Raw genomic sequence first — 115,343 nt, 5'->3', positions numbered from 1 at the left:
TCCACGAAGCCCTCTCTCGCTTCAAGGAGATTCGTAGCAGTGACGCATCCTCTGCGTCACTGTTATCGAGTAGTTCCCAGCGCCCACTATCAAAGAGGCGCCTATTGCAGGCGTGTAACACCACCTGCAACGATTCCGCGCTAAACTAGCGCACCTGATACCTGTCCAATGGACCCAAGTGGTCGACTTAGGGGGATTTAAGAATGAATGTATTAATCATCGGCTCAGGTGGCCGCGAGCACGCCCTGGCGTGGAAAGCCGCACAAAACCCCAAAGTGGGTACTGTGTTTGTAGCACCAGGCAATGCCGGCACCGCCCGCGAAGGCAAAGTGCAGAATCTGGCTATCGGTGTCGACAACTTCCCCGCTTTGGCGGACTTCGCCGAGGAAAACGGCGTGGAACTCACTATCGTCGGCCCCGAAGCGCCACTAGTTGACGGCATTGTAGATTTCTTTAACGGGCGAGGCCTCGCCATCTTTGGCCCCAGCAAAGGCGCTGCACAACTGGAAGGCTCCAAGGCCTTCACCAAGGATTTCCTTGAGCGCCACAAAATCCCCACCGCCGCTTATCGCAATTTCACCGAAGTTGAACCAGCCATCGAATATATTCGTGAGCGCGGAGCGCCCATCGTAGTCAAAGCCGATGGCCTCGCCGCTGGTAAAGGCGTCATCGTCGCCGAGACCGAGCAACAGGCCGAGCTGGCTGTGCGCGATATGCTCTCCGGCAACGCCTTTGGCGACGCTGGCTGCCGAGTAGTGATCGAGGAATTCCTGCAGGGTGAAGAAGCGAGCTTTATCGTTATGGTAGATGGGGAGAATATCCTGCCCATGGCCACCAGCCAGGACCACAAACGCGTCGGTGACGGCGATACTGGCCCCAATACCGGCGGCATGGGTGCCTACTCCCCGGCACCGGTAGTGACCGACAGTGTTTATCAGCGCATTATGCAAGAAGTGATTGAACCCACAGTAACAGGCCTCGCCGCTGAGGGTACGCCATATACCGGGTTTCTCTACGCTGGCCTGATGATCGATCCGCAGGGTGCTCCCAGAGTGATCGAGTACAACTGCCGCTTCGGTGACCCCGAAACCCAGCCTATTATGATGCGTCTGAAATCCGACCTGGTAGATCTGTGCCTGGCCGCACTGGACAAAAAGCTCGATAGCGTGACGGCTGAATGGGACCCGCGCCCATCACTTGGAGTGGTATTGGCCGCACATGGCTATCCCGGCAGTTACCGCAAGGGCGATGCCATTAGTGGGCTTGAGAAAGCTGACAGCGATAATGCCAAAGTCTTCCACGCTGGTACTGCCCTGGACGGCGAACGTGTGGTCACCAATGGCGGCCGCGTACTCTGCGCCACCGCATTGGGCGACACTGTCGCCGAAGCTCAGGCCAATGCCTATGAAGCTGCCCGCGCCATCTATTGGGAAGGTGTCTTTTACCGGAAAGATATCGGTTATCGCGCGGTCGAAAGAGAACAGACTAGTAGCGATAAGTAGTTTTACCCAGCATGGCGGTAGGGCTGACTACCGCCATACAGAGGAAGTCATAAACATGAGTGAACGCAATTTGAGTGGCCTCGATCACCTGCTGATTCAGGCTGACCGCGCCCTGCGCACTCTGAGTCCTGGCGAGCCCTGTCACGGGCGCCCATCTCCGGCCAAAGGCGAAGCGGAGGCCGAGCTCAGCGATACCGAGCGCAAGCACGCCGCCGGTCTGATGCGGGTCAACCACAGCGGCGAAGTCTGTGCTCAGGCCCTCTACCAAGGCCAGGCACTCACAGCAAAACTGCCCGAGGTACGCGGTGAAATGGAGCGCGCTGCGGATGAGGAGATCGACCACCTGGCTTGGTGTGAGCAGCGCCTCAAAGAACTGGACAGCCGCCCAAGCCTGCTCAATCCACTCTGGTATGGATTGTCATTTGGACTGGGCGCCGCCGCCGGCAAAATCAGCGATCGCATCAGTCTGGGATTTGTCGCAGCGACAGAAGAAAGGGTCTGCGAACACCTGGAGAGTCACCTGCAGAAGCTTCCAGCCCAGGACAAACGCAGTCGCGCCGTAGTGGAGCAAATGCTGGTCGATGAGAGCGAACACGCTCATGCCGCGCTAGCCGCCGGAGGCAAACGTTTCCCAGCACCGGTGAAAGGCGCTATGTCTCTGGTAGCCAAGGTGATGACCTCAGCCAGTTACAAAATTTAAAATATTAATAACCGGTTCGTAAAAATTGACTGGCCCGCTAAAAGCAACCGCTTTTGAGCAGGCCTTTTCTTTATCTGAGTATTGCTTAGACTTCTTCTACTCGATAGCGATGCACGATCTCCACTCCCGCATTGCGCAACATAATTGAAGCAGAGCAATATTTCTCTGCAGATAGCTCCACAGCGCGGGCTACATGGGATTCTTTTATTCCCCGGCCTCGCACAACAAATTCCATTTCAATTCGCTCAAAAGGTGATGGGGTGGTATCCGGGCGAACGCCATTCAATTCGCAATGACAGGAAATAATATCCTGGCGCGCCTTCTGTAAAATGGAAACCACATCATAGGCTGCACAGCCACCAACTCCGAGGAGGATCATTTCCATCGGGCGCACACCGTTATTAGTGCGCCCCCCTTCCATCACTACCGAATTACCACTGCCGGCTTCGCCGACGAAGGTCAAATCATTAACCCAGGTTACCTTGCCCTGCATTGCCATGCTCCCGCTGAAATTCAAGCCGCGAAGCTTAGCACAGAGTACAAGATTATCCTGACAGGCAGAGTATTTCCGGTATAGTGTCCACAACACCTCCGCGCGAAATGTTCGCTACTGAAGTTTCCCCCTTCGTCAGTGAAGGCAATAGCCCGCTTGCAGTCCAATCGCACCCGCGCCAGAGTGTCACAGGTCACACTGCGGAACTTTGCCGCGACCAACCTCTGTTGGGGACTGTTTTTTCGCGCGATAATTCAATAGTGCTCAGCTGCTAAAGCCGGGATAGAGCACGAGACAAAAAATGAGGAATAAATCCGTGACGGTTGCTATCGAAGACCCCATGACTATCGGCAATATTGAAGACTTTCTGGCCCACTGCCACCGGCGACGCTATCCGGCCAAGAGCACGATTATCTATGCCGGCGACCGCTGTGAGTCCCTCTATTTCATTATGCGCGGTTCAGTCACCGTCTTAATCGAAGATGACGAGGGCCGCGAAATGATCGTAGCCTATCTAAACGACGGGGACTTTTTCGGTGAAATGGGCCTATTTGATCAGGACACCCGCAGCGCCTGGGTGCGCACCAAAACCGAGTGTGAGGTTGCGGAAATCTCCTACACCAAATTCCAGGAACTGACTCGTCAGCACCCAGAATTCCTGTTCGCTCTAGCCACACAAATGGCCGGGCGCCTGCGTAATACTACTCGAAAAGTTGGCGATCTAGCCTTCCTTGATGTTACCGGTCGTGTGGCGCGAACCCTTTTAGACCTGTGTAATGAGCCCGATGCGATGACCCACCCAGAAGGCATGCAAATCAAGATCACTCGCCAGGAAATTGGCCGTATTGTTGGATGTTCCCGTGAGATGGTTGGGCGCGTGTTGAAAACCCTGGAAGAGCAGGGCTTGGTGTCGGTCAAAGGTAAAACCATGGTGGTTTACGGCACCCGTTAAATACCTGTCCCAGAGTCAAATACCACAGACACAAAAAAGGGCGATATAATCAATCGCCCTTTTTTGTGTCTGTGATTTTATCTAGCTAACTTTCTAAAACCCCACTAGCACTCAGTTAAACATCTCCATCAATTTTCGTCCCGGTTCTTCCTCGCGCATAAAAGCCTCGCCAACCAAAAATGCATCGACACTATGCCCGCGCATGGCCGCGACATCATCCGTCGTGTGGATACCGCTTTCTGTTACAACAATGCGGTCCTTGGGAATCAGATTGAGCAGTTTAAAAGTGTTCTCCAGCTGTACCTCAAAGGTGTGCAGATTGCGATTGTTAATTCCAATTAGACGGTTGGGGAGAGCCAACGCCCTCTCCAGCTCTGCGCGATTGTGCACTTCCACCAGCACATCCAATCCCAGTTCCAGGGCCAAACCATTGAGTTCCTGCATTTGCTGATCTTCCAGGCAGGCGGCAATGAGCAGGATGCAGTCAGCTCCAATAGCGCGCGCCTCAAACACCTGGTAAGGGTCCACGGTAAAGTCCTTACGCAAAACCGGTAGACGAACCGCGTTGCGCGCCTGCTGCAAATAACTGTCATCGCCCTGGAAAAAATCCCTATCGGTGAGTACCGACAAGCATGCCGCGCCACCTCTCTCATAACTGGTCGCAATTTCTGCGGGAAGAAAGTCCTCGCGAATCACCCCCTTACTGGGGGAGGCCTTTTTGATTTCCGCAATCACTGCGGCTTCACCCTCGGCGATTTTGTATTCCAATGCCGCGACAAATCCCCGCGCCGGTGGTTGGTCCTGCGCGCTCAGACGTATTTCTTCCAGACTGCATTGAGATTTGCGCTCCGCCACTTCCTGCCACTTGCGCTCGATAATAGTTCTCAAAATGGTCGGTGTGCTCACGATTTCACTTCCTCGGGGCGAAAGGCGCTGGTAAAGGCGGCCAGGTCATTGATTTTTTCTGCGGCCAAACCGCTATCGATGGCGTCCTGCGCCATGGCGACACCCTGCTCTGCCGTATTTGCGGTGCCGCTGACATAAATCGCCAGGCCGGCATTCAGGGCGATAATATCTGCAGCTTTTTTCCCTGCCTCAGTTTCACGTTTACCCAATGCGTCGCGAATCAAGGATAGAGACTCTGCGGCACCCGCAACGATCAAGCCATCCAGACTCTGGCGGGGCAGACCAAAGGCTTCGGGGCAGAGAGTAAACTCACTAATAACACCATCTTTCAATTCCACCGCTAAAGTATCCGCGGCGATACTGGCTTCGTCGAGGCCGTCATCGCTGTGCAGGACCAGCACGTGCTCAGAACCAAGTCGTTGCAGGACTTCAGCCAACAAACGACAGTAGCGTTTCTCATAAACACCAATAACCTTGCGCTTAACTCCGGCGGGGTTGGTCATGGGGCCGAGCAGATTAAAAATAGTGCGCAGCCCCAGTGCTTTGCGCGCTGGGCCTACATGACGAACGGCGCTATGGAAACTAGGCGCAAACATAAAGCCGATACCGAGCGTTTCCACACAGCGGGCCATTTGCTCCGCGCTTAAATCCAGATAAACCCCGGCGCGTTCGAGCAAATCGGCGGAGCCACTACTAGAAGACACCGAGCGGTTGCCGTGTTTGGCCACCCTGGCCCCAGCTGCAGCTGCAACAAAGCTACTGGCACTGGATACATTAAATAGATTTGCGCCATCTCCGCCGGTGCCGACGATGTCTACGGTATTCTCAAGGTCGAGTTCAACCTTAGTGGCCAGTGCGCGCATGGTTTCCACCGCACCGACGATCTCGTCGACAGTTTCACCGCGAATGCGCAACGCGATCAGCAAGGCCCCTATCTGCGCTTCCAGGGCTTCTCCGCGCATGATTTGGCCTACAGTCTCACGCATCTCCTCACGGCTCAAATGCTCTCCATCCACCAGCTTGGCGATAGCATTTTGTATATTCATTGTGCCCCCCTTGTCCCGCTCAGTATTGATTGGTGCGAAGCGTAATTAACTGCCCCGCGTTTTGCCCTTCGCATCAGGACTCGAGAAAATTCTTCAACATATCGTGGCCATGCATGGTGAGAATGGACTCTGGATGAAACTGCACGCCCTCTATCGGTAATTCCCGGTGGCGCAGCCCCATAATTTCATCAATCTCGCCGTCAGGCGTCTCCGTCCAGGCGGTAATTTCCAGGCATTCAGGCAAGCTGCCCTTTTCCACCACCAGGGAGTGATAACGGGTGGCCTCGAAAGGATTGGATAGCCCGTGAAACACTCCCAGGTTGTTGTGCACTATAGGCGATGTTTTACCGTGCATAACCTGGCCGGCACGTACGACTCGACCACCAAAAACCTGGCCGATACTCTGGTGACCAAGGCAAATTCCCAAAATAGGGATACGCCCGGCGAAATGGCGAATCGTCTCCAGGGAAATTCCTGCCTCATTGGGTGTGCAGGGCCCTGGTGAAATAACAATTTTCGCCGGGGCCAACTGCTCTATGTCCTCAAGGGTAATTTCGTCATTGCGCTTGACCACAACCTCAGCGCCCAGCTCCTCAAGGTACTGCACCACATTCCAGGTAAAGGAATCGTAGTTATCGATCATCAAAATCATTACTTGGCCCCCATAGCCTGTGCAGTATCGGTAGTTGCTTCCATGCGCTTTTGCAGTCGTGCGAGCGCCGCCTGGGTTGAGCGCAATTCGCGCAGTATTTCAGTTTGACTGGGTGGCAGACACATTTCATCCATTCGACGCAACTTGGCTTCCTCCAGGTTATTGAGCACCACGCCAATAAACAGGTTAATCATGACAAAGGCGCCCATGACCACGAAGCTGACAAAGTAGAGCCAGGCCCAGGGCATTGCATCCATGGCGGTATACATAATGTCGGTCCAATCCTCGAAGGTCACAATACGGAATAGACTCAACAGAGCTATCGGCAGGTTACGCCAATGGGTTGGGTCTATCTCATGAAAGAGAAAGTAGCCCGCCACGCCATAGATATAAAAGATAATTCCCATCAAGATTGCGATGTGCATCATGCTCGGCAAGCTGCGCAGCAGTGTATCCACCAGAGTACGCAGTTCAGGGAAGGCAGAAACCAGTCGCAACACCCGCAGGATCCGTACCAGGCGCGCGAGTGTTGCCAGGGGCCCAGTGGCGGGAATCAAGCTTAAGGCGATGATGGTGAAATCGAAGCAGTTCCAGCCGCTGGCAAAATAACGCCAGGGGCGCGATCCATGAGAAGTTATTTTTATTGCTGCCTCTAAAATAAAAGCAGTCAGTACCAATTGGTTAACAACGCCCAATGCAGTACCAAAACGCTCCATCACCCATATTGAAGTCTCCAGCCCTACCGCCAGTGCATTAACCAGGATCATGCCAATGATCACCTGATTAAACAGGGGAGCTTCGACTATCTGCTGACAACGGGCCGCAAGAGATACTTTTTGAGAAATACTAGCTTCGCTCATTTTGTTCGATCTTTACTTCTACTTCTTTACAACTACTCGCCAGAGCCATGCCCGCCGCACGGAACAACGCCCTAGCCTTATTCATGGTCTCATCCCACTCGGATTGGGGATCTGAATCGGCCACCAGGCCGGCACCGGCCTGGATAAATAACTGTCCGTCCTTAATGACTGCGGTGCGAATTGCGATAGCTGTATCCATATTGCCATTCCAGGCCAAGTAACCCACCGCACCACCATAGATACCACGCTTCTCTGGTTCGAGTTCATCGATAATTTCCATAGCACGGATCTTCGGCGCCCCGGATAAAGTGCCGGCCGGAAGCGCCGCGCGCAGGGCATCCATACCGGTGAGTCCCTCCCGCAACTGACCGGTGACATTGGAGGTGATATGCATCACATGGGAGTAGCGTTCCACCACCATCTGCTCAGTGACCCGCACGCTGCCAGTCGCCGCTACACGGCCCACATCATTGCGCCCCAGATCGATCAACATCAGGTGCTCGGCACACTCTTTTGGGTCTGCCAATAGCTCCTGCTCCAGGGCTTTATCCTCCTCCTCGGAAGTACCGCGACGACGGGTGCCTGCTAGCGGACGCACAGTCATCTCACCCTCTTCCAGGCGTACCAGAATCTCTGGACTAGAGCCCACAACCTGGTGATCCCCCAGGTCGAGGAAATACATATAGGGCGAGGGGTTCAGGCTGCGAAGGGCGCGATAAAAATTCAGTGGCGGGGCATCGAAAGGAGCCGACAAGCGCTGAGATGGCACCACCTGCATAACATCACCGGCGAGGACATATTCCTTTACCCTATCAACGGCCTTCTTGAAATTTTTCTCACCAAAGTGGGAGTGAAAAGCACCCTCCTCGATTCCCTTGCCATCCAGGTCCAGAGGCACTGTATCCGGTAAAGGCCGGGCCAACCTTTCCACCAGTTGATCCAGACGCTGCTGGGCCCGCTCATAGGCATCGGCCTGGGAAGGGTCCGCATGCACAATAAAGATAACCGCACCGGCGAGGTTGTCGAACACCACCAGCTCATCACTGACCATCAGCAGGATATCCGGATTACCCAGGCTATCCTGCGGCATACTGTGCGCTAAGCGCGGTTCAATATAGCGCACACAGTCATAGCCAAAATACCCAACCAAGCCACCATTAAAACGCGGCAAATTGGCAAGTTCCGGTACCCGATAGCGCTGCTGGAACAGCTCGACAAATGCCAGCGGATCGCGCTCGGTATAGCTTTCTATCACCGCCCCGTCACACTCCACCGTAACCTCGTTGCCACGCACCCGAAGCAGAGTTCTGGCGGGCAATCCAATAATGGAGTAGCGCCCCCATTTCTCCCCGCCCTGTACCGACTCCAGTAGGTAACTGTAGCGGCCTTCGGCAAGCTTCAGATAAGTGGACAGGGGGGTTTCAATATCCGCCAGCACACGGCGCACTAGCGGTATACGGTTATAGCCCGCAGATACAAGTTGGGCGTATTCACTAGGGGTCATAGAGACTCCGATCTATTGGGTATTTTTCTTGTTGGCGCCAAAGTATAGGCGGCACCCACGGGAGAGGTGGCCGAACGGTATTGTTGACCAGTTGGCCTCAGCGGATCAGTGGCGCCATCGCCAACTGCTGGATGTGGGGATAGTGTGATTCACGGAAATTCCCTCTGTGCAGGCGCACAAGTTTACAAATCCCGTATGCGGCGGGCAAGGGGCTGCCCGCCAAGTTTTTCTCAGGACAAGCTTTCGCGCATAGCACCGATCACTTCAGCGTAGTCGGGGGCATTGAAGATTGCAGAGCCTGCAACAAAAGTATCCGCGCCGGCTGCGGCAATCTCCGCAATATTGTCACGGTTGACCCCGCCATCGATCTCAAGGCGAATATCGTAACCAGAAGCGTCGATCAACTGGCGCGCCTCGCGCAGTTTTTCCAGAGTGCCCGGAATAAACTTTTGCCCACCAAAGCCAGGGTTGACTGACATCAACAAAATCATATCCAGCTTGTCCATCACATACTTGGCCGCATCCAGTCCTGTGGCTGGGTTAAAGACCAAACCGGCCTTACAGCCAAGACTGCGGATCAACTGTAGGGAGCGGTCCGGGTGTCGCGAAGCCTCGGGGTGGAAAGTAATATAACTTGCGCCCGCATCGGCAAACATGCGAATCATATCGTCTACCGGCTCCACCATCAGGTGCACATCAATGGGCGCCTCGACACCATGCTTGCGCAACGCCTGGCACACCATTGGGCCGATGGTTAGGTTGGGCACATAGTGGTTGTCCATCACATCGAAGTGCACCCAGTCAGCACCAGCGGCTAACACATTGTCCACCTCTTCACCAAGGCGGGCAAAGTCGGCGGAAAGAATCGAGGGGGCAATCTTGTAATCTGACATCATTATTTCCTTCAGTAACTCAATTTTCCGCGCTCAGGCGGCAATGCAGGTTTTCCAGGCGCTCGGGGGTGCCCACATCACACCAGTCCCCAGGGTATAAGTCCGCCTGTAGTTTGTCCTCATTGAAAGTAAAGACCTCGCCAAGGCCGAAGCATTCACGCACTTTGGGATAGCGGGTTAACACCTCGGGGCGCAGCCAACTGATACCGGCAAAGGTATAGCGGGGCTTGGCAGTCCCAGACAACAGGCCATTATCAATTCCGAAGTCTCCTTCGGGGTTATGTGGAGGATTTGGCACCATAAGAAGTCGGCCGGGGCAACCCTTAGGTAGGGGACGATTCACCCACTGCGAAAGATTAAAGTCACACCAGACATCCCCATTAACCACAAAGAATGGGCCCTCTCCCAGCAGCGGCATCGCGTTGAGAATACCCCCTGCGGTCTCAAGGGGTCGGTCTTCTTGCTCCACAGAATACTGGATATCGAGCCCCCAGCGATCACCACTCCCCAGGTAATCACGAATCATATGGCCCAAATGGCCCAGGTTGATCACTACCCGTTGAACTCCCACAGCCTGTAGACGCTCAAGCACATGCTCAATGAGCGGCTTGCCCGCCACAGACAACAAAGGCTTGGGGGTTTGGTCAGTAAGGGGGCGCATTCTACGCCCAAAGCCCGCAGCCAAGACCATAGCGGTAGTTGGGGCTATCTCAGTGAGCTGAGTCATTCAATTCATCTATCAGTTTTTATACAGCTTATTAGTGCTATTCACCGGCATAGCGATAATCACTGTACCAAGGCTGCTGCTCTATAAGCGGAAGTAGCTGTTGCTCAAACCACTGCGCAAACGGCTGGAGCTCCTCATAGCGCCCAGCAGTTTCCAGTACATAGCGTATCACCAGCGGCAAATCCCCTAGGTAGTTCTGCTTGCCATCGCGCAATGATAGACGTGGAAAAAGGCCCAGCACTTTAATGTGACGCTGGAGCCCCATCCAGTCGAACCAAGTTAAGAACTCTTTAGGCTCGACAGGTTCCAGCACCCCAGCAGCTTCTGCAGTAGCGGCATAGGCTAAAGCCCAGCGCTCGACCCGCTGGCGTGGCCAGCGGATATAGCAGTCTCGCAACAGAGAGACCAAATCGTAGGTAATCGGTCCCCACACGGCATCCTGGAAGTCCACGATTCCAGGGCGCTCACCTCCACGGATCATTAAATTACGGCTGTGGTAGTCTCTGTGCACCAGAGCTTGCGGTTGGCCTGCAGCACTCTCCAGCAACCGCTGAAAGGTCTCTTGCAGCCGGCGGTTTTCTACTTCACTCAGAGAGTAGCCGAGTAACTTGCCTACCAGCCACTCGGGCATAATACGCATCTCTGTCAGCAATAGTTCCCGGTTGTAATCTGGAAACAAATCCTCTGTACGAGGTATCTGCTGGAGACTGAGCAGCTCACTCATTACCTCCGCATAGAGCCCCTCGACACTGTCATTACTCAGCACATCGAATAATTGGGTATCACCCAAGTCTTCCAATAGCAGGTACCCATTGGCTGTATCAGCTGCTATTACCATGGGGGTGTGCACACCATTGCGCCGCAGATAATCGGCAACTGCTACAAATCGGGCCGGGTTAGTACACTCAGGTGGAGAATCAACAGCGATTAAACTGGGCTCGGTAGAAGTGCGGAAATAGCGCCGAAAGCCCGCATCCCCGGCAAGGTTGGCCAAGTCTGCTGGAAATTCAATTTCCAGAGCCTTACCCACCCAAAGAGCCAAAGCCTCTTGTCGCAGGTCATCACTCACAGTACACCCTTCATTTATTGTTCGGCCCATCAATGATTCTTTCTATCGCGGCAGTTTCCCATTAAGCAGCTCGTATTGAAACCCTGCCCCAGGGAGCTTGAAGCGACTATAACACTCTCGCCTCTTACATCCGTACCATCTGTGCGGCTATTAACCACTTCTACATTCAAGTAGAATCGGGCGATAATTTTTTGCGCGCCCCGGCTGGATAGCTGTCGCACGCATCTGCCGATACAAGAAACACCAAAGAATAGCCGGAACCTATCGATTGATGCTTGAAGTCTCCCGGTGGCGTCGCCTCGCTCTAGCAATAGCTCAGAATCCACGAGCCCACTCTCTAGCCCTCGGTTTGTTGGCCGCGCACCCTATATGGACTCATGCGGACCAAACCGCCGTAGATCCCGAATACAACCCCTACCTGTACTTAGACTGGTTACCACGTTCTGAATTGACCCCTGAGGAAAGCGCCAGAGTACCGGCGATTTGCTCCGGAGCCTTTATCGAACCGCCTAGGGATTACCCCGATGCCAACTTGCCCCCTGAAGACGCGCCACTACGTGCCACAGCCGAGCAGTCTCGCATCCTCGATGACGGATCTGCCGAATTAATTGGCAACGTCCATATCACCCAAGGCTATCGCCAATTATTTGCCGATGAAGTAACCCTCAACCGCCAGACCAACACCGCTTTCCTAAGTGGTGCTATCGAACTGCGCGAACCCAATTTACTCGTTCGGGGGGACTCGGCAGAGGTTCACACCGATACCGAAGCGGCCTCCATTGAGGACGCAACATACGTTGTACACGACGAATTTATTCATGGTGACGCCGCCCAAGTCGCACGTCAGACCAGTGGTGAATTGACCCTTACCGATGGCACCTATACCCGCTGTGAGCCGGGCCGGGCTTTCTGGCGCCTGAGTGGCGGAGAAATCAATATCGATCAAGTGGAGAGCCAGGGAACCGCTAGGGATGTACGCCTGGAGATACTGGATGTTCCCGTACTCTATTTCCCGTATTTTCGCTTCCCGGTGGGCGATGCGCGCATGTCGGGCTTCCTTTTTCCTTCTCTAAGCAACAGCGATAAGAATGGCTGGGACCTATCTGTTCCGTATTACTGGAATATCGCCCCGGAGATGGATGCGACCATCACTCCACGCTATATCCAGTATCGCGGCACTGGTCTGGAAGTAGAATTCCGCCACCTAAGCCCCGTGTTCAACACCGAAATACGCCTAGCCGATCTCCCTAATGATAAGGGCGGCAATAGTGATCTCGCCCAGGAATTGATTGACCGGGGCTTCCCTGAAGACCTGGTCCTGCCCTACAAAGGGGACGATCGCTGGTTAGTGAACCTAGAACAACAGGGTGGTTATAGCGGCAGTATCTGGCGTACCGACATCGACTACACCAAGGTGAGCGATCCCGACTATTTTCGCGATTTAAGTACCGCCAACCTTGATATCAACGCGGAAACCCAGGTTAGCCAAAAAGCCCAGGGTAGACTCACTTTTGAAAACTGGGCAATCAGCCTTCGTGCCCAGGATTACCAAGTGTTGGAAAATGATCGTTTCGATACTTTCGCCCAGCTGCCTCGGCTAGATGTGGATGGCAATTACCGCTGGGGTGACTGGCAACTAGCCTTGCAAAATGAAGCCACTGTATGGCGGCACCAGGACACTCAGACGATCAGGTTTATTAGAGATATTGATGACCCCGACAGTGTCACTGAGCTAACAAGAGACTTTATCACCGCAGACCGCCTGCGCCTGGACTATGAGCTTTTTTGGGATAAAGAATGGCTGTGGGGCTACTTTAAGCCGGGTTTGGCAGGTCGCTATCTGGGTTATCAGGTCAGCGACACCTTCTTGCCAGAAGGTGCCAACGACACGCCAAGCGCCTCCGCCGCCCAGCTTACCCTGGACACCGGCCTCTACTTCGAACGTGATGGCTTCGCCTTTGATCGCGACTATATCCAGACTCTGGAGCCACGCCTATACGGACTACTCAGTAGTAACGCCAACCAGGAAGGTTTCTTCGATATTACTGGGGATGACATAAACGATATAGGCCCCATCGACCCCCAAAGTAATAACTTACTCTATGACACTTCGCTGTTCACCTTCAGCTACGATCAGCTATTTCGCCACAGCCGTTTTACCGGCAATGATCGTATTGACGATGCAAGTAGGGTTGCTCTGGGGCTAACCACCCGCTTTATTGAGCCTATTAGTGGCCGTGACTTGCTGTCTGCAAGTGTCGGCCAGGTTTTCTACTCCAGCGATACCCAGATTGGTCTGCGCGAGCTTATCGAAGAAACCCCGCGCTCTGAGCTTGCCGCCAGACTGGAAAGCCGCCCAATTCAATCCCTACGTATTGGCAGTGAGCTGGTCTACGATGACACAGAGCACAATGTCAACCGCGGCAACTTCAGCTTGCGCTACTTTGATGATGAAGCGCGTATTTTTAACCTCAGTTACTACTATAAGCGTGACAATGTCACATTTATCAATAAGGACGGTGTTGAGCAGGTCGGCCCTACGCGCCAGCTGAACAGCTCCACTGTACTGCCTATCAACACGCACACTTCTATAATGGCTGGCGCAGCTTACGATTTGTCATTGAACCGGGAACTGGAATACCTGGCAGGTATCGAATATGACGACTGCTGCTATCGTGCGCGCCTTTTATGGCGCCGAACCCTGGACAATGACCTAGCCGGTGTTGTTAGAGCTGAAGACCTCCAATACGATGAAGGTATCTACCTCGAAATACAACTGAAGGGTCTAGCAGGATTTGGCGCAACGGTCACTCAAATGCTAAGCCAAGGAATTGCCAATTTTGATCAGAGAGAAAAGCTGAAACCGTGATGAAAATAATGCAGAAATTGATGCCGAAATTAGGCTTGTCATCCGTTCTGGCTGCTTGCGTCCTGATCGCCGGCACGGTCACAGCGCAAGTACAAACCCTGGACAGGGTAGTCGCCGTTGTTGATGAAGATGTGGTTATGGCCAGTGAACTTGCCCAGCGCATGAATACCATAGCCAGCCAAATTCAAGCCCAACAGGTCCAGGCACCACCTGTGGATGTTTTGCGTCGTCAGGTACTGGAACAACTGATTATCGAACGATTACAGCTACAGATGGCCTCCCGGGCGGGCGTTACAATATCTGAATCCGAGCTCGATCAAGCCATCGCTCGCGTTCAACAAAATGCGAGTGTCAGTCCGGAAGAATTTCGTCAGCGCCTGCGTTCCGATGGTATGACCATGAAAAGCTTTCGCCAGCAGATCCGTCAGGAACTGATGATCCGCCGGGTAGAACAAGGCAGCGTCAACCGCCGAATCCAGATCACCGACCAAGACATCGACAATTTCCTTCGCTCTAAAGAGGGCGAGTTCTGGAAGTCCCCTCAGTATGAGCTGGGACATATCTTGATCCCCATCAGCTCCAGTGCTCCAGCCAGCGAAGTTACCCAGGCTCGCGAGAAAGCCGAGGAGCTGGTTCAGCAGGTGCGCGGCGGCACTGACTTTCGTCGCCTGGCGATCGCCAACTCTGCTGGGCAGAATGCCCTCGCCGGTGGCGACCTGGGTTGGCGCAAAACAGTGGAACTCCCCACCCTATTTGCTGATGCGCTAAGCGGCCTCAAGGTAGGTGATATCACTGAGCCCTTCCGCAGTGATGCCGGCTTCCACCTGCTCAAGATTCATGCACAAAAAGGTGCCAGCGAGCAATTAGTGGAGCAGACTAAAGTTCGCCATATCCTGCTCAAACCCTCAGCCATCCTCACAGATGATGAAGCCTACAACAAGCTGGTAGCCATGCGAGAAGAGGCGATGGCTAGCGATAACTTTACCGAGCTCGCTCGCGAGAATTCCGAAGATATTGGCTCCATGCTGTCCGGCGGTGATCTCGGCTGGTCTATGCCAGGACAATTTGTGCCTGAATTTACCCAGGCCATGAACACCACCGGCATCGGCGAAATCAGCCTGCCATTTCGCAGCCAATTCGGCTGGCATATCCTGATGGTCGAGGGGCGGCGCAAACAAGATATGACCGATCAATATATTCGCAACCAGGCTGCCAACCTCTTACGCAACCGCCGCTATGAAGAAGAACTGCAAAATTGGCGCAGGGAAATCCGCGACCAAGCTTATGTAGAAATTAAATTAAAAGATGAAAAGCAAGAAGGCCCTGAACAGGAAGCGCAATAAAAGCGCTTTTTAAGACCTCGAAGACCGGGCCAAAGCGCCCGGTTTTTTATTCGTATAAAGTGTGGCCCCTCTATGATACCCAGAATCGCGCTGACCCCCGGAGAACCCGCCGGTATTGGCCCAGAGATATGTGTAAAATTGTCTCAGCATGGCAGCCCTGCACAACTGATTACCATTGCGGACCCAAGCCTGCTGGAGCGGGCTGCTAAAAAGCTAGACCTTCCCCTTCAGCTTATATCTTTCTCTGAAGATACCCCACTGTCGGAAACAGCACCAGGTAGCCTCTATATTTTAGAAAGTCCTTTAAAGCAGCCATCCCTACCTGGAAAGCTAAACACCGCCAACGCCTTCTATGTATTGAGGACATTGGAGATAGCCGCAGATGGATGTCAAAATGGTCAATTTGATGCGCTAGTGACGGGCCCTGTACATAAGGGGGTAATCAATGAAGCTGGATTTCCCTTCAGTGGCCATACCGAGTTTTTTGCGGAGCGAGCAGGCGTAGCACAAGTAGTCATGATGCTGGCTGCGCAGGAGCTTCGAGTAGCCCTTGTCACTACACATCTTCCACTTAAAGATGTGAGCACAGCAATAACTGGCAAACGTCTGGAGCTCATCACCGAGATTCTACACGGCGGTCTGCGCGATCAGTTCTGTATCCATTCGCCTCACATTGGGGTTTGTGGATTGAACCCTCATGCTGGAGAGGGGGGCCACTTGGGCCGGGAAGAAATCGAAGTGATTCAGCCAGCACTGGCAAGGCTGCGTCAACGTGGCCTTCATCTGACCGGGCCACTACCGGCAGATACACTATTTACCCCACCCCAGTTAGAGCATTTCGATGCAGTACTTGCCATGTATCACGATCAGGGCCTGCCAGTGTTAAAATTTCATGGCTTCGGCAAGGCGGTTAATATCACCCTGGGTTTACCTTATATTCGCACCTCGGTCGATCATGGCACCGCCCTGGACTTGGCGGGCACTGGCAAAGCCAGTTGTGGCAGTCTCGAAGCTGCCCTCACTCAGGCAATAGAACTGGCACAACTACGGAAACAGCAGGTTATATAACATCCTGTTTGCCTAATACCACTATTTGAATTGCAGATTAATTAATGGACAATTTTTTCCAACATAAGGCACGCAAGCGTTTTGGCCAGAACTTTTTGGTCGATGGGAATATCATCGAGCGTATAGTTCGTTCAATAGCCCCTAAAGAAACCGATAAATTGGTCGAAATAGGCCCTGGACAAGGGGCTATTACCGAATTACTAATACAACGTTGTCCCTCACTCACAGCCGTGGAACTGGACCGGGACCTGATTCCTCTGTTGGAATTTAAATTCAGGGACTACCCTGATTTCAAGATTATTGAGCGAGACGCATTGAAATTCGATTTTGGAGAATTTGCCGGTGAGAACCCTCTGCGTATTGTTGGCAATCTCCCCTACAATATTTCCACGCCTCTTTTATTTCATTTGCTCAGTTTCAAAAGCAAAGTGCAGGACATGCACTTTATGCTGCAAAAGGAGGTAGTCGATCGCCTCGGAGCCAGCCCTGGTACCAAGTCCTATGGCCGTCTCACAGTAATGGTACAGTATTACTGCCGTGTTCAAGGGCTATTTCCAGTACCACCCCAGTCCTTCAGGCCAGCCCCTAAAGTGGAGTCTGCTATTGTCCGCCTAATACCCCATAGCAAAATTCCCTACATTGCCGAAGATGAAAAACTATTGGAAAGAATCGTCAATGTCGCTTTTCAGCAACGCCGTAAAACACTGCGCAATGCACTAAAGCCCCTGTTCCCAGACCTCGATCCAGATCAACTGCCAGTGGATGCCAGCCGTCGCCCAGAAACTCTGAGTGTGCAAGAGTTTGTACAGCTATCAAATTACTGCACAAAACTTGGACAACACTGAGCAAGCTAAGCCTCGGGAGATAAGAGTTTGGCTACCTATGCTATTGGCGACATTCAGGGTTGTTTCGAATCTTTAAAGCGCCTATTAAAGAAAATCCATTTTAGTTTTGACAGTGACAAACTATGGATCGCCGGAGATTTAGTGCACCGTGGCGAAGACAGTCTGGGGACTTTACGCTTTCTCTATGAACACCGTTATCAAGTTACCGCGGTTCTTGGCAATCACGATCTGCATCTCTTGGCCTTGGCACATGGGGCCAAGCATCTTGCAGAGAAAGAGCAAGATCTCGCAAAGATTCTAAGGGCAAAAGATTCAGATCGTCTGTTAAGCTGGCTACAGACCCTTCCCTTAATGGTACATAAAAAGGGATACACTATGGTCCACGCCGGTATCCCCCCTATCTGGAGTATTACCAAAGCCCAAAAGCTATCTCGTGAGGTAGAGCATGCTCTCTCGAATGAAGCCATGGCAAAGGCCTTTTTTTACGGCATGTATGGTAATGAACCCCACTGCTGGGATGATCACCTAATCGGAATTGAGCGGCTTCGTTCAATTACCAACTATTTCACGCGTATGCGCCTCTGCAAGGAGGATGGCACCCTCGACCTTGTTACCAAACGTGGGCCCCAGGCATCCCATGGTGATTACAAGCCCTGGTTTAGTTTTTCTAATAGAAAGACTAAAAATGACAAAATAATTTTTGGCCACTGGGCCGCCCTTGAAGGAAGAGCCGATACCGAAAATATCTATGCTTTGGATACCGGCTGTGTATGGGGGGGATATCTAACAGCTATGCGCCTGGGAGACGAAGAGTTTTTTTGTACAGACTGCAGCCTCTGAGCCTCCACAAAACTATAAAAAATCTCAGGGGTCAATGGAGGCTACTAGAAATTTAGTTTTGTCCTTAGAGCTGTATACCTGACTTGAGGGTTTATACGCTCAACAATATCACCCCGGTGACAGTTAATAAAGGAGCTAAAATAACTCGCCCCCACTTATAAAGTGAAAGTAAAGAGAACCCCGTTATAGCAAGCATATAAATCAAAAAATGGGCCGCTGACTCCAGCCCATTTATAAAGAGAACCACCATAATCCCAGGCATGGATATTAGGATACCTTTGAAGTACTCCTGAATAACAATTTCACCCTTTCCACAAGATTTCATCATCATCCAAAAATTAACTTCAGCCTCATCCTCCAAAATGGAATTTATTGCGTAGGTAAAAATTATTGAAGAGCCAACTACCAATAAAATACGCAAGGCAATCAAAACCTCATTAGCCGCAAACACATAACAGCAAATAGTAATTGCAAACGCGATTAGTAATCTGATGACTATACGCGATTTTTTTAATAAAACTGTCCTTGATTGTGAAAACAGAATTTGTCTATATTTGAGCCCCATTAAACACAAAAAAGAAAGCAATTGGATGGTACAGAATAAGAAAAACCAAGTCAGGTACCCTAAGATACTAAACGGCTCTCCCAAGTACACCAACACTAAGAGCGGAAGCAACCATAACGCCCAAAAAAGTGGATTGTATTTAAGCTGAACTATACATAGAGATTTAATCAAGTCTAGAGGGTGGAAGCAGCTCAGATACCACTTTAACTCCGCAGATTCAGGAGACAACAGAATTCCACAAACTGCAAAAGCAATATGCGCCACTAGAAGAATAGAGAGAGAAGTCCTTATATCTCCACCCTCTCCTGTCAAGAGCAAGCTTACAGGAAGATGAATCATCATCAATACAGGGGTTATTATTGAGGCCAGCCCAATTAAAATCCATTGATTTGCCTCAACCCAAATTCTCAACCTAAAGGCAACCCCTGCAAACAACAAGTTATTCAAAGACAGGCTCACAACATTACCTCCGTTTCTTTTTCTGAAAAAGAAACGGAATTATGACTCGCGTAAATAAGCATTCCAGAATAATCTGATAAATGCTCGATCAAAGCTCTGCTAGAGTTCTCATCCAAAGCATTGAAGGGCTCATCTAATAAAAGAACTCCATTTTCTTTAAATAAGGCACAAACTATAGCTACTTTTCTTCGCTGCCCTTCCGATAAGTCGGAAACTTTTGCACAAGAATGAATATCGCACAAAAACTCTTCTTTAAATTCTTTTAAACGGTCAGATTTTTGTATATGGCAAACAGATAGGACTTCCTCAACAGATAAATAACTTGGAAGGGTGATCGCATCAGAATACACTCCACACCTTTCTCTTCGGCTTGACCTTTTTATTTCCCCAAGTAAATTAATAGTACCTGAGGATATAGAAATTAGACCTGATATCCCGAGCAAAAAACTTGTCTTTCCGGAGCCATTCTTTCCCAATATTTTTATTATTCTGGAAGAGGCAGAGAAGGACAGATTTTCAATAACACTGTTTATTCCTCGATGAACATATAGAGCATCAACAACCAATTGATTCAAAACTTCTTCACTCCATAAAGAATAAGCTATCCTAAATAACAAAAAGTAGTGACTCCTTGCGGAGTTAATAGTTCCAGAGTTCTTAAAGAATTGGCACTAAGTAGTAGACTCCCTCCCACTACATAGCATTACAATCAGAGAAGATAGTTACTTAAGCTTCGTAACCATTTGGGTTTTGAGACTGCCAACGCCAGGTATCCTCTACCATCCGTTCCAGGCCAAGCTCAGCCTTCCAGCCAAGCTCACTCTCCGCCAGGGTTGGATCTGCATAGCATTCAGCAATATCTCCCGCTCGACGGGGTACAATTTTATAGGGTATAGACTTCCCACTAGCCGCCTCAAAAGCCCTTACTACCTCTAATACTGAATTTCCCTTGCCTGTACCAAGATTATGGGTATAGCAACCTACTGGGGTTGAGGGTTTACACAACATATTTAAAGCTGCAAGATGACCTCGAGCCAAGTCCACCACATGGATATAATCTCTGACACCAGTACCATCTACCGTAGCGTAGTCATCCCCAAAAACCTGTAGGAATGGGCGCCGACCAACAGCAACCTGGGCAACATAAGGCAGTAAATTATTAGGTATACCGCGAGGATCTTCACCAATTAAACCACTCTTATGTGCACCAATTGGATTAAAGTACCTTAAAAGACTTACCTTCCAGTCGTTACCTGGCGCTGAGCAAATATCCCTCATTATATTCTCTACCATCAGCTTGCTAGCACCATATGGGTTTGTAGCGCCAGTGGGGAAGCTTTCATGTATAGGTACCGTTTCTGGATCTCCATAGACCGTGGCTGAGGAACTGAAGATAATTTGTTTAGTATCAAACTCCTCCATCACCTCCATAAGTGCCAAGGTACCAGCCACATTATTTTGGTAATAGCGCAAAGGTTGAGCCACGGATTCACCCACTGCTTTAAGGCCTGCAAAATGCATTACTGCCTTTATCTTGTGATCAGTAAATACTTGGCGAAGCCTAGGCTTATCAGCAATATCCAGATCAAAAAAAGGTATATCCTCACCTGTGATCAGATTTACCCTGTTTAAGGCCTCACGACTGCTATTGGAGAGGTTATCCACCACTACTGGCTGTAATCCAGCCAAAAGCATCTCAACACAGGTGTGACTACCAATATAACCGGCGCCGCCAGTCACTAAAATCGCCATTTCAGTTCCTTATTAACCCACTTACTTCTTCCGGGTCGTAAGTAAAGACCAAAACTGCCATTAAATTCAACCTCTCTGAATGACAATCCAGTGCCGTAGTGAACCAAAAAGCTATGCTGGAAAAGCCGGAACCGTTTCATCGAATCCGGGGAAGGACAAGGTTAGCAACGGCGATAATGAATAGCGCTTTATGCCGGGCAACACTAAAACAAAGTAATGACTGGATAACCGCCAATCAAACACTTTGCGGAAGCCACAGAAACAACTAGTCAGTGCTCTGATTCAAAATGATAAGCAGGACGCTGGACTCTGCCCACCAGGCTACAGGGAGGTAAATTCCATGACAATTTTTAATCACTACCTGGAACGATACGAGTCAATCCAGGATGAAGAGCTCAGTATTCAAGAATACCTGGAACTCTGTAAGACAGACCGCAGTGCCTATGCGTCACCCGCTGAGAGAATGCTGATGGCCATTGGAGAGGCAGAGCTGATAGATACCTCTCGCGATCCTCGCTTATCACGTATTTTCTGTAATAAGGTTATCAAGCGCTATAAGGCTTTCGGCGAGTTCTATGGTATGGAAGAGGCAATTGAGCAAATCGTCTCCTTCTTCCGACATGCCGCTCAAGGGCTGGAAGAGAAAAAACAAATACTCTATTTATTAGGGCCTGTTGGGGGCGGTAAATCCTCACTGGCAGAACGTCTTAAAGCACTTATGGAGCAAGTGCCGATCTACGCAATCAAAGGGTCTCCGGTTTTTGAATCTCCTTTGAGTTTGTTCTCCCCCAATGAAGATGGGCGAATCCTTGAAGAAGACTATGGTATTGCCAGACGCTATGTAAATACTATCATGTCCCCTTGGGCTGTTAAGCGCCTTCATGAATTCAAAGGTGATATCAGTAAGTTTCGGGTAGTTAAGATCCGCCCATCGATTCTTGATCAGGTTGCCATCTCCAAAACTGAACCTGGCGACGAAAACAATCAGGACATCTCCTCCCTGGTTGGCAAAATTGATATCAGAAAGCTAGAGGATTTTCCTCAGAATGATCCAGATGCCTACAGCTTTTCAGGCAGTCTCTGTCGTGCCAACCAAGGGCTGATGGAATTTGTTGAGATGTTCAAGGCCCCGATCAAGGTGCTTCACCCCCTACTTACCGCAACCCAAGAGGGCAACTACAATAGCACCGAAGGACTCGGGTCTATACCATTTAATGGGACCATTCTGGCACATTCTAATGAGTCTGAATGGCAGTCCTTCCGAAATAATCGAAACAACGAGGCCTTCCTTGACAGAATTTATATTGTCAAAGTCCCCTATTGTGTTCGGGTTCAGGAAGAGATTCGAATCTATCAGAAGCTACTGGAAAATAGCTCCCTTTCAAAAGCTCCATGCGCACCTGACACCTTACGTATGCTGGCTCAATTTTCGGTGCTCTCACGCATTAAAAACCCGGAAAATTCAAGCCTCTACTCAAAAATGCGCATTTATGATGGAGAAAATCTGAAAGACACAGATCCCAAAGCCAAAACTATACAAGAGTATCGAGATAATGCCGGCGTCGATGAAGGAATGAATGGGCTGTCCACTCGCTTTGCCTTCAAAATACTCTCCAAAGTTTTTAATTTTGATGCTACAGAAGTAGCAGCCAATCCTGTGCATTTACTCTATGTCCTGGAACAACAAATAGAACAAGAACAATTCCCTCCAGAAATACAAGAAAACTATCTTGGATTCATCAAGGAATATCTCGCCCCAAGATATGTAGAATTTATTGGCAAGGAAATCCAAACCGCATATCTCGAATCTTATGCCGAGTATGGGCAAAATTTATTTGATAGGTATGTCACCTATGCAGACTTCTGGATTCAGGATCAGGAATATCGAGATCCAGAGACTGGGGAAATCCTAGACCGTGGCGCACTAAATGAAGAATTAGAGAAAACAGAAAAACCTGCAGGTATCTCTAATCCAAAAGACTTTCGCAATGAAATTGTCAACTTTGTTTTACGTGCTCGCGCCAACAATCAGGGGAAAAATCCAGATTGGCGATCCTATGAGAAATTGCGCGCTGTTATTGAGAAAAAGATGTTCTCAAACACCGAGGATCTCCTGCCAGTTATTTCCTTTAACACCAAAGCTTCTGCGGATGACAAGCGCAAGCATGCAGACTTTGTTGCCCGCATGGTAGAACGCGGCTATACAGAAAAACAGGTTCGCCTGTTATCAGAATGGTATCTCCGAGTACGTAAATCTCAGTAGCTGGATTAATTGCAATGACGGATAGAAACTTTCAAGTATCTATTCCTATTTTCCTAGATCTGAAAAACTTCGTCTATTTGGCCCCCTACAGGGGACCAAATAGACGACAAAAGCATTTCTGAATAGATTGCATGGTGGCCTTGCCAGATGGTTTTATTCAGACTAAAGGCAGAACTATGAGCTATATCATCGACCGCCGCCTAAATGGAAAAAAGAAAAGTACTGTAAATCGGCAACGCTTTTTAAGGCGCTATAAAGCCCATATAAAGAAAGCCGTGGGTGACGCTATGAACAGCCGATCCATAATGGACATGGACAAGGGTGAACGTATCAGCATTCCTACCCGAGATATCAGTGAACCCCTTTTTTCACATGGCTCAGGGGGGCATGTCGAGCGTGTTTTACCTGGCAACAAAGAATTTACCACAGGGGATCGTATTCCACGCCAGCAACCTAAAGGTGGTGATGGCAGTGGCGGAGGAGCCAGTGATAGTGGCGAGGGAGTGGATGACTTTGTCTTTCAAATTTCACAGGAAGAATTTCTCGACTTTATGTTTGAAGGGCTACAGCTACCCAACATGGTTAAACAGCGGCTCGCTGGTAATGAGTCCTTTCAAGTTGTCCGCGCTGGAATCAGTAACGAAGGCACCCCTGGTCGGCTAAATGTCATTCGCTCCTTAAGAGCAGCTCATGCTCGTCGTATCGCACTCACTAGTAGTAAAAGGCGAAATATCCGTGAACTGGAGACATCCCTAGAGTTAGAGGAACAAAAAGATACTGCTTTGCGCGATCAGCGCAAGATAGAGGCTCTGAAAGGCGAAATCGCTGAGTTGCGTCGCCGTGTTGGGCGGGTGCCATTTTTGGATGATTTTGATCTGAAATACAATCTATTAATCAAACAACCAAAACCTCGTTCGCGTGCGGTTATGTTCTGCCTTATGGACGTATCCGGCTCTATGAATCAAGCCACTAAAGACATGGCTAAGCGCTTTTTCCTCTTGCTTTATCTATTCCTGCAACGCAGTTATGAATACACAGAAGTCGTTTTTATCCGCCACCACACTAGCGCCAAGGAAGTGGATGAAGAGGAATTCTTCTACTCTCGTGAGACAGGAGGAACCATCGTATCCAGCGCTTTGAAGTTAATGAGACGGATTATGCGCGATCGATACCCGGAGAGTGAATGGAATATTTACGGCGCCCAAGCTTCAGATGGCGACAACTGGAATGATGACTCCAGCACCTGCCATCGTATCCTAATTGACGACATCATGCCCCATGTACAGTACTACTCCTACGTGGAAATAACTCCCAGAGACCACCAAGCCTTGTGGGAAGAATACGAAAGTGTACGTACCCTATTCCCAAATCACTTCGCCATGGAGCAAATTGTGGATGTGCAGGATATTTACCCTGTATTCCGTCAACTGTTCAGCCAGAAGGTGACCGCTCGATGCTAGATACATTTGCCAGCGGCAGCGATTCGCAAAAACCAGAATCAGCAAACCCTATCTCTACCACCTCAGAGTGGACATTTGAGCTGATCCAGGAATATGACCTCGCCATTGGCGCGTTGGCAGACGAATTTGGCCTGGATACCTACCCCAATCAAATTGAGGTTATCAGTTCAGAACAAATGATGGATGCCTACTCTTCGGTGGGTATGCCAGTGGGCTACAACCATTGGTCGTTTGGCAAGCAATTTATAAGTGTTGAGAATAATTATCAGCGCGGTTTAATGGGGCTCGCCTACGAAATTGTTATCAACTCCAACCCCTGCATCGCTTACCTCATGGAAGAAAACACCATGACAATGCAGGCCCTGGTGATCGCTCATGCATCCTATGGACACAATTCTTTTTTCAAGGGCAATTATCTTTTCCGCTCCTGGACGGATGCCAGTAGTATTATCGACTACCTAATCTTTGCCAAAAATTATATTTCCCGCTGTGAAGAACGCCACGGGCTTGATGAAGTCGAGGCCATTCTCGACTCCTGCCATGCCTTAATGAACTACGGCGTAGATCGCTATAAACGCCCTTACCCTATCTCCGCTATTGAAGAAGAGCGCCAGCAACAGGAGCGTGAAGAATATCGGCAACGTCAACTCAACGATCTATGGCGAACGATCCCAAAACTTGGAGAAGGCACCGAGGAAACCAATGAGAAACGTTTTCCGGAGGAACCCCAGGAGAACCTCCTTTACTTTATCGAAAAAAATGCCCCCTTACTTGAAGGTTGGCAAAGAGAATTAGTACGTATCGTGCGCAAGCTCGCACAGTATTTTTATCCACAGCGCCAAACTCAAGTCATGAACGAGGGGTGGGCCACTTTTTGGCACTACACACTGCTAACAGAACTCTACCGGCGAGGAAGAGTGACTGAAGGCTTTATGATGGAGTTCCTACAAAGTCATACGAACGTGATCTATCAGCCCAGTTTTGACAGTCCTTATTACACTGGCATCAATCCATACACCTTGGGCTTCAGTATATTCAGTGATCTCAGGCGTATCTGTGAAGAACCGACTGATGAAGATCGCCGCTGGTTCCCAGATATCGCTGGGAGCAATTGGCGAGAAACACTTCAGTTTGCCATGCGTGACTTCAAGGATGAGAGTTTTATCCTACAGTTTCTCTCACCAAAAGTGATGCGTGATATGAAACTCTTTTGTGTCAGCGACAACGATCAGGAAAATGAAATTGTTGTCAGTGCAATCCATGACGAAAGTGGTTATCGACAACTTCGGGAGAATCTCGCCGGCCAGTACAACTTGGGTAATCGAGAACCCAATATACAGGTTTACTCTGTAGATACACGAGGAGATCGTTCACTTACCTTAAATCACACCCAGCATCGCCGCCGTCCACTTGGCAAAGATACTCCGGAAGTTTTAAGGCATCTACACAGACTCTGGGGTTTTGATATACATCTAAACAGCCTCAACGGCGATGAAATTACGGCTAGCTTCCACTGCCCTGAACAGGGCCGTGATCGACAGGAAGGAGAAGAGGAGTCAATGCTGATTCCGAAACCAATCTGAATCTTTGCACGGGAGCTTTTTGTTAAAACTCCCGTGCAAACGGGGCGAATGGCCAGGAATAAATCCAGGCAGAAAACTTGGCTTAGTGATCAGCCTCTAGCAGCAACCTGGCTTTAGCAGCCAGTTCACCGCGTTCTTCACGATGTGCCAGAAGGGCATCGGCCCCCGCATCCAGCCAGCGGGCTTTATCCAGATCTTCCTCAGCAGCCACAACCAGGATACGTAGGCTGCTATACTCGCTGCGCGACCTCAAGTAATCCAGCACCTGAAAGCCCCCGTCACCAACCAGTGCGGCATCGACAACCAACAGCGCCGGCTTGGCATTAGCTAATAAAACACCCGCAGAGAAACTGTCACCAGCCACTTCAATTTCACAGCCGATATTTTTCAAGGCCTGGAGGCCTGAAGAAGTCAGTTCCGGATCTGTTGTCAGCAACAGAACTTTGCGACTGGGTACCGCCAGGTCATTCGGCACTGGCATAGAGTTATCCCGCAGGAAACCCACGAAGTCCTCTACACAAATCCGATGGTCGCCACGCCCAGGAAGCTTGTAAGCCTTGAGCTGCCCCCGCTCAATCCAGCGAATCACCGTTCGGAAGTTGACCCCACAATACCGAGCCGCTTCCCCGGTGGTTAGCACATGTAGTTCGCTCATATTTATTCTCCCCAACAACTGCAATCCTTGACGAACAAGTCAATTTCAAAAGCCCCAACTCCATCCCCCGAAGCCAGGCGCGAAATTATCCTGCCCAACAGGATCGCCCCTATAAATTATGCTGTTCAATGCTGCAAAACCAGCCCGAAATTCGGTCCATGTATTTAGTTAACGAACAGAGATACAACCCCCTCAAAAAATACTAAAAGATATAGTTGACAGGTATGACAGGTCACATAGAATGACTACAGATTTAGCGGTACCAGTGTGTCGCCAGATCCTCTCCAGCGGGTATGGCCGGTAAGTCAGTGATCCCGCTATTGGCAATTAGATGTTTGCTAAGCGAATACCCTAAGACCCTGGGCCCCCTTGTTTTTTCGGGGCCTTTTTTTTATCTTGCCAAAACCTCTGACTCTCCTTCCCTGCATTCTTATCCAGCAGCACCCCTGCGGACATTGCCGGAATAAATGGACTTATGGCAGTACAATCACCTACCGAATTAATGATATCTCCAGCTCTGGAGAACAATTTTTGAAGATCTACCTTGTTGGCGGCGCAGTGCGCGACAGACTGTTGAATCGTCCAGTCACCGAGCGTGACTGGGTAGTGGTTGGGGCAGATGCAGATAGAATGCAGGACCTCGGATACAGCCCAGTCGGCAAAGATTTTCCAGTATTCCTACACCCTGAGACCGGTGAAGAATACGCGCTCGCTCGCACCGAAAGAAAGAGCGGACACGGCTATGGTGGTTTTACCGTTAACGCCGATGCCAATATCACCCTGGAAGAGGATCTCCTGCGGCGAGATCTCACTATTAATGCCATTGCAGAAGACAGCGACGGCAATCTAATTGACCCCTACGGAGGGCAGGAAGATCTTGGAGCTCGGCTATTGCGCCATGTTTCCCCTGCTTTTGCAGAAGACCCGCTAAGAGTTCTGCGAGTGGCCCGCTTTGCCGCCCGCTACCATCACCTTGGCTTTAGCGTTGCCCCTGAAACCATGATACTCATGCGCCAGATGGTAGAAGCGGGTGAAGTGGAATATCTGGTGGCCGAGAGGGTCTGGAAAGAGGTAAGCCGGGCACTTACCGAGCCAGACCCCGATATTTTTATTCGGGTACTGCGAGACTGCGGCGCCCTATCAGTACTTTTACCAGAGTTAGAGAATTTGTTTGGTGTTCCCCAGCCGCCCAAACACCACCCCGAAGTGGACACTGGAGAACACGTACTGCTAGCCCTGCGCGCCGCACCGGCAGAGCTCCCCTTGCGTTTTGCAGTACTGCTACACGACCTGGGCAAAGGACTGACTCCCGAGGAGATTCTCCCCAGCCACCACGGACACGAGGCCGCAGGCGTGCCCCTGGTAAAGGCCGTCTGTGAGCGCTGGCGTACCCCAAAAGACCTGGCTGCACTAGCTGTCGGGGTCTGCGAATATCACCTGCACTGCCACAGAGCCTTCGAATTGCGCCCACAGACCATTATGAAAATGATCCGCAGTCTGGATGCCTTGCGACGTCCCGAGCGATTTGAAAACTTTCTTCGCGCCTGTGAGGCAGATGCCCGAGGTCGTGAGGGGCTGGAGAATCGAGATTATCCACAGGTGAACTTTTTGCGCGCCGCTCGAGATGGGGCAGCGGCAGTAACTGCCGAGGAGTTGATTAAACAGGGCTTCCAGGGTGCGAAACTCGGGCAAGCACTGGACCGGGAGCGCATCAAGGCAATCGCCAAAGTAAAGGATAACTACATTGCGTAATGTGCTGATTACCGGTGCCGCTGCACGCTTGGGCCGTGCTATTGCTGTGGAGCTGCATAGAGATCACAGAGTTGTTATTCACTATCGCAACTCGGCTGATGCTGCCAAGGCCCTGGCAAACGAGCTGAACCAACTTCGCCCCAACTCTGCCATAGCGTTGCACAGTGAATTGAATAGCGCCGAAGCCTGTTCCAATCTGGCCCAGCGCGCACAAGAGGCCTGGAGCGGTATTGATATTCTGATCAACAATGCCTCAGCATTTCACCCCACACCTGTGGGAAAGGCGACCGAGGAGGACTGGGATCGGCTGGTAGGCAGTAACCTCAAAGCCCCTTTCTTTCTCACTCAGGCCCTGAAAGAAACACTCAGCCAACAACAGGGTTGCGTTGTTAATATGGCGGATATTCACGCCGAGCGCCCGATGCCCGAGCACACTATTTACTGCGCCGCCAAGGCTGGGCTGGTAATGCTGACAAAAAGCCTCGCTCTGGAGCTGTCTCCCCAGGTCCGGGTCAATGCAGTCGCCCCCGGTGCCATTCTTTGGCCAGAGCAAGAGGCAACTAACGAAGCCAAGAAAGCAAAAATCACCCAGCGCATTCCTTTGGCCCGAACCGGTGACCCCAGCGATATCGCCAAGACCGTGCGCTTCCTTGTCTGTGATGCCCCCTATATCAACGGTCAGATTATTGCCGTTGACGGCGGCCGCAACCTCAATATCTAAAACAGTTCAACAACGGGGCTTCACTTCAATTTCACCGGCACTCTGTCAGAATGTTTTTCAACTTCTTCTGCCACAAGAGATTTGCCGGTGCGCTCACTGAAGATATTGCTGATTGAAGATAACCCCACTATCGCCCGCCAGCTTGCCGAATTCCTACATGCTGAGGGCTGGCAGATAGATTATGCCCACCGGGGTCACCAGGGCTTACAGCTGGCCCTGGAACAAATCTTCGACCTGATCATTCTCGACCTGGGCCTGCCGGATATAGACGGTTTGGAGGTCTGTGAAAAGATCAAGGCACAAGCGCCAGTTAACATGCCAATTCTGATGTTAACTGCCCGCGATGCTCTCGCAGATAAAGAACGCGGATTTGGTATCGGTGCCGATGACTACTTATGTAAGCCCTTCGAACCAAGAGAACTGATACTGAGATGCCGCGCCCTGGCACGTAGACACCAGCTGCATACCAGTGAAGAAATTAAGGTCGGTGATTTACAGATAAACCAGCGCCAGCAAACCGCCTACCGGAATAAACAACCTCTGCCCCTGACAACTATCGGTTTTCGCATTCTCACTATGCTCGCCCAGGCGTCGCCAGCACCAGTAAGCCGCTCAGCAATAATCCACCATATTTGGGGTGATGAACCCCCAGAAACAGACGCCTTAAAATCCCACATTTATAGTCTTCGCCAAACACTGGATAAGCCTTTCCAGGCCCCTATGTTGAAAACCATCACCAATCTCGGTTATCAGTTGGAAACTCCCAATGCGCGAAACCAGTAATTTACAGAGGAAGGTCTTCGCTATTTTTGGCAGTTTTACCCTGCTGCTATGCTTGGTGTTTTTTGCCATTTGTATGATGGTGGCCTATGTAGTTGAAGACCATTTACTCGATAACTTATTGGCCGGAGAAGTCCGCTATCTCGAACAGCAGGCAAGACTGACTAATGCGACCCCAGAGCCACGCCTACCCTATTTAACGCTATACACTGAAAGCAAAATAATACCGGCCGAACTGCGCACTGCCTTACCAAGCTATGCAGAAAAGGCTGAGTGGTTTAGTGATACTGAACATCACTTCCATTTACGCAGAGTACATTTTCCGGACAAACATTCCGCCATTCTCGTAGCTGAAGTCAGTGAATTGCTCACTGTTACGCAACAATCTTCAAAACTTCTTTGGCTCTTTGCCAGCGCCTGTATCTTGACCCTACTCTTAGCCCTCTATTGTGCTTTTCGTATTTCCCGTAAAACCATCGCGCCTGTAGTAACCCTCGCTAAAGCAGTTCAGCAGCAGAGAAACTGCGATTCTCAAATTTCCCTGCCCTATAACAATGAACAAGATGAAATCGGTTATCTCGCAAGTACGTTGCAAGATACACTTAACCAGCTCAAGCTAACATTGCGCAGGGAAACTGAGTTTACCAGGGATACAAGCCATGAGTTGCGCACCGGGCTAACCATTCTGAAAAGCACACTGGCTCTCAGTCAAAATCGGGAAATGACTTTAGCTGAGAAAAATGAGCTATTAGAAACTGTTATCGGTATGGAAAAAACCGTTAAGACACTATTAGCCCTCGCCCGCTCTGAGTCTCTACAGTCGGAAGATATCCCATTGCGCGCTTTAATAGAGGAACGCCTTTTAGCTCAACACCAGTTAATTGTACAAAAGCACTTTAATGTTGATTTAAAGTTAGGGCACAAAGTCAGAGTCCTGGCCAATCGACACCTAGTAAGTCTGCTCTTCGACAACTTGATCAGCAATGCATTACAGCACGCTACCAGCCCTGAATTGGTTATTACCTATAAGGGGGACACACTCTTTTTTGAGAACGCCACAGACAACCAATTAGATCTAGAAACCTCCCTCTTACCCGGCCAAAAAAGGGAAGGCAGTGACGGCATTGGTCAAGGCCTTTTCCTGGCCAAGAGAATCTGTGAAGCCTTAAATTGGACCATCTCAATCCAATGTCGAAACAATATTTATCAGTGCGCTCTGTTTTTTACACAGTAGCGTTCTAAGATTCAAATTTTTACCGTATGCGCTCGAGATGCACAGTGAATCAGCATCCATACCTTATACGACCTCGAGCGCAGCTTTTTCTTTCTTCCTAAATAGCAATTGCAATCTCACCTGAATTTCACCTTCCATCCCTTATTCTCCTACGAACTCACTAGAAGATTTTCCGTCTGCTACTGCAATTTTGGAGATTAATATGTTGAAGAAAATTGTTATTTCCCTGGCTCTGACTTTGTCCGTATTTTTTGGTTTTATTATTTGGATTAAGGGCCTAATTCCACCCCAAGAGCAGGACTTTTCCACTACGACAGTAAGTGACCTGCCGTATTTACAACAATTACCCAGGGAAAGCCGAGGAAAAATCTTAGCTGTTGTCACCAGTACTGAAACGATGGGAGATAGTGGCAAGGCGACTGGTTATGAATTAACTGAACTGGCACGCCCCTATTACATCTTTTCAGCCAACGGATTTATTGTCGATATTGCCAGTCCCAAAGGCGGCAAACCGCCTGCGGTGATCGATAAAGATGATCTGGGGCCTTTCGACTATGCCTTTCTCAATGACCCGGAGGCACAACAAAAGGTCAACAACAGTATTCCTATCGATCAAGTATCAGCAGAGGATTACCAGGCCGTATTTTTTGTCGGCGGTAAAGGCACCATGTTCGATTTCCCCGACAATCCCCATATCCAGTCCCTGGTGCGGGAAATCTATAACAGCGGCAAAATTATCGGAGCGGTATGCCACGGGCCAGCAGCCCTTGCCAATGTCACCCTGGATAATGGCGAGCCCTTAATCGCCGATCGGCAGATCAGTGCTTTTACTAACGAAGAGGAGCTTTTTCTTATTCCTGACGCCGAGCAACGATTTCCATTCCTGCTTGAGGATCGATTACGTGAGCAAGGCGCGTTTTTTCAGGCTGGGCCCACTTACCTGGAACAAGTCAGTGTGGATGGCCAGCTTATTACCGGGCAAAACCCCTGGTCCACCTGGCTAGCGGCTGAGAGTATGGTAAACGCGATGGGCTATACCCCTGTTCCACGCCAAATCACTCCGGCGGAGCAGACCGTCAAATTACTACTCACTTATGAGCAGCATGGCTTTACCGAGGCCACAGAGAAATTACAAAAGCTTCAGGAGAAAGGGAAAATAGACCAGCGTCTACTGGCCATGCACGGCGTTGTCTCTGTTATGCGCTGGGAGCCGGGCAGGGCTCTGGACATAATCAGACTGCTGTCCAATAGCCAGGATTGATAGAGCCTCTCAAGAAGCCAGCTAGCCAGCCTGCTCTAGGGGCTGGCCATTTTCATCCACAAATAATACATCGCGAATACTGAGTTTTTGTCCCTGGGCATTCTGTACAGCCACTTCGGAGATAGGCTCACCACTGTTTTTATCGACCAGGTGCATCCCATCTTTATTGCCATTCCAGCGCAGATTCCACTGGCGCAGGGCGATTACCACCGTAAACAGGTCCCGACCTTTTTCCGTTAAGCGGTACTCGTAGCGAGTGCCGTGTTCACCCGCATCAAAGCGAACTAGCACCTCGTTATTCACCAGACGTGATAACCGATCCACAAGGATATTTTTGGCAATTCCCAAATTTCTTTGGAAATCCACAAAACGGCGGGTACCCAGCATCGCCTGCTTAATTATCAGCAGGGACCACCAGTCCCCCACCTCATTCAGGGCGCAAGCCAGGGAGCAATCAAGATCATCAAAGCGTTTACGTGACATACCCTCATTATACCGGCAAAAGAGTTGCAATACGAAACCAGATATTGAACTCAACCTTAAAATAAGGTCTTATAAAGCAACCGTTTTAATTGTGACCTTGTGGGACCAGTGAGTCCCAGTGTTGAATCGAGCAATTCAGGAGAGAAATATGAGTGGTTCCCTGGACAACCTACTGCGTCCTTTCGAGCATAAATCCCTAAAGCTACGCAACCGGGTCGCAATGGCCCCCATGACCCGCACTATGTCACCAGGCTATTCAGCCAATGACCAAGTGGCCGGCTATTATCGCCGCCGAGCTGAAGGTGAAGTGGGACTGATTATTACCGAAGGCACCTTCGTTAATCATAAAGCCGCAAACGGCTACGAGAATGTTCCGGCAATCTACGGTGAGGCCGCTCTCGCCGGCTGGAAAAAAGTGGTAGACGAAGTACACGCTGCCGGTGGCCAGATTATCCCGCAGTTATGGCACGTAGGCTCCGTGCGCAAAGAGGGCATAGGCCCGGATAAATCAGTGCCCGGCTACTCCCCCTCAGGCCTGTTCAAACCCGGCAAGCCCAATGGCCAGGCGATGAGCAAAGAGGACATCCAGGAAGTTATAAAAGCTTTTGCGGACGCGGCGAAAGCAGCCAAGGAAATTGGATTTGACGGCGTAGAGATCCACGGCGCCCACGGCTATCTGATCGACCAGTTTTTCTGGGAAGGTACCAACCAACGCGATGACGAGTACGGTGGCTCCATCGAAAATCGCACCCGCTTTGCAGTAGAAATTATCAAAGCGGTACGTGAAGCCGTAGGCGAAGATTTCGCCATAGTGCTGCGCTACTCCCAGTGGAAGCAGCAGGATTACGAAGCCAAGTTGGCGCAAAACCCTGAAGAACTGAAACGCTTCCTAACACCGCTAGCTGAAGCTGGCGTTGATATTTTCCACGCCTCTACAAGACGCTTCTGGGTGCCAGAATTTGAGGGTTCTGATCTCAACCTGGCAGGCTGGACCAAGGAATTGACGGGAAAACCGGTAATTTCTGTCGGCAGTGTCGGCCTCGACGATGATTTTATCGGCGGCAATAACCAGGGCATGGGCGGCACTGCCAATCCTACCGATTTAGCCGAACTGACCCGCCGTATGGACAACCAGGAGTTCGACCTGATTGCCGTTGGCCGCGCGCTATTACAAGACCCACATTGGTTCGCCAAGGTGCGTGAAGATCGCGCGGAGGAAATCACTCCGTTCACCAAAGAGGCGCTAATGAGCCTAAGTTAATTATTCCTAACAAAAAAGCAGCCTCAAAGGGCTGCTTTTTTATCTACATTTTTTAAAAAATTATTGGAATCACGGCCAAATAAATTCTACCGGCCACAATTTTTGTGAAGCCTGGTCGTACTCATTCCACAGCTGACGGTAAGTTTTCAATTCGACCGGATGCAATACTTCCGGAGCAATCTCTGCCAGAGGCTGTAAAACAAAGGCATTTTTTACAATCTCACCTCTAGGCAATTTTACCCCGTCGATAGTCCCTGTAAGTTGATCATAGGTAAGAATATCAATATCCAGGGTGCGCGCACTGAATTTAGGTCCAGAGCGCAGGCGGCCGTTGGCATCTTCGATACCACGCAGACACAGGGCCAGCTGTCCTACCGGCAGGTCAGTTTGTAGTCCCACCACCAGATTGTAAAAATTATCCCCAGGGAATCCTACCGCTTCGCTCTCGAAAACCTGGGACACCTTCAAGTCGCCAAACTGTCCTGCAAGGGCATCCAGCGCTGCGCGGATATATTGCGCGCGATTGATATTACTGCCGAGGCTGAGATACACCTGAGCCACGTTTACACTCCCGCAGACATCGCTGCTGCACCTTTTGCTGGCCTTTCGCCACGCTCAATAATGACACCCACATCCCTGGACCCTCGGACCGCACCCGGCTTGGACAAACGCAGTCGCAGCCAGCTTACGGAAAACTCTTCCCTGACAATTGCCGCAGCCTGTTCCGCCATAGTTTCCACCAGCAGGAACTCGCTGCTTTCAATAAAAGCGATCAAGCGCTTGGCTACCGCCTTATAGTTAAGTGTGTGCTCGATATTGTCTGTACGCGCCGCCTCGCTGATATCGAAAGCCATTTCTATATCAAGGCTGACAGTCTGGCGTACTTCCCGCTCCCACTCGTAAATACCGATAATGGTATTCACCTTTAAATCCCGTATATAAACAATATCCATTTATCGGCTCTTTTCTTTTTACTGCCAGGATGCCCCTGGGATTTCTTAAAGTTCGGTCTTGGGCAATTCTGTCATTGGCCAACGTGGACGCACATCAACTGCAAGGCTCGTCTGTTCTCCGGCTTGCAAACGCAAACTACCGGCATAGGCGATCATAGCGCCGTTATCGGTGCAAAACTCATGACGGGGGTAGTAGACGCTGGCACTATCCTTGCGCAGGCACGTTTCTAAACGTTCACGCAACAATTTATTCGCGGAAACCCCACCGGCAATGACCAGAGTTTTATAACCAGAGGCTTTAATTGCACGACGACATTTAATCACTAGAGTATCCACAACCGCCTCTTGGAAGGCTGCCGCAATATCCGCACAGGTCTGTTCATCCGGCAGGCCATCTTCGAGGGCGTGCTGACGCACAGTGGTCAGGGTGAAGGTTTTTAAGCCCGAAAAGCTAAAATCCAGCCCCGGTCGATCAGTCATAGGGCGAGGAAAGGTAAAGCGCTTGGGATCACCTTTCTCAGCCAAGGCTGCCAAACGCGGACCACCGGGGTAGTCCAGATCAAGCATCTTGGCGGCCTTGTCAAAAGCTTCACCAGCGGCATCGTCCAGGGATTCCCCCATCAGTTCGTAGTCGCCAAGACCGCGCACTTCGACCAATTGGGTATGACCACCAGAGACCAGCAAGGCCACAAAAGGAAAAGCCGGTGGATTGTCCTCCAGCATCGGAGCTAATAAATGACCCTCCATATGATGTACAGCCACAGCCGGCACCCCCCAGCCATACGCCAGGGCGCGGCCGGCACAGGCGCCCACCATCAGGGCGCCAACCAAGCCTGGACCGGCGGTATAAGCTACACCCCCCAAATCGGAAGGCTTGGTATTGGTCTTCGCCATTACCTGCCGTACCAACGGCAACAGCTTTCGCACATGGTCGCGGCTTGCCAGTTCAGGGACTACACCGCCGTAACCGGCGTGCAGGTCAACCTGACTAAATAGAGCATGGCCGAGCAGACCGGACTCAGAATCGTAGATAGCGACGCCAGTTTCATCGCAGGAAGTTTCTATACCGAGGACGCGCACTTGATTTCATTCTCGTGACTACTTCGAGGGGCGGTTATCATACTGGAAAATGGGGTTGCGATCCCGTATAGGAGTGTTTAGAATTTGCGCCCTCGCTGTGAACCGGCCACCGGATGCAACTGCGAGAGCATTGCCGGAATGGCCGAGAGAAACGAATTTTAACAGGTATCCTAATGCCCTCTGTACGAATCAAAGACAACGAACCTTTCGATATCGCTCTGCGCCGCTTCAAGCGCTCCTGTGAAAAAGCAGGCGTACTGTCTGAAGTACGTCGTCGCGAGTTCTACGAGAAGCCCACCGCTGTTCGTAAGCGCAAAGCTGCTGCCGCTGTTAAGCGTCACGCTAAAAAGCTTCAGCGCGAAAACCGCAAGTTCCAGCGTCTCTACTAAGAGCCGCAGGCTGAATAAGCCTGTCGCAGCGAGGCGGCCGGACGGGCTTAGCCCGTAGCGGAGCTATAAAGAACGGCGTGCGAGCCCTACTCGCGCGCCGTTTTTCGTTCTGCCAACCGCATTTTCCATGCTCGTCGGACGCGCTATCCTTAGCGCTCAACCCAATAAACCACAATCAATGCCAATCCCGGAACACTCACTATGAGCACTCTCAAGGACACCCTGACTCAAGCGACCAAAGACGCAATGAAAGCACGCGACAAAGAGCGTCTTGCCACCCTGCGTTTAATCAATGCTGAGATCAAACGAGTTGAAGTGGATGAGCGCATCGATCTGGATGACGCGCGTATCCTCGCTCTGCTGGACAAGATGACCAAACAGCGCCGCGACTCCATCACCCAGTATGAAAAGGCCGGCCGCGCCGAGCTGGCTGCAGTGGAACAGGCGGAGATCGAAGTCATCCAAGAGTTCCTGCCCAAACAGTTGACCGAAGCGGAGATTAGCGAAATTGTCGCTTCCGCCGTGCAGAGCACCGGGGCCAGCGGCATGGCCGACATGGGTAAAGTGATTGCCCAGGTGAAGCCTCAGGTTCAAGGCCGTGCAGATATGGGCGCAGTCAGCAAATTGGTTAAGGCCCGACTGGCCTAACGCCCAGCCGGATTACAGAACAGTATGCCCAGCAAGATTCCCCAGCACTTTATCGACGACCTGCTCGCCCGCGCAGATATCGTCGAGCTGGTGGACAGTAGGGTAAAACTGCGTAAGACCGGAAAAAACTACTCAGCCTGCTGCCCCTTCCACGACGAAAAAACCCCCTCTTTTACCGTGAGCCCAGACAAGCAGTTCTACTACTGCTTCGGCTGCGGCGCCAACGGCAATGCCATCGGCTTCCTGATGGAATACGATCGCCTGCCATTTCCCGAAGCCGTGGAAAAACTGGCGGCCACCCGCGGCTTGGAAGTACCCAGAGAGGCATTGGCTCCCGGGCAGGAAAAGCGCCAGAGGGAAAGCCAATCCCTCTATCAACTGACGGAAAAAGCTGCAGAATTCTACCGAGAACAACTACGCAACCACCCTGCGGCAGGTAACGCAGTGGCCTACTTGCGCAATCGCGGATTATCCGGGGAAATCGCCCGAGATTTCGACATCGGCTTGGCACCACCGGGCTGGGACAACCTGCTCAATGCCCTGGCCGACACTCCCGAAAAGGCCGACCAGCTTGAACTGGCTGGACTCGCCATTCGCCGCCAGGACAGTGACGGCAACAGCAAACCAGGCGGGCGTCACCACTACGACCGCTTCCGTAACCGCATCATCTTCCCCATTCGCGACCAGCGCGGCCGCACCATCGCCTTTGGCGGCCGGGTATTGGGGGACGAAAAGCCCAAGTACCTCAACTCCCCGGAAACCCCGATTTTCCACAAGAGCCGTGAACTCTACGGCCTATGGGAGGCGCGCCAGGCCAATCGCAACTTAGAGCGCTTGATCGTGGTGGAGGGCTATATGGATGTAGTGGCCCTGGCGCAGTTCGATATCCGCTACGCCGTCGCCACCCTTGGCACCGCCTGCGGCGAAGAGCACATTCAGCTGGCCTTTCGCCATACTAGTGAATTGCTATTCTGTTTTGATGGTGACCGCGCCGGCCGCGCCGCCGCCCGCCGCGCACTGGAATCTGCCCTGCCCCATATGCAGGACGGCCGCAGCCTACGCTTTTTGTTGCTGCCGGAAGGAGAAGACCCGGACACTCTGGTGCGACAACTGGGTGGAGAACGTTTCCAGCAACTGATAGAAGAGCAGGCTCGCCCCCTGGAGGACTTTCTCTTCGACCTGCTCAGCGAAGACATCAACCTCCAGACCATGGACGGCCGCGCGCGCCTGTCCAAGCTGGCCGCCCCACTGCTGGATTTGCTGCCAGGAGGCGTATATCGCCAACTGATGTTCCAGCAGCTGGCCTCGCGTACCGGACTCGACAAAGACACTCTGCAGGAGGTGATTCACGCAGAGAAAGCTCGCAACACCCAGTTACAGCAAGCACAGGCACAGCCAACTGTCACCGGCGCACCCCTCTCTACCGAGCAGGATGAGGAACTCCAACACCGCACCCCGCCGGAACCCTGGCCCCGCGAAGACGAATCTGAATATTCCCCCACACTTGGGGACAGCCCACGCCGCACCGGCCAGTATCGCCTACCTCCTGAACGTATGCTAGTAGCGCTGATCCTCCACCACCCCGAGCTGGCCGCGCAGATTGAGGACTTGCAACAGTTCCTCGGCGCCGACAACCCAGACCTGCTGTTATTTGCCCAGCTGGTGGAGCTTTTCAAGAGCCGCCCACAACTTAACTTTCGCCAATTGATCGGCCACTGGCGCGCCCATCACGGCGCCGAATCCAGCGATATTCTGGCTAAGCTGGCGATATCTCCCCTAGTTTCCGGGGTTCGTCACCTAGCCCAAGGCGATAGCAACCTGGAATACGATCCCCAGGCTGAATTTAACGACTGTCTACGTCACCTAGAAAAATCCGATGCCAAGCAGCGCAATCGCGATCTCTTGGCCCAGTTAAAAGCCGGTGCCCAGCTCAGTCAGGAAGAACAACTGGCTTTATTGGCCAACTGGCGCAGAAAAGACAATTAATCTGCAATAACCCCTTGAAAACTGCGGCCTCAACACTATATTCACTCACCCCGCCGGGCGGGAACGGGAACCTCAGCACCCTAAAATTCACACCAGAGCCGTTGCTTGACAGCTAGAGTGGTTATTGCTAGTGCATATACGCTATAATCCCGCGTCTTTGTCCCGTATTTTCATCCCCAGAATTCAGGGTTGTGCATGACCGACAAAACCCAGCAACAAACCTCCCGTATCAAGGAGTTGATCGCCCGCGGTAAAGAGCAGGGCTATCTCACCTATGCCGAGGTAAATGACCACCTCCCGGAAGATATTTCCGATCCCGATCAGGTGGAAGACATTATTGGCATGATCAACGACATGGGTATCAAGGTGTTCGAAAGCGCACCAGATGCCGAAGAGTTGTTGATGGCCGAGGGTGACAGCTCCGCCGACGAAATCGCCGCAGCCGAAGCCGCCGCCGCACTGGCCGCAGTTGAGTCTGATGTAGGCCGCACCACCGATCCGGTACGCATGTATATGCGCGAAATGGGCACTGTAGAGCTGCTCACGCGCGAGGGCGAAATCGCCATTGCCAAGCGTATCGAAGAGGGCCTACGCGAGCTGATGGCCGCCCTCGCCTACTGGCCTGGCGCAGTACAGCAAATCATCGATGAATACGCGCTAATCGAGAAAGAAGAGCGCCGTATCCCCGATGTCATCGCCGGCTGGCTCGACCCAGCAGAAGATGTGCCCCCCGGAGCCCAGGCTGGCCAAGCCGCTGTAGTAAGCGACAACAGCAGCGAGTCCTCTGAAAGCGAAGGCGAAGAGGACGATGACTCGGACGACGCCGACGATTCCTCCAGCGAGGAAGAAGAGGAAAACGCCGGCGGTCTCGACCCAGAGGAGCTGGCCGAGCGCATGAATGCGCTGATCGCTGCGCAGAAAGCCGCCGATGAGGCCATCGCCGCCCACGGTCGCGACTCCAAGGAAGCCGGTACTGCTCTAGAAGCCGTCGCCGAGGTATTCCGCTACTTCAAACTGGCACCACGCCAGTTCGATCCTCTCTACGGCGAAGTTCGCGATATTCTCGATAGTGTGCGCAGGCAAGAGCGCATCACTATGAATTTGTGCATCAAGCGTGCACGTATGCCGCGCAAGACCTTTATCAAGGAATTTCCCGGTAACGAAACCAATGAAGAGTGGATCCCCGCGATCATCAAAAAGAAGCGCGACTACTCTGACGCCCTGCGTCATGTCGTAGACGATATCGTTCGCGCGCAACGCAAGCTGGCCCAGTGCCAAGAGCGCTCCGGTCTAGACGTAGGCCAGATCAAAGAGATCAACCGCCGTATGTCCATTGGCGAGGCCCGCTCCCGCCGCGCTAAAAAGGAAATGGTTGAAGCTAACCTACGCCTGGTTATCTCTATCGCCAAGAAGTACACCAATCGCGGCCTGCAGTTCCTGGACCTGATTCAGGAGGGCAATATCGGCCTAATGAAGGCGGTGGATAAGTTCGAATACCGCCGTGGCTATAAGTTCTCCACCTACGCCACCTGGTGGATTCGCCAGGCTATTACCCGCTCTATCGCAGACCAGGCGCGCACCATTCGTATCCCGGTGCATATGATTGAGACCATCAACAAGCTCAACCGTATCAGCCGCCAGATGCTGCAGGAAATGGGCCGCGAACCCACTCCGGAAGAGCTGGGTGAACGCATGGATATGCCAGAAGATAAGGTACGCAAGGTCCTCAAGATCGCCAAAGAGCCCATTTCCATGGAGACCCCTATTGGTGACGATGAAGACTCGCACCTGGGTGACTTTATTGAAGACCAGAACCAGTCCTCCCCGGTGGACACCGCCACCCAGACTGGCCTGCACGACGCCACCCGCTCCGTGCTCTCCGGCCTGACCGCGCGTGAAGCCAAGGTACTGCGTATGCGCTTCGGTATCGACATGAACACCGACCACACCTTGGAAGAGGTGGGTAAGCAGTTCGATGTAACCCGTGAACGTATCCGCCAGATCGAGGCTAAGGCCCTGCGTAAGCTGAGGCACCCGTCCCGATCAGAGCACCTGCGGAGCTTCCTCGACGAGTAAGCCCCCACGAAAAAGCCCGGTTCGACCGGGCTTTTTTATGTGACACAATCATGACCGCCCGCAAGGGTCTACGGATGGCAGGAGAGCAGCATGCAAAAAGAAGTCGCCAATAAACCGGAAGAGTCTGAAGAAGTCGCCAACAAGCCAGGCAAAAAAGGCATTGCCCGCCTGATTGCCGCCGCCAAATATTCAAGCGAAGGTCTCAGCGCCGCCTGGTGTAATGAGGAAGCCTTTCGTATTGAAGTTATCCTCGCTATCTTCTTTGTCCCTTTTGCCCTATGGGTAGGAGACACCCCGGCTGAACGCGCCGTATTGATAGCAGTTAGCCTGGTGGTATTGCCTTTGGAGCTTATCAATAGCGCTATTGAAGCCACTGTGGACCGCATAGGAGCTGAGAAGCACCCACTGGCCAAGATTGCCAAAGACACCGGCTCTGCCGCAGTAGCGGTGGCCCTGTTAATGTGGTTTATCGTCTGGGGTTGTATTGTGATTCCCAAGTTGCCGATTTAACCGCACTACTTGAAAATCGTTAATTATAAAAAAGGGAGGCTACGCCTCCCCTTCTACAACCTGAACAATGGTACTAATTAACACCAACAAACTGAACAGGCGTACCAACAAGCTCAAAATGGGATATCCATCCCTTACTTTCTAGGCTGGGAAGTTAAAATTTAAAGACCGCTCAAATAATAGCTACTGAGATTGACGTTGTTGTGCAAACACGACAAGAAGAAATTTCTGCCACAAAGGCATTGATTTGAAAGGAAAAATCTTGTACTTTGCCCAACCGCTTGCAACGATACCCGCAAGCAAAGTGTGGGCCCTTAGCTCAGTTGGTTAGAGCATCCGACTCATAATCGGCAGGTCCTGGGTTCGAGTCCCGGAGGGCCCACCATTTTAATCCCCAATTAATCCCTTCTCATGTGACTCACTGGCTTTCTAGGCGCCTAGGAAAAGCACGCACTCCCAACTTTGAAGTAGCTAACGATATATCACACCTTTTCTAGAGCCACTAAATTCAAACATCAAACTATTAATCCGCCATCACCACCAAAATCTCCAAGAAACATAGAAGGTCATAAAAACTTTTACTGCGGATGATACTCACAGCTGGTAGAGAGCGATTAGAAACCTGAACTATTATGAATAGATCTATATCAAGACTACTCCTAACAACTAGTCGAAGTGTTGTAATTTCAAATAGGGTGCTCAATCCTATTAGTAAATCAATAAAAAATAGTGTTCAGTTATTTGAAACAGCAGTATCTTTAAATAAATTTTGATCATTCATCCAAGGTATTTTTTCAGCGACATGACATGTCATACATGCAGAACGGGCATTGGAAAACCCTTGCCAAGCTTTTTTTATATCCCTGGTCTCAAATGCACTAAGCACAGCTTCATATGTTGAGTTTATAAAAATTGCATCCGAATTTGCCCTCCGGGCAGGACGTTTTAGGTAACCATTCTCAATGACAGCTTTAATTTTTTTCCAATGATATATAGCTAGGTCAAAGTTCTCATTCTGAAGCGCCGAATATATGGTTTTGTAACGATCCCCTACTTCCCACATGGAAACAGAAAAACCACCAAGATAGTTTTGCAGTAAAATTAAGCGATCTTTATCATTTTCTGCATTCAACAACCAATCACGCTCATCGCCCGTATCGTAACTCTCAGAATACGCAAAATTTTCTACAGATAAAGATACAATCAGAGCTATCAACAACTTATTCCCATTAAAAGTCTTTGTCATGAGCTATACCAGTTTCCCAGAGACGTATACCACTAAATACTTATAGCAGCAGAAAATAACGCCAGTTTCTTTCCATTCAAATAATTTTTAATTTCTAGACCTTTTAAGCACCCAAATAAATATATTGCAAGTACTTAAACCTTCAGTTAGATATAAGATTTTCTCATAGAGAATAATGAATAAAAACTTGAAGTATATAGCCCTATGACCCCTTCAACGCCATACAGAAGAGTCGTGAGCTTAAAGAATATATTGGCAACTCTGCAGAGAAAAGCGATTGACCGTCATCAACATTACCAAGACCACAATGAGTAAAATAATCTGGTTCAGAGCTTCTCTCAGGATTACTCAACAACCTTGCTCCAAGGATATTTTTGCGCCAAAACCTACATGGACATTAAAGTATACAACAATATATGGAATCACCATGAAGTGGCCATAAAGGTGAAATTTTCTCTAACTCAAAACCTAACCAACCTTGGTTGAAATTTGATATTAAAAGAATATATTTCCTACTACTCTCAATGGCATATATAAAGGTGTCTTACCACAGACCTCAAAATCCAGAATACAAGCTGTATGCTTAACATCAATCTAGGCGCCATCTAGTTCAATTCGGTTAAAACTATTTATTGCCCCCTCCTAACAACAACTTATATTATCTCTCTCAACTACGATTCTTGCTAATTCGCATGCAAGCTTATATAAATAGAATCATTTATAAATAACAATTGTAATTAGAATTTTTATGGATAAATATGCAAGAATAATTCGTCCTGATAAAATTGAAAATGGACTTATAGTTCTCTTGCCTAGTGCAGGTAGAAAACACTTACCTCAATTTACCCGATTTCGATGGGCCAACTTATTTCCAAAACATTGTATTATAGCAATTGCAGATCCGTCTTTGAATGAAAACAACCCCAACCTTCATGGCGGCTGGTTTCTAAACAGCAAAAATGGAAGTTTCTTGCCTGAAGTTTTTAGCTTTGTAGAAGAAATGCTATCTGATGTACCTGTAGCAAAACGTAGAGTTTGTTTTGCTGGGTCATCTATGGGGGGATATGCTGCTATATGGTTATCCATGCTTTCTAAAGGGCGCTATTTTTGTTATGCCGACTGTCCACAACTGTATTTAACCAAGCATAGAGGATCAAGAAAATCCCTCCTTTATCACTTCAAAAATAAAGTTAAATATGAGCATTACGAAAATATTGATGCAGCAATTCAGTACTTTGGCTTTCTGCCTAAAGGCGTTATTTCAGTGTCTATGTCTGATAAACTTCACGTGATACATTTGATGAAATTTGAAAAAGCTTTGATGGATATAAAGTTAGACTTTTTCAATGAAGATATAAAGATCATTAGAGATAATTTTATTAATGGGCGGCAGGGGCATGAATCTGTAGATAAAAGTACATTTAAGTCAGAGGTACTCTATTGCCTAAGCAAACAGGGCAAGGAAAGAATACCTAAACTTCACAACATTAAGATATCCGAGTATGCCCAGGATTAAAAATCGGGAAAATAAAGGAGAACCCTGGAGAACCCTTATCGAATTAAAATGGCACCACAAAGCGGCTATTTTCTCTTGGAAGACGACTAGCATTCGAACTATCTGATTCTATTCTACAGCGATAGAAGTTATTCATTTATATAAAAATCTTTTTGCACAATTTAAAAGTGAACACAATTAAAGAGGAAATAGGTGTTTGATACACTGTCCATTATTCATAGAGGAAACATACCACTTCAAAAAGCTCTTCATTTTATCCGTCACTATTAACCCACAACCAAAACGGATAAATTAAATTTAAGCAAAATCAATCTTCAATAGAAGTTATCACTGAATGAAAAGTCGCTCAAGGAAAATTGAATTAGCTATTTTTTAGCTTAATCATTTTAATTAAAATTTAACCAACCGATGAAATCGGCGACATAGAAGTTACCAATAGATGATTTTTGGCTGACTTAAAAGTTGGAGCAATAATTTTTTATACACTTGAGAAATGCCAGTTGTAACCCCATGATCAAAGACCAGTATTGATTGACTGATACAAATAAAAGAGCACGCTATTCAACAAAAGGTGAGGATCATGAAAGCACTGACGCTAAAAGCACCTGGCGGTCTTGAAAATATCTCTCTGAGCGAAATTAATGACCCCGGCAAGCCAGGGCCTGGGCAGATCCGTGTTGCCATTGGCGCATCCTCGCTCAACTTCCATGATTTGCTGGTTGCCGACGGCAGTATATCTACCGAAGATGGCCGTATTTTAATGTCTGATGGTGCAGGAACAGTTGAGGCCGTTGGTGAGGGTGTCACCGAATTTAAGATCGGTGATTCCGTGGTTTCCTGCTTTTTCCCCCAATGGCAGGCAGGGCCGGCATGCCACAGTGTTTGGGGCTTCGCCAATACACCCGGAGATGGCATTGATGGAATGGCAGCCCAGCATGTAGTACGTGATGCCACTGCATTTACCCTGGCACCCAAGGGCTGGAGTCATACTGAATCTGCCACTATTACCACAGCGGGCCTCACGGCCTGGAGGGCCTTGGTCAGCGATGGCAAGGTTAAACCAGGAGATATAATTTTAACCCTTGGTACTGGCGGCGTATCTATTGCCGTAATTCAAATTGCCAATATGTTGGGCGCCCAAGTAATTGTGACCTCATCCTCCGATGAGAAACTAGAACGCGCCAAGAAGCTGGGGGCAACTCACGGGATTAATTACAAAACCCATACACAGTGGTCAGAAAAAGTACTGGAGTTAACCCATGGCAAAGGGGCCGATCATATTATCGAGGTGGGTGGGCCCGCCACTTTGGAACAATCCATTCAGTCAGTTAGGGTGGGGGGGCACATTTCTCTCATTGGGGTGCTAACTGGCAGAGAGGGAGAAGTCCCAACAGCATTACTGATGGGAAAACAAGCACGCCTACAAGGGCTGGTTGTGGGAAATCGCCGTGAACAGCAGAATTATGTTGCGGCATTGGAAAGCAACACAGTGCATCCAGTTATCGATAAGACATTTCCGTTTGCCAATCTTGAGGAAGCTTTTGAGTATCAAACCAGCGGTTCGCACTTTGGTAAGATTTGTGTGGAGTGGTAACCGTTTATTTTAAAGAGCTATTCCCTAGAAAATGAGTAATACACTGCTACCGGCATTTATTATGTATAAACTAATGGATACGCTCAATGAGTATTGATACCTAATAAAATTTCGAGTGCAGTGTATTATTTTTTCAGTACAATGAAAGTCAATATTTACTATGACTTTACCTAACTTTCACGATCCTTTTCTTGAATATGATTTGGTAACTGTAATAGTGCTCCGTCCCTACCCTGCTTATAGTCACGCCAGCTTGTCGTCATCGGAAAATCAGGGTAGAGCGCATCGGTAGGAAATTGAATAAAGCGATAATAGCGCTTGGCAATGCTTATCTCTCTTCGAGTTTTTAAGCTTAAAACGGTTAGTTTCAGAGGCTATATTAGGATCGGCGCCTGTCGGAGTACCCACCAAGTTGGTATTGAGAATTTGCTGATACTGGGCCGCATTACTCATCGCTGCTGATTGAGTACCTTCATCAATCATTACATATATACCATTGCGCCAATCGAATTGATCCAAATTTTTAATACAGGAAGAGAGAGCCAATCCTACGTAAAAATTTCCGCCATGATTATCTCGAAAATCGATAACAAGATTCTGAACTCTACTATCACGTACGATATCAACAATATTCTCAAACTGTTCTTGAAGATCAGGTAAATCTGGATAACTATCAAAGTCCACGTAAACTGCGTCGTACTTTCTTAGTAAAGCCAGGCGGATACCAGACAAGTCGATATTAAAATAATTAATATCAGGAACCAAAACCGGATACTGTGTGTTCAGCCCACCAAATTTTTCCATAGGCACAGAGTGCACTTTCATTGAGATAGATCTACCATCTTTTAAAAACTGGTAAGTCACCTCATCTTGTCCATCAATAATGCCAGTGCCATAAAGAAACTTTGCCAATACTACGTATTAAACGCATTATTCCCACCTCTACTTCTGTTTCATTCATATCTGGCAGAGATTTAAGTAGATTATGGATTTGCTCATAGAATTCATATTTATCAACATTAACAAGCGGATCTATATGATGTGTCTCAATTAATTTCTGCAATTGCTGTATATCTTCCTTCCACACACTAACCTTATCAGTTTCAAGTGTGTTGGCTTTATATAAAAAAATAACAAGTAGATAATTAAAAATAATCTTTGTTTTATGCTTGATTCCGGCTGAAATATGAGGGAGAGACCCCAAACTGAAGGTGAAAGGCCCGGCGAAAACTATCGTAACTGGAAAAGCCCACTCGTAGAGCTACTTGCTCCAAGCTCAAGGACTCGCAAGTAATCAGGTCCCGCGCCCGGTTGAGACGAATTTGATTTAAATACTGGCTAGGCGTGCTGTGTAAATGACGCTTGAACAAGCGTGTTAACTGACGCTCACTGATAGATATTCTCTCGGCCATATCGGAGACACTGATAGGTTTTTGATAATCTTGAGCTAACCACTCCAGCAATGGGTTGAGACGCATGCTATCGCCAGATTGTACCTGTAATAAGTCTGAGTACTGTGCCTGACCACCACGGCGCTGTAGATAGACCACCAGTTCTTTGGCAACACTCGCAGCAATAGTATTGCCGTGGTCTCTTCGGATGATCTCTAAGGCTAGGTCGACGCCGGATAAAACACCGGCGGAAGACCAGATTCCTTCACTTTCAATAAACAGCGGGTCCTCTTCCACTTGATAATTGACTGCCTGTTGTGCCAATTGTCGGCAATGTCGCCAATGTGTAGTAACTCTATGACTCTGTTCAGGAAAAATCTTTGCTAGAATAAAAGCACCGGTACAGATACTCATTACCCTACGGGCATTTTCAGCTATCAGTCTCAAAGCATTGAGTTGCTTCGAGTTCAGTTCCAATTGCCGCATTCCAACACCGCCACAAATGACCAAGTAATCGACTTGTGGTAATTCAAAGATATCGCAGTCTACAGAAAGGGATTGTCCATACGCTGTTTCAACAACCCCTGAAGACAAACCTAATAAGTAGCAAGAATAGGCCTCACTGATAAAACTGTTAGTCTCCATAAATGCATCCAAGGGGCCAAATAAGTCCAGGGCCTGAAAACCATCGGCAATGAAAAAACCAATCTTTCTGCTCATAGTAATTCCTCCTTGTACCTATTCTACTCCTCTAGAAATGTCACAAAAGACGCAATTACGACAAAAACAGACATGCCGATTGCAACGCAAAATACGCTGTGGGTAACAGCTTCATTTTCCATGCCATCTTATGTACTCGTGTCGCAAGCCACAGATATTCGCTATTCATAAGTACTCATTCCTTCAAATTTCTCCTTTTATAGTTTCAACAGAGAACAGTCGAAGCGGATAATCAAATGGAGATATTGCAAAGTAAAGAAATCAGTATGGGGATAGTTGAGAATTCATGAGGAAAAATAGGTTTAGCAGAGTGACCGGTATAGACCTGTCACTCTGCTGTGAGAGAGTATAGATTGACAAAACTCTGGTATAGATCACTACAGCTCTGTAGCCGACTTAGTTATACTTCCCGAGTGACGGCTTAGTGCCTCGATTACCCCGACTTCGGCCAAAGAACAAGATTTATGCTCTTTTCATCTACCTTACTAGCCATGGTTATGTCCACCACCACACCAAATAACTGCACCGATGGTATTGCCCTGGCAAGAGGGGTAGCCGCCATTGCGGACGAATACCCTTGGTTAAGCGCAAACAAGAAAGACTACGTATTACGTAACTATCATCGTATGTACATCATTGTGCCCAAAAAGCCCGATACCAATATCAAGGGTGGTGGTATGCCAACGGCTACAGTAGGTAAGGAGAACTGTGAGGTAATTAATGTTCACCTAGCTCGTTAATTTATTGTCGAACACTAATAAGATGTATTTTTAACCCTGCTTTTTATAAACCAGCATATTATTAGTTTCATCGCATTCCTCCACGATGTTTTTATAGTCTGCGGTCACTTCCAGCACCGCATCAGGATCAAATACCCAATAATTCAAGGTAAAGATGAGGGTTATCGTCCCACTAACAGCTAAGGCTGGGATTGCTTGAACATCATTGGCCAAAGTATCGGGATCGATCAGGCGAGCAAAACTTGCGGCAGCTGCCATTTGCCCGACACTGGTGATATCTACAGCAATCAGGGATTGCCCTGAACCAGAGTCCCAGATTGGATCATGAATTTTGCTCACGATCAGGTCTGGTTTATCACATACACATAAGCACATGTAGTGATCATCTTCAATTACTCCAAAGGGTGTACCCGCATAACAATTAGCTTTGTCGTCAAATTGATTACCATATAACCAATGGGCCAATGGATCATCATATGGCTTTTCAATAATCTCTGGATTGCGAGTGATTTTACAAACATTGGTTCGTTCAAACTCCTCTGTCATCTCCTTTGTCAATTCAGATTCTGGTGTAGCACCGACCCAAATTGCACAAGTTCTACGACAGGTCAATGGACCCTGACCTTGATAGAAGTTAGGGTACCAACCAGCATTATAGTTCTGCATACTTATATCCTGAATCGGATCTGCATAACTGATTATCGCAAAAATCAAAGTCAGTAAACTAGCTAAAAAACTGATTATCAGTCTCAACATGTTACCCTCCACAAAGTATTCTTTTATTAACGATTTTTCCCTTCAACCACATATCAAATAAAAACTACATTCTATTGGCTGGAGAGATTGTAAAGCGACCTTATGGAATATCTATATATAGCTGGAAAATATTGGCGGGATTTAATCTTAAACAGTTGCAGCTCTCTTATTTATCATGATTTTTTTAATTTTAAATTCAGCTTTATAATTAAGACACTTCAGCGCTAGAGAAAATGTAAATATAACCAAGATGCAAAGCATATATCCTCACCCATCCACATTAACTTACCCTCTTATAATCAAGGGTATTAAACGTGTGTTTTAATACCCTAGCGCCCTAATTACTACTGAGTGAGAACATCCGAAAATAAACAGAAAATACTAAAATTCCGCGACGCTATATAAAACTGCCAATGTAGCTCCAATTGAAAGCATTAGCGGATACACAACAGCTAAGAAAGAATACTTAATCAAAGTCATAATCCACCCTTGCCTATATAAACGCTTTTGCATGATTAAAAGATATACAGGTATCCAAAAGACAAGGATAGATATTAAACTCCACGTGATCTGCTCAACCCATGGATAACCGCCAAACCAACCCTGAACATTAAGTAGAAGAGTCGTCAATAATAGTGCCAAACTAATAAATGCATGGCTATGTAATGCAACAATTAAGTGTTCCATATATAACCTTCGCTTGAACAGATAAAGCACCCATAACATGAATGCAAAAATAGGCAGCATAATAAATAGTGTGGAAGGTAAAGAACCAAGAAAAATCTTCTTGAAACGATTGGGATCAGCTTCAACTAGATCACTATTTTTTTCGATCTTTAGCAAGAATTCAGCCACGCTATCCACTAGGGATTGTGGTACACCTGAAAATCTTGGGCGTTCCGCTTTGTTATCCCAGCAAGCTCCACCAACCTTTACATTGCAATGTTCATCCTCTTCACTATCAAAAATATCAACTACCAATTTGGGCTCAGCCCTCTGAAATTCATCGATTATTTCACCAACTTTTTTTGGAGCCTCATTCGGCAAAAGCTCAGTCTCGACATCCTGATTTGATGTGTCTGATATAGTATTCCTCCCTTCATCAAGGGGCTGCTTTATATCAGATACTTCCTCAACCACAGTCTCATCATTCTCAGATGAATAATCCTTCCAATCAGTACTAAGCTGAATTGTAAAAAAGGTTGTTATACATAAGAAAATAAACAAACGTACTGGACTTACATAACGTACCCGCCGTCCAGCAAAATACTCGACTGTTAGAAAACCAGGACGAAACAGCAAAGGCGCCAGAGTGCGTACTATACGCGAATCAAGCGCTAGTAATGTGTCAAAAAAATCCCCGATTATATTAGAAAATTGGCGCACCATTCCTTTTACAGGCTGACCACAAGAATAACAGTGTGACCCCAAAAGTTCGGTCTTACAGTTTGCACATTCAGCAACACTTCCTTTTATATGTTCCACTGTTTCTGAACAACTCATTACCTCTATCCTTTTTTCTACTTCTAGGTATCAACTATAAAAACGTTCTATTTCTTTTCATCTTATTATGTGAAGAACGTCCAAAAAATACTAACCAGTGATCAATTTCTTTTATTTCAAGAATAGCTAAAAACTAGCACTAAAGCTCTGCCAAGCTCCAGAGAACAGTCAAAGCCGCACCCAAGGCCAGCAAAATCAAATAAGCCCCTCCCAGAAAGGAGTATTTACATAAGGTAATGAGCCACCCCTGCTGATATATACGCTTTTGCATCAAAAATAGATAAATGGGGACCCAAATAATTAGCAGAAAAAACAGATTATCAAAAAGTGAAGAGATTACATTGTAATCAGAAAACTTTTCGCTTGCGCTGTAAAACAAATTGGCAGTTAAAATACTTAAACAAATAAAAGCATGACTGTGCAGTGCAACAATCAAATGCTCCATATAAAGTCGACGTTTGAAGATATAAGCTACCCATAACATCATGGCGAAAATTGGCAACATGATTATTAAAGTAGAAGGCAAGGCTCCCAGAAATGCTTTCTTAAGTCGATTTGGATCTTCAGTGACTCGTTCTACATTTTTATGGGCACTGTCTACTTTTTTATTAACCCAATTTTCCAAAGAATCAGGAATCCAGCCAACTTGAAAAAACTCTTCATCTATTTCGGTAATAGTTTCATTTAGCCCCGAAGCAATAGCATCCTTAGTGAAATATTCGGATTGCTTTGATGCCCCTGTAACACCGTTCAGATTGACATTAACTTTATCTAGATCCGTATTCAGTTCGTCTAAACCCGTCTTAATTTCAATGCGTTCTTCAACAAGGTCAGATTCTACCTCCTCTAAATTGATGACCACCAAATTGTCTTCAGCATGTTTTTTTTGGAGGTCTTTTAAATTCTCAACAGCCTGATCAAGACCTCTTTCGGCAGACTCCGTATCCACAACTACAGGTTTATTGCCACCAAAGTTAATAGCCCAGTCACTATTAATCTGAGTAACAAAAAAACTGGTGATACAAAGAAAAATAAACAACCTTACAGGACTTACATAGCGGACTCTACGACCTGAAAAATATTCAGTAGTTAAAAATCCAGGTCGAAAGAATAAGGATGGCACTGTTTTCCATGTACGCGAGTCAAATGCCAGTAGAGTGTCAAAAAAGTCTCCAATTATGGAGGAGAAATGACGCACCATCCCCTTGACCGGCTGACCACATTTGTAACAGTGAGGTCCCAAAAGTTCAGTTTCGCAGTTAGCACAACGATTTGATTTTTGAGCAGAATGATTTGCGGATGCCGTAGTACTCATTACCTATTACCCCTCGACATTTAAAATAAATTTCCGAATTACACAAAACGTATTTATGAGCCCAAGTCCCAATTAACGAGCCAAATTAAAAAAACCTCAACTAGTGAAAGCTCACTGATTAAAGCTTTCAAAAGGAATATAATTTCGTGAAAATTTACAGGCGCAGGTCAGGAAAAAATAGAAACGCGCCAATTTTAGGCGCGTTTTGCAAGGCTTTTGGCAGTAATTGCTGGGTATTAATTATCCAGTAGGAAACGAGCAATAGTTCGCAAGCCATGTCCCTTGGCACCAGCGGCCCAAAGGTCATTGGCACTTGGCTGGTAAGAGCCAGAGAGATCTATATGCACCCAGTTGCGGCCCTCCTCCGATACAAAACGAGCAAGGAAGGCCGCCGCAGTTGAAGCCCCAGGGCTACCGTCAGCGCCTATATTAGAAATATCGGCAAAGTTAGAAGGGGTCTGCTCCAGATGGAAGGGCTCCAGTGGCAAGCGCCAGGCCTTCTCATTTTCATGTGCTGCAGCATTCAGTACCTTCTGTGCCATTTCATCTTCAAAACTGAAGACTGAATTAAAGTCGCGGCCTACAGCCATTTTGGCAGCACCCGTCAGGGTAGCGGCATCCAAAACAAAGCGAGGCTTATCTTCCCCTGCGGCGAGTAGGCCATCCGCTAATACCAGACGCCCTTCCGCATCGGTATTCAGCACTTCAACGGTGACACCATTCTTGTATTCAATAATATCGCCCAACTTAAATGCGTGGCCGGAAACCAGGTTCTCCGCACAGCAAAGATACAGCTTCACTCTTTTTTCCAGACCACGCGCAATGGCCAGCGCGAGGCCTCCAGTCACCATAGCGGCACCGCCCATATCAGATTTCATGGTGGCCATGTTGCTTGAGGGCTTAATGCTGTAGCCACCGGAATCGAAGGTGATCCCTTTGCCCACCAGACAGATATCCACCTCAGCATCCGCATTGCCTGTAGGGTTGTAGTCGAGCTGTAACATGACCGGCTCGCGCACGCTACCACGGCCCACATTGTGGATACCAACAAAGCCATCGCGCAGCAAGTCATCCCCGGCCACTATGCGATAGTTAACTGCGCTCGGGGCAAGCTTCTGTAGCATTTCCGCCGCGCTCTCCGCCAGCACCCTGGGAGAAACATCATCCGGCGTGCCATTGGTAATCTCGCGGACCCAACACGCAGCATTTTCACGTGCTGCCAGTTCTTTTAGCTCGCCAGCATCCTCGCTGCCCCAGTGGATTTTATTATTGATACGTGGATTAAAATAACCGCCCCAGAAAGCCCAGCGACTTTCGATATCCCAACCCTCACCGCTGAGTATCACCTCATTGATTCCCATGCCATCGAGGCGCCGAGCCGCGCGTTGCGCCGCCACCAGTGCAGCACCTTTGGCCGCACCAATATGGATATGCGCTTCGCTGCCATTAAAACTGAGTAACGCCGCCTCGCCCCAGGGCTCTCCTGCAGTGCCTTCCACCAAATAAACGCGCATAGCTTTTGTCATACAACACCTTTTTTGAAACTTGTGTGCCAATTTTATTGGGATTCACGCTGCATTCTAACAGTACATCAAAAATACTCGACGATTGCGCCGCCACGATGACGGCGGATAAACTGTTAGAAAGAAACACAATAAACCTTCAGGAAGAAAAGTTTTTAGGGAAAATTCATGGCTGAATCCTGCCGCTACCATTCCAGTGCCGATGCATCCTGGCAGTGCCAACCCTGTCAGCGCAAATACTGTAGCGAATGTATCCCAGGCTCCAGTGCCAACTATCAGGGCCTTGGACCCGAGTGTCCGTTGTGTCGCGATCCAGTGGAGTATATCGGTGCCAGCAACAGTGCTAAGCCCTTTTGGCAGATGGGAATTTTTTATTTTCTCTACGCCTTAAAACCAGGTCCCCTGGCGATCATAGCACTGGCAGCTGCAGCCAGTTTGCTAATCTCAGGCCTGGGTCTTTTAGCAATCGTGGCCTTGGTGGGCATCGTTGCCCTGGTGAGCCGCTACAACTTGCTGGTTATCGAGCGGCTTGCCAGTGGCCAGTTGGAAGCTCCCGGAATTGGCGATGCCCTGGACGGTAATAGTGCACCGCTATTCTTGAAAGTCATCGCTATGACCTTGATTGCCGGTTTTGTTGGTTACAAGCTCTTCTCTTTCGGTATGGGTGCCGTGCAGCTTTATGCTTTTGCCCTCTTCCTATTTGCGCCGGCAGCGATGATTGTACTGGCCCTTGAACACAGCCTGCGTGCGGCGATCAATCCACTTAAGTTACTACAATTCACTTTGATTATCGGCTGGCCCTACTGGCTGTTGTGGATTACCACCACTGCGGTTTCCGCCGCACCCAACCTGCTGATGGCCATTGCCATTGAAAAGCTACCCCCCTGGTCCCTGAGCCCGGTGATTGCAGCCACAACTACCTATTTCTATATCGTAACTAGCGCCATGATGGGTTACATCTGCCTGTCACGACAGCAAAAACTGGGTATTCAGGCCGAACTGGATGATGAAAGTACCTTTCTGGAAGAGGACGAATTCAACCGCGCACGCGCTTTGGCCGATGCACAGATTTTAATGCGCGAATCGAATCTTCCAGCCGCACGTCAGGCGCTGGTAGATGGCTTGCGCCGCTACCCCAATGATGAAGCCCTCAACGAACGCTACTACCGCTTGCTACTGGCAACCCAGGACCAAAAAGCCCTGCGGGAACTTGGCCCCCATTTACTGGATAAGTTCATACAACTCAACCGGCCACACAAAGCGACGGAACTTTACCTGGCCACCGAGCCGGCCCCCCCTATTGTAAAACCCGAGCTTCGCCACACCCTAGCCAAGGTGCTCTATCAACAGCACAAATACCAGCTGGCGGCGCAATTATTGAACAATCTACACAAGGAAAGTTATCTACAGCTGGATGCGGCTTACCTGCTGCTGGCACAGGTATATATGGATGGGCTGAACCGCGAAGATCTGGCCAGGAAATTACTGCAATTCATTAGACAGAAATTCCCCAACAGCACTCTACGCAATCAAATCGATACTCTGTGGAAAGTACTAAATAGTTCAGAGAACACACACCTATAAATTCATAGGGTCAAGCCCTTACCGATAGCACGTTTCCAGGAGAGGGTTGCGTGCTTTCTCTATCCGTTTATTCCACCCGGTAGAAAATCAGAAGCAATCTCACCAGTGCTTTAAAGCCCTATTCCATAGATAGAGGCAGCGGGCAAAGCCATTATAGATTTTGTTAAGACACCATCGCAGACCCGGTGTTTTTGACAACCTTGCTTTCCACTGTTCACTGGGAGAGTTCTCCCAAATCGCTATAAATGCTTCGTAACCCACTCGCAGGTGCCCCTGTGTATCAATCACGTGCAAGCGCTCTCGCACAAATTCCAGGTCCACATCGAGCTGCTGTGCTTTGGCATTATCAAGGTGAACATCTTCCCACCCTACACCGCAAGTGGTGTTTTTCTTCTTCTGAGCACGGATACCCGCATCGCATACCGGACAGGCAGAATTGTAGAAAACACGTACTTTTGTGGCCATACAGAATCTCTGTCTGTGGAGTTAACGAGGGTGCTCGATATCTTTATGGTCCACTAGTTCCCACGGCAACCCCTTATTACGGTAAATTCTCTTATTCTTATTGGGGTAGTCTGCCACATCATGATCCAGGCGCTGGCCCACTACGATACAGCGCAGAATATCGTTTCCGGTATTTTTCATCACATGGGGAAGGCCATTAGCCGGATATCCGATAAAGTCCCCTTCACCCACTATATAGTTTTCTTCGCCGATGAATACTGAAGCCTGCCCCTGCAGGATATAGACACATTCATCTTCAAATTTGTGGCAGTGATACTCTGTGGATTCGTACCCAGGCTCTATTTCAATAATGTGAAAGCCAAAGCCATTTATCCCGGTCATGTCTCCCAAGGATTTATTGCGGCGCACTGCATTCGGGTTGAGGAAGTGCACCTTGTGCTCCCCCTCCATATCCAGGATTTGTTCTTTTTTAAGAATATATTTATTCATAAGGCTCCCCTGCCAATTTGATCTTATGGATGCTCACTGGGATCTGTCTAACTGCCAATGTATTTTTATAAACAGATTATTATCCTCTAGGGCTGTCCAGATATTTCCATCCCCTGGGTTAACGCCTTCATTTCCCGCGCACGCCCCTCCTCACCCAGACGTCGGTAGTAGTTCACCAGAGCCATACCTAATTTGGGTATCAACGGGTGCTGTACTCTTTGCGCAATAAGCTTGTTCAAGAGTTCATCGAGCCAGGGCCAGTTTTTGGCTTCAGCAGCGCGACGCGCCATCAGCAGGCAAGTTTTGGCTGTTAGGGCTCGAGGCTTCTGCGTAGTTTGCAGGTAACTGTAATAACCGGAGGAAATAATACGAGCATCAACTGTTGGGTTGGCCGCCTGGGCAAATAGCGCCAAATTGGCTCGGTGATACGCCTCACTATCGGGATTAATCGCGGTCAACTCGATAAAGCGCTGTATCAGTGGTAGGTGGTCGGGATACTGACGTACTGCGGAGGCCGCAGCCTCTGCGGCTTCGAGCAACTTACCCTCTTCCTGGAATCGAGCGATGCGCGCCAGCGCGCTCTTTTGCGGGGATGGTAGTTCCTCTTCTTCCTGCGGCATCGCCTTTAACGGTGGTCGCCAGTAAATCAGCAGTAAGGCCAGAACAAATCCAGCCAGCAAGCCGCCGGTATGGGCCCAATAGGCGATCCCGGCATCACCATATAAGTAGCCAAACACTTCCTTACCCAGCCACAGGGGCAACACCATCAGAGCCGGCGCACTGAACTCGCCAAACATAAATCCGACGGTGTAAAAAAAGCGCAAGCGCCGCACTCCGTATATAGCAACGAACATTCCCATAATCGCCGATACAGCGCCAGAAGCACCGACCATAGGTACATAACTACCCGATTCAACCAACATATGCAGGCTAGCCGCAGCCAAGCCACCGAGAAGATAAAGGGCGATAAACCAAAGCCCCCCCAGTGCCAGCTCAACCGATAAGCCAAACAGCAGCAAAAACACCATATTGCCAATCAGGTGATCCCAGCTGCCGTGTAAAAACATATGACCTAAAAGTCCAGCCGCACTGGGTTCCGCCGGCGTCAGACCCAGGGCCATGCTGCTAATCTTGTCGCGCAGCCCGGCAAAATGCTGGCGCTGCTGTAACCACTGGGTTTGCCCCTCCTGTTCCAGCCTGGGCAGTAGCCACTGGTGAAATTCCGTATTCCACAGTAGTTCCCGATAGACAAATTCCTCGCCCTCTACATCCATCTGCAGGCGCCACTCGGGATGCTCCTCATTGACATAAATCAGGAAGCGCTGCTCCTCCAGATCCGGTAAGTCACTGTCGAAGTAATACTCCTCAGCCTGCTGCCAGCGGGCATCGTCACTGCCCTGGTAGAACATAAATACCAGCAAGTTGGCGAGGATTAGCACAAAACACATCAGAGGAGGTCGGCGCCAGTCTGGTTTATTCTGGATCGGGATTATCAGCACGGGCAGTTCCTTGTAGATATTGCACGAACGCCCAATAGCAAAACGCTGCAATAAAAATAACAGGGATGGGGCCGACATCACCGTCGGCCGCTTGGAAAATACTACGCCTGTTCACCGCAACTCAAGCCCGATGCTCTCCCTGGGCTACTACTTTCTCCCTGTGCGAGTAATCATTGCCGGTGCATCCCAACTGCGCAGGTGCAGATCCCGCTGTGGGAAAGGCACCTCGATACCCTTTTCACGAAATTCCCGCAACAGTTCTAAATTGTAAAGCGCATAGGAGTCACCCAAAGAAGTGACCATGTTACTGTTCACCCATACCACCAGCTTAAAATTCAGCGCGCTATCGCCAAATTCCATCAGCCAGACTTCAGTTTTACGCTTCCAGTCGGTATGAGTGATATTGACCCGCGAGGCGGCCTCCAGTGCAGCTTCCCGCACCAAGTCTGGATCGGAGGCATAGGAAACACCAAAGGACACATGAATACGACGCACCGGGTCATCGAGGGTATGGTTAATCACCCTTCCAGCGACAAACTCGGTATTCGGTACCAGGATATCCACATTGTCGCGGGTGGTGATACGGGTTGAACGTACATTGATATCGCGGATTCGGCCAAAAACACCGGACTCCAGCTCTACCAAGTCCCCAACCTTCAAGGGCCTTTCGAACAGCAAAATAAGCCCGGAAATGAAATTGGAAAAAATAGCCTGCAAGCCAAAACCAATACCTACAGATAGGGCTCCAGCCACCAGTGCCAGCTTGGAGGTATCCAGGCCGAGCATACTCAACACCACAATCAGGGCGACGCCGATATAGGTGTAGTGCAAAACGCGACTCAGGTTATACATGGAGGATTCGCTGGCGTGTTCCCTGCGTACCAGCCGGCGTAGGAAGGCGCGAGTCAGTACCGACAGCAACCAGGCGCAGACCAACACAAATGCCATCCTGGCAATCAGGCGCAACGTGATTGGGTTTTGCGCGATAGTAAACAGCTGGTAATCCGCCAGAGTGCGCCAGCGTTTGTATACCTGGCGGCCGGTTAGCGCCAAACGTTCGCGAACCGTGGCCCACCAGCCCTGGCGCTCGCGGTAAACTTCAAGTTGGGCCTTCTCATAACGCTGGATATCCTGCTCCAAGTCGTTGGCCCGCGCCAGACCACTGCCGATCCGTTCAAAGTAAGCCCACCAACGGCTCAGATCGGCACTTTCCTCCTCATCGCGCCAAGCCACCACCTGCCGTTGTCGGATCGCCAGCTCCCGCGAAGTGCTATCGATCACCGCATTGGCATTCTCCAGCAGCTCGCGACTGACAACCAATGTCTCCTCGCCAGTTTCTGGATTCAATACGCGGTTGATGGATTGCAGTAACTCACTCTTGCGTTTATCAAGGTGCTCCTCTAAAAGGTCCACCTCCAGCTGCATCAGGGTGAGGTCCTTTTTCATATTGACGTCGGGGTCAGTGGAGGGCTCGGTAGTACTCTGGATACTGGTACGAGTAGCGGCGATACGCTCAATTTTCTTATCGCTGTCGGTGATCGATTTCTCCAGCTTTTCGGCATCCTTCTCACTGAACTGCAGGTCATCGAGCATACCGCGCAGCTTGGTTTCCGACAGTTCGATTTTTTCCTGCCAGGTGCCGAGAAACTCATTCACCGTATCCAGCTGCTCAATAATATTCAGGTGATTGATCTGCGCCAATAACAGCGCTTGTGCCGCCTGATCTTCTTCCTCACCTTTGGCATCACGCAGCACAATTACTTGTTTTCGCAACTGCGCCAAGGATTGCGATCGGCTAGCGCGCAGCTGCCGCGCCTCTAGCTGCACACCACTCAGGCGGCGTTGACCGCGGCTAATGGCCGCATCAGCGCGGGCCCAGTCGAGTACGCTAGGGTTTTCCGGAAACTTCACCTCCGGCATCAACTCAACTTTTAAATATTCCTGACGCTTCTTCCAGGTGACCTCCACCCCCTCCAGGCTCTGGGTAATTTTTTTCGCCCCTTTTTGCAGCGCCTCATCCTCTTCAGGTAATTCTTGCTGCCACTCTTGCCAACCCTTTTTAATCGCCTGTAGCCACTCTCGTCGCTGCTCCGGTGATGCATTGCTCCAGCCGGTCCACCAATCTGCAGAAGGATCGGCAAACTCAGGCACCACCGCCTTGAATTCCTTGGGCTTGGAACCGGGTAACTGGGCACTAGCGGCCAGAGAGCAAAGGGCGAAAAAAATCAGGCAGAAGGCGATCGGAAAAAAGTGGGAAAGTCGTTGCCCGGTGCGAGTCTTAGGCTTATCAGTAAAGAAGTAACCACCAACACCCAGCATAAAATACACATCTGTCCGTGAAGCAGTATCAGCAAGGGGAAGACCTTGCCCTTAGGGGCTTATTTCTTGAGTGTAGCCGAGAGCGGCCAGGCTCTCGGCTCTTCAACTTAAAGGGGCTCAGTAGCGTCTGCGCCCATAGCTGCGCATACAATTGAGGTATTGTCTGCGATAGGCGCGAGTACTAACCACAGATACCCTTCCGGGTCTATGCACACTTCTCACCAGATTGGCTGCTCTGGCCTTGCAAAACACTTCCCTACGGCCGAGATTTCTGTCAGGGCGGCGGACATTTCTCGAATGACGTAGCTGGCTGACATTGCGGGAGGATTCGTATTTAGGAGGATAGGCTCGGGTAGATTCGTAATTGGGCGGATAGGCACGCGGGTAAATTCTTACTTCGGGTGCTAGGGGATTGCGATTGTAATTGCGCCAATTGGCCGGAGGGGTAACCACCACAAATTGGTTGTCTTTAGGGTCAAACTCGAAGAAAGTGCCATTCCCCGCTCGCCGGTAATCCTTGCCACCGAGGTAAAAGGATGTGCCTGTTGGTACTTCCGGCACTCTAGCCCCGAGTGGTGGCTCCACACGGGTATAACCATCTGGTCCCTGCCGGTAGAAATATCCATCTGCATAGAAATAAATTTCATTGTTGGCTTCGATAAGGCGCGCCCCGTCCAGAAGGGGCACCACCTGCGTCTCCGCGAGAGGTGCTGAGGCAATCGTCAGTAACAGCAGCGCAAGCAGGAAACGCATAAGACACCTCGACGAGCAAGTAAATGTCGCAGAAGTGTATTGTCATGGAACTCTGTTCCCCAATTTAATTAAAAGAGACTGGTATCAATATTTCAGTCAGCCACCGCCAGAACACTGCTGTCATCTTTATCGCGCACCACCTCTGATAATATCTTCACCTCCTGCCCCGGCTGCAGGCGCTCGGCACCGCGCACGATAACCCGATCGCCATCAGCGAGTTCACCGTAAACGGCTATCCACTCTCCATCACCACTGCCAACACGAACCGACAAACGCTCCGCTTTATCCTCTTTATCTACACGGTAAACAAAGGTTTCGCCATTGCGCAACACCAAGGCGTCACGCGGAACTGCCATGGTGTCGCGGGCCTCAGATAGGGGGACTGCCACCTGTACCGGCATGCCCACTACCCAGTCCCACTGCTGTGAAGCCTTGCCGGGCAGCTGCACCATCAGCTTAACTCTGCGAGAGTTTTCGCTGGCCACAGGTACATACTGGCGCACATGACCGCTGATAATCCTTGCTTTAGCGCGCTCACTCTCGGAGAGGGACAAGGCATCGCTGCGCACCGAAATACTGTCGCCGGCACCAATCAGGGGCAGAGCAGCCAACGGAATATCTGCCTCCACCTCCAGCTGGGACATATCCAGCGCGCGCAACAGCTCGGAGCCGGTGCGGACATATTCCCCCGCCTGCAACTCGCGACTCACCACCAGGGTATCGAAGGGGGCGTCAATGTTGGTCTTACCAAGTTCATAAGCGCGCCTGTCCCGCTCAATCTGTGCGGCTAACAGATCCTGGGCCATCGCCTCGCGCTCGGCCTGCTGTTCTTCCAACGCTGCACGGGAGGTGCTGTTGGTTTCCGCCAATTTACTCAGTCGATGCAGCTGCGCGTCCAGGTAGGTGAGACGCGCCTTCAGCTGGGCAATACGACTTTCACTATTGCGCAACTGCAGGCGCCAATGGGTTCCATCCAACTGCGCCAGGCGCTCACCTTTTTTTACCAAGCTACCGGGCTCAGCAACAAACTCCAACACGCCATCCAGTTCAGAGGAAATACGTATATCGCGACGGCTCACCACCTCCCCGGCGGACCACTGGCTAGCTGCCATCTGGCGGGTCTCAGCCCGATCCACAGTGACCGCCACGGCGCCACTCTGGGCCAAAACCGGTCCCACAGAGGTGAGGGACAGGACAACTCCGGCAAGTAACTTTTTCATTGGGAACTCCTCAGGGCCAGTCTTTGACGCAAGCGGGTAAATTGCGGCACAGGCAGGCGACCGGTCTGTAACAGCGCCGGTAATAAAATCAAGGTAAACAGAGTACTGACCGCCATTCCACCGACAATCACGGCGGCCAGACCGCGGTAGATCACACTTCCTTCGCCCGGAGCTACCAACAGGGGCAACATGCCGAATACGCTGGTCAAAGTACTCATAAAGATCGGCCGCAGGCGCAGGCGCAACGCCTGCTCCACCGCCTCTACCCGACTGGCGCCCGCGCCTTCCGCTGAGCGGGTCTGGTGTACTAACAAGATGGCGTTATTCACTACCAACCCCAGAAGAATAACGAAACCAATCATGGTGAGAAGATCGAGGGGCTGGAAGCTGATCAGATTCAGCAACTGCAGTGCCAAGACCCCGCCGACAGTAGCCAGCGGTACGGTTAACAGCACCAGCCCAGCATCGCGCAGTGAGCGAAACAAAGCACTCATCAGCAGGAACAGAATCAACAGCGCCAACAGGAAGTTCTGTGAAAGAGATACCAGAGCTTTATCCAAATCACTAGCGTTCCCCCCTACCAGGATACTGCCATCCTCGGGCAAAGCCTCGCGAATTTTCGGCAGCACCTCTTCCTCAAGCTGGGCACGTACTTCCTCTAGAGAGATGTCATCCGGTGGCACAATATTCAGGGTAATAGTGCGACGACCATCCACTCTACGCAGATTGCCCGGGCCCACGGTGCGCTCCACACTCGCCAACTGGCTCAGCGATACCACCTCTCCACGGGGAGTGACCAACGGCGTATTCTGTAACTGTTCCGGTGTGCTCCAAGGCTGTGCTTTGAAAATCACATCCAGGCGTTTTTCCCCGTCGAAGTATTCACCCACATAGAGGCCATTGCCGAGGGTGCGAATCAAGCTACCCATATCCTGGCGGTTCCAGCCCTGCTCCAGCATGGCGCGGTCGTTAGGCCGCACCGTCAGCTCCGGCTCCGACAGAGACAGGCCCGGATTGGTCTGTACCGGCGTGCCCGGCATTACTTCTTTCATGACTTCTACACCACGGGCAGCGGCGCGCATCAAGCCATCAGCATCACGGGATTGCAGGTGTAGGGCGATACGGCGGTCACCACCGAATTGCCCAAATAAGTTTCCACGCGCAGCGAAACCCTGAAAGTCTGGAATATCCACCAGAATTTCCTCGCGCAACAACCTCTCCATCTCCTTGGCCTGGTCCATATCCTTAACACGCACGCCCATAGTGCCGCCATTGGGCCAGGTAATGATGTAGTAGTTTTTGAGAGCCGGCTCGTGCTCACCACTCATGTAAGGCGCCATACGCCGATCCAGCTCGTTGACGATATCCTTTTCGATAGTTTTGGTATTAGTAGAAGAGGGGAAATTCATCCATACATCCACCGCATCCCTTTTTACCGGTGGTAAGTAATCGAGGTTGGGTAAAAGAAAATAGGTCGCAGCAATAGGCACGAGTAAGAAGCCACCAATCACCTGCCAGCGGCGTGCGCGAGTGCCAGTTAGCGCCATGACCCGCTTAGTTATCTTCTCCCATAAATTCGCCAGTCGGTCCTCACTGGAAATTGGTGGCAACCATAGCTTGGCCGCCAGTGGCACTATGGCAACAGCGGCTAAGAGAGAAAATACCACTGCCACAGCGATGGTCAGGGCTAGGTCACCAAATACCTGGCCCTCAACGCTGTTGAGGAAAAATACCGGCAGGAAGATCGCTACGGTAGTGGCGGTACTCGCCAGCAGTGCACCCCAAACCTGCCCTGCCCCCTGTTCCGAGGCCTCCTCCGGATTGCTGCCTTTTTCCCGCAGGCGCACAATATTTTCGAGTACCACAATTGCGGCATCCAACACCATACCTGTGGCGAAGGCCAGCCCCGCTAAGGAAATCACATTCACACTGCGCCCGGCCGCTGATAAAACGACGAAAGTGGACAGTAGGGAGATAGGAATAGCTGCGGCAACGATTAATGTCGCACGCATACGCCGCATAAACCACCAGAGCACCCCTACCGCCAGCAGTATGCCCAATATCAAATTGCCACCTAGAAGGTTTAGGGCGCGATACACAAACACCGAGGCATCGAAGGACTGCACCAGCACCAGCTGTTCGTTTTTCAGCTTGGTCTCATTCAGCTCCTCCACCTTTTGCTTTACCAGCTCCAGAGTAGCGAGCATATTGGCATCGTTGGTACGGTTGATACGCATAGACACCGCTGGGTTACCGTTCTGGGTGGTTACCCCGCGGGATTCCGACGGTCCCACACGCACCTCGGCAATATCGCCGAGGCGCACCGGCTGGCCATCGCGCCACTCCAGCACCAGCTCGGATAAATCCGCCGGCTTGTACTCACCGACAAAACGCAGTGTGTAGCGGCGACGCCCGACATCGGTAAAACCACCAGAAACATCTCTTGCCGAGGCCAACTGACGGCTGATCGCCGGCAACTGAATGCCTAAATCGGCCGCCTTCCAGGGATCGAAAACAACCTGTAACTCCTCCTGTGCGGCACGACCGGACTGGGCCTCCACACTGGAAACACCGGGCACGGATTCCAGCTCAGGACGCAATACATCCTCAATCAGACCCGCATAGTCATCGAGGTGATTAGGGTTGCCAGGCAGCTTCTGTAGAAAAAAGTAGGTAAGTGCGGTGGCATCACCACCCCAACCGCCGAGCATTACCCGTGGCGGTTCCGCATCCCGAGGTAAAGGCGGCAGGCTGCTCATACGGCTGATCACATCGATCAGCACCTTGTCCATATCGGTGCCCATACTAAATTCGAGATTCACCCATGCGCCGCCACGGCCGGCATTTACCTCCATGGTTTCCAGGCCGGTGAGCCCCTGTAGAACCGATTCAATCGGCTCAACAATTTCCGCCTCTACTTCCTTCGGTGCGGCAGCACGCCAACCGGCCTGGATAGCTATACGAGGATTTTCAATATCGGGGAAAAGTTGTACCGGCAGACGACTGGCGAGAAAGGACCCCAGTAAAACAGCAAGCACTACAGCCACACCAGCGGCGGCAGGATTTTTCAGAGCGGCTTTTGTCAGCGCCATTCCATAGGCCCTTATTTTATATTTACGATTAAACTAGCAATTCCATAGACGAGTCCTTATCTAGGTCATCATCTCCGGCAAAACTCTGGAGTAGAGTATTAAACCTACTGTTACCCTGCCGGTTTACGCCCAGTTCATTCCCATCGAAAAAGCAAAATTTCAAGAAAAAACTGCCGCGTTTCTTCCAATTAGGCCCTGGAGCAATAACCGCACTTCCTGTGCCGTGCGATATGCCCGCGGCTGGAGAACAGCGGGCTAGGGAAAGGAAGATTAATGCAATAGGAGTTGCAAACAAGGCCGTTGCGACAAAGTGTCGGGAATATTCGATCAGGTTACTGAGTGAATTTTTATTTCTGCTAGGCGCAAAAATACCTCAAAGAAAATGCTGCACTTTACTCTTATAGCTGCGGCTCATTTTCAGGCACTCGCCACTGTCCAATACCAGGTGATATTCACCATTAATATGCGCGCGAATTTCCCGCACACGGCTTAAATTTACGATGGTGGAGCGGTGAATACGCTGGAATAATTTTGGATCCAGCTGTTGCTCCAATTCCTTCATGGTAATGCGCATCACATGGGTTTCGCCCTGGGCGTGTACACACATATAGTCCCCGGCAGCGTCAATCCAGTCGATTTCCCGTGCCGGTACGAGGGTGATCTTGCCAGAGTCTTTCACAGCGATTTTATCCGGGTAGGCGCTGCCAGCAAACTGGCCGCTGACCAGTTTCTGCTCCAGTGCCTCCGGAGATTCCTTGGTCAAATCCGCCACCGCCTCCAGCAGCTGCTCGCGCTGTATGGCGATATCCGCCGTGGCCATTTTTTCCCGTGCGCGAGTCAGAGCCAGTTGCAGTCGCTCCTCTTCGATAGGTTTCAATACGTAATCTACCGCGTTGACCTCGAAGGCCTCCACCGCATACTGATCATAAGCCGTTACGAACACCACCTGGGGCAGTTTTTCCAGGGGTATTTGCTGCACCAGCTGCAGACCATTGACGCCTGGCATCTGAATATCCACAAACGCCACATCCGGGTTTAGCTGCAGAATAATTTCCAGAGCCTCGCGGCCGTTGCCGCACTCAGCGACTACATCGACACCGGACATATGCTCCAGGCGCAGGCGCAGGCCGCGACGTGCCAGGGGTTCATCATCGACAATTACTGCGGTCAGGTTTTCAACTGCACTCATCTCGTTATTCCTGTTCATAGGGAATGCGGATATTCACCGACAGCCCACCCTGTGGACGGTTGTGGAAACGCACTCTCTGATCATCGCCATACAGAGCACGCAGGCGCTCACAGGTATTGCGAATACCAACACCGTAACCTTTGCCTATCAGGCGCAACTCCTCTTCCGGCATACCCGGACCATTGTCGCTCACTTCGAGCAGTAACTCCCCTGCGAACACTCGCGCCTTGATATTGATCTCGCCACCGCTCTCCAGTTGAGAGATACCGTATTTAATTGCATTTTCCACCAGAGGTTGCAGTAGTAGGCTGGGCACCAATGCCTGGGGCGAATCGCCCTGCAGATCCAGCCGTACTCCAAGGCGATCGGCAAAGCGTACTTTCTCGATATCCAAATACAACATCAGGGCCTCCACTTCCTTGGCCAGGGTAACCTTTTGCATGGGATCATTATCGAGGGAATGACGCAAAAACTGAGACAAGCGTGTGACCATATTGTTGGCGGTGCGCCCATCGTTATCCAAGATCAGAGTGGAGATAGCGTTTAGCGTATTGAAGAGAAAGTGGGGATTCAGCTGGTAGCGCAGCATCTTTAACTGGGCCTGATGCGCCATGGATTCCGCACGTAGAGCCTTGGCCCGCTGGGTCTGTGAAGACCGATAATACTTGATGCCGTAATACAGTGCCGCCCAGGTGGTGAGAATCAGGAAGGAATAGGAAAACCAGTACATGGCCAGCACGGCCGGATGCTCATCGCTGTCCTTACCGTACAACCACAGGGAACCGCCAAACTTGATTGCCGCCCACACAGCGGCTGCACCAATCACAAGCAGCTGTGAACCAAAGAATCGAGTCGCCGGAGGCTTGTTCCAGAGGCGCTGAAAGCCGAAGCGCATGGCTTCACTGAGAAATATCCCCGCGACAGTAGCTACAGCGATATAACCCGAGTGGATCCAGTGGTCCTTCACCCAGAAAAAGCTCCCGACAAAAGTCAGCAGTGTGTAGCCGGCCCAACCACTGATTTGCAGGGCCCAGTACTGGGACCTGTGGCTCGACAGGCGCTCTGAAAGCCACTGAAATGCTTTGTTTCCCATAATCTCCCGCTAGAGGCGTAAAAAAATAACGCCGATTTGACACTTTTGTATGGCTTCATACTAAATGGCGCCGATCGCCGGCGAAACACCAACCGGCGCAGCACAGGGACAAACTGCCGCATGACACACTGGTTATTCAAATCCGAACCCGATGAGTACAGCCTGCAAGACCTCGCCGCCGAAGCCAATGGCAGCGGTCGCTGGGATGGTATTCGAAATTACCAGGCGCGCAACTTCTTGCGCGATCAGGTCGCCGTGGGCGATGGGGTGCTGTTCTATCACAGCGCCTGCAAGCTGCCGGCGGTGGTGGGCACCGCCGAGGTAGTGCGCGCCGCCTATGCGGACCCGGCGCAATTCGACCCCGAGAGCAAGTACTTCGACCCCAAGGCCAGCGCCGATAGTCCGCGCTGGTTCTGTGTGGACCTGGCATGGCGCAGCGAATTCAAACGCCCGATACCCCTGGCAGAAATCAAGAAGGATCCACAGCTGGCAGAAATGGTACTGGTCAGGCAGGGGCGCTTGTCGATACAGCCTGTGCGCCAGGAAGAGTGGGATTACATCGTGAAATTGGGCGGGCAATAAAACCGGAAGCGAAAACTAGAACGGGGCGGTTACATACCACCCCGAAGTGATTTATCCCAGCTTACGATTGTTCGTCTCCACCGGGCTCGCCGCCCCTCTGGGTAGGGCTGCGCCCGACGTTGTACCAGTCCAGTTGACGAGTCAGTACCATAGTGCAGCCAAGCACCCCGAACACTAACAACGAGCCCATCAACAGAGCGTAGTCCTCAGCGCTGAGCAAACCATACAAGAGTGCATATAGGGCGGCCAACAACCCGGCGAAACCCAGACCGCGCTGCCAACTGCGCAACACCGCGCTGGCATAAAAACCAATTAGGCCCACGCAGGCTGCGGCGGAAATTATATAGGCTTTGACGAAAGCGATATGCTCCGACAGAGACAACAGCAGCAAATAAAACAACGCCAATGCCAAGCCCACCAAGGCATACTGCACCGGGTGCACTGCCAGGCACTTGAGTATTTCAAACAGGAAGAAGGTGGCAAAGGTCAGGGTGATAAACAGCAATGCATATTTAATCGCGCGATCTGTTTTTAGGTACTGATCCACCGGATCGAGGAAGCTCACACCAAAGCGGCTGTTAATCAAGTTATTACAATGATCACTGCCCATACAGCGCTGCAGTATCTCCTCCAAGTTGGTGGCGAAAAAGCTGGTCTGCCATTCCGCAGTAAAGCCTTGATCATTTAAATCTCTACTACTCGGCAGGAAGTTGCCAAAGAAGCTCGGATGCGGCCAATCGGCCCTCATCATGACACGACTGTCACGACCCACCGGTACCAGGCTGAAGTGCTCGGTACCCTGTAGTTTGAGATCGAAGGAAAACGCCAGGGTTTGGCCGCCTTCCGAGTCCAACATTGGCAGCATAGCGTGCACACCATCACCGAGAATCGGTGCACGACTGCCCGGGGCAAATTCCAATGTCTGGTTGTTCAAGCGCAATTTCAGATCGTTGCGGATACCGCGAATATCGTTGATACCTACCGATAAGTAAGGCGTGCTAAAGCGGTACTGATCCAAATTCGCTCCCAAGCCCAGTTTCTCCGGCACTCGGAACAAACCACTGACCTTGCTATCGCTGTGGTACAGAAGTGCCTCATAGATACCCCGAGCACGCCGCTCGGTTGTCAGGTCGGCATCGAAGACAAAGCGCTCGGGAAGGAAATACAAGTGGCCGCGCTCTTCCCGCTGCTCCTTGTGCCTCTCACCGGTTTTTTCATTGGTTATCCACTTCCAGTATTTCTTGACGTAGGGCACCACTAAAATAGGGCCGGTAATTTGCTGGTTAAAGCTGGAACTGCGGGCAATATCCTTTAACACATCACTCTGGTAACGCTTTCGCTCCCTGATCAGGCCATCGATCATGGTCAGTGGAATAAGAAGCAACAAAATCAAAACAGCAATAGCGCCCAATTTAAAAGCCAGGGCTCGGTTCATGGTTCAGACCTCAGTATCCAATTTCGATAACCTCAGTCTGAGCTGCGAGTATGGATTGCCGATGGAGGCAATATGGAGAGTCTGGGGAGATTGTGTGGGGGCCAGTGGAAAGTAACCTTACCCATCAGGCTGCGGGCAAATTTAGACTGACCTCAACGCCACCAGGCACATTGCGGATCGACAGAGTACCGTCGTGTAACTCCGCCACCTCCTCAACAAAATTGAGTCCCAGTCCAGTACTCTTACGACCGCCCCCAGGACGCGGCAGCGAATAGAAGCGCTCAGTAAGGCGCCCTAGGGCATATTCCGGGATTGCCTCGCCCCGATTGAACAAGCACACCTTGACCCATTCTCCACAGCATTCGGCTTTGACGCGAATCAGGCCGCCATCCGGGGTAAAATCCAGCGCGTTGTCCAGTAGGTTGGCCAGGGCCTGCCACAGCAGAAAGCGCTCACCGTACAGCTGCAGTGCCGGTGCCAGCTCTTGCTCCACATGCAGTTGGGCGGCACTGATACGAACTCGCTGAGCCTCAATTAGCTCCTCAACGAGCGGCGCCAGCGGTATCGCCTCTCGCTCCTCCAGCCCCTGGCGCTGCTCCACCTGGGCCAGATGCAGCAGCCGTTCGCTTAACTGCTGCAATCGCTCGGCCTCCCGCTGGATGTTGCCCACAAAACGCTGGTGCTGTTCGGTCGGCATATCACTATCGAGCAGTTCGGCGGCACCGCGAATGGCCGCCAATGGGCTCTTCAGTTCATGAGTCAGGGTGTGTACATAGCGCTCTACATAGTCCCTGCCCTCTAGTTCACCGCGCATCTGCTCTACCGCCACCGCCAACTGCCCCAACTCTCCACCGGGTAACTGCGGCGGTTCTACCCTGTGGCCCGCACTGGCAGCCTGGGCATAATCGGTGAGTTTCCCCAGAGCACGACTGAGCCACCAGGACAGAAGGGCGCCTACCAACAAGCCGAGCACAACCAGCCCCGCACCCTGCCAGATCAAACGATGCTGCGAACGCTCGATATAGGGCTGCAAGGTTTGATTGGGCTTGGCTACCGAAACCACGCCGATAATCTGTTCGCCATCGCGGATTGGCGCCGCCACATACATGACGGAAGAATCTGGATTATTGGGGTCTTCGCGGGTAGATCGGGCACCGTAATCGCCACGCAAGGTCAGATAAACATCATTCCAGCGGGAGTAATCCCGCCCCACCGCGAGGCCACTGGAGTCGAGTAGTACTGTGCCGCTGGCATCGGTGACATAGATGCGGTGATTGACCTGGCTCTTGGTATACCCCCAGATACTCGCCTCCGGGCGGCGGCGACCGTAGGCTTTAAGCACTTCGGGTAAATGACTTTGAGCCAAGTTACCGGCGATCACCGGGTCGCGCAGGATTTCCGCCAATAGATTAGCGGTATCCACCAGGGTTTCCTCAGTGGACTGGCGCACGCCGGGGCGAATCTCATCCATCACCGTGCCCAATACAAACCAGCCGGCCAACCCTACAAACAGGAAATAGACGGCAAAAATGCGTATCCCGAGCGGCATATTATTGCTCCGGGCAACAACTATATCCGAGGCCGCGATGGGTTTGGATTGGCTTGGAGTCTGGTGCTATCTCGCGAATTTTTGCCCGCAGCCCTTTGATGTGGCTGTCGACATTGCGCTCATACCCCACTTCCAAAGCCACCCCCAAAGCATCGAGCAATTGTGCACGGGAAAACACCCTTCCGGGCTGGGCCAGCAGGGTTTCCAATAGGCGGTACTCGTGGCGGGTCAGGGGCAATAACTGTTCGTGGAAGAGGATTTGGTAACTCGCCGAATCGATATGGAAAGGGCCTTTAGCCTCAGATAGCTTTACTCTCTCTGGGCGTGGCGCCACCCTTTTGAGGATGGCCTTGACCCGCGCTGCCACCTCGCGCGGGCTGAAAGGTTTCACTACATAATCATCAGCGCCAATTTCAAGCCCTACAACCCGGTCTATTTCCCCGTTGCGCGCAGTGAGAAAAATCACCGGCACTTCGGAGAAGCGTCGCAATTGTTTACAGGCTTCGAAGCCACTGATATCCGGCAGTCCCACATCCAGAATCACCAAGTCGAAAGACTCACTCTTCAGCAGTGCTAATGCCTCGCCGGCAAGCGCCAGCCAGTGAGTGGTAAAACCCTCGGCCTGCAGCGCGTAAATCAGGGTATCGGCTATTGCGCCTTCGTCCTCGACGATCAATATTCTTGGCATGGAACCCTAAGCTCAAATTCCACCAGTGTATCTATTTTTGCCGCGCGGAAAGCGGTAACTCAAATAAAATCAGCAATTTCATCCAAGGGTTTTCTGCCGATAGCTGGCACCTGAGCACCTTCAGCGGGCAACCCAGCCACCAGAATCATATAGGGTTTTTCCTGTATAGGGCGGCCAAGAATTTCATTGAGAAATTTCATTGGACTGGGGGTGTGGGTCAGGGTCGCCACACCGGCATTATGCAGGGCAGCAATCAATATGCCTGTGGCGATACCTACCGATTCCGCGGTGTAATAGTTTTTTAATCGCTCACCATTTTCCGCACTGGAAAACTTCTTCAGAAAAATTGCAATCAGGTAGGGCGCCGTTTCAAGAAAAGGCTTGTGCGCATCTGTGCCCAGGGGTTCCAATGCGTTGAGCCATTCCTCTGAGGCACGGCGCTGGTAAAACTCGCGCTCCTCCTCTTCCGCCGCCAGGCGAATACGGCGTTTAACCTCGGCATTTTCAACGACGACAAAATGCCACGGCTGCATATTGGCCCCGCTGGGAGCGCTACCGGCAGCGCGCACGGCGTCTTCGATAACCTCGCGGGGCACAGGTTTAACTGAGAAATCCCGCACCGAGCGGCGCCGGCGCATCAAACGGAAAAAGTCCCCTGCGCGACGGCGCATCTCGTCATCGTCAAGGCTGGTGAAATCCAGTGGCTGAAAGTTTTTATCGGGCTCCATAGCAAGCCCCTCACACCACGCCTTTGGTCTGCGCGATCAACACGCTGATCAACGACAGCAGGGTCAGCACCACCAGGAGCATGACGAACAACAACCAGGGGCGGAAGGGCTTGCGCTCCACTTGGTTGACCGCGCTTTGCAGATACTGATCGACCCGGGCCTGGTCTTCCTCGGAGAGTCTCTTCTGGGAGATATTGGTCATTGGCTGTTTCGCTCTTTATTGTTTTCTCCCGAGTGTAGGAGAAAGCGAAAAGCGACTCCATAAAAAAAGCCCCGCAAGGCGAGGCTTTTTTAGAATCTACCGAGAGGGCTGTTAGAACAGTTCCTCTTCCAGATCCATCAGGGTGGCGCTACCGGCATTGACGCTGCTGGCGAGTGCCTGGGTGCGCGGCAGTAAGCGCGCAAAATAGAAGCGTGCAGTTTTCACTTGGCCCTTGTAGAAGCTGTCCGCCTCCTGCTTGTCCAACGCAACTACAACCACCTTGGCCCACATAAAGGCGTAAGCCACATAGCCAAACAGATGCAGGTATTCCACCGAAGCTGCACCCGGCGCGTGGGGGTCTTCCTTGGTTGCGGCGATCATTTTCTCTGTGGCTTCGCGCAGGCGCTGCAACTCAGCTGCCAGCGGCTGTACAAACTCAGCCATCGCCTCGCGGTCAACCTGGCTAGCGATAAAACGCTGTACATCCGCAGCAAATAGCTCGAACAGGGCGCCACCGCTGGCGACGGTCTTGCGACCCACCAAGTCCAATGCCTGAATACCGTTGGTGCCCTCGTAAATCTGGGTAATACGCACATCGCGCACCAGCTGCTCCTGGCCCCATTCACGAATATAACCATGACCGCCGAAAACCTGCTGGCCGATTACGGTGCAATCGAGGCCCATATCGGTGGTGAAGGCCTTGGCCACAGGGGTCAGCAAGGCCACCATAGCCTCGGCGTTCTTTTTCTCTTCACCCTCGCCAAACTTGGAGATATCCAGCCATTGAGCCACGTAAGTGGACAGGGCGCGGCCACCGCCCACCAGTGCTTTCTGGGTGAGTAGCATACGGCGCACATCGGGGTGCACGATAATCGGGTCGGCAGCTTTTTCGGGCTGCTGGGCACCGGCAGGAGAGCGGCTCTGGATACGATCGCGGGCGTATTCCAGGGCGTTTTGGTAGGAGCGATCAGAGGCGCCGAGGCCCTGGATACCCACACCCAGACGCTCATAGTTCATCATGGTAAACATAGCGGCGAGGCCCTTGTTCTCCTCACCCACCAGCCAACCCTGAGCACCGTCGAAATTCATCGCACAAGTAGCTGAGGCTTTAATGCCCATCTTGTGTTCAATGGAACCACAATTAACGTTATTGCTCTCGCCGATGCTGCCGTCTTCGTTCACCTTGTACTTCGGCACCAGGAACAGGGAAATGCCTTTAGGGCCCTTGGGTGCGTCCGGCAACTTGGCCAGTACCAGGTGAATAATATTTTCGGACAAGTCCTGGTCACCGCCGGTGATAAAGATCTTGCTGCCGCTAATGCTGTAACTGCCGTCTTCGCGGGGCTCGGCCTTGGTGCGGATAATACCCAGGTCGGTGCCGGCGTGGGGCTCGGTCAGGTCCATGGCCCCGGCCCAGGTGCCCTCGTACATCTTGGGCAGGAATTTCTGTTTCAGCGCTTCACTGGCATGAGCATCGATCGCCAGACAGGCACCGTTGGTCAGTACCGGGTATAGAGCGAAGGAGATATTGGAGGCGTTAATCATTTCCTCGACCTGAGCGCCCAGCATCTTCGGCATACCCATACCGCCGTACTCTGGGTTGCCCAACAGCGCGCCCCAGCCACCCTCACAGAAAGTGGCGTAGGCTTCTTTGAAGCCCGCAGGAGTGGTCACAACACCATCGTTCCAATCACAGCCCTCTTCGTCACCGCTGCGGTTGATCGGATCCAGGGTGTTGGAAGCCAACTTGGCCATCTCTTCGAGAATCGCATCTGCGGTCTCGCGATCCACAGCTCCGGCCAACCCGGGCAGTTCCGCCCAGAGTTTTTCCGCAGCAAATACTTCGTGCAGCAGGAAGTTCATCTCCCGCAGTGGCGCCTTGTAGTCGGCCATGCTCCCGGTCCTCATTCAGGTGTTTCAAACGCTTGTTTGAATCTAGGGCCGAAGGCGTACAAAGTCAACCGATTTGGGCCCTCTCGGGCCCGACTGAGAATGCTTTGATGATGTGCTTTAGCTGGGTATCAGCGGGCGGATATCCAGGTGTTGAGCCGCTTCGCGGTAATCCCGCGTCTCGCTATGGGGCAGCACACCGAGCAACGGGGCCGGCAGCAGGGCCTCGAGGGTGGCCAGGTTTTCCTCGGCCCGCGCCATGCCCGGACGGACGAAGTTGGCCACCCAACCCGCCAGAGGCAGCCCATCGTGGCGAATCGCCTCAGCGGTCAGCAGTGCGTGGTTGATACAGCCGAGCTGCATACCCACCACCAGAATCACCGGGGTATTCAACTCCCGCGGCAGTTGCGAAAGAAAGGCTCTGGGACCCAGGGGTGTGCGCCAACCACCGGCCCCCTCGATTAACACCAGATCAGCTCCGGCACACATCACACCGCGGCAGACTCCAGCCATGCGCGATACGTTGAGCTGCTTACCCGCCTCTATGGCGGCGATATGGGGGGCGATTGCCGGTTCCAATGCAAAAGGGTTCACCTGCTGGTAAGGCAGATGCAAAGTCATGGCCTCCTGTAACAGCAAGGCATCCTCATTGCGCAGTCCATATTCAGTTTGCTCACAACCGGAGGCCACCGGTTTTACCGCTGCGGTTTGCAATCCCACATTCGCGGCCGCTGTGAGTAGGGCCGCACTGACAAAGGTCTTGCCCACTTCGGTATCGGTACCGGCTACAAAATAACTTCTGCCCAAGACCAAGGCCTCCCCTATTCAAAAAGTTCAAATTTTTTCTTGTGGTGACTTTTCACGCCAGCCACTTGATGATAATTTAGTCGTGTAGCGCAGATTTTGAACAAATCAAGCCAAGCACTGATAACAAAGGCACGGGGCCGCGCTCACAAAATAATTCCCTCAAAAGGGGAAACTGCTCTGCAGGGACGCGGGAAATCTCGAAATAACTGAAAACATTCAAGCAGCTTAGAGACCATGCGATACCTGACTCTTGCCCTGTTGCTGGCGATGCCTCTGTTCGCCTCAGCAAAAGTAACTCCTGTCGATCATGTTGTTGTGTACAAGTCGAAGAAGCTGATGCAGCTGATTCGCGACGGCCGGGTAGTGAAAAGCTACACCGTCTCCTTCGGCGATAATCCCAGAGGACACAAGGTCCGCGAGGGAGATGAACGCACCCCCGAAGGGCGCTATACCCTCGACTGGAAAAACCCTAAAAGTCGCTTCTACCGCTCCATTCATGTGTCCTATCCAAATAAACAGGACCGTGCGCGGGCAGCCAAAATGGGGGTCAGCCCTGGCGGCGATATCATGATCCACGGCATCAAGCCCGAGTGGTCCTATATGGAGAGACACCTGCGCCGCAATAACTGGACCGATGGCTGTATCGCGGTGGCCTCCAACCGGGAAATGGACGAGATTTGGGCGCTGGTGAAAACCCCGATCCCTATCGATATCTACCCCTGATCGAGTCCACAGGCCAGTTTCATATAGATGACCTCGTAGCTTACCGGCAGCCCTCTGGGCTGCCTGAGGCCTTCATAGGCTTCGGCCAGTTGCTGTAACCTGGCACGCCCAGTCATCCCCCGCTTAGCGGCACGATTAATATTGTGTGCTCCCACACCTTTTAATTCCTTCATCAGCTGGCGCAGGCTATCGAAATGGAACAGACGCTGCTCGTCGAGCACATCACCATTTAACTGTGATTGCGCCGCCGCCTCTCGCCACTTGGCCAGCGGTAGGAAGCGATTGACGTGCACATCGCCATCCAACTGGGCCCAGCTGCTGCGCAGCTCTGCCAGGGTACCCGGTCCCAGCGTCGCCACCAGGCAGTACCCCTCCGGGGAAAGTACCCGGCGCAACTCGGCAAACAGCTGCGGCAAGCGATAGCACCACTGCAGCGCCATGCTGGAGAACACCAGATCCACGCTGTCATCTGCCAGGGGCAGCTGTTCCGCATCTGCGGCAATATAATCATCTGCCTCGGGGCGCTCTGTGCGGGCGTAGAGCAACATATCTTCCGCCAGATCCAGGGCGATAATCCGCGCCTCGGGAAAATGCTGGCGCAGCAACTCACTGCCAAAACCGGTGCCGCTGCCCAGATCGAGAATAGTGCGCGGCGCCCAGTGGCGATCCGCCATTTTCATCAGCTGCCGACACACCGCTCTCTGTATATGAGCGCAGTCGTCATAGCTGGCGGCAGCGCGGCCAAAGGAGCGCGCCACGGCGGATTTATCGAAAGGCTCGGAAATCTCTCTATCAGGCGGGGATAGATTCTCAACAAAATGCCGCAATCGCTCCGCCACTTGACGCGGCTGAGATAAATGCGGTTTATGACCACACCCCTCAATCACCTCTATCGCTGCACCACAGCCCTGGATCTCCTCTACGGCAGCTTGGGGCACCAGGGCATCCCGCTTGCCAAACAGGTGCAGAGAGGGGACTTTGAGTGTCTGCAGTAAATGGCGATTATCCAAACCCGCCAGGCAGTCCAGGGCCCGCTTCCAGGCTTCGGCATTGATATTGGGCCGGCGCTCTTTCAGCTGTTTGAGCAGGTCGCGCATGGCACTGTCACCATGGGACTGCAGGGCACAAAAGCGCTCCCAGATTGCGTAGGGGTCCTGCACAAAGGCCCTGCGAAATCTCTCAAAAACACGCCGCTGCATACCCGGCCAGTTGTCCCGCTCCACAAAACAGGCATTGGCAGAGATGGTGACAACACCGAGGATTTTTTTCTGTCCCGGTCTGGCCGCCAACTGCAGGGCCAACATGCCTCCGAGAGAGTGCCCAACCAAAACACAGTTATTAGGCAGTTCGTTATACAGCCGTTGTAAAAGTGTCTCTAATTGTGGCCAGGGCTCGCCACTACGCTCCCCACACCCCGGTAGTTCGATACAAGTCAAAGGTTGTGCCAGTTGTTCACGCACCGCTTCGAGTAGGGGCCGCCAGGGCCCTTTATCTCCCCCCCAACCGTGCAGGAATACCAGGTTCTCTATCTCAATCACAAAGGCACCGCTATTTTTTCCTGAAGCACAGCCACGAGGGCATCTACCAAAGCATCAATTTGGCTGTGGTTATGGGAGGCACTCAGGGTGATTCTCAAGCGAGCGGTACCTCTGGGCACGGTAGGTGGGCGAATAGCGCCCACTAGAAAGCCACGCTGCTCCAACTTTTTGGACACAGTCATCACAGTTTCTTCACAGCCCAACAGGAGTGGTTGAATCGCACTAGATGAATCCGCCAGAGGTAAATTCGCTTGCGCCGCACGCCGGCGGAAGTAAGTGATATTCGCCTGCAGGCGCTGGTTCAACTCGGGGGCATTGCGCATCAGTTCAATTGCGGCAATACAACCTGCCGCCACTGCCGGCGGCATACCGGTGGTATAAATATAAGGCCGTGCAAACTGCACCAAAAAATCGATCAACATACGCGAGCCGGCCACAAAGGCACCTGCATTGCCGGCGGCCTTTCCCAGCGTACCCATCAGTACCGGCACTTCATCCTGGCCGAGACCGGCGGCCGCGCAGCTGCCGGCAAGGGGCAGCTGTTTACTCCCCATCACTCCAAAGCCGTGGGCTTCATCCACCATTAGCCAGGCATCAAATTCCCGACACAGGGCAGCAATCTCCGCCAATTGAGCCCTGTCGCCGTCCATACTGTAGACCCCATCTACCGCCACCAGGGTATTGCCACCGCGTGCGGCCGCCCTTTGCAGCTGGCGGCGCAGGGCTACTGGGTCGTTGTGGGCAAAACGCAAACTGTTGGCGCCACACAAGCGCGCGCCGTCTATCAGGGAGGCGTGGTTGAGCTTGTCGGAAATAACATTGTCCGCGCGGCCCAGCAGCGCACAGAGCGTGCCCACATTGGCCATATAACCACTGGAAAAAACCAGTGCGGCCTCGCGCCCGGTGACTTCGGCAAGGCTCTGTTGTAATTGTTGATGGACTTGAAGGTGGCCGTTAACCAAATGGGAAGCGGTGGCACCGGCGCCCAGCTCAGCACCGGCCTGCTGGGCACGAATAACTTCTGAGTGGCTTGCCAGTCCCAGGTAATCGTTACTACTAAAGGTCAGCAGCTTTCGCCCATCCACTACAGCGATGGGACTGGGCGCCGCTTCCAGAGTTTTAATCTGGCGATAAAGATTGTCCCGATACCGCTCATCGAGACGCTGGCGCAGGGTTTTATCCAGGGTCATTTGGCCGCATCGTAAAAGAAAGCGTCGTTTTGCTGCTCGGTAATCTGTGCATTCAACTCCGCTTCCACTGCGCTCTCATCGGCGTATTGTTGATACTCCTCCGGCTGGATACCCAGGCGGGAGAACAATTGCATATCCTTGTTAGCCTCGGGATTGGCGGTGGTCAGCAGCTTCTCGCCATAGAAGATGGAGTTGGCACCAGCGAGGAAAGCCATAGACTGCATCTCATCACTCATCTGTTCACGCCCGGCGGACAGGCGCACATGGGACTTGGGCATCATAATGCGCGCTACGGCGATGCAGCGGATAAATTCGAAGGGGTCTAGGTCCTTCTCCTGCTCCAGCGGCGTACCAGCTACTTTTACCAACATATTAATTGGCACCGACTCGGGGTGTTCAGGCAGGTTGGCCAGTTGCATCAGCAGGCCCGCGCGATCTTTGTCGCCCTCGCCCATGCCGACAATACCGCCGGCGCAGACTTTCATACCGGCGGCACGCACGCGCCCCAGTGTCTGCAGCCGATCCTGGTAAGTGCGGGTGGTAATAATCTCGCCGTAATACTCCGGTGAGGTATCCAGATTGTGGTTGTAGTAATCGAGCCCGGCATCAGCTAATTCCTGCGCCTGGTCATCATTCAACATCCCCAAGGTCATACAGGTTTCCATACCCAGTGCTTTCACTTCGCGCACCATCTGGGTGACGTAAGGCATATCTTTTTTCTTGGGTGAGCGCCAGGCAGCTCCCATACAGAAGCGAGTGGCGCCGCCAGCCTTGGCCGCGCGAGCTTCTTCCAACACCTTCTCCACTTTCATCAATTTTTCCCGCTCCAGCCCAGTATCGTAACGGGCGCTCTGCGGGCAGTAGGCGCAATCTTCCGGGCAGGCGCCGGTCTTAATGGAACAGAGGGTGCTGACCTGGACCCGATTGGGATCAAAGTGTGTCCGGTGAACCTGCTGCGCGGTAAACATCAGATCGCTAAATGGCATAGCGAAGAGATCCAGAACCTGCTGACGGGTCCAGTCGTGGCGGATATCGGCGGCGGGCATAGTCTGGGCTGCAGTCACAAGCTTACTCTCTCTGTTACTGGAGTTGGGGTGCTGTTTTTATGTATTCGGGCGGGGTGACTGCAGAAGACAGCAGTGGCAAACTCGACCAAACAGACTGGCCAGTTTAGCCAGGCCCCACCTGCTGTCAACTCAGAAGCTCTCTTATGGTTTACAGCCTGATTTCAGCTCGACTCTCCCGCTACCTGACGCAGTGCCTGCTGTGCGGCGATAGAGCCGGTGACTTTGGTATCTGTGCCAGCTGTATCCGAGACCTGCCCTATCTGGGCCAGGCTTGTGAAAGCTGTGCGCTGCCGTTGGCCTCCAGCGCACGCCTGTGCCCCAGTTGTTTGCGCCAGCCGCCGCACTGCCAGAGGGTTCAGGCCGCCTGGCAGTATGCCTTTCCGGTGAACCAGCTAATCCAGCGCTTCAAGTACCAACGCGACCTGGCCGCCGGCCATAGCCTGGCGCAACTTGCCGCCACTTCAATAGCCCCACACAACGAGCCCCCCGACCTGCTCGCCCCCATTCCTCTCCACTGGCAGCGCTACTGGCAACGCGGCTACAACCAGGCACAACTAATCGCGAGCGAGTTGGGAAAGCAATGGCATTTGCCAGTGCAAGCGCGACTGTTGCGCAAAACTAGCGCCACCCGCACCCAGTCGCAGCTGCGCCGGCAACAACGCCTACGCAACCTACTGCAAAGTTTTGCCTTGCGTGAATCCGTTGAAGGAATGCATATCGGGCTGGTGGACGATGTCCTGACTACCGGAGCCACCCTGGAGGCGGCGGCACAGATACTCCTGAAAGCTGGTGCACACAAGGTCAGTGCGTTCGTTTTGGCCAGAACGCCATGACTCTTCGGCGCGACCGCAGATAGACCGACAGTCACAGAGACGTCACAATAACTTGCCTTGCCGTTCTGGCAGATAAATCCCAAACAAGCCGGCACCGCTAAAGGCTAAGGTTTTAATCAGTGACTAATTGCTCGCAGGTGTTTTGCTGCGAGCCAGGGATTCAGCGATGAGTGAACACAAGTTGCCACGGGGCATTGTCATCAGCGGCACCGGCCTGTGGACCCCACCGGAAGCGATCAGCAACGAAGAGCTGGTAGACGCCTACAATAGCTACGCCAAGCAGTACAACCTGGAGCACGCTCAAGCAATTGAATCCGGCGAACTGCAGCCCAAGCCACAGTCCTCTGCGGAATTTATCGAAAAGGCCTCCGGTATCAAGAGCCGCTATGTGGTGACCCGTGAAGGAATTCTCGATCCCGCGCGCATGCGCCCCTTTATTCCCGAGCGCAACGACGACGACCTGTGTGTTCAGGCGGAGATGGGGCTAAAAGCCGCCAAACTGGCGCTTGAGAAAGCCAATAAACAGGCCTCCGATGTCGACATGGTGATTGTTGGCGCCTCCTATATGCAACGCGCCTATCCCGCCATTGCCATCGAAATTCAGGGCGCCCTTGGCATCGATGGATTCGCTTTCGATATGGAAGTCGCCTGCTCTTCGGCAACGTTTTCTCTGCAGCGCGCGGTAGATGCCATCTGTTCCGGCGCCGCACGCACCGTACTGGTGATCAACTCTGAATTGGCCTCACCGCAAGTGGACTTTACCGATCGCGATAGTCATTTCATTTTCGGAGATGTGGCGGTCGCCACTGTGATCGAGCGCCGCGAAACCTGCAGCGTAGACACTGCCTGGGAAATCCTCGGCACCAAGGCCAAGACCGTCTACTCCAACAATATCCGCTCCAACTTCGGCTATGCCGCACGCGCTGCCGATGTGGACCCTTTCGGCCCCGGAAAGTTGTTCCGCCAGAACGGCCGCAAGGTTTTCAAGGAAGTCTGCCCCATGGCCGCCGCCCATATTGAGGAGCACCTAGGGGAGAGCGGCACCGACCCCCGCGAAGTGAGCCGCTACTGGCTACACCAGGCCAACATCAACATGAATAATCTGATCGCCAAGAAACTGATGGGTGATGAAGCCAGCGCAGAACGCGCCCCGGTGGTGCTGGACCGCTACGCGAATACCGCTAGCGCCGGTTCTGTCATCGCCTTCAATCTGCACAGCGATGACCTGCAAGTAGGTGAGCGCGGAATTATCTGTTCCTTTGGCGCAGGCTACTCTATCGGCAGCTTGGTAGTGGAGAAAGTCGCTTTATAAGCTAGCACTCGACTCATTTCCGCACCATAGACACAAAAAACCGGGCATCGCCCGGTTTTTTTAACTGCTCTCTTCACATTTTTGTTCCAGTTGCTGCAGCATATTTTCCGCCCAGTTGATCCAGGTCTTCTCCGCCTCTATGCCTAACAGCAGTGTCTGGTGGGCCAGCCAATAGCGCTCCTGCAGGGCGGGGTCACTCTTAAGCACCCGCTCATTTTGTTCCCGATAATTCTCCAACAGCCCTCGGTGCCTGTGCAGCTGATCATTGAGAGCCGAGCGCAACTCCTCTTGGCTCAAATGGTGGCCGGCAAACATACGCACTAAAAAGGGTTCGCGAATCTTCTGTGGTGCCGCTGGCTGAATTACCCAATCGCGCAGCTCCGCACGCCCCTTGTCGGTGAGGCTGTAGACCTTTTTGTCCGGTTTGCCCTCCTGCGGTTGCTCCTCGCAATCCAGCAATCCTTCGTCGTGCAACTTGTGCAGCTCCCGATACATCTGCTGGTGGCTGGCGCTCCAGAAATGGGAAACACTGCGCTCGAAGCGGCGCTTTAGGTCGTAGCCACTGCCGGGCTCTATATCCAGCAGGGTGAGTACGGCATAGCGCAGGGACATGGCGGCTCCGATTCGTCTTATGCAAAGAGTTGCATATTAACCTCTGCGGCGCCATCGTGACCAGGAGGCGCGTCAGGCCAATAAGATAATTAGATTAATTTTCTAATAATTAGTAGGACGTTTATCTCGGCAGACCTCACCAGTCGAGATGCAAGGCTAGCATTTACGCAATTTGGAGATATAATCGCCGGCCTGCCGCCATCTTGATATGGCGGCTCGAGGTTCAAGAGGTTGTCTGCTCCATGTCCGCGCCCGCATTAACACCATCCGGCCCCGACGCCGAACCAGCCGCACCCAACTCGCGACGCTGGGATTTCCTGCTCGATATCTTCGCCATGAACAGTTTTTCCTGGGCCGTGGCGATCCCCATCGAGCTGGTGTTGGCAGGTATGAGCTGGAGTGAGCACCTGAAAGTGCGTCTGATGGCGCTGGTGTTCAATACATTGATCGCTCGCCCTTTCAGCATGTACCGCAGCTGGATTGTGAACCGCTTTGGTGGCGGCGGTTTTGTAAATGCTTACCTGGTAGACACCTTTGTCTTCCTCAGCTTCCAGTTTCCCCTATATATGGCCAATATGCGCCTAGGCGGTGCCAGCTGGGACGAAATTGCCACAGCCAGTATCACTTTTATGCTGATCGCAGGCGCCTTGGGGCGGCCTTATGGAATTTATCTCGACTGGGTGCGCCGAGTGTGGATTAATACGCTGGTTCCCCTGCTGGGCAGACGCGCCATCTAAGGGGCACCAATACTCGATTGAGCATTACGAGAGAGGAGCATGACTGTGTTGACCGATAACGCCATTGAAAAAAGTTCTATGACCATTGGCGTGGTCGCCGGCACCCCCACAGACACCCGCTTTGGCCTGGATTTCCTCGCCGCGCGTCAGCTGCGTGGCGTCGGTATGTCTCTGTCAACATCGCCCCAGGCACAGACGCAACTGCAAGCGCTAGAGCGCGGCGCTCTCACCCAGCAGCTGATCGAAGCGATTGAACAGCTGCATCAGGCCGGCGCCGAAGCCGCCATGATCTACTGCAATTCCCTTTCCGGTGCGGTGGATATGGAAGCGGTCAAAGCCACCTCGCCAATTGAGGTGGTTTCTCCCCTTGAGGTATACGCCGAACTCACCCAGCGCTATCGCAACTTTGGCCTGCTCGCCGCCAACTGCCAAAGTTGCGCCAATATTGAGCGTGAAATTCTCGAGCGCAACACAACCGCCAAGGTGATCGGTATCGGCAACCTGCAGATCGTCGAAGATATTGAGGATGGCCTCGCCGCCGAGATGATCGTGCGTCAGCACGCTTTGGATGATCTGGTCGCGGCTCTGGTGAAAAGCGGCGTACAGATACTGATTCTGGGCTGCACACATTTCGATTATTTTTATCAGGAATTGCTCGCCCATTGCGATGGAATTCGCCTGTTTCTACCTTCTGAGCGCATGTTGCAGTTATTGCAGGAACGCCTACCTCAGGCCGCTTGAATCAACCCTGATATTTTTAATTTTTTGCGTATTTTATCGAGGAACGCTGTGCCACCGATCTCGGTAAAATACGCCAACCCAGTGCAAAACCTCCCGCTATATAAGCCTATGTAATAGCGTGCAATTCTTCAGCATCAAGCCCCCCCCAAAAAAACCATCCTCTGTTTTTGGCGCAATAACTCTTGGCTAATGGCGATAGCGTTCATGCCTCTGACCGGATTATCCACCCGTTAGCCTGCCAGTCCTATAAAAATATCTCTTGTACGCCGTGCCATATTGCAGTATCAAACGCTCTGATCTTTTCGGGAGTATCGATCAAAACCTACCGCGAAAATCATACTGCGGACTGCAGGATTTAGTCCGCCCTAACACAAGTGGTTATAAGGATGATAAAAGCCATTTCTTCTGGGGGATTGCCCTCTCGTCGTGTTTTTTTTCACGCTCTGCTAGCCGGAGCACTACTGTGCGGCTCAGTATTTATCTCCACCACCGCACAAGCCATTGAATTAAATGCTCTACAGCAACAAATTCCTATTTACTGGTTGATCGCGGCGCTGATTTTAACTGTGCTAATTTGTGCTTTTACACTCAATAGACAACTGAGTCTGCGCAAATTGCGTAAAGAGAGTGCAGAGCGTGTCGATAATATCAGCGCTGAAAACAGTAATTTGTTTCAGCAGGTGCATAGCCGCAACAGTGAATTTCTCGCCCTAGAGAAGCAACTCGAAGAAACTCGCGAAAGCCTCGAATTACTGCGCCAGGAAAAATCCGATCTGCTCACAATAGTACGCCACCAATTGCACCACCCCCTGGATACATTGATGGGCACCCTCAACCTGATTGGACGCAGCGAGGACAACAATATCAAAGCGCTGGTTGAAATCGGCAAGCGACAGTTAAACGCCGCTCTCAAATCTCTGGACGATTTACGTCAGATCGGCAAGGTGGAAACCGTAGAGCTGAAACTTCCCAAGGAAGTGCTCGGCAATACTGGCAGCGGCCTCGCCATCCTGTTGGTGGAAAATAATAAACACGAATCCCTGCAAGCGCCGCTGGAAGCCATGGGCCACCATGTGCAAAGGGAGTGTAACGGTATCGACGGCAGCAGCGCCGCCCTCCAAAAAAACTTTGACTTAATTCTGAGCGACACCCATCTACCACTGATGGATGGCGTGGAGGCAGTACGAGAAATTCGACGCGAACGGGGCAACGATTTACCCATTTTCGCCCTGCTGCAATCTGCCAAAACCGGCGATAAAGAGCGCTATCAGGCCCGAGGTTTTACCGGCGTACTTACCCACCCAATTGCCGATCGCCAGCTAATGCAACTGATGCAATGGGCTTCACGGCGCACGCAGGGGACGTCACCACAACAAAAAAACCGCCCCACCCAGCTGCTCAACACCAGTGCTCTTTTACGCCAGCAGGATACTCTCGATCACCTGACCTTCGCCGAGCTACTCAGTGACCGCAGCGCCACCCTACCCAAGCGAATCACTGCGCTCACCAGCGCCCTCACCGGCCGCCACTGGTTGGATGCAGAAAAACAGGCGCAGGATGTCGCCCGGGCAGCGGCAGAGGTGGGGCTCGATAGCGTAGCCAGTCGTCTGCGCAGTCTCGCCGCCAACCTCTCCATCGACAGCGAACGCGAACACTGCCGTCAGCAGCGTACAGAATTACTGCAACTGATGCGGGAATCGGTGCGACAGCTGAAGGCATGGCGCGAGCGCAATGTGCACACCGAGTGGGCACTAAAATAACATGGGACGTTACGACACCCTGGGCTCTTCACCGACTGTCGTGTAAAAATACCATTCCAACGCAGTCAAGTTGAATTGCGCATTGGGGACCACACTATATTTTTCAGAGTCCACAAGAGAATAAAGTTATGTCAGAGCAGTACCCCACACGCTCCCAAGAGGCCCGCGAACAGAGTGGTCGAGATCTGGCCATCATGGTCTACCTGATCCAGGCCATCAGCCTATTTACCGCGGTTCCGTTTTTTGTTGGCGTACTGATTAACTATTTCAAGCGCAGCGATGTACGCGGCACCCTGGCGGAGTCCCATTTCCGCTGGCAGATCCGCACTTTCTGGTTCTGGCTGCTGTGGACTGTGGTTGGTTCTTTGACCTTTTGGGTTTTCGGTCTCGGCTATGTGATTCTCGCCGTAAATTGGATCTGGGTTATCTACCGGGTTATTCGCGGCTGGCTGCGCCTAGTCGATCGCCGCCCCGCCTATGACTATTACTAAAAACCCAGCCCGCGTGAAAATCTCGCGCGGGCGCTTCTGCCCTACGCAAAAAGGGGATATTTAAAAATCCCCTATAAATTTCACGCCTTCCTTACCAATTTACTCTTCGCTTTTTCCAATTTAATTCCCCTCCTGATGACCTCCCGCCTAAAAAAATCTGGTCGAAAGCTCTCTCTAATAGCCGATAAAATACCTGGCATGATATTTATACCTGCTGGATTATAAACTTTCTAAAAACCAACCTTTATCGTAAGACCTTTCCTTTATTTATCATTATTTAAGTAAATTTATTACTGAAAAAATCTTTTATTTTGGCAGCACAGCCTCCTTACGAAAAAATTATGCGAAGATAAAGCCCGGTACTTTCACCGGATATCGTTAGGGAGATAAAGGCTTGTGAGTCAGGATCAAAACACCCCGTTGCGGGAGGACGTCCGCCTACTCGGCGAGGAGCTCGGTTCGGTTTTGCGCGAGCAAGCCGGTGATTCGCTATTTAATACTGTGGAAACCATCCGCCAGGCCGCAGTGGAGAGCCGCAGTAGCGGAGAGATGCAGGTGGATCGCTTACACCAGCTGCTGGACCCTCTCGACGACGATACATTGTTGGAAGTGGCGCGCGCCTTTAGCCAGTTTTTAAATCTCGCCAATATTGCCGAGCAGCGCCATCGCGAACGCCTGCACCGGCAGCACCAGCGTTTTTCTGGCGACCCTGATACAGACCGCGGCCTGCGCCAGGTATTGGCGGAACTAAAGAATACCAATCGCTCAACCGACGATATACACACCGCACTCAGGGATCTCTCCGTGGAGCTGGTCCTCACCGCCCATCCCACCGAGGTCACACGTCGCACCCTGATCCGCAAGTACGACCACGTCGCCGATCTCCTCGCCGCACTGGACCGACCAGACCTTACTCAGGAAGAGAGCCGCGAGCTGCGACGTCATCTGCACGAGCAAATTCTCTCTGCCTGGAGCACCGATGAAATTCGCCGTGAGAGGCCCACGCCGGTAGACGAAGCCAAGTGGGGCTTCGCCACCATTGAACAGTCCCTATGGCAGGCAGTACCCCAGACTATGCGCGCCATCGAGGAGGAACTAACCCTAGCGGGATTACCGCCACTGCCGGATAACTGGGTACCCATACGCTTCGCCTCTTGGATGGGTGGCGACCGCGACGGCAACCCCAATGTCACCGCAGCGGTAACCCGCAAGGTCTTACTGCTGGCGCGCTGGATGGCCGCCGACCTTCTCTTGCGCGATGTGGAAAACCTCCTGGCCGATCTATCCATGCACAAGGCCAGCGAGGAATTACTGGCACAAACAGGCCCAAGCCATGAGCCCTACCGGCTCATACTCCGCCGGGTGCGCTACCGCTTGCGCAATACTCGCGCGCAACTGGAGGCCCGCATTAACGAACAGCAGGAACCAGCGGGTGCAGTATTTCACAGCGGTCAACAACTGCTCACTGAGCTGAACCTGATCGACCGCTCTCTGCGCGCGGTGGGGCTCTCGGCGATCGCCGATGGCCAGCTCAAAGACACCCTGCGCCGGCTCAATTGCTTCGGTATCACCCTGTTGCGCCTGGATATTCGTCAGGAATCCACCCGCCATATGGATGCCATCGACGCTATCACACGCTATCTGGGGCTGGGGAATTACGCCACCTGGGATGAGCAGAGCAAACTGGACTTCCTCCTGGCGGAGCTGGATAACCGCCGGCCATTAATCGATGAGGATTTCTACCATACGGATTTCTGCGATGGGGATGTGCGCGAGGTATTAGAAACCTGCAAGGTGGTTGCTGAGCAGGGCCACGAGGGGTTTGGTGCCTATGTGATTTCCATGGCGAAAAAGCCCTCCGATGTGTTGGCGGTCATGTTGCTGCAGAAAATTGCCGGGGTAAACCAACCTATGCGCGTGGTGCCATTGTTTGAAACCTTGGACGACCTCAATAATGCTGCCGACACCATGAGTACCCTGCTCAATATTCCCCAGTACAAACAGCGCGTGCTGGAGGGCCAGGAGGTAATGATCGGCTACTCAGACTCGGCCAAGGATGCCGGCTTCCTCGGCGCGGCCTGGGCACAGTTCAGTACTCAGGAGGCGCTCACCCAAATCTTCCGCAATCACGGCATTCCCCTAACCCTGTTCCACGGCCGTGGCGGCTCTATTTCCCGCGGCGGCTCTCCAACGCGCATGGCACTATTGTCGCAACCACCGGGCTCGGTGGCTGGGCGTATCCGCGTTACCGAGCAGGGAGAGATGATCCGCTTCAAATACGGCCGCCCCTCCGTTGCCGCCTACAATCTGGAGCAGTATGTGGCCGCCACACTGGAGGCTACCCTGATGCCACCGGCCCAGCCTCGTCCCGAGTGGCGCAATCAGATGGAACGCCTCACGGAAGTCTCGGTGCAAAGTTACCGCGAAGTGGTACGTGACGACCCGGCTCTGGTGGCCTACCTGCGCACCGTCACCCCGGAGACGGAACTCCGCCGTCTGGCTCTCGGTAGTCGACCGGCGAAGCGCAAGCCCGGTGGCGGCGTAGAAACACTACGCGCCATTCCCTGGGTGTTCGCCTGGACCCAGATGCGCCTGATGCTACCCGCCTGGCTCGGCACCGGCACCGCACTCGAACAAGCCCTTAAACAGGCAGACGAAGCCGACACCCTGGGAGAAATGAGTCGTGAGTGGCCCTTCTTCCAGGGCGTGGTGGATATGCTGGAGATGGTTTTGGCGAAATCCGATACCCGTGTCGCCTCCTGGTATGAGGAACGCCTCACAGACAACAAGGAGCTGATAGAGCTGGGGGAAAGCCTGCGCGAACGCCTGGCTCATACAGTGAGTGCTTTGCAGCAACTCACCGGTCGCGAAAGTCTGTTGGACAATAACCCAGTGATGCGTTGGTCCATCCGCGTGCGCGATCCCTATACCGATCCACTGCATTTGCTTCAGGCCGAATTAATGGCGCGTCTGCGCGAGCGGGAGAATGACGCCGTGTTGGAGAGTGCCCTAATGGTAACGATCGCCGGTATCGCCGCAGGCATGCGCAATACCGGATAACCGTTGGCGGGCAGAGCCCCCTACTCTGCTCGCCTACACCCTCGCCCCTATAAAAAGCCTGATACATGTCCAATCAAATCGAGACACTACCGGATACCGGAGCAACTCCTGCACAGCACGAAACATCACGCCCCCATACAATCGATAAGTGTCCATTTACTCTTCTGCTAGAACCCTTAGATCGGTATTCAGATCTCCCGAAATACAGAATAACTCCAACGGGGTATCAGCCAGCTGATGATCTATCGCCCATGTGAATAAACCAGTTTTACCGCCAAAACCGCCGGAACAGCATCGCCTTATTAACACCTGCGATACTGGCCATGTCCCTAGTTGTACAGCACCCATAACCATGAGCCATCCATTCGCTGATAACTACTTTAAACAGCTTGGCTTCATCGATGGTGCACTGCATAGAATCTCCTTTTCGATATAAACTGGCGCATAATGCAAGTGGTCATTTGCATTACAGGAGATGCCGATGAGCGACCCTGAAACCACGGCTAGAACCCGCAAATCAAAAGTCATTTACGCCAGCTTTGGACCCAACGAGCGGGCCATGGTCGACAAAGTGCATCCCTTTTGGCTTCGCCGCCTGTTTATTCGTCTTTTGGGTATAAAGTTGCAACTTCAATTTACTGGTTGGCTGCAGTACCTAATGCCTGTCCCAATCACTCTGGGCCTCTTCCTGTTGGTGGGACTCATATATCTAGTAGGTTTAACTGGACTGGCCAATGTGTTGATCTGGCTACCCTTGATACTAACGGCCATTATTCTTTTTGATATTGTGACTTGCCGTTTTTGTATCCGTTTGCCGGAACCGCTACCCAAAGCCCGCAGCCGAGAAGATATTTTCGCGCTGATCCGTGACCGTAGATCGTGCCGCGCCTATCAAACCCGTCCCTTAATCCCCATCCATGAGCAAGCACTAAAAGCTCGTATTGCAATTCACCTACAGCAACCACGTCTCGGCAATGCACCGATACGTCTGGAGTGGGTCAAAGCACCCATCACTGTTTGGCCGGTGGTCAATGCCAGATATTTCCTCGTTGCAATAGCCCCAGCGGAATACAATCGAACGGCCATTCTTGATATCGGCAGGACCCTGCAAAAGATTGTTTTAGACGCTACGCGAATGGGTTTAGGGACTTGCTGGATTGGTCCCGGAGCAGATCACCGCAGTGTCAAAACCCACCTCCGCGAGCGCTTTGATAAGAAAAAGGATTCTATTATTTGTCTCTGCGCTGTGGGTTACGAAAGCTGGTACGCACCATTGTTTATCCGTTTTTTTAACACTCAATTTCATAAGCGTCTACCGCTGTCCGACCTGTTTTTCGTAGATAACGCCATGAAAGAAGCATTAAAAATAGATAAATCGCCCTGGGAGGCGTTTAATCGATGTTTTGAAAGTTGCCGGTGGGCACCGTCTTCCTATAACGGTCAAACCACACGCTGTATTGCCCACAAGAAAGACTCTCAAGTGCGCCTTGATTTTTATGCGACAACATCTTCTAGATACTATGCCGCAGTGGCTACTGGCATCTGGTGCGCTAACTGGGAGATGGGGTGTGAAGCTCTAGGAATACAAGGAGAGTTTCTAAAGTTGCCCCCACAGGAAAGAAAAAACCTGCCGGACGATGTACTGCCACCTCACTATGATATTAGCTGGCTCAGTGCCCCTTTAATCTAACAGCAAGAGGATTTTTGCATTGTCCGGTCGATATAAATTAGGACGCAATGAGTCCCCGAGATACCGCCTTGTTAAAAAATGGATTTACCGGAAAGAGAAAGGAACGATCACATCATTCCTTTCTCCAATCTAACCGTTAAGCCTATCAGATTTTAAAATTGTCCGGTCAGTGCCATTAGGAACAAATCTGGTGGCAACTGCTGGCCATTCACTTCCAGGCGCCCGCGATTCACCTCCAAGTGCATCTGCAGTTCATCGTTTTGCTCAATCAGCAAACCGTATTGTCGCAACATCATTGCCTGGCCTACCAGCGGCGACTGCAGCAACGCCGATTCTGCCGCGCTCAGGGTCAGGCTGCCCACCAGAGGATTCAGCCATTGATTTAAAGCGCTGCCGTTGCGATGGCGCGGAGGTCGCTTCATTCCTTTCCAGTCAATATCCGCATCCACCAGAACCGGACCATTGCGAGATTCCACTACCAGCTGTTGTTGCAGGCGCAGGGGTGGACGCATATCACTCGCCCAATTGCGCTCCGCCACAGGCAGTAGTACACGTAAATAGTGGCCCAGATCGGCAGCCTTGATCTTAGGCAGGGTCATCTGTTGGCGCACAGAAGTAATAGGAGTGGCAGACTGCACACTGGGTAGCTGCAGATCACTCACCACTTTGAGGGTCTGCGCAGCGAGCATTTCTATATCCAGTTCCAGGCTAATATCCCGCAGTTCCGCCGGCCCCGAATCACGCTCGGCGCGCAACAGTGACAGATATAGCTGTGCCTTACCGCCACGGCGGGGCTCTAACTGAAACTCTCCTTTAAGCGGTTCGGTAAATAATACTTCCACGCCATCGCGCATCTGGGTCAGGCTACCCAGATCGATTACCCCATCCAACACCGCGCCGCTGTAATCTGTCGACACTGCAATCTCACCACCTGTAAATGCCAGCTGGCCAAAATCACCTGAACTTTTAAAGGGTTCCAGGCGCAGGGTATTGAGTACCCGGTTATCCGCTAAAACCAGGGTTTCCAAAACCAGGGGGCTGCTCTGCAAGCGGCCATAGATTCCCTCAAGTTGAGCGCGTAGCTGCGGGTTTAATTGCTCTAGATCTAGGCGGGTCTCGCTATAGATAACCCCCAGACGGGGCCCACCAGAAGTTAACAGCAATGGGCCATGATGAATTTCAGTATGCAGCTCAGTGGTGCCATTCTGTAGCGCCACCTCAGTATTGGTTTCAGCTCCAAACCAACCGCGTTGATAGCCGGTAGTGCTTCCCCCCTGCATCCTGCTCAGCTGCTGCTTCCAGACCTCCTCCACCTTGGGACCAATGAAACCTGGCGCCGCCAGGGCTGAAATTACCAGTAGAGCCAGTAGGATTAACAGAAGCCAACGCAAGAGTTTCATAAGAGTCGATCTAACAGCAGGATTTGCGCTGATGGTAGCAGATTATGGAGTTATTAGTGCGACAGCAGTAACAGGGCTGAACCTCTTTGCCTATTCCATAGCCCCAATGGGCGGTTCCCTTTAGCAGGGGCCACGCTAAACAACCAGATATAACGAATTGCCAGGCTTGATATAAAATAACCCCTAAATCTTAGGGTTACTGAATCTTAGGATTAATGATAATACGGCACGAGTGTTCGCTATAAAAAATTAAAAGCTAAAAATATTCTCCCCCCTTTTATAAGTGCAATAATTCCCACAGATTCCAGTAGCCAAATAATCCTCTATAACCCCAATATCTAGAGTACTTTGGCGCAGTCCTGCCGTATAATGGTATTCAAAGTTGTACCAATCAGAGAGATCTAATTTTGAAACCCGAGGTAACGTTACTAACCGTTAACGCTATAATCATCTGCGCCGCCTATCTCTATATCTACCCAAGGCATGCAGGCACTGACCTTAACAAGATCATAATTAATGACCTCTTAGCAACCGGTATCGCACTACTGATCGCCGGCGCTCTCTTTTGGGATTCTGGATACAAGTTCAATATGCTGCTATTTACTGCTAACTGGTTTGGATTTTCTCTAATCAGCTTTTTACTAATTGAATTACCGTTCTTTAAATGGTACTGGGATAAATACAGCGTTAGCTTGAGATAAGTTCTTTTGGCATCATAGCCAAGAAATGAGTAAATAAAGAAAAATATAGAGCACAGGGAATGAGTACTAGGCAACCTTATTTAAAGACGTTGGTTTTCTGGAGCATCCTACTTTTAACCTACGTGGTCACTTTATACCTTCCTGAATCAGAACCTTTCTGGAAAACAATTCTTATCACCACAGCTCTGATCTATCTAGCCACAAATCGTAAAAAGTTTCAGCAACCAATAATAGAAGATCCAGTTTCCTATGTAAGGTTTGATGGAGAGTTTATCTTCATTGGTGATCATTCAATTAAGAGATCAGAGATAAGGAAAGTTGCTGTCGACTCGGTTAAGGATCGCGGCTACTTTTCTCTCCCTTACAATCAGATATCTCCGGGAGAAATTCCAGAATTTACCTTTCCCTCCAGCAAAATCACCTCTTTTCGTGCACATCTACAGAAAAAATTTGATACAAACGTGGAATTTATTACATAAAAACCCATGAGAAAACCGTTCCAAAATAACTGAAAAATTTCATCAATTAATCGCCATTACTATCCTTACTTATCAGGAAGTAGATAATCACTATGAAAATACGTAAAGCCTCAAAGCATGATGTGCCCACCATCGCTAACATACATAGTGTCAGCTGGCAGGAAAATTATCGTAGCGTGCTTAGCAAACGGTACCTTGAAGATAGGGTTCCAATGGAAAGGATGCGACTCTGGAAAGATCGCTTTGAGCACCCTAAATCCAATCAGCAGGTGTTTTTAGCTGAAGTAGAGGGCAATATCGCCGGCTTTATCTGTCTATACATGGATAATCACCCTGACTGGGGTACACACCTGGACAACTTACATGTACGCGAAGGCTACCACTCAATGGGAGTTGGCAAAGCGCTCTTTATAGAGGGCGCGCGCAAGGCTTATCAGCAGGCTCCACAAAGAGGCATGTGCCTTTTAGTCAACCAGGATAATATTAAAGCGCAATCCTTCTACCAAAAACTGGGCGGGAGACAAGTACAGGAAAGTATTTGGCATGCTCCCGATGGAAGTAAAGTACCAACTTATTGGTATATCTGGGAGCAACTAAACGAACTGGTCGAGTTAGAGCAATAAAGAACTCAATCTATACATCATTGAATGCACATCCTCTGACCAATGCACAATAGATAGTATGGAAGAGATTTTTATCTATATTATTTTTAGCAAAGTGAATCCACAGAACAAGCAAAATATAGAAGGATAAGATAATAAGGTGAAAAGGTTGATCTTCTTTATTGGTATTATTTCATCCAGTAGCTATGCACAAAATATGACTTTGGCCGAAGCTGCTCTGGAGCGAACCTATCATAAGGTGCGCTATGATCCTGCTTATGTGTCTATCTCCTATCCAAATGGAGATGTGCCGGCTGATACCGGTGTTTGTACCGACGTAGTGATTCGATCATATAGGAAGCTGGGGATCGATTTGCAAAAAGAAGTTCACGAGGATATCTCGGGTCATTTTCAAGCCTACCCGTCTAAACGCATATGGGGACTTTCCAGGCCAGATAAAAATATTGATCACCGGCGAGTACCCAATCTACAGGCTTTTTTTACTCGCAAAGGGCAATCGCTCTCAATAAGTGACAAGGCAGAGGATTATCTACCAGGGGACATCGTTACCTGGATGCTGCCCGGTAATTTACCGCATATCGGTATTGTGACTGCGAAACGCTCACAAAAAACCAACCGGTACTTGGTCGCACACAATATCGGGGCTGGACCCGTGCTCGAAGATATGCTGTTTTCCTTTAAAATTACCGGGCATTACCGATACAATACGGGTCAGGCAACCGAAAAGATTGAGTAGCAAAAAACTACACTATTGCCAAGCGATTACGGCCTTTCTTTGACCGGGATATGGAGAAACATTTCCGCTGTCGGGCTGGTAACCTGGTATCTGGGTGGGTACAGCTCGAAGTCCGGTCTCTCGATATAGTCGTAATTGGACTTTGGCAGCCAACTTCCCCAAATATACTTCAATGTCTGTTCCAGGGTGGTAATAGATCCGCGGTGAACAAATTTTGCATATAGCTGCTCCGGTAGTTCCCGCGCCACCATACCCTCGGGTACCTGAGTCAGGTTGGCAACCGGCGCACAGCAGATATACTTAAACTGAATTTCATCGCCCGCTTCCTCATAACATTCATAGATACCAAAAGATTCATCGCTGATTCGATTGGGGATTTTATCCCTATAGGGCCGAAATGCAGACCAGAGCTTTGGCAAGCTGAGATTTTCATGATCGTATTCCTGAGCTACCCCCACCAATTGCATCGCAGGCCGCGAAATAATTTGTGGCTCCATGGACAACTCATTTTGCAAGAAGTGCAGCATATGAGGGCTAAATTGATCCTTATACAACAACCGAAAAGGATCCTGCTGCTTTCGATACTGCGCCGGGGTTACGTTAAATAAAGCTTTAAACGCGCGAGTAAACGCTTCTTGGGAATCAAATTGGCACTCCATGGCAAGCTCAAGAATACCAATATCTTCACTCAACAACCTCTTTGCGGAGACGGTCAACCGGCGCTTACGCAAATATTCTTTCGGTGAATCCCCCACTAATGCCTTAAAAATACGGCTGAAGTGGTAGGTGGAATAATGAGAGGCAGCGGCAATTTCGTGAACAGAAATTTTGTCGTATAGATGCTGCTCTACGAAGTTGATACTTTTAAAAAATCGCTGCATATGAGGCTCCTTTCCTACCCGTTTACATTGGGACGGTGAGATTTTCGAACAATACCTTCCCGGTTTAGCTTGCCTTTAAATCAAATTCGTTCACTAGTAATGAAAAAGCGTAAATGGCTAAATGCCTTGTCCCTCAAAGGAATAATCGCCTGGTAGGCTGGATCATTGAAGAATGCATAGATCGCCTCCCGATCTGGAAAAGATACCACAACAAATGCCTTTGGTGATCGACCTCCGTCCAAGGCCTCTTCCACATCATAAGAGGCAATAGGCACCCCTCCATACTGTTGCATTAATTGCAGAGCCAAACCTATATACTGCTGAAGAGCCTGCGATTCCTGTAAGTTTGGTGAAGACTCTATATGTAAAAATACTGGTAACATAGTAATAGCCTCTTAAGCATAAATAATTTTGAGCTACCTATCCAAGAGCCTCTAATGACTAACGTTGAGAGGCCACTCGCCTATACCAAAAAACCAGAAGTGGAACTATCGCAAGCTCAATAATCGTAGGCGGTAAGACCTGATCATCCACCAATCCAAATTCCAGAATATTGCTTAAGCGGCCCAGACCGCCAATAAAGAGGGATAAAGCCACGAAGTAAAACAATGCTTTATGTTTTTCGATATTGCTCAGGAAATACAGTAGAACCAACCCCTGGGCAAAGAAAACACCAAAGGCAAATCGATATTGATTATCCCCAAATCCTCTCAAGGGGCTATCCGGGCCAAAAATCATAGCACCACCACTCAGAGCAGCACTGCCATTCAGCCCTCCAAATGCACTGATACCACCGGGTACAAAACAGATCACCGCTAGCGCTACCACTAACAATTGGAAAATTTTTCTTTCTATAGAACTCGCCTGATTCATAGTGTTACCTTAGTTTGCCGTATTTGGAGTGATGACCTAATCATATTGGCCAGTAAGGCCCTATTTTTGATATTTCTTGCGGTCTTGGTATCCCACTAAGACAGCAAGAAATGTCAAAAGGCGAGGCGCTTAACCGCTTATCTTTCTCTCCAACAGCCGGGTATATCCATATCTGGGCACCAGTTCCCAATATCCACAGAGACAGAAAGATGATTAAGAGTGTTTTGATTACCGGAGCGAATGCAGGCTTAGGCAGGGAATGCGCCAAGCAACTGGCGGAATACCAACAGATTAACAAGATCTATCTCGGCTGCCGCAATCTGCACAAAGCCAAGGAAGCCCAAGCCGAGCTGGTGTCGGTAACAGGCAGGAATATCTTCGAAGTATTGCTGATCGATGTCGCGGATCAACAATCTGTGAAAGAGGCAGTTAAGAACCTGGACTCCCCAGTTGATGCGCTGGTTATGAATGCTGGCGGTACCGGGGGGAAAGAGTTTTATAACAAGACCCCCGAAGGAGTCACGCAAATTTTCGCCGTCAACCTGCTTGGGCATGCTCTACTGACTAACGAGTTACTGAAAGCCAATAAATTAACCCAGACTGCTATCTATGCCGGCTCCGAGGCCGCTCGCGGCGTAAAAGAGATGGGGATGAAACGACCAGACCTGAAAAGCGCCTCTGTGGAGGAATTTATGCAGATCTGTGAAGGAAAGCTCTATGCCAGTACCAAAGACGCTACGGTACCCTATGGTCCGATAAAGTATATGGGCGCCCTATGGATGTCTTCCATGGCGCGGGAATTTCCCCATATCCGCTTCGTAACCATGAGTCCCGGGGCTACGGTAGGCACAGAGGGCTTCAATACACTGTCGTTATTCAAGCAATATATGATGAAGGGCATGATGCGGATTATGCTGCTACTTGGCAAAGTCCATAAAGTAGAAATAGGCGCCAAACGCTATATCGATGCCCTACTGGATACAAGATCCTTCCGCACAGGTATTTTTTACGGCAGTGAACGCGGATTGACTGGACCTCTTGGTGAACAGCGGAAGCTTTTCCCGGACCTGGACAATCCTACCTATCAAGACAATGCCAAAACGGCGATCAATCGCTTTATCTAATGAAGGGTCGCATCAGGGAAGGGCCCTGTACACCCTTCCCTGCCCCCAAGTTAACGCCACCGAAACCGCTTGTTTACCTATACTTGACTGTTAAATACTTACTGCTAAAAACAGCCAATGTTTCGGGTAATCTTTTCCCTGCTGTTGTTAATTCCCCTTGCCCTGACTGCTGCTGCTGAAGATGTAGCTAAAGCAACTCCCCTGCGGCTGCTGGATCCAGCAACTGTGGATAAGTTTGTCAATGAACTGCCAATACCCGTAGAAATCCACCCTCAGGGCTCAGCCCCGCTTAAACTACCCGCCCGCCCCACTGAAGTTTGGATGGGGCTACGGGATAAGAAAGGCAAACGTTTAATGACAAAGGCCTGGGGTTTTGAATATGCAGGTCGCATCCACTCTCCTGGCCCAACTATTCGCGCCCGAGAAGGCCAACCGGTATTTGTATACTGGGCGAATGAGCTACCGGGTCCGCACCTATTTCCTGTGGATCGATCTATTCACCTCGCCAACGTAAAAGATCCAAAAGCTGTACCTATGGTTATCCACCTTCACGGCGGGCATACAGAGTGGAAAAGTGACGGCAATCCCCTCGCTTGGTACACCCGCAATTATCGTGAGACGGGACCATTATTTGAGAAAAGGATTTACGAATACGACAACTCCCAGGATGCCGCCACTATCTGGTATCACGACCACACCCTGGGCATGACGCGCCTTAATGTTTACGCAGGTCTATTCGGTTTTTACCTGGTTGGCGATGACAATGAAGACCGTCTGATACAGGAGAAGCTGCTCCCCGCACAAGAGCGCACTTTTGTAGCCGCAATTACAGATAGCTTGTTTAGCTCCGATGGGCAACTGTATTTTCCTGGCTGGAGGGACCAGCCTCCATCACCAGTTTCCCATGAGGTAGTTAAGAATAATTGGCCCAACCCATCCCATCTCGACGAATTTTTTGGCAATTTTATTCTGGTAAACGGCATGACCTGGCCCAAAGTTAGTGTCACTCCACACGTCTATCGATTGCGATTACTCAACGCATCCGATACCCGCACACTGATACTCAGGATCGATGAAAATACACCCTTTGTACAAGTCGGCGGTGACGGCGGATTTCTCGATTACCCTGTAAAATTGAACGAGTTGATATTGGCACCCGCAGAGCGAGCAGATGTTTTAGTAGATTTCAGCGGTTATGAAGGGCGTGAACTAACACTGCGAAACTTTGGGCCGGATGTCCCTTTTAAAGGCTTTGTAGAGGCCAATGATCCAAAGAATTCAATTCCACTTGTCTATAACCCGGATGGTAAACGCGTATTAAGCGATGGGCGCGGCGGCATCACACCAGCTACCAATCCAAATACTACAGGCCAGATCCTGCAATTCCATATTGCTCCGAAATCTACAGACGCCACTTCTAATAAACAGAAATCAAAGATCAAAAGTACCATTGGAGATTTAAAACTCACCCTAAATACTCCCTTGCGCGCCCCACTTAATAGGCTTAACCAAGCCAGCCGCACACGACAACTTGCCACCTACCGGTTGGATGATCCCTACGGCCGTAACTTGCTAATGTTAGGTCCAGTAAAGGAGGGCTCCCTATTTTTTGAAGACCCTACCACGGAAATTATCCAGCACAACGCCGTTGAGATCTGGGAGATATACAACCCTACAGTATCGGCTCATCCAATCCATATTCATCTAGTGGAATTCCAGGTACTGGATCGCCAGCCTTTTAAAGGAAAACTTATTGCCAAGCCGCAGAAATTTATGCATACAGATAAGATATTTCAGGGTGCACGACTGGAAATAGAATCTCTACAGGGGAAACCCCTTCCACCACAACCAGAAGAAAGCGGCCCCAAAGATACGGTCATCGCCCTTCCCGGCCAAGTAACACGGGTAATAGCCCGCTTCGACCGCGAGGGACTCTATGTATGGCACTGTCATCTGCTCTCCCATGAGGATTACGATATGATGAGACCATTTAGGGTGTTGGCTCCCAGCTTAGTAAATAAGCGCCAATCTAATTAGCTTTAATTTTTAAACTCAAAAAAATTAACTTCAAAAGACTAGTCGAAAACCTAACTATAAATAGGACATCATAAAGAACAAGGGCTGCCAGCCCTCTAAAATTATTGAGCCTTGAAGCAAATATAAACTTATATAAATAGTAAATTAGTAGAACTCACCAAAGTAGCTTATAGCCAACAATTAATTATCAAGAATATATCGCAAGCAAGAAAAAATCATACTTCTTTATTTATCAACTGCTTGACATATCAACTTCGCCCACCCTGACGAAATAGGATATAGTATCTAAAATACGTTTAAACTGCGCCCCTGAATTATCTATAGATGACATTGGCCACCCATAATATGGAAAATTGCTGGGCGCACTTAATTTATAGGGTAAATTTTGGAAGTGAAGTTTAAAAAAATGATAACTCGAGGAGCTTTTATCCTATCGACTTTATTTTTTATCAGCTTTTCGATGTATATGATAATTTTTGACCCTCCTAAAATGGCTAAGAAGAAAGCTGAAGAATTAATCCTTTCATTCCAAAAATTAGACCGAGATAATTTTGAAGCCTATTGGTCTAAATCTAATTACCCAGTACCTAGAGACCAACACATCAGAGAAGAAATTATATCTTGGGGCGAAAAGCAGGGTGCGCTTATAAAAATTGAAGAGATTAAGACGCTAGATATAAGAAAGCATGTTTCTTTTTCTGAAAAAGGAGTTACTCATATGTATAAATATCAAATCCTCTGTAAGTTTACCAAGGGAGATGTAATATTTATGGTATCAGTGAAAGGCAACAGAGGTGGATTTGATGTAACAAATCTCACGATGGGCAATCCTATGTAGATTTAGCACTGACAAAAATGATTCTAAAATTCTCTAAAAGGTCCTCTCCAGAAAAAACACTCTCTGGAGAGAACCCACTACTCACTCAGCAAGGCACCAATGCCTTAGCTACACGGGAATTGGTCTCCCGCCCCAACTGTTCAGAAATAAAGTTCCCAGCCTCTGCCAGCAACTGCAAATCCACGCCGGTTTCAATACCCATGCCATTGAGCATATAAAGCACATCCTCACTGGCAACATTGCCAGAAGCGCCACGGGCATAGGGGCAGCCGCCCAGGCCAGCTACGGCGGAATCTACTACTGCGACACCCATTTGCAGGGCCGCGTAGATATTGGCCAACGCCTGGCCGTAGGTATCGTGGAAATGCACAGCAAGTTTTTCCACAGGTACACGGGCCATCACCTGCTCCAGCATACGCTTGGCGGCTTCCGGGGTGCCGACACCGATGGTGTCGCCGAGGGAAATTTCGTAGCAACCCATTTTCAATAGAGCGGCACTAACTTCTGCCACTTTGGCCGGATCAATATCGCCTTCATAGGGGCAACCAAGTACGCAGGATACGTATCCGCGCACGGGTATACCGTCTTGCTTCGCTTTTTCCACCAGTGGACGGAAGCGCTCAAGACTCTCAGCAATACTGCAATTAATATTTTTCTGGGTGAAGGCTTCTGAGGCCGCGCCGAATACGGCGACCTCATCCGCTTTGGCTTCCACTGCACGCTCATAGCCTTTTAAGTTTGGCGTGAGCGCGCTGTAGATAACTCCGTCTTTGCGCTGGATACCCGCCAGCACTTCCTCGCTGGCGGCCATTTGCGGTACCCACTTGGGGCTGACAAAACTGCCGGCTTCAATAACCGACAGCCCACTGGCACTGAGCTTGTCCACCAGTGCGATACGGGTCTCCACAGAGATAGGCTGCTTTTCATTTTGCAGCCCATCGCGGGGCCCCACTTCGACGATTTTGACTTGCTTGGGCAATGTCATTATTGCTCCTCCCCGGCAAAATCCACCAGCAGACTACCGCCATCCACTAATTCACCTTCGGCACAGAAGAACTGCTGCACGGTGCCGGCGGCTGGAGCCCGCAGGGTGTGTTCCATTTTCATGGCTTCCATGACCAGTAGCGGCTGGTCTTTTTCCACCGTCGAACCGGGCTCAACCAGCAGCGAAATTATGGTGCCATTCATGGGGGCATCGAGGCCGTGGGCCTGGTCATTGCTCTCGCCGATATCCGGTGGCAGCAACTTAAATTCCACCTGGGTGCCATCAATAAATACAGCACCGCCATCGCGGGTATCCACGGCGGAGAAACTCATGCGACGGCCATCCACCAGCATCAAGTCGCGCCCTGGCAGCAGGCGAATCTCACCGCTGTTCTGTTCCTCAGGCAAGGCATCGCAAGTCCAGCGCAGGCTATCGCCCTCCGCAACAAAGCGAATTTGAGCGTGCTGGCCACGGTAGTCCACCGTCTGGGTGCGACTGCCAGCCAGAGCATTGCGCCAGTTATCACCATTGTGCCAAGGAGAGAAAGGATCCCGCTGAGGTGCGCTATTGCGCAGATCGCGCTCTTCACGCTGCTGCAAATAACCGGCAATAGCAGCACATTTCAGCGGCGTCAGTGTCTGCTCCTGATGCAGTACTTCCGCCTCGTAGTCCTCGATAAAGTGCGTCGAAATACAACCGCTGGCAAATGCCTGGTGATTGATCACTCGGCGCAGGAATTCGATATTGTGGCGCACACCGGCAATCTGGTAATCACGCAGTGCGCGATCCAATTTGGCCAGGGCTTCTTTGCGGGTGCGGCCGTGGCAGATCAATTTGGCGATCATCGGGTCGTAATGCACGCTGATTTCATCGCCGGTCTGCACACCGGTATCCACCCGCACACCCTCGCCTTCCGCCGGGGGCTGGTGGCGCACCAACACGCCTGTTGCCGGCAGGAAATCATTGTCCGGGTCTTCGGCGTAGATGCGCACTTCCATCGCGTGGCCGTTGATCTGCAGCTCATCCTGGCTCATGGGCAGGGTATCGCCAGCGGCAACTGACAACTGCCAGGCCACCAGGTCCTGGTCGGTGATCATTTCCGTCACCGGGTGCTCTACCTGTAGGCGGGTATTCATTTCCATAAAGTAGAAGGCACCGCTAGCATCCAGCAGGAATTCCACCGTGCCGGCACCCACGTAACCAATCGCGTGGGCCGCGCGCAGGGCCGCTTCACCCATGCGCGCGCGCAACTCAGGAGTCATGCCCGGTGCGGGGGCCTCTTCCACTACTTTTTGGTGGCGGCGCTGCACCGAGCAATCCCGTTCAAACAGATAGACACCGTTGCCCTGCTGATCGCAGAACACCTGGATTTCCACATGGCGGGGACTCACCACATAGCGCTCCAGCAGCATGATGTCGTCGCCAAAGGCATTCATGGCCTCACGCTTGGCTGCAGCTAATGCTTCGTGGAATTCATCCGCACTGTCGACACGGCGCATGCCCTTACCACCACCACCGGCAGCGGCTTTCAGCAATACCGGATAACCGATGCGATTGGCATGGCCTTCCAGCAGCTCTTCATTTTGGTTTGTGCCGTGGTAACCGGGCACCAGGGGCACATTGGCCTCTTCCATAATACGTTTGGCCGCGGACTTGGAGCCCATCGCCTCAATCGCGCCGGTGGGCGGGCCAACAAAAATAATGCCGGCGCTATCGCAAGCGCGGCAAAACTCGGCATTTTCCGACAGGAAGCCGTAACCTGGATGGATGGCATCAGCACCAGTCTGCTTAGCAGCACCCAATACCTTGTCGATATCCAGGTAGGAATCCCTGGCCGGAGCCGGGCCCAGGTTTACCGCTTCGTCCGCCATCTGCACATGCAGGGCATCGGCATCCGCATCGGAATAGACAGCAACGGTGGCCACCCCCAGGCGGCGGGCGGTCTTGATAATGCGGCAGGCGATTTCGCCGCGATTAGCTATTAACAGTTTGCGAATCATAAAATTATCCTTCGCCACCATTCATCCACTTGGGTGCGCGCTTTTCCAAAAACGCACTCAACCCTTCCTGTCCTTCCGGCGATACACGCACGGCGGCGATCAGCGCGCTGGTCTGGCCCTGCAATTCATCGTTGATAACCCGGTTGGACATGGACATGGCCAGTTGCTTGGCCATGGCGACCGCTTTGGGGCCATTATCGGCAATGGCATTCACTAATTTCTGCACATGCAGGTCCAGGTCGCCCTCGGCGCAGACTTCGGATACCAAGCCCATCTGTTCCGCGCGCTCGGCGGAGAAACGCTCCGCAGTGACAAAGTAACGGCGCGCGCGGCGGGTGCCGATCGCATTGATGACATAGGGGCTGATGGTAGCGGGCAGCAAGCCGATTTTGACTTCCGACAAACAGAAGCTGGCGCGCTCAGAGGCCACGGCCATATCGCAGCAGCTCACCAGACCCACGGCACCGCCAAAAGCGGCGCCCTGTACTCGCGCAATAGTGGGCGCAGGGAAAGTGTCGAGCTTGTACAGCATGGCAGCAAGCGCGGCTGCGTCACGGCGGTTTTCCTCTTCTGAATAAGTCGCCATGCGCTTCATCCAGTTGAGGTCGGCTCCGGCAGAAAAGCTCTTGCCATTGGAGGCCAGTACCAACACACGTACAGCGGGGTTTTGCGCCAGGGTGTCAAAGGTGGTGGCCAGCTCGTGGATCAGTTCATCATCAAAAGCGTTGTGGATTTCCGGCCGGTTCAGGGTGACCGTGGCCACGCCCTCGCTATCCACTTCGCACAGCAATTTATCGCTCATTGTAATTCCTCGATTGGGGCGTCTCTCAAAAGCGGCACCGGAACATTTCATTGGCGCCGCAACCACGGTTCCTTACATGCGGAACACGCCGAACTTGGTCTCTTGCGGTTCCTTGTGGCTGGCCGCCGCCAGGCACAGACCGAGCACGCGGCGGGTATCCGCCGGATCGATAACGCCGTCATCCCACAAGCGCGCGGAGGCGTAGTAGGGGTGCCCCTGGTGTTCGTAGTTATCCACAATCGGCTGCTTAAACTGGCGCTCTTCCTCTTCGCTCCAGGATTCCCCTCGGGCGGCCATTTGGTCGCGCTTCACCTGGGCCAATACGCCAGCAGCTTGTTCACCCCCCATAACCGAAATGCGCGCATTGGGCCACATAAACAGGAAATTGGGATCGTAGGCGCGGCCACACATACCGTAGTTACCGGCGCCGAAAGAGCCACCGATAAGGATGGTAATTTTGGGCACCTTGGCGGTAGCGACAGCGGTCACCATCTTGGCGCCGTGTTTGGCGATACCGCCCGCCTCGTACTGTTTGCCCACCATGAAACCAGTGATATTTTGCAGGAAAACCAATGGAATCTTGCGCTGCGCACACAACTCAATAAAGTGCGCGCCCTTCTGCGCACTCTCCGCAAACAGAATGCCGTTGTTGGCAACAATTCCCACCGGATAGCCCTGGATACGGGCAAAACCGGTGACCAGGGTGGTGCCGTACAACGCTTTAAATTCATCGAACTCGGATCCGTCCACAACCCGCGCGATAATCTCGCGCACGTCAAACGGCTGGCGCGAATCTTTGGGCACCACGCCGTAAATGTCTTCCGGTGGATAAATCGGCTCCACTGGCTTTTGGATATCCAGGCCGGGATTTTTGATGCGGTTTAGGCGCGCTACAGAGCGGCGCGCCAACTGCAACGCATGTACGTCGTTATTGGCGTAGTGATCGGAAACTCCGGAAGTGCGACAGTGCACCTCGGCACCGCCGAGTTCCTCCGCGGAAACTTCTTCACCGGTGGCCGCTTTCACCAGGGGCGGGCCCGCCAGGAAGATGGTGGCCTGCTCTTTCACCATAATGGATTCGTCTGCCATGGCCGGCACATAGGCTCCACCGGCGGTGCAGCTACCCATCACCACCGCGATCTGCGGAATATTCTGTGCAGAGAGATTGGCTTGGTTAAAGAAGATGCGACCGAAGTGCTCACGGTCTGGGAAAACGTCGTCCTGGCGCGGCAAATTAGCACCACCGGAATCCACCAGGTAAATGCACGGCAGATTGTTCTGCTCGGCGATGGTCTGCGCGCGCAGGTGTTTTTTTACTGTGAGGGGATAATAAGTTCCACCTTTTACCGTGGCATCGTTGGCGACGATGACACAAGGCTGGCCAGAGACGGTGCCGATGCCGGTAATAATACCCGCGGCTGGGACATCTTCACCGTAAACCTCATGAGCGGCCAACTGGGAAAATTCCAGGAAGGGGCTACCCGGATCGAGCAGCGCATCGATACGGTCCCGTGGCAATAATTTTCCTCGCGCCAGGTGTTTTTCCCGTGCGCGCTCGCCGCCGCCCTGGGCGATGGCTTCCACTTTTTCGCGCAGGTCTGCCACCAGCGCCTGCATCTGCTCGCGGTTTTCGCCAAAGGCGGCGTCGCGCGTGTTTATTTTGCTCTGCAACTGATTCATAAAGTCCGATTCACTTTCCCGGAGAAAAGACCTCCACGGAGCGCGGCTTACCGCCGCAATGTCCGTGGAGACAGCTGCCGCCGACAGGCGTCGGCAGCGAGAAGAAATGCCCAGCCTTAGCGGGTCTCGTTAAACAGCTCGCGACCAATCAGCATACGACGCACTTCAGAAGTGCCCGCGCCGATTTCGTAGAGCTTGGCATCGCGCAGCAGGCGGCCGGTGGCATACTCGTTGATGTAGCCATTGCCGCCCAGGGTCTGGATAGCCTGCAGGGCCATCTGGGTTGCGCGCTCTGCAGTAAACAGGATTACAGCGGCGGCATCCTTGCGCGAGTCCTCACCGCGATCACAGGCACGCGCCACGGCGTAGAGGTAAGCACGGCTGGCATTCAGGTCGGCATACATATCAGCGATCTTGCCCTGCATCAGCTGGAATTCACCAATAGCCTTGCCGAACTGCTTGCGCTCGTGAATATAGGGAACCACCACATCCAGGCAGGCCTGCATAATACCGACAGGGCCACCGGAGAGAATGGTACGCTCGTAGTCGAGGCCGCTCATCAAAACGCGTACGCCGCCGTTCAATTCACCGAGAATATTTTCTTCCGGCACTTCACAGTCTTCGAACACCAGCTCACAGGTGTTGGAACCGCGCATACCCAGCTTGTCGAGTTTCTGCGCCTGTGAGAAGCCGGCAAAACCGCGCTCAACGATAAATGCGGTAATACCGCCGGAGCTGATACCCGGCTCGGTGCGCGCGTAAATCACATAGGTGTCGGCATCGGGGCCATTGGTGATCCACATTTTATTGCCGTTCAAAACAAAGTGATCACCGCGCTTTTCCGCGCGCAGTTGCAGGCTCACTACGTCGGAACCGGAGTTGGGTTCACTCATAGCCAAGGCGCCTACATGTTCACCGGAACACAGCTTGGGCAGGTACTTGAGTTTCTGCTCGCGGGTACCATTTTTGCGAATCTGGTTTACACACAGGTTGGAGTGGGCACCGTAGGACAAGCCCACAGAAGCGGAGGCGCGGGAAATTTCTTCCATGGCCACAGCGTGTGCCAGGTAACCCATATTGGAACCGCCAAACTCCTCTTCCACGGTCATACCCAGAAGGCCCAGCTCACCGAATTTTTTCCACATGTCCGCGGGGAACAGGTTGTCTTCATCGATCTGCGCAGCGCGCGGGGCCAGCTCCGCCTGGCAGAACTTGTAGACCATGTCGCGGAGCATATCGATGTCTTCACCGAGGCCGAAATTCAGGGTTGGATAGGAGGTATTCATAATGGCTCCAATAATTATTAGAAAAGTCTTTTAAACTGGCGGCACCTGCAACCACTCGATACATCGGGTGACACGCTAAACCTCTGCGGGTCACAGGCTTTCGCAGGCGCCCGTCGAAATTTTTAACCGGTGAACTAGGGGCTTTCCTCGTTGCGGCTCTTTACCAAAGCCGCTTGTGCACGGGCTTCGGCTTCACCGAGTTCCCCCATCAGGCTCTCAATATCCCGCAGCTGCTGCTGCAACTGTGCCCGCTTCTGCGCTATACGCTCCAGCAGGCGCTGTAACTGCTCTACATTGCCATGAGCGGGGTCGTACATATCGATAATCTCGCGGCTCTCATCAAGGGAAAAACCCAGGCGCTTGCCGCGTAAAATCAGCTTTAAGCGCACCCGTTCTTCGGGGCTGTAGACACGGGTCTGACCATGCCGCTCCGGTTTGAGCAGGCCCTTGTCCTCATAGAAACGGATGGCGCGGGTGGTTATCTCAAACTCCCGCGCCAGCTCCGAAATACTGTAACTCTGGGGCTCTACGATGCTGGCTTTGGCTTTCATAAGTACTTCCTCGAGACGCAACAGAGCCTAACAAGAGTTTACGTTGACGTAAACGTAAAGCAAACGCCAAAAATAACTGCGAGGGGCTATTCAGTCATTAACCCATCGCAGTAATCGGAAGGGAGGGATCAGACGCCCAACAGCTGTTGCAACTGATTGTCGAGCAACTTTTGATAGGAGGGTGTAAGGCCTGTGATTTCCAGAGCCCAGCCAGCACCGTGGTGCTCAATACGCCCAGCCAGAGAGCTATCCTCCAGCAACTCAGGATGTAAAAACAAACCACGCGATTGGTTTAGTAGCTGTTCAGCAGAAAAATCTGGCGTGCTTGGCTCACAAGGCGCCACCGCCAGGGCCAACTTCAAACCGGTAGCGCGGCTGACACTCTGCATCTCCCGCAGCAACAGGCCACAGCAGACCGCACGAAACGCCGAATCGGCGCCGGAAAACCCCAAACCAACTTGTGGCCCTGCACAACTCAATGGATGGGCACCGTAGATCCGACGCAGCAACTGCATACGCCCATCCAATTCCCGCTGAATTCCTTCGAGCGCACTGCGACTCAATTGGTTGGTCAATTGAGCCCAATTCAATGGCCGCAGGTACAGGCCTATAGAGTCTTGCTTTTGTTCGGGAAGATCCGCAGAGGAAAGAGGCTCTTCCGCTGGCAAACTGCGCTGCGCGGAAAAACCCCCTGTCATCAGTGCCGCCACTGCACTAAATGGCAGGGCAAATACCAGCGTCAGCAATAAGCTGGCCCAGGGAAAGCTGACGTCCGCACCAGGAATCAGGGCTACGGTAACATTGCCGGCGATACTGTCGTGCAGCACTACTGGCACACTGATGGTCTCGCCACTCTTCAGATCACCAACTTCCGCCAGGCTATTGGATTCCACATCCTCAACAGCAACACCGCTGATAGCGGGCAATTCCAGCAGCTGCCTGGCCAACAGCTGCATACTGATACGATCATCGGCAACAATACGCTCCAGGCTCTGCCCGGCGAGAAAACTGGCCGCAACCTGCGCAGAGGCCCGGTCTCTCTCCACCGCATCAGCATGGCGCTGCGCATAGTAATGACCGAGAGCCACGCTGCAGAACAGCGCCAGTATCAGCCAGATCATCGCAGCCAGCAGACGCTGGCGGGTACGTTTAGATAAACGCGCAAACTGCTCTGGCAACCTGCGCAGAAGAGAAATCATCGATACAGACATAAATACGGCTTTAATACCTTGCCTTGTTTTTATTACCTTGCGTTTTTGGAACTCTCCACGGCCAAGGACCCTGGCGCAATTTTATCCTCACAAAGCGCAAATAATACGCAGTGTAATTTCCTGTGCCGTTGGTCGATCCCGCAACAAAATAGTTCCACACAGGATTTTTTAATTTGTAAGTAAATAAGCGGGCCCAACCTGCGGCGCTGATTTTAACGAAGATTCCCGCTAGAGCTATAATGCGTCGCTTATTGAATAAATTGGGGACCTTCGCTATGGGCGTCGAGACTAAAGCACAAGAATTTCATCTGCCCCTGGCGCAAATTACCCAGTCACGCTTCGACTGTTCTGTGCGCTACCTCACCTATAGCGGCGGCCATGCACTGCTGGGGTTGGAATACGACAATACAGCCCCCTTTTCGGACGCCGTCAGTTGCCAATTGAATTTACCCAGCGCGATACCATCAGACGTGCAATCGCCCTGGTGCCTGACCTTCCTAAGCCCAGCAGCCACCCTGTCACAACTGCAGCGCCTGCTGGATTTTTGTGCTGAGCAACACTGGCATATTGATGTCATCGACACCCTAGCCCACCGGCACGAGTGCACGGTCATCCGCTTTCAGTTCAGCGCTGAACTGGAGTTTTCCCCGGCACGTTTTGCCTGCCTACAATTGGCCGAAGCAATCGGAGCCGATCTGGTCTTGCAGGCGGGCATCAGTCAGAGAGTACCGGCACTGGCTGGCTTCGATATGGATTCCACTCTGATCGATGCAGAGGTGATCGACGAGCTAGCCAAGATTACCGGAATCGGCGACCAGGTGGCGGCCATCACTGCGGCCGCCATGCGCGGCGAATTGGATTTTCGCGATAGTTTCAAAAAACGTATGGCGTTGCTAAAAGGTTTTTCCGAACAGCGCCTGGCAGAAATCGCCAGGCAACTGCCACTAAAAGATGGAGCGCAAAACCTGTTGCACTGCCTGCGCAAACTCGGCTGCAAAACGGTCATTTTGTCCGGCGGTTTTACCTACTTCGCCAATTTCCTACAAAGGGAACGCCTGGCTGTTGACCTGATATACGCCAATGAACTGGAGTTTGCCGAAGGCGCGCTCACCGGTGAAGTGATAGAGCCTATTGTGGACGGAATGCGCAAGCGGTTATTGCTGGGAGAAACTGCAAAGGAGATGGGAGTGCCGCTGGAAAAAGTGGTTGCCGTTGGAGATGGGGCAAACGATATCCCCATGTTAAACCTGGGTGCCCTGGGTATCGCCATACACCCAAAACCCAAAGTCCGCAGGGAGGCGCCGCAAGCTATCACTCTATTTGGACTAGATGCGGCGCTTTACCTGTTCGGTCTCAACGACCAGCAAATTGCCGAATTGGGACAGCCTTCTTAAAGGTGCCCCAAAAAAGGTTTATATCACCGCGTGTGGGAAGGGGAATGAGCGCGGCTTAGTGTTATCCGAGCAGGCACTGGGTTCATACTCGCAACCTGCTGCCAAAAGGCTGAGAAAAGCCAATATTAAAATCCGCCTGTACATAGGTACCTCCCTTTGCCTAAATGGATTTTTATTCGAGCAGCAGGGTACGCAATGGGTTCCGTTTTGAACAGCAGTTTAATGATTTTTATGCCAGAAAATTGACGTAAAATTCTTTCTTTTGTACCAGTTTGTTCAGCTTTGCTACACAACCGATTACACAGGTCTTTTTTAGCATTGCGCGCCAGCCAAACCCAACCCGAAACCAGCTTTAGCAGATTCATTGAGTTAATCTTGGCAAGAGGAAAAACGGGCAGATAAAGCTAGGGAAAGCTCATAGGTGGCCAGTGTTGCGCTGGCAACAATCAGTATGGAGAGCGGCGATTCTGGTGCACAGCACCAAAATCGCACAAGTGTCGAAGGCCGAGCTAGCCTTCTTTTTTACCGTAGATTACCAGGCTGTTCACTTTTACCGTCAGCGGGTGATACCCCACCTTGGCGCGTTCAAAAATACGCGCTGCCACATCCTGTTTGCCGGTTTCAACCATATTGCGGTATAGCGGGCGCAGGAACTTGTTGCGGCCGATGCTGGTAAGGAAGTTTTCCAGGCGATTGAATGCCGGCTCGTAGTCGTTGCGCACGGCAATCATCAGCCAGCTAAAGGCCACTTCGTTATTGCGGGATTGGGTCAGGCCAAAGGCGCTGTCCAGTTCCTTCAATTGCGTTTCAGTCAACTTTTCCGGCATACCGTCGAGGAAATACTTCCACTGGTGGAAGGTCCAGCCCTTGGTGTCGATATCCTTCGCTACCAATTTGCCGTCCAACCACTGCTGACGCACTGGGTCCAACTTGCTGAAGGCATCGGACTGCGGGTGCGGCGCACCTTCAGGAATACCCGGCTCGAAAATCCACTGATGAATGCGCTCGCGATCCAGCTTGTCAGCGTGCTCAACCAACAAGGTCTTGTCGAGGTACTTAACGAAATCCTCGGTGGTAATGCTCTGGAAGGAGAAGTGGTTGAAGTACTCCATCAGGAAGCGGTCAAACGCTTCGCGGCCCACTTTCTGCTCCAGCTCGTACAGGAACAGGGAGCCTTTTTCATAGGGAATATTGGAGAAGACTTCATCGGGATCACGGCCGCGCAGGTCGATCGCCATTATCTCATCGCGGGGCTCTTTATCGGCCAGGTCCGCCTGCAGGTCGTCATAACCCAGAGCCATTTCCATCTGATAGCGCTCATCGCCGTAGACGAACTGCATGATGCGGTTGGTCAGGTAGGTGGTGAAGCCTTCATTCAGCCACAGGTCGCGCCAGCTGGCATTGGTCACCAGGTTGCCGGACCAGGAGTGGGCCAATTCGTGGGCAATCAGGGCTACCAAGCTCTTATCGCCGGCGATCACCGTCGGAGTGATAAAGCTCAGGCGCGGGTTTTCCATACCGCCGAAGGGGAAGCTGGGCGGCAGAATTAGCAGATCGTAGCGGTCCCAGTGATAGGGGCCATACGCCTTTTCGGTCACTTCCAGCATGGATTCGGTATCGGCAAACTCCGCCGCTGCAGATTCCAGCATGGAAGGCTCGGCGTAAACACCGGTGCGCTCACCCATGGGCTTAAACTGCAGGTCGCCTACTGCCAGGGCAATCAGATAAGAGGGAATGCGCTGGGGCATTTCAAATTCGTAAACGCCATCTTTGGCCGCCTGCGGATCGTTGTTCGCACTCATTACCGCGCGCAGTTCTTTCGGGGTGCGAACGGTAGCGTTGTAGGTGATACGAACTTTCGGGGAATCCTGCAGCGGGATAAAGCTGCGCGCGTGAATCGCCTGGGCCTGGGTAAACAGGAACGGATGCTTTTTACCCGCGGTCTGCTGCGGTTCCAGCCACTGAACACCAGAGGCGCCCGGCGCTGTGCGGTAGCGGATAGTAATGCTGTCGGCATCTTCCGGCAGCTCGATATTCAGCGGAGTGCCCAGGTGGCTGTCTTTCTCACCCATGGAGAAATTCACCGGCGCGCCGTTAGCCGATACAGAAACCACTTCCAGCTCGCGGGTATCGAGCACCATCGGCAGGTTCTTGTCGTTGAGGCGCTTGAAGTCCAGCTTGGCTTCGCCCTCAAGTACCTTGCGGGAGAAGTCGACAGTCAGGTCCAGATCCAGGTGCTGCACCTGGTAGTCATTGCTATTGGCGAAGGAGTGATAATCCACACCGGATTGCGGCGCCTTTTCTGCAACGCTTTTCTTCTCGATCACCGCAGCCGCTTTTACCGACGTATCGGCGCTGTCAGCTTCGACCTTGGTCGGTTCATTCTTGGAACAACCTGAGGCTACGGCGAGGCCGCCGACGATCAGGCTGGTGCATAGTAAACGGGGCAACATGGGTCTACTCCCTGGGTTCAGCTTTTCAATTTGCGCCACAGGATACCCGAGAGTAAGCGCTTGCGGAACGACAGCGGGAAAGACCATTGCTGGATACCGGTCACAATGAAGGTGTACAGAGTCTCGCCAGCGGCGATCGTGCTCTCAGGAGCAATAAAAATAGACATATGTCTCAACTTATCGGTTGGCGGACGAATTTGCCGACTAATCCGCACCTACAACACAAAAATTCCCCCATCAATTAACAAAGCCTTCACTTTCCCTATTCAGACTGCGGGCCCTCTAAAACAAGCACATAAAGGAGAGTCCCATGTCACTATCCCGGAGGCGGTTTCTACAATTTTCCGGCGCCGGCCTGGCATCGCTGCCACTGCTGAAAGCCTATGGTGCTGGCCTGCAGCCATTCCAACACGGCGTAGCCAGCGGAGATCCCCTAGCGGATCGCGTTATTCTCTGGACCAGGATCACCCCCTCCAATGATCCCGCCTTCCAGTCCATGGTGCCCTATAGCTGGCAGATCGCACTGGACCCGGAAATGGCCATGGTGGTTAACAGCGGCAGTGGTCTCACCGGCCCAGAAGTGGATTACACCATCAAGGTGGACGCATCAGGACTACAGGCAGGCACTAGTTACTACTACCGTTTCTACTCCAACGGTATCGATTCACCGATCGGCCGCACCCGCACCCTGCCCACCGGCCATGTGGAGCGCCTGCGCTTCGCCGTTACCAGCTGCTCCAATTACCCGATGGGCTACTTCAATGTGTATCGCGAGATCGCCCTGCGCGCCGATCTGGATGTAGTACTGCACCTGGGAGACTACATCTATGAATATGGTCCCGGTGGTTTTGGCACCGGTAGTGGCCTCGGACGCGAGCCAATTCCCGCCAAGGAAATGGTGGATATTCAGGACTATCGCCAGCGCTACGCACAATATCGCTCAGACCCCGATCTACAGGAAGTCCACCGCCAGCACCCGTTTATTTGCGTATGGGACGACCACGAAACCACCAACAATGCCTGGGCCGGTGGTGCGGAGAACCACAACCCCCAAGACGGCGAAGGCGAATGGGCGGTGCGCCGCTCTGTGGCAAACCAGGCCTACTTTGAATGGATGCCAATCCGCGATAACGGCATCCTCGATTTATTTGGTGACAAGGCCATTTACCGCAGCTTCCGCTTTGGCAACCTGATGGATTTGATGATGCTGGATACGCGAATTGCCGCGCGTGACGAGCAGGCCAATTGGTTCGACCAGAAGACCGCCGATAATCCCGATCGCAGTATCCTCGGCGCACAACAGGAGCAATGGCTGCACAGCGGCCTGACGCAATCCCAAGCGGACGGTGTGCGCTGGCGGGTACTGGGGCAGCAAGTGATGATGGCGCAACTGACTCTGGCCAAAGATCTGTCGATCAATATGGACCAATGGGATGGTTACACCGCCTCCCGCGAGCGCCTCTTCGATCACATCAGCAACCACAATATCGACAATTTTGTCGTGCTC

General features: G+C 51.4%; 103 protein-coding genes and 1 tRNA gene (1 of these 104 running past the window's edge). 45 read left to right on the top strand and 59 right to left on the bottom strand.

The genetic code is table 11. The annotated features are described in order from the left end of the window. Window positions 1-203: 203 nt before the first annotated feature. Both purD and coq7 read left to right on the top strand, forming a co-directional pair. Window positions 204-1,502, top strand: coding sequence for a phosphoribosylamine--glycine ligase (purD, locus tag ACJJIB_RS03680; RefSeq protein WP_444887927.1), 1,299 nt, complete (start codon window positions 204-206; stop codon window positions 1,500-1,502). A gap of 55 nt (window positions 1,503-1,557) precedes the next feature. Beyond that, a complete protein-coding gene (gene coq7 / locus ACJJIB_RS03675) occupies window positions 1,558-2,202 on the top strand; it encodes a 2-polyprenyl-3-methyl-6-methoxy-1,4-benzoquinone monooxygenase (protein WP_444883649.1) in 645 nt (214 codons plus the stop codon). Window positions 2,203-2,287: 85 nt separating this feature from the next. Here the strand turns inward: coq7 and ACJJIB_RS03670 are convergent, their stop codons facing one another. Further along, a complete protein-coding gene (locus tag ACJJIB_RS03670) occupies window positions 2,288-2,695 on the bottom strand; it encodes an OsmC family protein (RefSeq protein ID WP_252084368.1) in 408 nt (135 codons plus the stop codon). Window positions 2,696-2,996: 301 nt separating this feature from the next. Between ACJJIB_RS03670 and crp the strand changes: the two genes are divergently transcribed. Next, window positions 2,997-3,647 (top strand): cAMP-activated global transcriptional regulator CRP, encoded by a 651-nt coding sequence (gene crp / locus ACJJIB_RS03665; protein WP_051089460.1) that lies wholly within the window; start codon window positions 2,997-2,999, stop codon window positions 3,645-3,647. Window positions 3,648-3,758: 111 nt separating this feature from the next. On the opposite strand, the gene trpC is transcribed toward crp, so the two are convergent. The 8 genes from trpC to ACJJIB_RS03625 form a co-directional block, all read right to left on the bottom strand. Beyond that, window positions 3,759-4,556 carry an indole-3-glycerol phosphate synthase TrpC gene (gene trpC, locus ACJJIB_RS03660; RefSeq protein ID WP_444888900.1) on the bottom strand — a complete coding sequence of 266 codons (798 nt, stop codon included), beginning with the start codon at window positions 4,554-4,556 and terminating at the stop codon, window positions 3,759-3,761. Next, entirely contained in the window at window positions 4,550-5,599 is a 1,050-nt protein-coding gene (trpD, locus tag ACJJIB_RS03655; protein WP_444887926.1) for an anthranilate phosphoribosyltransferase, read from the bottom strand. The genes trpC and trpD overlap by 7 nt, the downstream gene beginning before the upstream one ends. Before the next feature lie 73 nt (window positions 5,600-5,672). After that, the gene (locus ACJJIB_RS03650) at window positions 5,673-6,251 is read right to left on the bottom strand and encodes an anthranilate synthase component II (protein ID WP_444887925.1); all 579 of its coding nucleotides are present in this window, start codon (window positions 6,249-6,251) and stop codon (window positions 5,673-5,675) included. Further along, window positions 6,251-7,111, bottom strand: a complete 861-nt coding sequence (locus tag ACJJIB_RS03645) for an ion transporter (protein WP_252084365.1) — start codon at window positions 7,109-7,111, stop codon at window positions 6,251-6,253. Before ACJJIB_RS03645 ends, ACJJIB_RS03650 begins: the two co-directional genes overlap by 1 nt. Beyond that, complete coding sequence (gene trpE / locus ACJJIB_RS03640) at window positions 7,098-8,615, bottom strand: anthranilate synthase component I (protein ID WP_444887924.1); 1,518 nt, start codon at window positions 8,613-8,615, stop codon at window positions 7,098-7,100. Before trpE ends, ACJJIB_RS03645 begins: the two co-directional genes overlap by 14 nt. A 230-nt stretch (window positions 8,616-8,845) precedes the next feature. Continuing rightward, a complete protein-coding gene (rpe, locus tag ACJJIB_RS03635; protein WP_252084363.1) occupies window positions 8,846-9,508 on the bottom strand; it encodes a ribulose-phosphate 3-epimerase in 663 nt (220 codons plus the stop codon). A gap of 19 nt (window positions 9,509-9,527) precedes the next feature. Then, a complete protein-coding gene (locus tag ACJJIB_RS03630) occupies window positions 9,528-10,235 on the bottom strand; it encodes a nucleotidyltransferase family protein (RefSeq protein ID WP_444887923.1) in 708 nt (235 codons plus the stop codon). Window positions 10,236-10,272: 37 nt separating this feature from the next. Beyond that, window positions 10,273-11,334, bottom strand: a complete 1,062-nt coding sequence (locus ACJJIB_RS03625) for an aminoglycoside phosphotransferase family protein (RefSeq protein ID WP_444887922.1) — start codon at window positions 11,332-11,334, stop codon at window positions 10,273-10,275. Between the two features lie 241 nt (window positions 11,335-11,575). On the opposite strand from ACJJIB_RS03625, the gene ACJJIB_RS03620 reads away from it, so the two are divergent. The 5 genes from ACJJIB_RS03620 to ACJJIB_RS03600 all read left to right on the top strand — a co-directional run bounded on the left by ACJJIB_RS03620 (window position 11,576) and on the right by ACJJIB_RS03600 (window position 18,269). Then, entirely contained in the window at window positions 11,576-14,173 is a 2,598-nt protein-coding gene (locus ACJJIB_RS03620) for an LPS-assembly protein LptD (protein WP_444887921.1), read from the top strand. Window positions 14,174-14,193: 20 nt separating this feature from the next. After that, complete coding sequence (locus ACJJIB_RS03615) at window positions 14,194-15,516, top strand: peptidylprolyl isomerase (RefSeq protein WP_252084359.1); 1,323 nt, start codon at window positions 14,194-14,196, stop codon at window positions 15,514-15,516. Between the two features lie 72 nt (window positions 15,517-15,588). Further along, on the top strand, window positions 15,589-16,584 hold the full coding sequence (gene pdxA, locus ACJJIB_RS03610) for a 4-hydroxythreonine-4-phosphate dehydrogenase PdxA (protein WP_444887920.1): 996 nt from the start codon (window positions 15,589-15,591) through the stop codon (window positions 16,582-16,584). Between the two features lie 44 nt (window positions 16,585-16,628). Beyond that, window positions 16,629-17,429: a 16S rRNA (adenine(1518)-N(6)/adenine(1519)-N(6))-dimethyltransferase RsmA gene (rsmA, locus tag ACJJIB_RS03605; RefSeq protein ID WP_444883639.1), complete on the top strand. Its 801-nt coding sequence runs from the start codon at window positions 16,629-16,631 to the stop codon at window positions 17,427-17,429. A 27-nt stretch (window positions 17,430-17,456) separates the two neighbouring features. Beyond that, window positions 17,457-18,269, top strand: coding sequence for a symmetrical bis(5'-nucleosyl)-tetraphosphatase (locus ACJJIB_RS03600; protein ID WP_444883638.1), 813 nt, complete (start codon window positions 17,457-17,459; stop codon window positions 18,267-18,269). 91 nt (window positions 18,270-18,360) lie between these two features. Here the strand turns inward: ACJJIB_RS03600 and ACJJIB_RS03595 are convergent, their stop codons facing one another. The 3 genes from ACJJIB_RS03595 to galE form a co-directional block, all read right to left on the bottom strand. Further along, window positions 18,361-19,293, bottom strand: a complete 933-nt coding sequence (locus tag ACJJIB_RS03595; RefSeq protein WP_444887919.1) for a hypothetical protein — start codon at window positions 19,291-19,293, stop codon at window positions 18,361-18,363. After that, window positions 19,290-19,910 (bottom strand): ABC transporter ATP-binding protein, encoded by a 621-nt coding sequence (locus ACJJIB_RS03590; RefSeq protein WP_444887918.1) that lies wholly within the window; start codon window positions 19,908-19,910, stop codon window positions 19,290-19,292. Before ACJJIB_RS03590 ends, ACJJIB_RS03595 begins: the two co-directional genes overlap by 4 nt. Before the next feature lie 109 nt (window positions 19,911-20,019). Beyond that, a complete protein-coding gene (galE, locus tag ACJJIB_RS03585; protein WP_444887917.1) occupies window positions 20,020-21,045 on the bottom strand; it encodes a UDP-glucose 4-epimerase GalE in 1,026 nt (341 codons plus the stop codon). 340 nt (window positions 21,046-21,385) lie between these two features. Here galE and ACJJIB_RS03580 point away from each other — a divergent pair, with 340 nt between their 5' ends. The 3 genes from ACJJIB_RS03580 to ACJJIB_RS03570 all read left to right on the top strand — a co-directional run bounded on the left by ACJJIB_RS03580 (window position 21,386) and on the right by ACJJIB_RS03570 (window position 26,351). Next, complete coding sequence (locus tag ACJJIB_RS03580) at window positions 21,386-23,308, top strand: PrkA family serine protein kinase (RefSeq protein ID WP_252084352.1); 1,923 nt, start codon at window positions 21,386-21,388, stop codon at window positions 23,306-23,308. Window positions 23,309-23,484: 176 nt separating this feature from the next. After that, entirely contained in the window at window positions 23,485-24,768 is a 1,284-nt protein-coding gene (locus ACJJIB_RS03575) for a YeaH/YhbH family protein (protein ID WP_444887916.1), read from the top strand. Further along, a complete protein-coding gene (locus ACJJIB_RS03570; protein WP_444887915.1) occupies window positions 24,762-26,351 on the top strand; it encodes a SpoVR family protein in 1,590 nt (529 codons plus the stop codon). The genes ACJJIB_RS03575 and ACJJIB_RS03570 overlap by 7 nt, the downstream gene beginning before the upstream one ends. Window positions 26,352-26,433: 82 nt before the next feature. Here ACJJIB_RS03570 and ACJJIB_RS03565 read toward each other — a convergent pair whose 3' ends face one another. Continuing rightward, window positions 26,434-27,006: a helix-turn-helix domain-containing protein gene (locus tag ACJJIB_RS03565; RefSeq protein WP_444883633.1), complete on the bottom strand. Its 573-nt coding sequence runs from the start codon at window positions 27,004-27,006 to the stop codon at window positions 26,434-26,436. Window positions 27,007-27,537: 531 nt separating this feature from the next. On the opposite strand from ACJJIB_RS03565, the gene ACJJIB_RS03560 reads away from it, so the two are divergent. The 5 genes from ACJJIB_RS03560 to ACJJIB_RS03540 all read left to right on the top strand — a co-directional run bounded on the left by ACJJIB_RS03560 (window position 27,538) and on the right by ACJJIB_RS03540 (window position 32,754). After that, window positions 27,538-28,758, top strand: a complete 1,221-nt coding sequence (locus ACJJIB_RS03560) for a multifunctional CCA addition/repair protein (RefSeq protein ID WP_444887914.1) — start codon at window positions 27,538-27,540, stop codon at window positions 28,756-28,758. Then, window positions 28,751-29,479, top strand: coding sequence for a pteridine reductase (locus ACJJIB_RS03555; RefSeq protein WP_444887913.1), 729 nt, complete (start codon window positions 28,751-28,753; stop codon window positions 29,477-29,479). The genes ACJJIB_RS03560 and ACJJIB_RS03555 overlap by 8 nt, the downstream gene beginning before the upstream one ends. A gap of 87 nt (window positions 29,480-29,566) precedes the next feature. Further along, the gene (locus ACJJIB_RS03550) at window positions 29,567-30,262 is read left to right on the top strand and encodes a response regulator transcription factor (protein WP_444887912.1); all 696 of its coding nucleotides are present in this window, start codon (window positions 29,567-29,569) and stop codon (window positions 30,260-30,262) included. Then, window positions 30,246-31,493, top strand: coding sequence for a sensor histidine kinase (locus tag ACJJIB_RS03545; protein ID WP_444887911.1), 1,248 nt, complete (start codon window positions 30,246-30,248; stop codon window positions 31,491-31,493). Before ACJJIB_RS03550 ends, ACJJIB_RS03545 begins: the two co-directional genes overlap by 17 nt. A gap of 202 nt (window positions 31,494-31,695) precedes the next feature. Then, window positions 31,696-32,754: a type 1 glutamine amidotransferase domain-containing protein gene (locus tag ACJJIB_RS03540; protein WP_444887910.1), complete on the top strand. Its 1,059-nt coding sequence runs from the start codon at window positions 31,696-31,698 to the stop codon at window positions 32,752-32,754. A gap of 21 nt (window positions 32,755-32,775) precedes the next feature. Here the strand turns inward: ACJJIB_RS03540 and ACJJIB_RS03535 are convergent, their stop codons facing one another. Continuing rightward, window positions 32,776-33,237 (bottom strand): winged helix-turn-helix transcriptional regulator, encoded by a 462-nt coding sequence (locus ACJJIB_RS03535; protein ID WP_444887909.1) that lies wholly within the window; start codon window positions 33,235-33,237, stop codon window positions 32,776-32,778. 148 nt (window positions 33,238-33,385) lie between these two features. On the opposite strand from ACJJIB_RS03535, the gene ACJJIB_RS03530 reads away from it, so the two are divergent. Further along, the gene (locus tag ACJJIB_RS03530) at window positions 33,386-34,498 is read left to right on the top strand and encodes an NADH:flavin oxidoreductase (protein WP_444887908.1); all 1,113 of its coding nucleotides are present in this window, start codon (window positions 33,386-33,388) and stop codon (window positions 34,496-34,498) included. Between the two features lie 69 nt (window positions 34,499-34,567). Here the strand turns inward: ACJJIB_RS03530 and folK are convergent, their stop codons facing one another. From folK to tsaD, 3 genes are read right to left on the bottom strand one after another with little or no spacing between them, the layout of a single operon-like run. Then, on the bottom strand, window positions 34,568-35,059 hold the full coding sequence (folK, locus tag ACJJIB_RS03525; protein ID WP_444887907.1) for a 2-amino-4-hydroxy-6-hydroxymethyldihydropteridine diphosphokinase: 492 nt from the start codon (window positions 35,057-35,059) through the stop codon (window positions 34,568-34,570). Window positions 35,060-35,061: 2 nt separating this feature from the next. After that, on the bottom strand, window positions 35,062-35,451 hold the full coding sequence (folB, locus tag ACJJIB_RS03520) for a dihydroneopterin aldolase (protein ID WP_444887906.1): 390 nt from the start codon (window positions 35,449-35,451) through the stop codon (window positions 35,062-35,064). Window positions 35,452-35,496: 45 nt separating this feature from the next. Beyond that, window positions 35,497-36,531 (bottom strand): tRNA (adenosine(37)-N6)-threonylcarbamoyltransferase complex transferase subunit TsaD, encoded by a 1,035-nt coding sequence (gene tsaD, locus ACJJIB_RS03515; protein WP_444887905.1) that lies wholly within the window; start codon window positions 36,529-36,531, stop codon window positions 35,497-35,499. Window positions 36,532-36,704: 173 nt separating this feature from the next. On the opposite strand from tsaD, the gene rpsU reads away from it, so the two are divergent. The 6 genes from rpsU (at window position 36,705) to ACJJIB_RS03485 (ending at window position 42,525) form a co-directional block, all read left to right on the top strand. After that, a complete protein-coding gene (gene rpsU, locus ACJJIB_RS03510) occupies window positions 36,705-36,920 on the top strand; it encodes a 30S ribosomal protein S21 (protein ID WP_020411530.1) in 216 nt (71 codons plus the stop codon). Window positions 36,921-37,121: 201 nt separating this feature from the next. Next, window positions 37,122-37,568 (top strand): GatB/YqeY domain-containing protein, encoded by a 447-nt coding sequence (locus tag ACJJIB_RS03505; protein ID WP_444883624.1) that lies wholly within the window; start codon window positions 37,122-37,124, stop codon window positions 37,566-37,568. A gap of 24 nt (window positions 37,569-37,592) precedes the next feature. Continuing rightward, window positions 37,593-39,554 carry a DNA primase gene (gene dnaG, locus ACJJIB_RS03500; RefSeq protein WP_444887904.1) on the top strand — a complete coding sequence of 654 codons (1,962 nt, stop codon included), beginning with the start codon at window positions 37,593-37,595 and terminating at the stop codon, window positions 39,552-39,554. Window positions 39,555-39,749: 195 nt separating this feature from the next. Beyond that, window positions 39,750-41,630 carry an RNA polymerase sigma factor RpoD gene (gene rpoD / locus ACJJIB_RS03495; RefSeq protein WP_444887903.1) on the top strand — a complete coding sequence of 627 codons (1,881 nt, stop codon included), beginning with the start codon at window positions 39,750-39,752 and terminating at the stop codon, window positions 41,628-41,630. Between the two features lie 90 nt (window positions 41,631-41,720). After that, window positions 41,721-42,140: a diacylglycerol kinase gene (locus ACJJIB_RS03490; RefSeq protein ID WP_444887902.1), complete on the top strand. Its 420-nt coding sequence runs from the start codon at window positions 41,721-41,723 to the stop codon at window positions 42,138-42,140. A 308-nt stretch (window positions 42,141-42,448) separates the two neighbouring features. Beyond that, window positions 42,449-42,525: transfer RNA gene (locus ACJJIB_RS03485), tRNA-Ile, on the top strand. A gap of 348 nt (window positions 42,526-42,873) precedes the next feature. On the opposite strand, the gene ACJJIB_RS03480 is transcribed toward ACJJIB_RS03485, so the two are convergent. Next, window positions 42,874-43,386: a hypothetical protein gene (locus tag ACJJIB_RS03480; RefSeq protein WP_444887901.1), complete on the bottom strand. Its 513-nt coding sequence runs from the start codon at window positions 43,384-43,386 to the stop codon at window positions 42,874-42,876. A gap of 748 nt (window positions 43,387-44,134) precedes the next feature. Between ACJJIB_RS03480 and ACJJIB_RS03475 the strand changes: the two genes are divergently transcribed. Then, window positions 44,135-44,902: a hypothetical protein gene (locus ACJJIB_RS03475; protein WP_444887900.1), complete on the top strand. Its 768-nt coding sequence runs from the start codon at window positions 44,135-44,137 to the stop codon at window positions 44,900-44,902. A 580-nt stretch (window positions 44,903-45,482) separates the two neighbouring features. Next, window positions 45,483-46,496: a zinc-dependent alcohol dehydrogenase family protein gene (locus tag ACJJIB_RS03470; RefSeq protein ID WP_444887899.1), complete on the top strand. Its 1,014-nt coding sequence runs from the start codon at window positions 45,483-45,485 to the stop codon at window positions 46,494-46,496. Between the two features lie 270 nt (window positions 46,497-46,766). Here the strand turns inward: ACJJIB_RS03470 and ACJJIB_RS03465 are convergent, their stop codons facing one another. Both ACJJIB_RS03465 and ACJJIB_RS03460 read right to left on the bottom strand, forming a co-directional pair. Beyond that, window positions 46,767-47,408, bottom strand: a complete 642-nt coding sequence (locus ACJJIB_RS03465; RefSeq protein WP_444887898.1) for a hypothetical protein — start codon at window positions 47,406-47,408, stop codon at window positions 46,767-46,769. 251 nt (window positions 47,409-47,659) lie between these two features. After that, window positions 47,660-48,607 (bottom strand): GlxA family transcriptional regulator, encoded by a 948-nt coding sequence (locus ACJJIB_RS03460; RefSeq protein WP_444887897.1) that lies wholly within the window; start codon window positions 48,605-48,607, stop codon window positions 47,660-47,662. Between the two features lie 464 nt (window positions 48,608-49,071). On the opposite strand from ACJJIB_RS03460, the gene ACJJIB_RS03455 reads away from it, so the two are divergent. Further along, on the top strand, window positions 49,072-49,347 hold the full coding sequence (locus ACJJIB_RS03455; RefSeq protein ID WP_444887896.1) for a hypothetical protein: 276 nt from the start codon (window positions 49,072-49,074) through the stop codon (window positions 49,345-49,347). A 30-nt stretch (window positions 49,348-49,377) separates the two neighbouring features. Here ACJJIB_RS03455 and ACJJIB_RS03450 read toward each other — a convergent pair whose 3' ends face one another. From ACJJIB_RS03450 to pepB, 4 genes are all read right to left on the bottom strand, one after another. Further along, entirely contained in the window at window positions 49,378-50,103 is a 726-nt protein-coding gene (locus ACJJIB_RS03450; RefSeq protein WP_444887895.1) for a CARDB domain-containing protein, read from the bottom strand. A 381-nt stretch (window positions 50,104-50,484) separates the two neighbouring features. Continuing rightward, the gene (locus ACJJIB_RS03445; RefSeq protein WP_444887894.1) at window positions 50,485-51,606 is read right to left on the bottom strand and encodes a DUF3667 domain-containing protein; all 1,122 of its coding nucleotides are present in this window, start codon (window positions 51,604-51,606) and stop codon (window positions 50,485-50,487) included. A 139-nt stretch (window positions 51,607-51,745) separates the two neighbouring features. Then, window positions 51,746-52,921 carry a DUF3667 domain-containing protein gene (locus ACJJIB_RS03440; protein ID WP_444887893.1) on the bottom strand — a complete coding sequence of 392 codons (1,176 nt, stop codon included), beginning with the start codon at window positions 52,919-52,921 and terminating at the stop codon, window positions 51,746-51,748. A gap of 236 nt (window positions 52,922-53,157) precedes the next feature. After that, a complete protein-coding gene (pepB, locus tag ACJJIB_RS03435; RefSeq protein ID WP_444887892.1) occupies window positions 53,158-54,447 on the bottom strand; it encodes an aminopeptidase PepB in 1,290 nt (429 codons plus the stop codon). 165 nt (window positions 54,448-54,612) lie between these two features. On the opposite strand from pepB, the gene ACJJIB_RS03430 reads away from it, so the two are divergent. Next, window positions 54,613-56,028, top strand: coding sequence for a hypothetical protein (locus ACJJIB_RS03430; RefSeq protein ID WP_444887891.1), 1,416 nt, complete (start codon window positions 54,613-54,615; stop codon window positions 56,026-56,028). 99 nt (window positions 56,029-56,127) lie between these two features. Here the strand turns inward: ACJJIB_RS03430 and ACJJIB_RS03425 are convergent, their stop codons facing one another. From ACJJIB_RS03425 to ACJJIB_RS03385, 9 genes are all read right to left on the bottom strand, one after another. Beyond that, window positions 56,128-56,493, bottom strand: a complete 366-nt coding sequence (locus tag ACJJIB_RS03425) for a thiol-disulfide oxidoreductase DCC family protein (protein ID WP_444887890.1) — start codon at window positions 56,491-56,493, stop codon at window positions 56,128-56,130. A 21-nt stretch (window positions 56,494-56,514) separates the two neighbouring features. Continuing rightward, window positions 56,515-56,982: a cupin domain-containing protein gene (locus ACJJIB_RS03420; protein WP_444887889.1), complete on the bottom strand. Its 468-nt coding sequence runs from the start codon at window positions 56,980-56,982 to the stop codon at window positions 56,515-56,517. 86 nt (window positions 56,983-57,068) lie between these two features. Further along, entirely contained in the window at window positions 57,069-58,559 is a 1,491-nt protein-coding gene (locus tag ACJJIB_RS03415; protein WP_444887888.1) for a rhomboid family intramembrane serine protease, read from the bottom strand. A 69-nt stretch (window positions 58,560-58,628) separates the two neighbouring features. Continuing rightward, complete coding sequence (locus ACJJIB_RS03410) at window positions 58,629-60,800, bottom strand: mechanosensitive ion channel family protein (protein WP_444888899.1); 2,172 nt, start codon at window positions 60,798-60,800, stop codon at window positions 58,629-58,631. Window positions 60,801-60,917: 117 nt separating this feature from the next. Then, on the bottom strand, window positions 60,918-61,553 hold the full coding sequence (locus ACJJIB_RS03405) for a DUF6515 family protein (RefSeq protein WP_444887887.1): 636 nt from the start codon (window positions 61,551-61,553) through the stop codon (window positions 60,918-60,920). 92 nt (window positions 61,554-61,645) lie between these two features. Next, window positions 61,646-62,773 carry an efflux RND transporter periplasmic adaptor subunit gene (locus tag ACJJIB_RS03400; RefSeq protein WP_444887886.1) on the bottom strand — a complete coding sequence of 376 codons (1,128 nt, stop codon included), beginning with the start codon at window positions 62,771-62,773 and terminating at the stop codon, window positions 61,646-61,648. Then, a complete protein-coding gene (locus ACJJIB_RS03395; RefSeq protein ID WP_444887885.1) occupies window positions 62,770-65,865 on the bottom strand; it encodes an efflux RND transporter permease subunit in 3,096 nt (1,031 codons plus the stop codon). Before ACJJIB_RS03395 ends, ACJJIB_RS03400 begins: the two co-directional genes overlap by 4 nt. Before the next feature lie 373 nt (window positions 65,866-66,238). Then, the gene (locus ACJJIB_RS03390; protein WP_252084319.1) at window positions 66,239-67,054 is read right to left on the bottom strand and encodes a LytR/AlgR family response regulator transcription factor; all 816 of its coding nucleotides are present in this window, start codon (window positions 67,052-67,054) and stop codon (window positions 66,239-66,241) included. Window positions 67,055-67,058: 4 nt separating this feature from the next. Further along, complete coding sequence (locus tag ACJJIB_RS03385) at window positions 67,059-68,147, bottom strand: sensor histidine kinase (protein WP_444887884.1); 1,089 nt, start codon at window positions 68,145-68,147, stop codon at window positions 67,059-67,061. 120 nt (window positions 68,148-68,267) lie between these two features. Here ACJJIB_RS03385 and ACJJIB_RS03380 point away from each other — a divergent pair, with 120 nt between their 5' ends. Continuing rightward, on the top strand, window positions 68,268-68,729 hold the full coding sequence (locus ACJJIB_RS03380) for an EVE domain-containing protein (RefSeq protein WP_444887883.1): 462 nt from the start codon (window positions 68,268-68,270) through the stop codon (window positions 68,727-68,729). Window positions 68,730-68,790: 61 nt separating this feature from the next. Here the strand turns inward: ACJJIB_RS03380 and creD are convergent, their stop codons facing one another. The 7 genes from creD to bioD form a co-directional block, all read right to left on the bottom strand. After that, entirely contained in the window at window positions 68,791-70,164 is a 1,374-nt protein-coding gene (creD, locus tag ACJJIB_RS03375; protein WP_444887882.1) for a cell envelope integrity protein CreD, read from the bottom strand. Window positions 70,165-70,288: 124 nt separating this feature from the next. Continuing rightward, window positions 70,289-71,713 carry a two-component system sensor histidine kinase CreC gene (creC, locus tag ACJJIB_RS03370; protein ID WP_444887881.1) on the bottom strand — a complete coding sequence of 475 codons (1,425 nt, stop codon included), beginning with the start codon at window positions 71,711-71,713 and terminating at the stop codon, window positions 70,289-70,291. A gap of 1 nt (window position 71,714) precedes the next feature. After that, complete coding sequence (gene creB / locus ACJJIB_RS03365; protein WP_444887880.1) at window positions 71,715-72,401, bottom strand: two-component system response regulator CreB; 687 nt, start codon at window positions 72,399-72,401, stop codon at window positions 71,715-71,717. Window positions 72,402-72,460: 59 nt separating this feature from the next. Further along, window positions 72,461-73,129 carry a nitroreductase family protein gene (locus tag ACJJIB_RS03360; RefSeq protein ID WP_444887879.1) on the bottom strand — a complete coding sequence of 223 codons (669 nt, stop codon included), beginning with the start codon at window positions 73,127-73,129 and terminating at the stop codon, window positions 72,461-72,463. Window positions 73,130-73,139: 10 nt separating this feature from the next. Continuing rightward, window positions 73,140-73,331, bottom strand: coding sequence for a DUF3094 family protein (locus ACJJIB_RS03355; RefSeq protein ID WP_252084312.1), 192 nt, complete (start codon window positions 73,329-73,331; stop codon window positions 73,140-73,142). 111 nt (window positions 73,332-73,442) lie between these two features. Beyond that, entirely contained in the window at window positions 73,443-75,224 is a 1,782-nt protein-coding gene (locus tag ACJJIB_RS03350) for an acyl-CoA dehydrogenase C-terminal domain-containing protein (protein ID WP_444887878.1), read from the bottom strand. Between the two features lie 117 nt (window positions 75,225-75,341). After that, on the bottom strand, window positions 75,342-76,034 hold the full coding sequence (gene bioD, locus ACJJIB_RS03345) for a dethiobiotin synthase (RefSeq protein ID WP_444887877.1): 693 nt from the start codon (window positions 76,032-76,034) through the stop codon (window positions 75,342-75,344). A gap of 228 nt (window positions 76,035-76,262) precedes the next feature. Between bioD and ACJJIB_RS03340 the strand changes: the two genes are divergently transcribed. Next, window positions 76,263-76,751 (top strand): L,D-transpeptidase family protein, encoded by a 489-nt coding sequence (locus ACJJIB_RS03340; protein WP_444887876.1) that lies wholly within the window; start codon window positions 76,263-76,265, stop codon window positions 76,749-76,751. Here the strand turns inward: ACJJIB_RS03340 and bioC are convergent. From bioC to bioB, 3 genes are read right to left on the bottom strand one after another with little or no spacing between them, the layout of a single operon-like run. After that, the gene (bioC, locus tag ACJJIB_RS03335) at window positions 76,742-78,289 is read right to left on the bottom strand and encodes a malonyl-ACP O-methyltransferase BioC (RefSeq protein ID WP_444887875.1); all 1,548 of its coding nucleotides are present in this window, start codon (window positions 78,287-78,289) and stop codon (window positions 76,742-76,744) included. The two genes, ACJJIB_RS03340 and bioC, sit on opposite strands and share 10 nt — an antisense overlap. Next, window positions 78,286-79,479: an 8-amino-7-oxononanoate synthase gene (bioF, locus tag ACJJIB_RS03330; protein WP_444887874.1), complete on the bottom strand. Its 1,194-nt coding sequence runs from the start codon at window positions 79,477-79,479 to the stop codon at window positions 78,286-78,288. The genes bioC and bioF overlap by 4 nt, the downstream gene beginning before the upstream one ends. Further along, window positions 79,476-80,525 (bottom strand): biotin synthase BioB, encoded by a 1,050-nt coding sequence (gene bioB, locus ACJJIB_RS03325; protein ID WP_444888898.1) that lies wholly within the window; start codon window positions 80,523-80,525, stop codon window positions 79,476-79,478. Before bioB ends, bioF begins: the two co-directional genes overlap by 4 nt. A gap of 164 nt (window positions 80,526-80,689) precedes the next feature. On the opposite strand from bioB, the gene ACJJIB_RS03320 reads away from it, so the two are divergent. Both ACJJIB_RS03320 and ACJJIB_RS03315 read left to right on the top strand, forming a co-directional pair. Beyond that, window positions 80,690-81,379, top strand: coding sequence for a ComF family protein (locus ACJJIB_RS03320; RefSeq protein ID WP_444887873.1), 690 nt, complete (start codon window positions 80,690-80,692; stop codon window positions 81,377-81,379). A gap of 166 nt (window positions 81,380-81,545) precedes the next feature. Next, the gene (locus ACJJIB_RS03315) at window positions 81,546-82,691 is read left to right on the top strand and encodes a beta-ketoacyl-ACP synthase III (RefSeq protein ID WP_444887872.1); all 1,146 of its coding nucleotides are present in this window, start codon (window positions 81,546-81,548) and stop codon (window positions 82,689-82,691) included. Window positions 82,692-82,751: 60 nt separating this feature from the next. On the opposite strand, the gene ACJJIB_RS03310 is transcribed toward ACJJIB_RS03315, so the two are convergent. Next, complete coding sequence (locus ACJJIB_RS03310; protein WP_444887871.1) at window positions 82,752-83,303, bottom strand: PadR family transcriptional regulator; 552 nt, start codon at window positions 83,301-83,303, stop codon at window positions 82,752-82,754. Window positions 83,304-83,545: 242 nt separating this feature from the next. On the opposite strand from ACJJIB_RS03310, the gene alaE reads away from it, so the two are divergent. The 5 genes from alaE to ppc all read left to right on the top strand — a co-directional run bounded on the left by alaE (window position 83,546) and on the right by ppc (window position 90,092). Continuing rightward, on the top strand, window positions 83,546-84,040 hold the full coding sequence (gene alaE, locus ACJJIB_RS03305; protein WP_252084304.1) for an L-alanine exporter AlaE: 495 nt from the start codon (window positions 83,546-83,548) through the stop codon (window positions 84,038-84,040). Between the two features lie 39 nt (window positions 84,041-84,079). Next, a complete protein-coding gene (locus ACJJIB_RS03300) occupies window positions 84,080-84,781 on the top strand; it encodes an aspartate/glutamate racemase family protein (protein WP_444883594.1) in 702 nt (233 codons plus the stop codon). A gap of 386 nt (window positions 84,782-85,167) precedes the next feature. Then, window positions 85,168-86,541, top strand: coding sequence for an ATP-binding response regulator (locus ACJJIB_RS03295; protein WP_444887870.1), 1,374 nt, complete (start codon window positions 85,168-85,170; stop codon window positions 86,539-86,541). Between the two features lie 128 nt (window positions 86,542-86,669). After that, window positions 86,670-87,032 (top strand): DUF4870 family protein, encoded by a 363-nt coding sequence (locus ACJJIB_RS03290; protein WP_252084301.1) that lies wholly within the window; start codon window positions 86,670-86,672, stop codon window positions 87,030-87,032. A gap of 396 nt (window positions 87,033-87,428) precedes the next feature. After that, window positions 87,429-90,092, top strand: coding sequence for a phosphoenolpyruvate carboxylase (ppc, locus tag ACJJIB_RS03285; RefSeq protein ID WP_444883592.1), 2,664 nt, complete (start codon window positions 87,429-87,431; stop codon window positions 90,090-90,092). 268 nt (window positions 90,093-90,360) lie between these two features. Here ppc and ACJJIB_RS03280 read toward each other — a convergent pair whose 3' ends face one another. Continuing rightward, the gene (locus ACJJIB_RS03280; RefSeq protein WP_444887869.1) at window positions 90,361-90,507 is read right to left on the bottom strand and encodes a hypothetical protein; all 147 of its coding nucleotides are present in this window, start codon (window positions 90,505-90,507) and stop codon (window positions 90,361-90,363) included. Between the two features lie 66 nt (window positions 90,508-90,573). Here ACJJIB_RS03280 and ACJJIB_RS03275 point away from each other — a divergent pair, with 66 nt between their 5' ends. Next, a complete protein-coding gene (locus ACJJIB_RS03275) occupies window positions 90,574-91,782 on the top strand; it encodes a nitroreductase family protein (protein WP_444887868.1) in 1,209 nt (402 codons plus the stop codon). A gap of 152 nt (window positions 91,783-91,934) precedes the next feature. Here the strand turns inward: ACJJIB_RS03275 and ACJJIB_RS03270 are convergent, their stop codons facing one another. Then, window positions 91,935-93,182, bottom strand: coding sequence for a DUF945 family protein (locus tag ACJJIB_RS03270; protein ID WP_444887867.1), 1,248 nt, complete (start codon window positions 93,180-93,182; stop codon window positions 91,935-91,937). A gap of 760 nt (window positions 93,183-93,942) precedes the next feature. Between ACJJIB_RS03270 and ACJJIB_RS03265 the strand changes: the two genes are divergently transcribed. From ACJJIB_RS03265 to ACJJIB_RS03255, 3 genes are all read left to right on the top strand, one after another. Further along, window positions 93,943-94,362 (top strand): hypothetical protein, encoded by a 420-nt coding sequence (locus ACJJIB_RS03265; protein WP_444887866.1) that lies wholly within the window; start codon window positions 93,943-93,945, stop codon window positions 94,360-94,362. A gap of 92 nt (window positions 94,363-94,454) precedes the next feature. Beyond that, entirely contained in the window at window positions 94,455-94,985 is a 531-nt protein-coding gene (locus tag ACJJIB_RS03260) for a GNAT family N-acetyltransferase (protein WP_444887865.1), read from the top strand. Window positions 94,986-95,124: 139 nt separating this feature from the next. Continuing rightward, window positions 95,125-95,721 (top strand): DUF1287 domain-containing protein, encoded by a 597-nt coding sequence (locus ACJJIB_RS03255; protein WP_444887864.1) that lies wholly within the window; start codon window positions 95,125-95,127, stop codon window positions 95,719-95,721. A gap of 26 nt (window positions 95,722-95,747) precedes the next feature. Here the strand turns inward: ACJJIB_RS03255 and ACJJIB_RS03250 are convergent, their stop codons facing one another. From ACJJIB_RS03250 to ACJJIB_RS03240, 3 genes are all read right to left on the bottom strand, one after another. Next, the gene (locus ACJJIB_RS03250; protein WP_444887863.1) at window positions 95,748-96,602 is read right to left on the bottom strand and encodes an AraC family transcriptional regulator; all 855 of its coding nucleotides are present in this window, start codon (window positions 96,600-96,602) and stop codon (window positions 95,748-95,750) included. Window positions 96,603-96,682: 80 nt separating this feature from the next. Then, window positions 96,683-96,985, bottom strand: coding sequence for a DUF1330 domain-containing protein (locus tag ACJJIB_RS03245; protein ID WP_444887862.1), 303 nt, complete (start codon window positions 96,983-96,985; stop codon window positions 96,683-96,685). 58 nt (window positions 96,986-97,043) lie between these two features. After that, a complete protein-coding gene (locus ACJJIB_RS03240; RefSeq protein ID WP_444887861.1) occupies window positions 97,044-97,475 on the bottom strand; it encodes a DUF4345 domain-containing protein in 432 nt (143 codons plus the stop codon). 209 nt (window positions 97,476-97,684) lie between these two features. Here ACJJIB_RS03240 and ACJJIB_RS03235 point away from each other — a divergent pair, with 209 nt between their 5' ends. The 3 genes from ACJJIB_RS03235 (at window position 97,685) to ACJJIB_RS03225 (ending at window position 101,474) form a co-directional block, all read left to right on the top strand. Then, complete coding sequence (locus tag ACJJIB_RS03235; RefSeq protein WP_444887860.1) at window positions 97,685-98,599, top strand: SDR family NAD(P)-dependent oxidoreductase; 915 nt, start codon at window positions 97,685-97,687, stop codon at window positions 98,597-98,599. 117 nt (window positions 98,600-98,716) lie between these two features. Beyond that, on the top strand, window positions 98,717-100,636 hold the full coding sequence (locus tag ACJJIB_RS03230) for a multicopper oxidase family protein (protein ID WP_444887859.1): 1,920 nt from the start codon (window positions 98,717-98,719) through the stop codon (window positions 100,634-100,636). A 385-nt stretch (window positions 100,637-101,021) separates the two neighbouring features. Further along, a complete protein-coding gene (locus tag ACJJIB_RS03225) occupies window positions 101,022-101,474 on the top strand; it encodes a hypothetical protein (protein WP_444887858.1) in 453 nt (150 codons plus the stop codon). Window positions 101,475-101,559: 85 nt separating this feature from the next. Here ACJJIB_RS03225 and ACJJIB_RS03220 read toward each other — a convergent pair whose 3' ends face one another. From ACJJIB_RS03220 to ACJJIB_RS03190, 7 genes are all read right to left on the bottom strand, one after another. After that, on the bottom strand, window positions 101,560-102,459 hold the full coding sequence (locus ACJJIB_RS03220; RefSeq protein ID WP_444887857.1) for a hydroxymethylglutaryl-CoA lyase: 900 nt from the start codon (window positions 102,457-102,459) through the stop codon (window positions 101,560-101,562). Then, window positions 102,459-104,459 (bottom strand): acetyl/propionyl/methylcrotonyl-CoA carboxylase subunit alpha, encoded by a 2,001-nt coding sequence (locus ACJJIB_RS03215; protein ID WP_444887856.1) that lies wholly within the window; start codon window positions 104,457-104,459, stop codon window positions 102,459-102,461. The genes ACJJIB_RS03220 and ACJJIB_RS03215 overlap by 1 nt, the downstream gene beginning before the upstream one ends. Before the next feature lie 4 nt (window positions 104,460-104,463). Continuing rightward, window positions 104,464-105,261 carry an enoyl-CoA hydratase/isomerase family protein gene (locus ACJJIB_RS03210; protein ID WP_444883578.1) on the bottom strand — a complete coding sequence of 266 codons (798 nt, stop codon included), beginning with the start codon at window positions 105,259-105,261 and terminating at the stop codon, window positions 104,464-104,466. Window positions 105,262-105,333: 72 nt separating this feature from the next. Beyond that, window positions 105,334-106,941 (bottom strand): carboxyl transferase domain-containing protein, encoded by a 1,608-nt coding sequence (locus ACJJIB_RS03205; protein ID WP_444883577.1) that lies wholly within the window; start codon window positions 106,939-106,941, stop codon window positions 105,334-105,336. 116 nt (window positions 106,942-107,057) lie between these two features. Further along, window positions 107,058-108,227, bottom strand: coding sequence for an isovaleryl-CoA dehydrogenase (locus ACJJIB_RS03200; protein ID WP_444887855.1), 1,170 nt, complete (start codon window positions 108,225-108,227; stop codon window positions 107,058-107,060). A 134-nt stretch (window positions 108,228-108,361) separates the two neighbouring features. Next, window positions 108,362-108,778: a MerR family transcriptional regulator gene (locus ACJJIB_RS03195; protein ID WP_444887854.1), complete on the bottom strand. Its 417-nt coding sequence runs from the start codon at window positions 108,776-108,778 to the stop codon at window positions 108,362-108,364. Window positions 108,779-108,906: 128 nt separating this feature from the next. Then, window positions 108,907-109,989, bottom strand: a complete 1,083-nt coding sequence (locus ACJJIB_RS03190) for a hypothetical protein (protein ID WP_444883574.1) — start codon at window positions 109,987-109,989, stop codon at window positions 108,907-108,909. Window positions 109,990-110,228: 239 nt separating this feature from the next. Here ACJJIB_RS03190 and serB point away from each other — a divergent pair, with 239 nt between their 5' ends. Beyond that, complete coding sequence (gene serB / locus ACJJIB_RS03185; protein WP_444887853.1) at window positions 110,229-111,383, top strand: phosphoserine phosphatase SerB; 1,155 nt, start codon at window positions 110,229-110,231, stop codon at window positions 111,381-111,383. A 125-nt stretch (window positions 111,384-111,508) separates the two neighbouring features. Here the strand turns inward: serB and ACJJIB_RS03180 are convergent, their stop codons facing one another. The 3 genes from ACJJIB_RS03180 to ACJJIB_RS03170 all read right to left on the bottom strand — a co-directional run bounded on the left by ACJJIB_RS03180 (window position 111,509) and on the right by ACJJIB_RS03170 (window position 114,003). Then, entirely contained in the window at window positions 111,509-111,748 is a 240-nt protein-coding gene (locus tag ACJJIB_RS03180; RefSeq protein WP_444887852.1) for a hypothetical protein, read from the bottom strand. A 144-nt stretch (window positions 111,749-111,892) separates the two neighbouring features. Continuing rightward, window positions 111,893-113,836 (bottom strand): M1 family metallopeptidase, encoded by a 1,944-nt coding sequence (locus ACJJIB_RS03175; protein ID WP_444887851.1) that lies wholly within the window; start codon window positions 113,834-113,836, stop codon window positions 111,893-111,895. A 17-nt stretch (window positions 113,837-113,853) separates the two neighbouring features. Continuing rightward, entirely contained in the window at window positions 113,854-114,003 is a 150-nt protein-coding gene (locus ACJJIB_RS03170) for a hypothetical protein (RefSeq protein WP_444887850.1), read from the bottom strand. Window positions 114,004-114,146: 143 nt separating this feature from the next. Between ACJJIB_RS03170 and ACJJIB_RS03165 the strand changes: the two genes are divergently transcribed. After that, window positions 114,147-115,343: the 5' portion of an alkaline phosphatase D family protein gene (locus ACJJIB_RS03165; RefSeq protein ID WP_444887849.1), read on the top strand. The gene runs 465 nt beyond the window's last position; the window shows 1,197 of its 1,662 coding nt (coding positions 1-1,197); it begins with the start codon at window positions 114,147-114,149; its stop codon lies beyond the right edge, outside the window.

It is taken from the genome of Microbulbifer mixtoriginis (SeqCode) (assembly GCF_052467705.1).
Note: the sequence above shows the minus strand (reverse complement) of the source record. Positions and strands in the feature narration are given on the sequence as shown.

Bases quoted from the DNA above. Each gene is read 5' to 3' on its own strand.
- purD (WP_444887927.1), top strand. From the start codon at position 204: ATGAATGTATTAATCATCGGCTCAGGTGGCCGCGAGCACGCCCTGGCG.
- coq7 (WP_444883649.1), top strand. From the start codon at position 1,558: ATGAGTGAACGCAATTTGAGTGGCCTCGATCACCTGCTGATTCAGGCT.
- ACJJIB_RS03670 (WP_252084368.1), bottom strand. From the start codon at position 2,695: ATGCAGGGCAAGGTAACCTGGGTTAATGATTTGACCTTCGTCGGCGAA.
- crp (WP_051089460.1), top strand. From the start codon at position 2,997: ATGAGGAATAAATCCGTGACGGTTGCTATCGAAGACCCCATGACTATC.
- trpD (WP_444887926.1), bottom strand. From the start codon at position 5,599: ATGAATATACAAAATGCTATCGCCAAGCTGGTGGATGGAGAGCATTTG.
- ACJJIB_RS03650 (WP_444887925.1), bottom strand. From the start codon at position 6,251: ATGATTTTGATGATCGATAACTACGATTCCTTTACCTGGAATGTGGTG.
- ACJJIB_RS03645 (WP_252084365.1), bottom strand. From the start codon at position 7,111: ATGAGCGAAGCTAGTATTTCTCAAAAAGTATCTCTTGCGGCCCGTTGT.
- trpE (WP_444887924.1), bottom strand. From the start codon at position 8,615: ATGACCCCTAGTGAATACGCCCAACTTGTATCTGCGGGCTATAACCGT.
- rpe (WP_252084363.1), bottom strand. From the start codon at position 9,508: ATGTCAGATTACAAGATTGCCCCCTCGATTCTTTCCGCCGACTTTGCC.
- ACJJIB_RS03630 (WP_444887923.1), bottom strand. From the start codon at position 10,235: ATGACTCAGCTCACTGAGATAGCCCCAACTACCGCTATGGTCTTGGCT.
- ACJJIB_RS03625 (WP_444887922.1), bottom strand. From the start codon at position 11,334: ATGGGCCGAACAATAAATGAAGGGTGTACTGTGAGTGATGACCTGCGA.
- ACJJIB_RS03620 (WP_444887921.1), top strand. From the start codon at position 11,576: ATGCTTGAAGTCTCCCGGTGGCGTCGCCTCGCTCTAGCAATAGCTCAG.
- ACJJIB_RS03615 (WP_252084359.1), top strand. From the start codon at position 14,194: ATGCCGAAATTAGGCTTGTCATCCGTTCTGGCTGCTTGCGTCCTGATC.
- pdxA (WP_444887920.1), top strand. From the start codon at position 15,589: ATGATACCCAGAATCGCGCTGACCCCCGGAGAACCCGCCGGTATTGGC.
- rsmA (WP_444883639.1), top strand. From the start codon at position 16,629: ATGGACAATTTTTTCCAACATAAGGCACGCAAGCGTTTTGGCCAGAAC.
- galE (WP_444887917.1), bottom strand. From the start codon at position 21,045: ATGGCGATTTTAGTGACTGGCGGCGCCGGTTATATTGGTAGTCACACC.
- ACJJIB_RS03580 (WP_252084352.1), top strand. From the start codon at position 21,386: ATGACAATTTTTAATCACTACCTGGAACGATACGAGTCAATCCAGGAT.
- ACJJIB_RS03575 (WP_444887916.1), top strand. From the start codon at position 23,485: ATGAGCTATATCATCGACCGCCGCCTAAATGGAAAAAAGAAAAGTACT.
- ACJJIB_RS03570 (WP_444887915.1), top strand. From the start codon at position 24,762: ATGCTAGATACATTTGCCAGCGGCAGCGATTCGCAAAAACCAGAATCA.
- ACJJIB_RS03565 (WP_444883633.1), bottom strand. From the start codon at position 27,006: ATGAGCGAACTACATGTGCTAACCACCGGGGAAGCGGCTCGGTATTGT.
- ACJJIB_RS03545 (WP_444887911.1), top strand. From the start codon at position 30,246: ATGCGCGAAACCAGTAATTTACAGAGGAAGGTCTTCGCTATTTTTGGC.
- ACJJIB_RS03540 (WP_444887910.1), top strand. From the start codon at position 31,696: ATGTTGAAGAAAATTGTTATTTCCCTGGCTCTGACTTTGTCCGTATTT.
- ACJJIB_RS03535 (WP_444887909.1), bottom strand. From the start codon at position 33,237: ATGTCACGTAAACGCTTTGATGATCTTGATTGCTCCCTGGCTTGCGCC.
- ACJJIB_RS03530 (WP_444887908.1), top strand. From the start codon at position 33,386: ATGAGTGGTTCCCTGGACAACCTACTGCGTCCTTTCGAGCATAAATCC.
- folB (WP_444887906.1), bottom strand. From the start codon at position 35,451: ATGGATATTGTTTATATACGGGATTTAAAGGTGAATACCATTATCGGT.
- rpsU (WP_020411530.1), top strand. From the start codon at position 36,705: ATGCCCTCTGTACGAATCAAAGACAACGAACCTTTCGATATCGCTCTG.
- ACJJIB_RS03505 (WP_444883624.1), top strand. From the start codon at position 37,122: ATGAGCACTCTCAAGGACACCCTGACTCAAGCGACCAAAGACGCAATG.
- dnaG (WP_444887904.1), top strand. From the start codon at position 37,593: ATGCCCAGCAAGATTCCCCAGCACTTTATCGACGACCTGCTCGCCCGC.
- rpoD (WP_444887903.1), top strand. From the start codon at position 39,750: ATGACCGACAAAACCCAGCAACAAACCTCCCGTATCAAGGAGTTGATC.
- ACJJIB_RS03490 (WP_444887902.1), top strand. From the start codon at position 41,721: ATGCAAAAAGAAGTCGCCAATAAACCGGAAGAGTCTGAAGAAGTCGCC.
- ACJJIB_RS03480 (WP_444887901.1), bottom strand. From the start codon at position 43,386: ATGACAAAGACTTTTAATGGGAATAAGTTGTTGATAGCTCTGATTGTA.
- ACJJIB_RS03475 (WP_444887900.1), top strand. From the start codon at position 44,135: ATGGATAAATATGCAAGAATAATTCGTCCTGATAAAATTGAAAATGGA.
- ACJJIB_RS03470 (WP_444887899.1), top strand. From the start codon at position 45,483: ATGAAAGCACTGACGCTAAAAGCACCTGGCGGTCTTGAAAATATCTCT.
- ACJJIB_RS03460 (WP_444887897.1), bottom strand. From the start codon at position 48,607: ATGAGCAGAAAGATTGGTTTTTTCATTGCCGATGGTTTTCAGGCCCTG.
- ACJJIB_RS03455 (WP_444887896.1), top strand. From the start codon at position 49,072: ATGCTCTTTTCATCTACCTTACTAGCCATGGTTATGTCCACCACCACA.
- ACJJIB_RS03450 (WP_444887895.1), bottom strand. From the start codon at position 50,103: ATGTTGAGACTGATAATCAGTTTTTTAGCTAGTTTACTGACTTTGATT.
- ACJJIB_RS03445 (WP_444887894.1), bottom strand. From the start codon at position 51,606: ATGAGTTGTTCAGAAACAGTGGAACATATAAAAGGAAGTGTTGCTGAA.
- ACJJIB_RS03440 (WP_444887893.1), bottom strand. From the start codon at position 52,921: ATGAGTACTACGGCATCCGCAAATCATTCTGCTCAAAAATCAAATCGT.
- pepB (WP_444887892.1), bottom strand. From the start codon at position 54,447: ATGACAAAAGCTATGCGCGTTTATTTGGTGGAAGGCACTGCAGGAGAG.
- ACJJIB_RS03430 (WP_444887891.1), top strand. From the start codon at position 54,613: ATGGCTGAATCCTGCCGCTACCATTCCAGTGCCGATGCATCCTGGCAG.
- ACJJIB_RS03425 (WP_444887890.1), bottom strand. From the start codon at position 56,493: ATGGCCACAAAAGTACGTGTTTTCTACAATTCTGCCTGTCCGGTATGC.
- ACJJIB_RS03420 (WP_444887889.1), bottom strand. From the start codon at position 56,982: ATGAATAAATATATTCTTAAAAAAGAACAAATCCTGGATATGGAGGGG.
- ACJJIB_RS03415 (WP_444887888.1), bottom strand. From the start codon at position 58,559: ATGTCGGCCCCATCCCTGTTATTTTTATTGCAGCGTTTTGCTATTGGG.
- ACJJIB_RS03410 (WP_444888899.1), bottom strand. From the start codon at position 60,800: ATGCTGGGTGTTGGTGGTTACTTCTTTACTGATAAGCCTAAGACTCGC.
- ACJJIB_RS03405 (WP_444887887.1), bottom strand. From the start codon at position 61,553: ATGCGTTTCCTGCTTGCGCTGCTGTTACTGACGATTGCCTCAGCACCT.
- ACJJIB_RS03400 (WP_444887886.1), bottom strand. From the start codon at position 62,773: ATGAAAAAGTTACTTGCCGGAGTTGTCCTGTCCCTCACCTCTGTGGGA.
- ACJJIB_RS03395 (WP_444887885.1), bottom strand. From the start codon at position 65,865: ATGGCGCTGACAAAAGCCGCTCTGAAAAATCCTGCCGCCGCTGGTGTG.
- ACJJIB_RS03390 (WP_252084319.1), bottom strand. From the start codon at position 67,054: ATGAGTGCAGTTGAAAACCTGACCGCAGTAATTGTCGATGATGAACCC.
- ACJJIB_RS03385 (WP_444887884.1), bottom strand. From the start codon at position 68,147: ATGGGAAACAAAGCATTTCAGTGGCTTTCAGAGCGCCTGTCGAGCCAC.
- ACJJIB_RS03380 (WP_444887883.1), top strand. From the start codon at position 68,268: ATGACACACTGGTTATTCAAATCCGAACCCGATGAGTACAGCCTGCAA.
- creD (WP_444887882.1), bottom strand. From the start codon at position 70,164: ATGAACCGAGCCCTGGCTTTTAAATTGGGCGCTATTGCTGTTTTGATT.
- creC (WP_444887881.1), bottom strand. From the start codon at position 71,713: ATGCCGCTCGGGATACGCATTTTTGCCGTCTATTTCCTGTTTGTAGGG.
- creB (WP_444887880.1), bottom strand. From the start codon at position 72,401: ATGCCAAGAATATTGATCGTCGAGGACGAAGGCGCAATAGCCGATACC.
- ACJJIB_RS03360 (WP_444887879.1), bottom strand. From the start codon at position 73,129: ATGGAGCCCGATAAAAACTTTCAGCCACTGGATTTCACCAGCCTTGAC.
- ACJJIB_RS03355 (WP_252084312.1), bottom strand. From the start codon at position 73,331: ATGACCAATATCTCCCAGAAGAGACTCTCCGAGGAAGACCAGGCCCGG.
- ACJJIB_RS03350 (WP_444887878.1), bottom strand. From the start codon at position 75,224: ATGGCCGACTACAAGGCGCCACTGCGGGAGATGAACTTCCTGCTGCAC.
- ACJJIB_RS03340 (WP_444887876.1), top strand. From the start codon at position 76,263: ATGCGATACCTGACTCTTGCCCTGTTGCTGGCGATGCCTCTGTTCGCC.
- bioF (WP_444887874.1), bottom strand. From the start codon at position 79,479: ATGACCCTGGATAAAACCCTGCGCCAGCGTCTCGATGAGCGGTATCGG.
- bioB (WP_444888898.1), bottom strand. From the start codon at position 80,525: ATGCCCGCCGCCGATATCCGCCACGACTGGACCCGTCAGCAGGTTCTG.
- ACJJIB_RS03320 (WP_444887873.1), top strand. From the start codon at position 80,690: ATGGTTTACAGCCTGATTTCAGCTCGACTCTCCCGCTACCTGACGCAG.
- ACJJIB_RS03315 (WP_444887872.1), top strand. From the start codon at position 81,546: ATGAGTGAACACAAGTTGCCACGGGGCATTGTCATCAGCGGCACCGGC.
- ACJJIB_RS03310 (WP_444887871.1), bottom strand. From the start codon at position 83,303: ATGTCCCTGCGCTATGCCGTACTCACCCTGCTGGATATAGAGCCCGGC.
- alaE (WP_252084304.1), top strand. From the start codon at position 83,546: ATGTCCGCGCCCGCATTAACACCATCCGGCCCCGACGCCGAACCAGCC.
- ACJJIB_RS03300 (WP_444883594.1), top strand. From the start codon at position 84,080: ATGACTGTGTTGACCGATAACGCCATTGAAAAAAGTTCTATGACCATT.
- ACJJIB_RS03295 (WP_444887870.1), top strand. From the start codon at position 85,168: ATGATAAAAGCCATTTCTTCTGGGGGATTGCCCTCTCGTCGTGTTTTT.
- ACJJIB_RS03290 (WP_252084301.1), top strand. From the start codon at position 86,670: ATGTCAGAGCAGTACCCCACACGCTCCCAAGAGGCCCGCGAACAGAGT.
- ACJJIB_RS03280 (WP_444887869.1), bottom strand. From the start codon at position 90,507: ATGCAGTGCACCATCGATGAAGCCAAGCTGTTTAAAGTAGTTATCAGC.
- ACJJIB_RS03275 (WP_444887868.1), top strand. From the start codon at position 90,574: ATGAGCGACCCTGAAACCACGGCTAGAACCCGCAAATCAAAAGTCATT.
- ACJJIB_RS03270 (WP_444887867.1), bottom strand. From the start codon at position 93,182: ATGAAACTCTTGCGTTGGCTTCTGTTAATCCTACTGGCTCTACTGGTA.
- ACJJIB_RS03265 (WP_444887866.1), top strand. From the start codon at position 93,943: ATGAGTACTAGGCAACCTTATTTAAAGACGTTGGTTTTCTGGAGCATC.
- ACJJIB_RS03260 (WP_444887865.1), top strand. From the start codon at position 94,455: ATGAAAATACGTAAAGCCTCAAAGCATGATGTGCCCACCATCGCTAAC.
- ACJJIB_RS03250 (WP_444887863.1), bottom strand. From the start codon at position 96,602: ATGCAGCGATTTTTTAAAAGTATCAACTTCGTAGAGCAGCATCTATAC.
- ACJJIB_RS03245 (WP_444887862.1), bottom strand. From the start codon at position 96,985: ATGTTACCAGTATTTTTACATATAGAGTCTTCACCAAACTTACAGGAA.
- ACJJIB_RS03240 (WP_444887861.1), bottom strand. From the start codon at position 97,475: ATGAATCAGGCGAGTTCTATAGAAAGAAAAATTTTCCAATTGTTAGTG.
- ACJJIB_RS03235 (WP_444887860.1), top strand. From the start codon at position 97,685: ATGATTAAGAGTGTTTTGATTACCGGAGCGAATGCAGGCTTAGGCAGG.
- ACJJIB_RS03230 (WP_444887859.1), top strand. From the start codon at position 98,717: ATGTTTCGGGTAATCTTTTCCCTGCTGTTGTTAATTCCCCTTGCCCTG.
- ACJJIB_RS03220 (WP_444887857.1), bottom strand. From the start codon at position 102,459: ATGACATTGCCCAAGCAAGTCAAAATCGTCGAAGTGGGGCCCCGCGAT.
- ACJJIB_RS03215 (WP_444887856.1), bottom strand. From the start codon at position 104,459: ATGATTCGCAAACTGTTAATAGCTAATCGCGGCGAAATCGCCTGCCGC.
- ACJJIB_RS03210 (WP_444883578.1), bottom strand. From the start codon at position 105,261: ATGAGCGATAAATTGCTGTGCGAAGTGGATAGCGAGGGCGTGGCCACG.
- ACJJIB_RS03205 (WP_444883577.1), bottom strand. From the start codon at position 106,941: ATGAATCAGTTGCAGAGCAAAATAAACACGCGCGACGCCGCCTTTGGC.
- ACJJIB_RS03200 (WP_444887855.1), bottom strand. From the start codon at position 108,227: ATGAATACCTCCTATCCAACCCTGAATTTCGGCCTCGGTGAAGACATC.
- ACJJIB_RS03195 (WP_444887854.1), bottom strand. From the start codon at position 108,778: ATGAAAGCCAAAGCCAGCATCGTAGAGCCCCAGAGTTACAGTATTTCG.
- ACJJIB_RS03190 (WP_444883574.1), bottom strand. From the start codon at position 109,989: ATGTCTGTATCGATGATTTCTCTTCTGCGCAGGTTGCCAGAGCAGTTT.
- serB (WP_444887853.1), top strand. From the start codon at position 110,229: ATGCGTCGCTTATTGAATAAATTGGGGACCTTCGCTATGGGCGTCGAG.
- ACJJIB_RS03180 (WP_444887852.1), bottom strand. From the start codon at position 111,748: ATGAATCTGCTAAAGCTGGTTTCGGGTTGGGTTTGGCTGGCGCGCAAT.
- ACJJIB_RS03175 (WP_444887851.1), bottom strand. From the start codon at position 113,836: ATGTTGCCCCGTTTACTATGCACCAGCCTGATCGTCGGCGGCCTCGCC.
- ACJJIB_RS03170 (WP_444887850.1), bottom strand. From the start codon at position 114,003: ATGTCTATTTTTATTGCTCCTGAGAGCACGATCGCCGCTGGCGAGACT.